Here is a 115,343-nt window from a genome sequence, read left to right as displayed (position 1 = left end):
CGCTTACCGTTTTTGGGTGAAAATCTTTGCCCTTTGCTTTGCTCTGGGGGTTGTCAGTGGTATCACCATGTCCTTCCAGTTTGGGACCAATTGGCCCGGATACATGGAGACGGTTGGTAATATCGCCGGGCCGCTTTTGGGGTATGAGGTGCTCACAGCATTTTTTTTAGAGGCAACCTTTTTAGGCATTATGCTGTATGGCTCCAAACGCGTGTCTAACAGGCTGCACACTATAGCGACGGGCCTGGTCGCTGTGGGTACCTCGTTATCGGCTTTTTGGATTCTGGCCCTAAACAGCTGGATGCAAACACCTGCGGGCTTTGAGATGCGCGATGGCGTGGCGTTTCCGGTTGATTGGACGGCGATTATTTTTAATCCTTCGATGCCTTACCGGGTAACCCACATGTTATTGGCATCTGGTTTAACGGCGGCGTTTTTTGTCGCGGGGGTGTCGGCGTATCGTTTGTTGCGTAAAGATCGCTCAGAGGAGGTGCGTTTAACGTTAAAGACCGGAGTGTATCTGGCGGCTATGTTAATTCCGCTGCAAATTTTTGTGGGCGACCTGCATGGCCTGAATACTCTCGAGCATCAACCCGCCAAAATAGCGGCGATGGAAGGTGTTTGGCACACCGAGCGGGGGGCTCCGTTACAGTTATTTGCGCTGCCTAATGAGCAAACCCAGAGTAATGATTATTCTATATCGATTCCGCGAGGCGCTAGCTGGATATTAACGCACTCCGGCGACGGTGAAATTAAAGGGCTTAACGAGTTCGCGGGTGAGCACCCACCCGTTATGCCGGTGTTTTGGGGGTTTCGGGTGATGGTGGGCATGGGGCTATTAATGTTGTTGATGTCGTGGAGCTGCTCGGTGCAGCTGTGGCGGCGCGATCGTATTGGTCCGCTTTGGCAGCGCGCCTTAGTAGCGATGACGTTTTCGGGTTGGCTGGCGACACTGGCGGGTTGGTATGTGACTGAGATCGGCCGTCAACCGTTTTTGGTGTATGGGGTTTTAAAAACCGCTGATGCCGTCACCGCTACCGCATCGGGCAATGTACTGTTTACGGCGGTTACGTATGTGCTCGTCTATATTGTATTGATTGTCGCTTTTTTGCATACATTGTTTTATTTGGCCCGCAAGGCAGTTGAGAGCGATGTAGAACCACTGGCCACAACGGCTAAGGAGGCGAAGTTATGAGCGGAGAAGCGTATTGGTTGCCCGTGATTTTTGTCGCCCTGATGGGACTTTCAATTTTGATTTATGCCGTGCTTGACGGTTTTGATCTTGGCGTGGGCATCTTGCTGCCCATGGGTAAGCCTGATCACCGCCATACCATGATAGCTTCAATCGGGCCGTTTTGGGATGCTAACGAGACTTGGTTGGTGCTGGCTGTGGGCCTGCTGCTTATTGCTTTTCCGACGGCTCACAGTGCGGTATTAGGGTACTTGTATCTGCCGGCATTTTTTTTACTGTTTGGGCTGATCTTGCGGGGAGTGGCATTTGATTTTAGGGCAAAAGCGCGCGCCGATTTTCAAAACCGCTGGGATCGCTGCTTTAAGGCAGGCTCTATTATCGCATCACTCGCTCAGGGCTACATGCTGGGGATTTATGTTACCGGCTTTAGTGGTGGCCCCCTGGCGGTAAGCTTTGGGCTACTCAGTGCGGTATGTGTTACCGCCGCCTACGCCTTTGTCGGTGCCTGCTGGCTGATTTTAAAAACCGAAGGTGACTTGCAACGCTGGGCGGCAGGGCGGGCTAAAGTCACGGCAATTATTATGATTGTGGGGGTTCTGGCGGTGAGTGCAGTAAACCCTATAATGAGTAGTGAGGTGTTTGATAAGTGGTTTAGTTTGCCCGAGGCGTTCTTATTGCTGCTTATTCCGTTTATGTGCGCGATTTTGTTTGTCACATTATTTGTGTACCTTCGCCACTTTCCCTACAACAATGACTTTGGCAGTTGGGTGCCGTTTGCCTGCGCTGTCGGTATTTTTGTGCTGTGTTTTCAGGCGTTGGCCTATAGTTACTTTCCCTATATCGTGCCGGGTAAGCTCACTATCTGGGAGGCGGCCAGTGCCCCGGAATCGTTGCGCTTTATTTTGTACGGTGCCGCGATCGTGTTGCCCAGCATTATTGCTTACACCGTTTTTATGTACCGTATTTTTCGCGGTAAAGCTCAGGCATTAAGTTATTACTGATTGATTGTCGGGCGAGGTTATGCGATTTTTTTTGACGTGGTAGCATAAGCAAACTTGCTACTGGTCAAACGTTTACAAGGTTTCCTATGCCCGCAAAATCAAAGTCCCTTGCCACCCCAAAACAGGCAAGCTCTGACAAGCACCTATATAAACTGCATGGATTGCTGTTGCCTCAGGCGCAGCACAAAGAGATTCGCCGGTTTAAGCGGCTGTACGACGAGCCTTCACTGCACGGTACTAAAGTGTGGCGCTCCAGTGCGGTGCTTATGGACTACCTGTTGCAAAACCCCATTAAGAAGGGGGCTAAAGTCGTCGAGATTGGCTGCGGCTGGGGCGGTTTAAGTTGTTTTATGGCGCAGCAGTTTAATGCGCGGGTTACGGCTCTCGATGCCGACGCTGCACTTGCCCCTTACGTCGAGTTTGTGAAACAACTGAACGATGTTAAGCGGGTAACCTTTCAGGCTAAGCGCTTTGAAAAAATCACTAAAAAAGATTTACAGGGTGTTCATACTCTTATTGGCAGTGAGATTTGCTTTTGGGATGAGATGACAGCGCCACTGTTTAATTTAATTAAACGGGCACGCGCCGCCGGGGTTAAGCGGGTTTTGATCGCCGACCCGGGTAGGACGCCATTTTTAAAGCTGGTAGATTTGTGTGATGAGAAGTTTGAGTGCGATATGTTTGGCCACAGTATCAAAAAGCCCTGGAAAACAGAAAAGTTTATTCTGAAGCTTGATAATTAAGCTTTTTAAGCCCGACCGACATAATTATACCGCGGACTCGCCCGAGTCCGTGAGCCCACAAAATTGCAACCATCCTGTGTAACTCGTACACCCACGCTCGCCAGAGTGTTCCACTCAAACCCAGAAGTTGGGAAAATGTCGCTAAAAGTAGTGATTACCGCTTAACATGCCGCCGTGAAGGGGGGTTAATAGTTGGCTTACGTTTTGCTCTAACCTAGGTAGGTCTTTTTGTGGTATGGCTTAATGCCCTCCGTAAAAAGGAACGCGCCGCGAGGCGCCACTACTGGTGAGGTAATGGTATGCGTATTACACATGAGAATGTTAAAAGCGAGTTTTTGACCGACGATTTAAACGGTTTAATCAGTCGCCACCACGATCTGTTGCAAAGTTATCAGGATGCCTGGGATAAGGTGCGGGCACCCAGTTTGCGCCGGGTGTTTGACAGTGTTGTGCGCGGCCATGAGCGTGCGATTGAAACGCTTAGTGAGGTGGTAGAGGCGCATCACGAAGACGTATCATCAGGGCCTGACTTAGGGGCGGTTCCGGCGCGGATGCGGGTGATTTTTGGCAAGTTGCTAAGCGATGCCGCGGTAGTGCGGGCAATGCTGACCAATGAGCAAAAGTTATTGCGCATGTACACGGCGACTATTAACTCCATGGTATACCTGCCCGAGTTTGAGCAGGTATTGTTGGATAACCGCCTCGATACACAAAAACGTGTGGCTCGCTTAGAGTTGGTTATCGGCTTGGACGGCTAATAAGGCTGCAGCTTAGGCAGCGCGCTTGTATCTCTGCCTCACGGCCGAATAGCTCTGTGAGCGCTTCCTGGCCGCGTTTACCAAGCCCGCCGCCCAGGTGGTTTAGGGTGTTTAAAGCGCCCAGTGAGCTCTGCCAATCGCCGGGTAAGCTAACGCCCGCATTAGCCAGCTGCATCATAAGCTGCTCCATGGGGGTTAGTGGCGGGGTGATTTCTTTAGTTTTCCACTCAGGTAGCTCTGCCATTGCCGCGGCGGCGGCCGTGGCTTCTTGTAGCGTGCCCAGCTGATCCACAAGCCCCAGCTTTTTAGCGTGCTCACCGCTCCAGACTCGCCCCTGGGCGATCTCGTGTACTTGCTCCAGCGTAAGGTCGCGCGCGTCGGCTACGGTTTGTAAAAAACGCTGGTAAGTGCTGTCTACACTCATTTGTAACACCGCGGCCGCGGGCTCGCTAAGCGCGCGGCTGGGGTCCATGCTGCCGGCTAACTCGCTGGTGGCTATACCGTCGGTGTACACACCCAGCTTCGCAAGCGACTGCTCGAGAGTGGGCATAATGCTAAAAACCCCGATCGAGCCGGTAATGGTCGTGGGCAGAGCCCAGATCTCATCACCGCCGGTTGCTATCCAGTAGCCCCCGCTGGCCGCAACACTGCCCATACTGATGACCACGGGGATGCCTGCATTGCGGGTGGCTTCGAGTTCGGCACGGATGATTTCTGAGGCAAAAGCACTGCCTCCGGGGCTGTCGACCCGGATGACCAGCGCTTTAATATCTTTGTCTTCGCGCGCCTGACGCAGTAGCTGAATAAAGGTTTCGCTGCCAACCACACCCGGCGGTTGGTCGCCTCCGTAGATGGCGCCCCGGGCGGTGATTACGCCCACATAGTTGGCGCCGGGGAGGGGTAGCTCGCGGCGGTGTTGTAAATAGCGAGACCAGTTAACGTGCTGGTATTGATCGGTTCTGTCGTCGAACCCGAACCGTTCTATCAGATTACGACTGATGTCCTGCCTACTCGCGACAGTATCGACTAGGCCGGCCTGTTGTGCCATCAGTGCCGTGTCGCCTCCGGCGTCTTGTAACAGTTTGGTTGAATTGTTGATGATGTCGTCGATGGCGCCACTGGGCAGTTCGCGCTGCGTTTCGATCGTATGACGATAAGCTTGCCATAGCGTATCGAGCCACAGGCGGTTGTGTTCCCGCGATGCCTCGGACATATCGTTGCGGGTGTAGGGCTCCACCGCGTCTTTGTATTTGCCCACTTTAAACACGTGCAGATTGACGGCGAGTTTATCCAGCGCGTCTTTAAAATACTGGTGGTAGCTGGCAAAGCCTGTTAACAAAACAAAGCCCATGTCGTGCAAGTAGACTTCATCGGCGTAGCTTGCCAAAAAATACTGATCCTGATTATAGCTATCGGACACGGCGGTAATCGATTTACCGCTGCTCTTAAACTGCTCAAGTGCCTGACCGATTTCGTAGAGCTTGCTTACCCCGCCGCCGCGCAGATTATTTAAATCGAGCACCAAATGGCTTACCTGTTCATCATTGGCGGCAAGGTTGATGGCGTGTACAACATCGGCCACCAGAGTTTCGGCCTGCTCGGCCGATTCGTCAGCGGTAAGCGCAGCGAGTGCGTCTACGGCCTGGCGTTGATCGACTAACATGCCCGAGGGGGCGAGGCGCAGGGCGAAGTTTTGTGGCAACACGTCGGCTCGGTTCTGTCCGATAAGCGCAAGTATTACAACGACAATGATAATAAAGATGACGTTGGCCAGGGCGCGTCTAAGCCAGGTAATTGCTCCCCAGATACTGGCAAAAAGTTGGCGGACAGGTCCTTTGCGCTTTGGGTTTTCGCTGTTGCTCACTTCATCTTCCTTTTGGTGCTAAATGGTTGGGTAGGGTGGGCACACACCTTCAAAATGACGCCTAGATTACGAACAAGCCTGAAAGCCCGGGTACGTAGGGGGTTTCAGCAGCCTGCTAGGCATCCGTTGGCGGGTTTTGACTTAGTGCCAGGCGCGAGTGCTGCCGCCAGCGGCTGCTCATCATGGCGGCAAGAAACAGTATCACCGACAGGGCGGTAGCCAGATAATCGACCAGATTGCCAAACGGCGACATAGCCTCGACCACAAACGCGGTAAAGTAAAACAAAATAACAAAGCACAGCCAGCTGTAGGTGCGGTGATGGCCAATCCAGATGCCGGGTATAAATAGCGCTAAGGGCACGCATTGCACTAAAGCGCGAAATATACTGCCGCTCGGCTCAAATAAATTGCTAAAACAAAAGAGCGCAATCAGGCTTAACAGGCACGCCAGGGTTATCAGGCGCCCTTGTTGGTAGCGCCGGGTTAGGGGGGCGACGTCGGCGGCACTGTACTCAGGTATTTTCATTATTAACGGGTATCCAGTTGTAAGGCTAAACGCGCCAGGCGTTGCCCTTGAGCGTGGCAGAGTGCGATTTCGGTGTCGCTTAAGCCGTTTGCCTTTTGGCCCGACCAGTGGGTCACCCCGTAGGGGGTGCCACCGCTGTGGGTTTGATTGAGCTCTGCCTCGCTGTAGGGAATACCACTGATAAGCATGCCGTGGTGCAACAGCGGCAACATCATGCTAAGCAGGGTCGACTCCTGTCCGCCATGTAGGCTATTGCTGGCGCTAAAGACGCCGGCAGGTTTATTGATCAGGCTGCCCTCAAGCCATAAATCGCTGGTGGTGTCTAAAAAGTGCTTTAGCGGTGCGGCCATATTGCCAAAGCGGGTTGGGCTGCCAAGTAATAAGCCGCTGCAGTGGCGTAAATCATCGGCTGTTGCATAGATTGCCCCCTCGGCGGGAATCGCCGGGGCGCTGGGCTCACAATCTGGCGACACTGGCGGAACCGTGCGAAGGCGGGCTTCAATCTGGCCTGCGCGCTCGACCCCGTGAGCCAGCTCACGTGCCAAAGCCGCGGTGGTGCCTCCGCGGCTGTAATATAAGATAAGTACGTAGGGTAGGTTGCTCATAAGCGGCTCAGCCTATAATCTCCAGTACTTGCTCTGGCGGCCGTCCCAGCCGGGCGCGATTACCGTTAATTACAATCGGGCGCTCTATAAGTTTGGGGTGGCGACACATCGCGCTAATAAGCTGTGTGTCTGATAGCGAGCTATCGGTCAGCTTGAGGGTTTTGTAATCGGCTTCTTGGGTGCGCAGTAACTCTCGCGGCCTGATCTTGAGCTTGTTGATGACTTCGCTCAGCTCAGCGGGAGTCGGCGGGGTGTCCAGGTATTTGATAATCTCGGGTGTTAAACCTTGCTCTTGCAGCAATGTCAGTGTTTGGCGTGATTTAGAACACCGCGGGTTGTGGTAGATAGACAGCATAGAGTGACACCGATGACAGCTAATAATTGTGCCGATTATAGCGTTTTAGGGCGCTGCGGGGCACCCCATGGGTGGCGCGATCTGCGCGCCTTAGTTAAAAAGCGTTTATTGCTTGGCTCTGGTAGGCCTCTCGTGGCTATAATGAAGGATGAAAATAGCAAATACGCTTCGGCAATAATAACGGTCAGTGAATGAGCACACCGCTGCTAATATGTGATGATTCCAATATGGCTCGCAAGCAAGTCGCGCGCGCCTTGCCCGATGCTTGGGATGTCGAGATCAGCTTTGCCGCCAATGGCGCTGAGGCACTTCAGGCGATTCGCGATGGCTTGGGTGAGGTCGTGTTGTTGGATCTTACCATGCCCGAAATGGACGGTTTTGAGGTGCTGGAGGCTATCGCTACCGAGCGTTTAAAGTGTTTGGTGATTGTTATTTCTGGCGATATTCAGCCCGCCGCCCGCGAGCGAGTGACAGCGCTGGGCGCCATCGACTTTATTAAAAAACCGGTCAGTGCCGCCGCATTAGAGCAAACCCTAACCACTTACGGCTTAGTGTAACTGTGACGGTGGCTGGGCCTGCGCTCAGGCGACTTCTTTGGGGTAGCCCCTTCGTTATACTCTGGCTCCACATCCTTTTCGTTAAGCTTTCGCATCATGCGTTTATCCAAATTCGGTAACCAGTTCAATCAAGGCTCGGGCATTGTCTCTCTGATGGAGGATCTGGGCGATGCGCTGCGGGTTAACCCCGATATGCTGTTTCTTGGCGGTGGCAATCCCGCCCGTATCCCCGCCGTGGAGCAGGCGCTAGCCAATGCCCTGCAGCAGGTAATGGATGACCCGGTTAAGTCGCAGCAAATGCTTGGGGTTTATCAGTCGCCGGCGGGCGATACTGCCTTGCTGGATGATTTGGTGGCGCTGCTCAACCGGGAGTTTCAGTGGGGCTTAACGCGCGAGAATCTGGCGCTCGCTAATGGCAGTCAATCCGCTTTTTTTGTGTTGTTCAATATGCTGGCCGGCGAAGGTTGTGACGGCATTAAACGACATATCCAGTTGCCGCTGGTGCCCGAGTACTTAGGCTACAGTGATTTGGGCTTAAGCGAGGATTTTTTTCGCGCGGACCGCCCCACTATTGAGTTGATCGGCGAGCACCAGTTTAAGTACCACGTGGATTTAAGCGGGCTTGCGGTTGATGCGCGCAGCGCCGCGCTGTGTGTATCACGCCCCACAAATCCAACCGGCAACGTAATCACCGATGCAGAGATGGCGCGACTGGATCAGTTGGCGCGGGCCCACAATATCCCGCTAATTGTCGATGGCGCTTACGGCACGCCGTTTCCCGGGATCATTTTTACCGATGTCAGCCCCAGCTGGAACAGCAATACTATTTTGGTGTTGAGCTTGTCCAAACTCGGATTGCCCGGGGCGCGCACCTCGGTTGTTATTGCCTGTGAGTCTTTAATTCAATCGTTCGCCCGCGCCAATACGGTGCTCAGTTTGGCTGTGGGTAATATGGGGCCAGCTATTGCACGTCAGCTTATTGCCAATGAGCAGTTGTTGGCGCTCGGGCGCGAAGCGGTAACGCCTTTTTATCGTGAGCGTGCCCTGCACACTGTTGCACTCATAGAGCAGGCGCTGGCGGGCTTGCCGTTTCGGTTGCACCGACCCGAGGGGGCGATATTTTTGTGGCTTTGGCTGGAAGGGCTGCCGATTACCAGTGAGCAGCTCTACCAGCGCCTAAAAAAACGCGGGGTATTGGTGATCTCGGGGCATCATTTTTTTCCGGGTTTAACCGAGCCCTGGCAACATCAGCATGAGTGCCTGCGACTTAGCTATGGCCAGCCTATCGATGTGATCCGTCGGGCGATTGACATCTTAGGCGATGAAATCCGCGGGCTTTACCGCCAGAGGTGAGTCGCTGCGGTATCACTCGGGTCGCGCCCGTGGTGAGTGTCCTGTCATAAATATGACACTTTGGTTTGCCACAGTGAGCGTCCTTATCGAAACCTGAGACAAGCCCTGTGAGCGAAAATAATTCTTCCATGAGCCCGGTGCGTCCGACTGAGCCCGTCCACGTACGCAATTTAAACATGTTTTTTGCCGTGGCGATGTTTGCCATTACGGCCTATTTTGTTTTTTGGGGTATGGGCTACACCAATAATAACCACACCATTATATTTTTATTAGCCACAGCGTTTGGCCTTTTTATGGCTTTTAATATTGGTGGCAATGATGTGGCCAACTCGTTTGGCACCAGTGTCGGGGCGGGCACGTTAACCATAACCCAGGCGCTTGTGGTAGCCGCGATTTTTGAAGTCAGTGGTGCGGTTATCGCCGGTGGTGAAGTGACCAAAACCATTCGCAAAGGTATTGTGGATTTGTCCGCAATGCACATCGAACCGATGCAGTTTGTTTACATTATGATGGCGGCGCTACTGGCGGCGGCGCTGTGGTTGATGTTTGCCTCCCGACGCGGCTATCCGGTTTCGACCACACACTCCATTATTGGCGGTATTGTCGGTAGCTCTATTGCGTTGGGGGTTGTGCTAAACGGTGCTGATGCCGCATTTGATTTGGTCATGTGGGATAAGGTGGGCGCCATTGCCGCCTCGTGGGTTATCTCGCCGCTGCTAGGCGGTATCGTGTCTTATTTTTTGTACGGCACTATCAAAAAGCACGTCCTGCGTTACAACGAAAAGGCCGACGAGCACTTAGGTTATATTAAACAACAAAAAATAGAGCACCGGGAAGCTTTTAAAAGCTCGTTTGAGCGCTTGAGTGAAATTCAGAAAATCTCTTACACCAGTGCCATGGCCCGTGATGCGGCGACAATTAATGATGCCCGCTTTACCCCGGAGGAGCTGGAGTCGGATTATTTTCGCGAGCTTCACCGAATTGATAGACAGGCTGAGAATGTCGATGCCCATAAGGCGCTGGAGCAGTGGGTGCCGCTATTTGCGGCTTTGGGCGGTATGGTAATTTCATCCATGCTGCTCTTTAAAGGGTTAAAAAATATGGAGCTGGGGCTGTCCACGCTGCATAATTATTTGATTATTGGCATGGTGGGGGCGGCCATTTGGATGGCCACCTTTATTTTCGCCCGCACCCTTAAGGGCACATCGCTCAATCGCTCGACATGGTTAATGTTTAGCTGGATGCAGGTTTTTACCGCGGCCGGCTTTGCCTTTAGTCACGGCTCTAATGATATTGCCAATGCCATCGGGCCCTTTGCCGCTATTTTAGAGGTTTTGCGCACTGGCGCCATTGGCTCTACGGCCGCGGTGCCAACGGTGGCGATGGTGACTTTTGGTGTGGCGTTAATTGTCGGGCTTTGGTTTATCGGTAAAGAGGTGATTCAAACCGTGGGCCATAATCTAACAAAAATGCATCCCGCGTCGGGTTTTTCGGCCGAACTGGCCGCCGCCGCGGTGGTGATGATGGCATCGACGATGGGGCTACCTGTATCGAGCACCCATATTTTGATTGGTGCCGTGTTGGGTATCGGGTTGGTGAATGCACAAACCAACTGGGGCTTGATGAAGCCGATTGCGCTCGCCTGGGTAATAACGCTGCCAGCGGCAGGTATTTTGAGCGGAATTATTTTTGTTGTGCTTAACCGTGTTTTTTAGTGCGGTTATCGGCTAATGACGGTGCAGTCAAGCTTGTCGGGCGTTAGCCTGGGCGGCGTTTGCGCAATCGCCACCAGGGGCGGGCGCTGTCCAGAATCAACGCCAAATGTTCTTGTTTGCGCTGTTCACTGTCAAAAAAATAAAAATCTTCTGTTGGGTTGCGGTGTAACCATTTGTTGGCGGCCTGAACCTGAACCGTTGTAAGTTTGGGAACCCCTAACTTTCGGTCGGCGTTATAGGTGTGGTTCCAGTCGATAAGTACGTCGTGGCGCGCCCGGAGAACGGCATCCTCCAGTGAGTCGTTCGCGACTCGGCGAGCGCTGAGAAATCCGATGATGCTCTGTTCGGTACCATTGTCAAAATAAATCTGAGTGCCGCAGAGCAAGACGTCAAAAAGGCGGGGCATGATGTAAGCGTTATCCTGTTTACTGTTTGTTACCGGGAGCGCCCGGGCTGGCGCTAAAAAGGCGTGAGAAATGTTTTCTAACCCGCACATTGTCGAGCCCGGCAATGCTACTGGAAAAACCAAACCAAACATATAGACCGTTTAAGTTTTTAAACATAGGCGGAAGAAAGCGTGGGGCAACGATATGGCCTAGCTGCAAGTGTTCTTGCAGGGCGGGGATGTCGTCCAGCGCTAATTTCCCCAGATACAACAGCGGGATCATTTCAGGGCGGCCGGCATAAATCGCGCTGCGAATAAAGCCGACGTTTTCGACAAAGCCTTTGACGTAGCTAATATCTTTGGTGAACACTGAGCCGCCAGTTAATGTGCCACCGCGAAATACCCTTTGTGCCACCCGGAAGCTGTCGTGCTCACTGTCGCCCCGCTCGCGAAAAAAGCGATACAACTCAACAAAATCAGCGCCGCGCTCTGCCATGTCAACGGCGACAACCCGGTCGCTCACCCGTTGCGCCCGTTTGGGAAAAGAGCTGAAGGTTAAGGTTTCCATTAACACCGCCATCCCCTCCTGAATGGCGGTGATACGCGGTGAGCCGACGCTAAGCCAGCTGGCCCAGGGTTGTGCGCGGCCATTGAGAGTGGTGCCTATATGTACCCAGCCCTCGTGTACCTCTAGGACGTTTAAATCCTGTGGGGTAAATGTCGAGCGCCGGTTAAGTTTTAAGCAATCGCCCCCGGCGGCGGCGTCCGAGACGATATCGTCGCTTAGGGTGACGTTGACGGTGCCGGGGGTGAAATATTCGTCCATACGTGCACTTAAGTATGCGGTAGCCTCGGTGGCGTTTAGTTGGCGCTTGCCAGAGGGGGTGAGCTGGGCCGCCGCGGGCAATGAAAACACGCGACACAACTCTTGGCCAACTTCCAGCAAGGTTTTGTTGTCGCCGGTGATGCAATCGCTGGGCGAGCCATAGAGGCGCCGGCTGAGTTCACCAAAACGTGCCGTACCACGCGAGCCCAGCATTTCAAGTACTAACCGGTACTGGCTAATGGTATCGCGCAAAATGCGCCCGAGTGCATCGTGCGCACCAAGCTGGCGAACAACGTCGCGCTCTAGCGCTACAAAAGAGTCGGTGAGTTTGTGGCGGTCAAAGGGCAGCGGGCTGTGTTCATAGTAATCGCGTCCAACATCGGGTAGGCGCTTACCTTCGCAGGCAAAAAAGCGCTCCTGCACCTCGTTGGGCCACTTGATGGCATCGAGAATACGGATAGGCTTTTGCAGGGCTACCAGTTGGTCGGATAAAGCTTTTAGCTTGGTAAGGTATATTTGTGTGTTGGAGCTTGCCATGGAAATACTCTGACGGGTCCTTCTAACCGGGGTGGACATAGAGTGCGCGCGTGCGGCGACTAGCAATGCTTATAAGTGTAGCGCGCTATTGCGTTAGTGTCGCTGCAATTATGGTGTCTTTTCTTCATACGTGACTTAGGGCATAGTAAGGCGGAGTGAATCTAAAAACATACCGGCCGGGTAGGTACGATGGCGTACGTTGAATTGGCAAAATTGCACGAGATCGAAGATGGTTTTATGCGCCCGGTGCGCCTTGCCGGCCTCGAGCTGTTACTGCTGCAAGAAGAGGGGCGACTTTATTTAATCGCCAACCAGTGTCCCCACCGCCAGGCACCGTTAACACGCGCTTCTCTTAACGGCAGTGTATTGCGCTGCCCAAGTCATGGAATTGAGTTCTCGCTCACCACCGGGCGTGCGCTTAACGCCTCAGAGTGTGAAGCTGGCTTGACGTTTTACCCGTTGGTATATGAAGGCTCGACTGTGGGCGTCGAGGTGAATGATCGATAGCACAATGTGTGAATCGATAGCAGGGATATTTTCGCGTGGGACATTTTTTGAACAGCCGTAAAATTTCATTTCGCAACGCCTTGCTGGCCAGCATGGCCGGACTTTTGTTGATTGCCTTAGCTGGCGCCTACTGGGGCTACGTGAAGCTCGTGTTTGAGCCCAGTTTGCGCAAGGTCTCTCTGGTGCAAATGCAGCGCACCGGGGACAGCGTTCACTATCAGCTGGATGGCTTGCTGGGAGATACGGCGCGGCTGCTCTCGATGGCTCGGCGCTGGGCAGAGCAGTCGCAAGTAAGCCCCGATAGTACGACGTCGCTCAATGCTTACTTTTATCCGCTGTTACAAGAAACGCCGCACATCACCTCGGCGATGTTGGCGACCTCGGGTGGTCGCGAGTGGTTGCTAATGCAAAGCCGTGGTGCACAGCCCTGGCGCATGCGCTTAAGCGATGTGGCGCGGGGAAGCTATCGGCTAATGGAGATGGATGCACTGGGCGTGCGCCGCCCCGGAGGAGAGTCCGCGCTAGCGCTAGATTACGACCCGCGCCAGAGACCCTGGTTTGCCGGTGCGCTTAATGCCGGTGCTGCAAAGGTACACTGGACCGATGTGTACTTGTTTTTTTCATCGGGGCAGCCGGGCATAACGGTGTCGACGTCGTGGCTCAACAGCAGCGGCGAGACTATGGTGCTGGGGCTGGATATTCTGTTGACAGACCTGTCGTCGCTGGTGGATACACTTAACAAAGATACCGACACGCAGGTTATTATTTTTACAGATGCCAACCAGGTGTTAGGTGCCCCCAGTAATTACCGCGCATCCAGCGGCGCTAATCGCAGCGACCAGAGCTTGCAACAATTGGATAAAGTGCTTACCGGGCCGTTGCTTGCAGGTTGGCAGCAGTGGCAGGAGGGCGGGCGGCGCGATCACGATGTGGGGCGTTATCAGGTGAATGATGACACCTGGTATTATTCGTTTATGCCTTATGCGCTAGAAACCATGCGAATTTGGGTGGGGAGCTACGCGCCAGAGCGGGTGTTTATTCCCGGTGCGGCCAGTCATCAGCATTGGTTGATTGGCATTATGCTGTTTGTATTGCTTGTGGGGGCGCTGTTGGCCGCTGCATTGGCGCGCCGCTTCACGCGACCGTTAAGTGAATTGATTCGGCAAAACCAGCGTATCGCCGAGCTGGATTTTAGTGAACCTGTGACGCTGCACGTGGCGATCATGGAGATCGACCAACTGTTTGCCGTGCAGCACCGCACCCGCCAGCTTCTGCGCAACGCCACCGGAGAGCTGCGGCGCCACAAAGAGCAGTTGGAGCAAACCGTCAGTCAGCGCACCCGCGCACTGCAAACGACCAATAAAAAATTAGTGCAGGCGCGCCGCGAAGCCGAGGCCGCCACCGATGCTAAATCGTCGTTTTTGGCCAATATGAGCCATGAGATCCGCACGCCCATGAACGCCATTATTGGCCTTGGCCACTTGATGGGCGGTACTAAACTCAATGAAAAGCAGCGTGAGTATCTGGATAAAATTAACGGCGCATCGCACTCGCTACTGGGCATTATTAACGATGTGTTAGATTTTTCCAAAATCGAAGCTGGGCACATGGAACTGGAGAGCGTCGAGTTCAGCTTGTTGGAGTTGATCGACACCGTTTGCACCATTGCCGGGGTTAAATTTAGTGAGAAGCCCGAAGTAGAGTTGTTGTTGTATATCGATGCCCGTGTGCCAGAAGTCCTAAAGGGCGATCCGGTGCGCCTGCAGCAGGTATTAATTAACCTGCTGGGTAATGCGATTAAGTTTACCGAGAAAGGCTCGGTAACACTGGCTATCGAGGTGGCCGGTTCGGGGGCCGATGTGGGCGCTTTAGCGCTAACGTTTAGCGTAACCGATACCGGCATCGGCATGAACAAAGAGCAGCAGGGCAAGTTGTTTAAAGTGTTTTCTCAGGCGGATGAATCGACCACCCGCAAGTATGGTGGGACAGGCTTAGGCTTGTCGATTTGTCGCCGTTTGGTAGAGCTCATGGGGGGCGAAATCAGTGTCAAGAGCGCTCCCGGCAAGGGCAGCCGCTTTAGTTTTTTTGCCACCTTTGCGGCCCCGAGAAAACTGGGCAAGGGGCATCGGTTACCCGCCGCTATTCAGGGTAAGCAGGTGCTGGTGGTGGATGATAACTCAACATCACGGCAAATTTTGGCGGTCTACGGCAAGGCGGCTGGCTTGCAGGTCACGGCGGTGGAGTCGGGGGCGAAAGCGCTTAATGTATTAGCCGAGTCGAGCTTTGATCTGGTACTTCTGGATTGGAAAATGCCAGAGATGGACGGTATTCAGTTTGCCCGTACCTTGAGCGAGCGCGACGGCCATTTGCCGCCCTCCATTATGGTGACGGCCTACGATAGCTACACACTTACGCAGCAAGCCAAGGCACTGGGCATTCAGGAGGTGCTGGTAAAACCGATTGATCCGCTGCGCCTGCGCGATGCCATCGCGCGCGCGCTCGGCGAGTCGGTGCCGCACAGCACAGCACACAACACCAGACGCAACGACAGTGTCGATTTAACCGGAGCCACTTTGCTGGTGGTGGATGATAATGAGCTCAATCAACAGGTGGCCAGTGAGCTGCTCGAGGCGGTTGGGGCCAGGGTGCGTTTGGCCGGTGACGGGCAGCAGGCGCTCGATGCGATGTCTTACGAGCCGTTTGATTGTGTTTTGATGGATATTCAGATGCCTGTTATGGACGGCTACACCGCCACCAGCCGTATCCGTGCCATGGGCGAGGTGGGGGCCCTGCCCATTATTGCTATGACCGCCAATGCCACCGCCGAAGATCGCGACCGGGCGCGCGCGGTAGGCATGAATGACTATATTGCCAAGCCCATCGATGTGCGCGAGCTGTACCAAAAAATTGCGCACTATCTACCCGAGCGGCAAATAAGCGATACCGAGACGCCTCTGGACGAGAGCGCGAAGCCAGAGGCGCTTAACGTTAACCTCGATCCCGATATAGTGGCGCTGGATGAAGCCCTGGAGCGAGTCGGCGGCAACGAGAGTACGCTGTGGCGCCTGGCCGATAGTTTTTGTCGCACCCAAGGCGGTGCCAGCCGGGCGATCGCCGAAGCTTACGCGCAAGACCCTGAAGAGGCGCAGCGTATGGCGCATACCCTTAAAGGCCTGGCCGGCTCGCTCGGAGCGCATCAGTTGCAGCCTCTGGCGGCAAAAGTTGAAACCGACATTGCCCGCGGTGAATTAGGGCAAGCGGCGCTGACAGAGCTCTCGCGAGCGCTCAGCTCGGTGGTTAACGAGTTGGAGCGGCTGCCGAGACCCGGTAGCCCAGTGGCGCAGACGAGCGAGCTAAGCGAGGCTGAAGTGGCGTCGCTAATCGACGCTTTGACGGAACAGCTAAAAAGCGCCGATACTAATGCAAGGTTGACGATAGCTACCTTGCGTGGGGCTCTGCCGGAGGACGACGGCCTGGATGAGATCGAGCAGGATATCGAACACTATGAATTCGATCAGGCACAGGTGGCGCTAGCGCGCTGGCAGCAGGGTAAAACATGACACCAGAGGTGCAAATGGACGGCAGAAAAACGATTTTGGTGGTTGACGATACCCCTGAAAACATCGATGTTCTGGTGGGGCTTTTGTCGTCGGAGTATCGGGTACGGGCGGCTACTCGCGGCATCAAAGCGTTAGAGTTGGCGGCTTCTGATCATCCGCCTGACCTTATCCTGCTCGATATCATGATGCCCGAGATGGATGGCTATGAAGTGTGCCGGCGGCTCAAGGCAAACCCGATTACCGCCTCGATACCGGTTATTTTTGTCACCGCGAAAATCGAGGTGAGTGACGAAATTCAAGGGTTTGAGCTGGGAGCCATTGATTTTCTAAGTAAGCCCATCAGCCCGCCTATTTTATTGCGTCGGGTAAAAACACATTTGGCGCTCGCCGATCAAACCCATGCGTTACAAGAAATGGTGATCGAACGCACCGCCGAGCTGGAGCTTAGTCAGCTGCAAGTTGTGCACTGCCTGGGGCGCGCGGCGGCTTTTCGGGAGCAGGGCAGCAATGCGCACGCCCTGCGCATCAGTCGCTACAGTCGCATGTTAGGCGAGGAGGCTGGCATGGGGCCGGAGGATGCCGCTCGGCTACTTAACGCGAGCTTGATGTATGACGTGGGCAAAATAGGCCTGCCCGACAAGCTGCTTGAGGCCGCCAGTAACCCCGGTAAAGGGGCTCGGGCCATTATTGACGCTGAGATTAAGTTTGGCGTTAAAATCCTTGGTAATGATAATTCCCAGTTGTTGACGATGGCCCGCACCATTGTAACGACCTTTCGTGAGCACTATGACGGTAGCGGTTATCCGAAAGGCCTAAAAGGCAGTGATATACCCCTGGTGGGGCGTATTGTGGCCATCGCCGATATGTTTGAGACACTAACCACTCAGCGGGCCCACACCGAGGCCTATTCAGTTCCGGAGGCGCTTATCCAGCTTGAGGCCTGCGCCGGGGTTCAGTTTGACCCAGAGTTGGTAAGACGGTTTTGCTCTGCCGAGTCTGAGATTTTGGAAATTAAAAGCGTATTGGGCGATTAACGCGCAATAGCGCCTTCGTGCTATGTCCTGAGCGGTTTCTCCACGCCTCCCTCTGAGGTATAATTGCGCGTTTTTTGGCGGCCAGAGGGCAACCTCTGTGCGTTTTTGGTAGGTCTAAGGGGCTTTTTACATACCCACAGCCCCTTAATGTGGAGAATCGGGTAATGCCTATCTATGAATATCGCTGTCAGGCTTGCGGTCACGAGCTCGAAGCCTTACAAAAAATGAGCGATGCGCCACTGGTCGATTGCCCCCAGTGCCAGCAGAGTGAACTGACCAAAAAAATATCCGCAGCGGGCTTTCGCCTCAAAGGCGGCGGCTGGTATGAGACAGACTTTAAGTCGGGTAACAAAAAGAACCTCGTCGGAGACGCTGCCAAAGCTGGCAGCAAGCAAAAGGAAAGCGCGCCAGCGCCCAGCACTCCGGCCAGTTAATTTCGGGTGTAGACCCTAAAAACAGAGACAACGGGAAACAGATTATGCGCAGTGAATACTGTGGCGCTTTAAATGCCTCATTTATCGACCAAGAAGTCACCCTCTGTGGCTGGGTTGATCGTCGCCGCGACCACGGTGGTGTTATTTTTATCGATCTGCGAGACCGCGACGGTATTGTGCAGGTGGTATTTGATCCGGATACCAAAGAGAACTTTGCCCTGGCCGATAAAGTCCGCGGTGAATACGTACTGCAAGTTACCGGTAAAGTGCGTGCCCGCGATGCCGCCACCGTTAACGCCAATATGGCCACCGGTGAGGTAGAGGTTTACGGCACCGCGCTGGAGATTCTCAACGAAGCTGAGACGACGCCGTTTCCGCTATCCGAGCACTCGAGCGTGGGTGAGGACGTGCGCCTTAAATACCGCTACCTCGATTTGCGTCGTAACGAGATGCAAAAAGGTCTGCAGTTTCGCTCTAAGGTAACCATTGCCATTCGTAACTATCTGGACGAAAACGGCTTTTTGGATATCGAAACGCCGATTCTGACCCGCGCCACCCCCGAGGGTGCCCGGGATTATCTGGTGCCCTCGCGCACCCACGAAAACAAGTTTTTTGCTTTGCCGCAGTCGCCTCAGCTGTTTAAGCAGCTGCTGATGGTCTCGGGTTTTGATCGCTACTACCAGATCGCCAAGTGCTTTCGCGACGAAGACTTGCGCGCCGACCGCCAGCCAGAGTTTACCCAGATTGATATCGAAACCTCGTTTATGGACGAGGAAGGTATTATGGCGATTACCGAGGGTATGATTAAAAAGCTCTTTGGCGACTTAATGAGCGTCGATTTGGGCGAGTTTCCGCGTATGGATTACGCCACGGCCATTGCAAAATACGGCTCGGATAAGCCGGATATGCGTATTCCGCTAGAGCTGGTGGACGTTAAAGACTTGATGCTCGATGTGGACTTTAAAGTCTTCTCTGGCCCCGCCAAAGACCCGAAAGGCCGCGTCACTGCGCTTAAAGTGTCTGGCGGCAACGATAAGCTGACCCGTAAGCAAATCGACGACTACACCAAGTTTGTCGGTATTTACGGTGCTAAAGGCCTGGCCTATATCAAGGTCAACGATAAGGCCGACCTGGAAAACGGCCTGCAATCGCCCATTGTTAAGTTCCTGCCTAACGAGGTGCGCGGCGCCATACTCGAGCGCTTAGAGGCCGAAAACGGCGATCTGATCTTCTTTGGTGCCGACAAAGCCAATATCGTTACCGAAGCGCTGGGCGCACTGCGCTGCAAGCTGGGTGAAGATCTCGACCTTTATACTTGCGAGTGGGCTCCCTTGTGGGTGGTTGACTTCCCGATGTTTGAAGAGGGCGACGACGGCTCGATGCAGGCACTGCACCATCCGTTTACCGCGCCATCGTGCTCGCCCGATGAGCTTAAAGCCAATCCGGGCACGGCGCTGTCGCGCGCCTATGACATGGTACTTAACGGTACCGAGCTGGGCGGTGGTTCTGTGCGTATCCACAATCAGTCGATGCAGCAAGCCGTATTCGATATCCTCGGTATCAGTGCCGAGGAGCAGCGCGAAAAGTTTGGCTTTTTGCTGGATGCCCTTAAGTACGGCGCGCCGCCGCATGGTGGCTTGGCCTTTGGCCTCGATCGCCTGATTATGTTGATGACCGGTGCCAGCTCGATTCGCGATGTAATCGCCTTCCCTAAAACCCAGAGTGCGGCCTGTGTAATGACTGACGCGCCCGGTGCGGTGGATGCGGCCCAGTTGCGCGAGTTGCACATTCGTTTGCGCCAAAAAGAGCAAAAAGAAAAACCCGCCGAGTAATACCGGGCGGAAAGGCCTGATATTGGGCCCTAAAAACGGCCGGGCTTGCCCGGCCGTTTTGCGTTATTTACTCAGAAAACCTCAGACAAAAGCGGAGTCGACTATGGCTGGCCACAGTAAATGGGCAAACATTAAACACCGCAAAGCCGCTCAAGATGCCAAGCGCGGCAAGGTATTTACCAAAATTATTCGCGAGTTGTCGGTGGCTGCCAAAGGCGGCGATAACCCCGATGACAACCCGCGCCTGCGTGCCGCCATGGATAAAGCGCTGGGCGCCAATATGAAAAAAGACACCATCGATAAAGCCGTGGCCCGCGGTGCCGGCACCGCCGATGGAGATAATTACGAAGAGTGCACTTACGAGGGCTACGGTGTTGGCGGGGTTGCTGTGCTGGTTGAGTGCATGACCGACAACAAAAACCGCACCGTTGCCGAGGTGCGTCACGCGTTTAGTAAGCGCGGCGGCAATCTGGGCACCGATGGCTCGGTGGCCTACCTGTTTAGCAAAGTAGGGCAGCTCAATTACCCGGCAGAGGTAACTGAAGAGACGCTGATGGAGGCTGCGCTTGAGGCGGGTGCTGAAGATGTGGTGGTGCACAGCGATGGCAGTAAAGAGGTCGAGACTGCCTTTGAAGATTACTTTGACGTAAAAGAGGCGCTGCTGGAGCAGGGCCTCGCCCCCGAGTAGTCGCAGATCACCATGAAACCTTCAACGACGGTGGACTTGGATGCAGCGGGCGCGGAGAAGGTGATGGGCTTGGTAGATATGCTCGAAGATCTCGATGACGTGCAAAACGTTTATACCAACGCCGATATCAGTGATGCCGTGCTCGAGGAGCTTAATGGCTAGCTGTATTGCGCTGAGATGGCACCCGTGTGACACTTAAAAGCACTGATGAGGCGCACACTATGGCGATAATTATGGGGGTCGATCCGGGCTCCCGCAAAACCGGCTTTGGGCTGATTAATACGGTTGGCGGGCGCAGCGAATATATTACCAGTGGCGTCATTCGCGTGCCGGATGTCAGTTTGCCCGAGCGCCTAAAGGTGATTTTTGACAGCGTTAGCGAGCTGATTGAGCGTTATATTCCCGAGCAATTTGCCATCGAGCATGTATTTATGGCGAAAAACGCCGGCTCCGCCTTAAAGTTAGGGCAGGCCCGGGGAGCCGCCATTGTCGCTGCTGTTAACCACGACGTACCCGTGCACGAGTATGAAGCGCGTAAGGTGAAGCAAGCCATTACCGGCACGGGAGCGGCCGATAAGCTGCAAGTGCAGCACATGGTTAAAACCTTGCTCAAATTGCCTGCCGCCCCCCAGGAAGATGCCGCCGACGCGCTGGCCATCGCGTTATGTCATATAAATTCGCAGCAGCACCTGATAAAGCTCGCGACGGCGCGCAGCTTTCGGCGCGGTCGTGTGGTATAAAGCCCCTTATATTTTGGTTTTGGTCTTTAGGCGTTGGCGTGCGGTAAGTCGCTACGCGCCGCCAGTATAGCCAGACGACTATAACGATATAGAGATTAATAGGTAAACATGATCGGACGACTGAGCGGCGTGCTGGTGGAAAAACAGGCACCTTTTCTATTGCTGGATGTACAGGGTGTCGGTTATGAACTGCAGGCACCCATGACAACATTTTATGCCTTGCCTGAGGTTAATCACCCCGCCACGGTTTATACCCACCTGGCCATTAGCGATACGGCCCACCAACTGTTTGGTTTTGCCAAGCGCTCTGAGCGCGACTTGTTTCGCACCCTTATTAAAGTCAATGGCGTCGGCCCGAAAATGGCGGTAGCAATTTTGTCGGGTATGGATGCCGAGCAGCTTTCCCGTTGCGTCCACGATGACAATGTAACCGCGTTGGTCAAGGTGCCCGGTGTTGGCAAAAAAACCGCGGAAAGGCTAATCATTGAATTGCGCGATAAACTTGTGGCCGCCCCCGGTGCCGGTACCGACCTGCTAAGCGACCCGGTGGCCAGTGGCGATAATCCGCGGGATGAGCGAGATGAGGCTGAGAGCGCTCTGATCAGCCTGGGTTACAAACCAACCGAGGCGGCAAAGATGGTGTCGACTGCGGCGCGCACCAATGAGTCCGCCGGGGCCCAGGAGCTTATTCGGCTCTCGCTCAAACGTATCGCAAGCTAGGTATTTAGCATGATAGAAACAGACCGCCTTATTGCCCCTGAGCCGAGCTCCCGCGAAGAGCAGCTCGACCGGGCTATCCGCCCCAAATCGCTCGCCGAGTACGTGGGTCAGCCGGCGGTGCGCGAGCAAATGGAAATTTTTATCGAGGCGGCCAAAAAACGCGGCGAGTCGCTCGATCACACCCTAATTTTTGGCCCGCCCGGGCTTGGCAAAACCACGCTGGCGAATATTATCGCGCAAGAGATGGGGGTATCGCTCAAAAGCACGTCGGGCCCGGTGCTCGAAAAGGCCGGTGACCTGGCGGCGCTTATGACCAATTTAGAGCCAGGCGATGTACTTTTTATCGATGAGATCCATCGCTTAAGCCCCGTAGTGGAAGAGATTTTGTATCCGGCGATGGAAGATTTTCAGCTGGATATCGTGATTGGTGAAGGTCCGGCGGCGCGCTCCATTAAGCTTGATTTACCCCCCTTTACTTTGGTGGGCGCGACGACACGGGCGGGCCTGTTAACCTCGCCGTTGCGTGACCGGTTTGGCATTGTGCAACGGCTTGAGTTTTACAATATTGCCGATCTCACACACATTGTGGCGCGCTCGGCCAATTTATTGGGAATGCCCACCGAGCCCGAGGGCGCGGCCGAGGTGGCCAAGCGCTCGCGCGGTACGCCGCGTATTGCCAACCGACTTTTGCGCCGGGTGCGCGACTATGCCGAGATTAAAGCCGATGGTCACGTTAGCGCCAGCGTCGCCGATCAGGCGTTAAATATGCTTAAGGTAGACGCGCGCGGTTTTGATCATATGGATCGGCGCTTACTGTTGGCGATGATGGATAACTTTCTCGGCGGGCCGGTGGGGATCGACTCGCTGGCGGCCGCCATTAGTGAGGAGCGCGGAACCATTGAGGATGTGATTGAACCCTATTTAATTCAGCAGGGGTTTGTGTCGCGCACCCCGCGCGGGCGAATTTTGACCGCGCTCGCCTACGAGCACTTTGGCATCGATGTGCCTGCCAGACTAAGCGACCCGCAATGAGCCAAACCGACACTCCACAGGGACTTAACGGCGCCTTCTCGATACCGGTACGGGTCTACATCGAAGATACCGATGCCGGCGGAATTGTCTACTACGTCAATTACCTAAAATTTATGGAGCGCAGCCGTACAGAATTTTTGCGCCAATACGGTTATGATAAGCCAGCTATTTTAGAAGACGGTACCTTGTTGGTTGTGCACAAGGCCGAGGTCAATTACCGCCGCTCGGCGCGGCTGGACGATTTATTAACGGTTACCACCGAGGTTGATACCTTAGCGCGTACCAATGTACTGTTTAAACAACGCATCTATCGTGGGAACGAATTGCTTTGCGAGGGTCTAATTCGCATCGCGTGTGTTAACCCCGATACCATGCGGCCGTGTGCAATGCCTGCGGCAATGCGCGCGCAAATTGCCAAGGGTGGATGATCTTTAATCATTTGCCGGCTCGCGTGTTAGCGCAACTGAAATAACGGGAAGGTTGTATCCGCAGTGGGTATAACCACGGAATAACTTTAAGAGCTGAACGATCTATGCCAAATGAACATTCGTTATCCATCTGGGGATTAATTGCCAACGCCAGCTTATTGGTACAAATGGTAATGGCACTGTTATTTCTGGCATCCATCGTTTCGTGGGTCATGATTATTCAGCGCGGTATGTACCAGCGCCGTGCCCGGGCAAAATTTTTGGCGTTTGAAAAACAGTTTTGGTCGGGTATCGACTTAAACCAGCTCTACCGCCAGAGTAATGGCCGTACCGGTAAAAACGCGGTTGATGGGGTCGAAAATATTTTTCGCGCCGGCTTTAAAGAGTTTACCCGGTTACGGTCTCAGTCGAGTGCTGACTCGGATGCGGTGATGGAAGGCTGTCAGCGGGCGATGCGTGTCGCGCTGGCGCGTGAAGAAGAAAAGTTAGAAGCTAACTTGCCATTTTTGGCGAGTGTGGCTTCGGTCAGCCCCTACGTTGGGTTGTTTGGTACTGTGTGGGGCATTATGAATTCGTTCCGTGGCCTTGCGAACGTGCATCAGGCTACCTTGGCCACTGTTGCCCCGGGTATTTCCGAGGCGCTGGTGGCGACCGCGATGGGGCTGTTTGCCGCCATTCCCGCCGTTTTGGCCTACAACCGCTACTCGGCGCGAGCAGAAACTATGGAGAATAATTATCAGACGTTTGCCGAAGAATTTTCGGCAATCTTGCACCGCCAGGTGCACAGCAAACAAGTCTCTTCTTGATTCTGATAACCGGCGATTACAGGCAGCAAAATGGCAGCGTTTGGCCCGAAAGTTAAAAAGAAACCCATGGCAGAGATCAACGTCGTGCCCTATATCGACGTGATGCTGGTGCTGTTGGTGGTGTTTATGGTGACCGCGCCAATGCTAATGCAGGGCGTGCAGGTGGATTTACCACAGGCGCCATCTGAGCCCATCGACGATAAAGAAGATGAGCCACTCATTGTGTCAGTCGATAAGTCTGGCGCTTACTACATTGAGCTTGGTGGCGAGCCCAAGCAAGCTAAACCCTTGCCCGATATTACGGCTATGGTCAGTAAGGTGTTGGGCGAAAAACCCACCACGCCGGTACTGGTGTGGGGGGACAGTGAAGTGAGCTACGGGGTAGTGGTTTCTTTGATGACCGAGCTGCAGGGGGCCGGTGCGCCCTCGGTGGGCTTAGTGACAGACCCACCTAAGTGATGGGCTCTATCACCTTATGAATTGGCGTAACTTATATACCCTTCCGGTTATTATTAGCGTTGGCTTGCACTTGATATTGGTGTTGGTGATTACCATTGGTTGGGAATCCACCATTGACCCCACACCGCGTGTGTTTAAGCCTAATGTTGTGCAGGCGCAATTGGTCGAACTCAAAGCCAAGGATACGGCCGAGCCCGTGCAAAAAAAGACCAATGTGATCGACTTAACCAAAAAGCGCGAGCTCGATCAGCAAAAAGCGGCCGCGGCAAAAAAAGCCAAAGAGGAGGCGGCGCGCAAAGCACGGGTTGAGCGCGAGAAAAAAGCCAAGGCCGAGGCTGAACGCAAACGCAAGCTTGAGGAGCAGCGCCAGGCTGAGGCCGAGGCCAAACGCCGCGCCGAGAAAGCCGCACAGGAAAAGGCCGAGCGTGAGCGCCAGGAGCGTATCGCCCAGGAGCGTCTGGATGAAGCTTTGCGCAAAGAGGAGCAGCAGCATCAGGCCGAGCTTGCCGAGGCGCAAAGCCAAAGCTACGTCAATATGATCGCCTCACGTATTGAGCAAAATTGGAGTCGGCCACCTTCGGCGCGCCGTGGAATGCAGGTCGAGCTCTTGATACAGTTGGTACCAACGGGCCAGGTGGTGAATGTTACTGTCACTAAAAGTAGTGGCAACGCGGCCTTCGACCGCTCGGCCGAGCAGGCGGTGCGTCGCATCGACCGTTTTAGCGAGCTCAAAAATATGCCGCCGGAGCTGTTTGAGCAAAATTTTCGCCAGTTAAGATTAGTCTTTAACCCCAAGGATTTACGATTGTGAGAAAACTACTAGCGCTGTTATTTTGTTGTTTCGTGTCGCCGGCATTTGCCCAGCTCACCATCGAGATTACCCAGGGTGTCGACAACCCTACCCGCATCGCTGTTGTGCCAATGGGGTGGGGCGGTACGGCGCCCTTGCCAGAAGACGTTGCCGAAATTGTATCGGCCGATTTACAGCGCAGCGGGCAGTTTGACCCGGTGGCCCGCACCAGCATGTTGTCGTTTCCCACCAAGCCGGAGGATGTCTTTTATCGCGACTGGCGCGCGATGGGCGCCGAGTACTTGCTCGTTAGCAGTGCCGAGCAGCGCGGCGGCCGCTATTTTGTGACCTACGACGTGTTTGATGTACTGGCCCAGCGCAAGGTGATTAGCTCGGGCAAGGTCGACGGTAGCCCCGAGCAATTGCGTGATATTGCCCACCACATTAGCGACAAAGTGTACGAAAAGATTACCGGTATTCGCGGGGCATTTTCGACCCAGGTACTGTATGTGGAGGCTTTTCAGCAGGAGGGGCAGGATGACAACTTCCGATTAATGCTGGCCGATGCCGACGGTGCGCGCTCGCGCTTGTTGCTTGAGTCGACTGAGCCGCTGTTGTCGCCCACTTGGTCGCCCGATGGCCGGGAAATCGCTTATGTATCCTTTGAGACAACTCGCCCGGCGATTTTCAAGCAGAACTTGGCTACCGGCCAGCGCGAACAATTAACCAATTTTACCGGCTTAAACGGTGCTCCGGCGTTCTCTCCCGACGGCAATAAGCTTGCTATGGTGCTGTCAAAAGACGGCAACCCGGAGATTTACACGCTAGATTTACGTACACGTCAGTTTACCCGGGTGACTAATCACTATGCGATTGATACCGAACCGAGCTGGACGGCCGAGGGTGATGGCGTCGTATTTACCTCAAATCGCGGCGGTAAACCACAAATTTATAAAGTGACACTTGCCAGCGGGCGGGTAGAGCGCTTAACCTTCGATGGCGAGTACAATGCTCGCGGGCGAGTCTCGAAAGACGGAAAAACCCTGGTTATGGTCCATCAGCGCAATGGCGTATTCCACATCGCTGCGCAGGATCTGACCACCGGGACTTTACGGATATTAACCGAGACAAACCTCGATGAATCGCCTACTATAGCGCCTAATGGGGCTATGTTGCTGTACGCGACACGGTTTGGGGGAAAGGGTATACTGGCAGCGGTTTCACTGGATGCCGGTACAAAGTATCGTTTGCCATCTAAGCAGGGAGATGTAAGGGAGCCTGCTTGGTCGCCATTTTTTAACTGATTGTTCAGTTTGCTCAAAAAATCAACAACTTGATCGGAGTTAATCATGATTACTAAAGCAATGAAACAGGGTTTAAGTTTTGCATTTGTCATGGCTTTCCTTGTGGGCTGTTCCAGCACAGATACTAAAACCGACGAAGATGCGGCGGGTACTGGCGCGAACGGCGGTGTAACAACCGGTACTGCGGATGGTGGCGGACTGGGTTCCAGCGATGGCATGAACGACGGCATGGAAGAGCTGGATAAAGTTATTTACTTTGACTTCGATCAGGCAGTGCTGCTACCAGCTGCGCGCTCTTTGTTGCTGGCTCACGCCGAGCGCCTTCGCAACTCTGATGCGTCTGCACGTCTGGAAGGTCACGCCGATGAGCGCGGTTCACGCGAATACAACATGGCTTTGGGCGAGCGTCGTGCCAACGCTGTACGTGACTTCTTGGTTCTGCAAGGCGTAAGCCGCTCTAACCTGGAAGTCATCAGCTACGGTGAAGAGCGTCCACTGGCCCTTGGCAGTGGCGAATCTTCATGGAGCAAAAACCGTCGCGTAGAAATCGACTACTAAGAGTCATTGCGTGATGAGAGCCCCTCTGTTTGTTGCGGCCACCTTAGTGGCTGCCGTTTCGACAGCACAGGCTCAGGTTCAGGTTACCGACTCCTCGCCGCAATCAGCGGCGGGGCGTTCGGTCGACATTAATGTTCCTGGTGCCCGTCAAGCCACACCTCCCGCCCCGTCTAATACCAACCCTCAGGCCGAGCTGTTTTACCAGCTGCAAGCGTTGCAGCAAGAGGTAATGACTTTACGTGGTCTTGTTGAAGAGCAAGCGTTTGAGCTTAAACGGCTTAAACAGCAGCGTTTGGACGACTACCTGGACCTCGATCGTCGCGTTAGTGCTTTGACTACAGGTTCTGCAGGCGCGGCGACTGCCACTACCCCTCCGGTAAATGTAGCCTCTGAGCAGGAGGTCAGTTTGACGCCGGCTCCGACCGCCGTAGCAAGTGTCGGCGGGCCAGACGCCATTGCGGCTAAATCGGTCACTCCGGCGGATGCCACTGAGGCTGAAGTTTATGGTGCTGCCTACGATCTGCTTCGTCAGCGTGAGGTCGATGCATCCATTGGGGCTTTTAAAGATCACCTAACTCGGTTCCCAAATGGGGAATACACGGGTAACAGCTACTACTGGTTGGGTGAGATTTACCTGCTTAAAAACGACTTGCCAGCGGCCCAGCAGTGGTTCAGCGATTTGTTGCGGGAGTTTCCGGATAGCCGCAAGGTGCCCGATGCGCAGTTTAAGCTGGGTAAGGTCTACCATCTTCAGGGGCAGGACGCGCGTGCCAAAGAGCTGTTGAATATCGTTGCCTCCAGTAACTCCGATGCGTCGCGCTTGGCGCAGCAGTACCTTAAAGAAAGCTTTTAGCTATCTATCGGGCCTATCGGGGCCCGACCTTTCCCAATTCTGTCGTTAACGATCAAAAATGTCCCGCCTGAGCTCGCCTGCCGTATGAGGTATTAACTCGGGTTGCGGTGTGTCTCTGTGAATGGTATTGTACTAGTACATGAATACAGAAGAGCGCCATTTAAATGAGTTGGTCGACTATCTGCTGCAGGCGGATAGCTCGTCTCGCTTACGTGACATGCTTGAAGGGCTTTTGACCCCGGCTGAGTTGCACGCGATTTCGCAGCGCCTGCAGATTACACGACTGCTTAAATCGGGCGTGTCCCAGCGCGAGGTGGCAAAGCGCCTCGGGGTGGGCATAGCAACTGTTACGCGTGGTTCGCGGGCGCTACAGGCCGGGAAATTGGATAATATTTAAGGTTGAATTATGGCTAAGCCGAAAAAAATACAGATTCCGCGCAAGCCGAATTATGTCACCCTCGCTACCGAGTGTGACTTTTTTGAGTTGTTTAAAAAAATTGAAAAACAATTCGACAACTGCTTCTTGCTTGAATCATTAGGCGAGGAGAGCCATATATCGCGCTACTCGCTTATTGGTTTTGACCCCTATCAGTTGTTCTCGGCACGTGGCAAAGCGCTCACCATTACCGAGCGCGATGGTTCGTCAGTCGATTACCCCAGTGACAACCCCTACTATTTACTGCGCGATATTATGCCGCAGGATATTTTGTCCCGTGGGTATGCCGGTGGGCTAACCGGGTATATTGGCTACGACTGCATGAACTACTTTGAGCCCAGTATGAGCATTCAGCCGAGTGAGCATTTTGCGGCATTTAAGTTTGGCTTGTATAAAGACGGTTTGATCTTAGACAAGATGACCGCTGAGATATTTTATTTTTACTACGATGACGATCGTCAGGCGCTGGTGCAAGAGTTGATTGGGCAGGAGTATGGCGGTGACGGCCCTCTAAGTGTTACCCCGTTGGGTGACACGATGGATCGCGCCGGTCATGAGGCGGCGGTAGAGAAGGTTAAGCGGGATATTATCGAGGGTAAGATTTTTCAGTGTGAGGTCGGCTTTAAAACAGAGTTCAAGGTCTCCGGTGACACCGTTAATGTGTATCAGTCGATGCGCGAGATTAACCCTTCGCCGCAGATGTACTATCTGAAATTTGCTGAAGAGAAAGTCATAGGCGCAAGCCCCGAGTTGCTGTTCCGGTTGCGTCAGGGCGAGATGGAAACCTATCCGCTGGCAGGTACGGCAGCGCGAGGCGCCACAGAGGCGGAAGATAAAAAGCTTGCGCGTACGCTGCTAAATGATCCGAAAGAGATCGCCGAGCACAATATGATTGTCGATTTGCACCGCAACGACATTGGCCGTGTTGCTCAGTTTGGTACCGTTAAGGTGCGCAACCTGATGGATATCAAACGCTTTAGTCATGTGCAGCATATCTCAAGTGAAATTGTCGGTATTATGGCCGACTCCGAGGATATGTTTACCGCTTTGGCGAGTAATTTCCCGGCAGGTACCTTAACCGGCGCCCCCAAAATTGAAGCCATGAAAATCATTGATGAGTTGGAGCCCGATGGTCGCGGTCCCTATGGCGGTGCGGTGGGTCACTTCTCTTTTAACGGTGATTGCACCTTTGCTATTCCAATTCGCACGTTATTTGTTAATGGCGACTATAGCTATGTGCAAACCTGTGGCGGCAATGTGTATGACTCAAATGCTGCCGATGAGTATCAGGAGATTCAGAGAAAGTTTGCGGGCACCAAAAAAGTTCTGGATGCCTACAAGCCAGCCAGTAAGGGGGCGCACCAGTGAAAGTTTTAATTATTGATAACTACGATTCGTTTACCTACAACCTGTACCAGTACGTTGGTGAAGTCCTAACGGCCGAGAAATCCCACGGTAGCATTGCAAGCTTTGCTATTAGTGTAAAGCGCAACAACGAAGTCACGCTGGAGGAGGTGCGAGCCTGGCAGCCCGACCGTATTATTATTTCGCCAGGGCCTGGTTCGCCAGATGATAAAGCCTACTTTGGTGTTTGTGCTGAGGTTATTCTCGAGCTGGGTAAGTCCACGCCGCTATTGGGGGTTTGCCTGGGGATGCAGGGTATAACCCATGTGTTTGGTGGTAGGGTGGTTAAAGCCGGCCTCCCGGTACATGGTAAAACCAGCCCGATTTACCACGATGAGAGTGGTGTTTTTGCGGGTGCGCCACAGGGGCTCGATATTATGCGTTATCACTCTCTGGTGGCGGATCCGTCAAGTTTGCCGGAGTGTCTGGAGTTGACCGCTGTTGTGGCGCAGATTGGCCAGAGCAGTTTGGCCGAGGCTAAGCTCGATGGGGCGCCCATGGAAATTATGGGTGTGCGGCACAAAGAGTATCCGATCGAAGGGATTCAATTTCATCCGGAATCGTTTGCCACTGAGGGCGGTAAAGAGCTGTTAAAGCAGTTTTTGTTTAACGTGGCCAGTTGATTCTGCGTGGCTGAGGGTGCGCTGATCTTTCGTGTGTTGCTGTATTCAAGTCGGTGGCCGCGTCACACGTAACGCGTAAAAAGGGCCGGGGCTTAAAGAGGGGTGTTTAGCGCAGTGCGCTGCGCTAAACACCAGCGTGACGGGCTGCTAAAACCAGTAGGAAAATGTTGCCGAGCTGGTGTCGATACCATGGTTAGGCTTTTTTATGTTGGCGTTAGAGTGGTGAATAAACGTAAACGCCAGCTCAAACTGCTGCCGGCTGCCAAAACGTGTACCAAAAGAGAGTTTGTCTTCAAACTGAAAGTGGCTGCCAAAGTCCGCGCCGGTAAAGGTATCGGATTTGATCCAGGTTTCGCTGATGTAGCTAACACCTATGCCGGCCTCGACAAAGGGGGCTAGACCAAAGCTGTAGGCGTTTCGTTGAAGGCGGAAGATAGGAGTGACAAACACGCCGTACAAAGATTCGGCAGCGTCACGATACTGGGTCGCATCAGAGGTGCTTTCAAGGTAAAAGCCGCCGGCTTCAAATTGTCCGGTGAGGTACCAATTGCCTTCCGGGTCATCAAACCAGCGTTTGTCCCAGCCAAATCGACCGGCAACACGGTAAAAATCGTGATCCATATCGCTCGTCCCGGCGGCGATTGTGATGCCGTGGCTGTTGGGTGTGTCGGCGAGGGCGCCGCCGCAAGGAATAAACAATAATGTGAAGGTGCAAGCTATTAGGCGTAATGTGGCGCTAATCATAAATTATCTCGTTGTGTGTTCCGGCGGCAGCCGAGGTTGCTTGCGCTAAATTATCGGTAGTTTTGGCAGAAAATACAACGAGGGGGGTGAGCGAGTGGTGTGCCACTCGCTCGGGTTTGGTGGGGATGTTTAATAGGCGCCGCGAATATGCGCTGCGACAGACTCACTGTAAAACCTGTGAAGGTCGTCGTGCAGTGTTTTGGGTAGTGGCTCAAGCTCGCTCACTTTGGCGTTCTCGGTGACTTGTGATGCCCGGCTTGCCCCCGGGATTATCGTACTGACGGCAGGTTGGTCGAGTATCCAGCGCATCGCCATTTGTGCGGTGGAGTAGCCTTCGGGGGTTTTGTTTTTAATCGCCTCGGCCAGCTCAACGCCTTTTACAAACGGGATGCCGGCAAAGGTTTCGCCCACGTTAAACATTTGCCCGTCTTTGTTAAAGTGGCGGTGATCTGTTTTATCAAACTGAGTGTGGGTATTAAATTTGCCGCTGAGCAAGCCGCTGGCAAGGGGTAGGCGGGCGATAATGCCGATGTTTTTTTCTTGAGCTGTAGGCAGTAATTCGGCGAGTAGCTTCTGGCGAAATATATTAAAAATCACCTGCAGAGAGCTCAGATCGTCGTGCTGGGCACATATCAAACCTTCCTCGACTGTTTCGACGCTGGCGCCAAAAAATTTGATGTGCTGCTCTTGTTGCATGGTGCGCAACCAGTCAAAAATCTCACCCCGTGCCATGACCTCGGTGGGGATGCAGTGCAGTTGAATCAAGTCGATGTTGTCACGCTGTAGTCGGTCTTGTGCTCGCTTCAGGCTGTCCCGTAAATCAGTGAGTGAGTAGCCGTCGGGGTAGGTGCCGCCGGCTCTGCCGTACTTGGTGGCAATGATAGGTTCGGGGGTGGAGCCGGTTAGGTGTTCACCGACATAGCGTTCGCTAGCCCCGTCACCGTACACGTCGGCGGTATCAAAAAAGTTAATGCCTGCATCGTGCGCGGCGGAAAAAATGCTATCGACAGTGGGGTTGTCAATTGGGCCGAAATCCCCGCCTAGCTGCCAGCAGCCGAGGCCAACCTCGCTGACGTTAAAGCCGGTGTTGCCGAGGGTGCGAGTTTTCATGGACTCTCCTTTTGCTGTGTCTTTATGTTCACAAGGTATTGGTCGTGATGACTTTATGGCGGTTATGCTAGCACGTGATTGGCCCGAGGTGGTCGCAGGCTCGTTTAAGTAGTGTCAAGAGCATTAGTCCGTCAGGCAGGCCGGGTCGAACGTGTATTCGCCCTCTAGCCAATCGGCCACTTCGGTGGCCATGGCACTTTGTTGGCCTAGCCTGCGATAGCGGGCGGTGAGAAGGTGCCGGCGCTCGGAAGTTATGCCCGCGAGCCCGGTAGTGGCAAAAAGCTCGGCGTCTTGCTGTAGTGCATCGCCTACGTTTGCAGGGCAGAGCTCTCTGATCAGCTCATTAAAAAGCCGCTTGGGGTTGTAGCCCGGGTCGCGGTAGGCATATGGCAAGCTCGCAAGGGCAAGCTTAGAGAGTTGGTATTGGTTCATTGGGTTAACGGCGTGCCCGGCGACCAGATCCTGTATTTTTGCCCGGTCGGCCGCGAAGGGGTGAAGGTAAAGGTGTTGTGATTTTACCGCGCCGTCGTTAACCGGGTAGTTATCCCATAAAAAGGGGGGGCGGCCTAAACGCTCAGCGACATCGCGTAAGTGTGAGCCGCTAAAGTGCTCAGTGCAGACGTTGGGGCCGGTCCAGAATATATCGATGCTCAAGTCGAGCTGCCGGCCAAGGGCTTCCCAGTAGTCGGCAGGGCGAGTGCCAAACACCTTCTCAAGGACAGGGTCATCACTGTAATAAGTGGGGCAGAGTATGATTTTGCGGGCGCTGCTGTGCTCGGCGGCCTGATGAGCCAGTTGCACTTGGATGCTCGCCAGTTGTGGGATGTCACCGCGCATGTCGTCGAACAGTAGTGCCAAAATATCAGGCTGCAGTTGATTAATACGGGCGATTTTAGCGTGCAGGCCGGCGCTGTCTGTCTGGCCCTCGGGGGTGCACAGGTCCAGCGGGCTTAGGCCGATACCAAATTCTATGCCCGCAGCCCGGTAGTGGTCTCTAAGGGTAGTTAGATTGGCCCATTCGCTTTGGCTCCAGTCTTGGCGCCAGCGGCTGCGCAGCCGATCGTCGCTTTTAGGGGCATAAAGGTAATAGCTGTAACCGGCTTGCTGTAAAAAGCTTGCGAGATCGGTGCGCTGCTGCCAGCTCCAGCTGCGGCCAAAAAAACCTTCTATAACCCCGAGTGGGATGTGTTGTGCCATGCGAGTACCTGGTGTGGAGGTTGTGCGAGTGCCCTTTAAGGCTCTAGCTTAATCTAGCTGGCGCGACGGTTAAAGCGCCATTGATGGGTGGGCCTGTCAGGCTGTCAGATTGACATAAAGGCCCTGTATGCCTATGATAGCCGCCTTTTTGCACCGCTCTATTTCTGTGTTTGCCCGGTATCACTAGGGCGCTCGCCGAGCAGGGTAAGTCCCTGAGCTGCCACGGTTTATTCTGTTGACGTTATGCACCGTTTTGGCGCGTAAATGGCAGTCTGTATAGAGGGGTGTGTTATTTAAACAGACCTGAACAGAGGATGCGGACCGCACATGTCTAGCCGTACCGAACTGACTGCCTGGCAGGCCCTTGAAGCTCACGCTCGAGATATGCAAACCCAGCATATGAGCGATTTGTTTGACGAAGATGACCTGCGATTTGCCAAGTTTTCCCTTCAATCTCCTAATATTCTGCTCGACTACTCCAAAAACCTCATCACCGAAGATACTCGCAAAGCACTGATAGATCTGGCTGAGGCGAGTGATGTGGAGTCGTTGCGCGACAAGATGTTTGCCGGCGAGAAAATCAACCGCACCGAAGACCGCGCGGTATTGCACGTGGCCTTGCGCGATCGCTCGGGTGAGCCACTCGAAGTCGATGGCGAAGATGTTCGCGCTCAGGTAAAACACGAGTTGGAGCGTATGCGCTCGCTGGTAGCGCAAGTGCGCGGTGGCGATTGGCGTGGTTATACCGGTAAGCCAATGACTGATATCGTTAGTATCGGTATCGGCGGGTCAAACCTTGGCCCCCTGATGGTTACCGAGGCGCTCAGTGGTTATAGCGACGGTAGCTTGAACGTACACTATGTCTCCAATATCGATGGCTTCCAGATTGCGCAAGTGTTGCGTGATCTCGACCCCGAGACTACTTTGTTTGTGGTGGCCTCAAAAACCTTTACTACCCTAGAGACCATGACCAACGCCAGTTCGGCCGAATCTTGGTTTTTGGATAAGGCAAAAGATAAGAGCTTTATCAACCGCCACTTTATCGCCGTCTCCTCCAACCGCCCCAAGGCGATGGAGTTTGGTGTGGCCGAAGAAAACATCTTCGATATGTGGGACTGGGTTGGTGGGCGCTTCTCGCTGTGGTCGGCCATTGGCCTGCCGATTGCCCTGAACTTAGGCATGGAAGTGTTTGAACAGTTGCTGGAAGGCGCTTTCGAGATGGACCAGCATTTCCTGACCGAGCCGCTATCAAAAAATGCGCCGGTAATGTTGGCCCTGATGGGCATTTGGAACAATAACTTCCTGGGGCGTAAAGCCCATGCGTTGTTGCCTTACGATCAGTGTCTGCACCGTTTACCGGCCTATATGCAGCAGGCCGAGATGGAAAGTAACGGTAAAAGCGTAAACTGGTCCGGCGAGCGTATTGATTACTCCAGCGTACCGCTGATCTGGGGCGAAGTAGGTATTAATGGTCAGCACGCGTTTTACCAGTGCTTGCACCAGGGGACGCAAATTGTACCGGCTGATTTCATCGGCTCGGTCGAGCCCACAGTGACAGTCGATGGGCATCACGATGCGCTGATGGCCAACTTCTTTGCCCAGTCTGAGGCCATGATGCGTGGTATTAGCGCCGATCAGGTGCGTGCCGAGCTGGGCGCCAAGGGTATGAGCCCGGAGCGCATCGAAGAGATTGTGAACCACAAAGTGCACGAGGGAAACCGCCCCACCAATACAATTTTGTTGCAAAAAATCGATGCGCGCTCGTTGGGCTCATTGATTGCGATGTACGAGCACAAGATCTTTGTGCAGGGCATCATCTGGGAGGTGCATTCTTTTGATCAGTGGGGCGTTGAGCTTGGCAAAGTGCTGGCCAACGGTATTTTGGCCGAAATGGCGCCAGAAGCTGAAATTGGGGCGGGGCATGATGCCTCAACCCGCAATCTGTTAGAATACTACAAGAAAGCCCGATAACGGGCCTGCGTATGGCAGAACAAAAGGCGACTTGACCCGCCTGCTAAAACGATGCTCCGGATGCCCAGATGCTCCGGAGGGTCGTTTTGTTGTTTCTGTAAAGGCGCACAAGCCGCATTAGAGCGAAAAGCCGCGCGGTGGCACCACGTGATGGTGCAGACAAGAGAGAGCAACACATTACAGCCATAATCCCTATTATAGGTCGATGTATCTGCCTATATAGCAGTCTGTATTCCTAAGCATACGATGACTAGTGGTAACAAAATGACCGATAGCAAAATTGCTGCAATTACCGACCGTATTATCGAGCGAAGCCGGGCGGCGCGTGAGGCCTATCTGGCCAAAATAGAACGCGGTCGCTCTAATGGGCCCGCCCGTAAACGCCTGTCCTGCGGTAACTTGGCCCACGGCTTTGCTGCCTGCGGTAGCTCTGACAAAGAAGCGCTGGCCGAAGGCGATGCCCCTAACCTTGGGGTGATTTCCTCTTACAATGAAATGCTGTCGGCGCACGAGCCGTACGGCACCTATCTGGAGCCCATTAAAAAAGCGGCTCACGAGGCTGGCATGACCGCCCAGTTTGCCGGCGGCGTTCCGGCGATGTGCGATGGTGTAACTCAGGGCCGGGAAGGCATGGACCTGTCGCTGTTTAGCCGTGACGTTATAGCTATGTCGACGGCAATTGCGCTGTCACACGATATGTTTGACGGTGCTATATGCCTTGGTATTTGTGACAAAATTGTTCCGGGCTTAACCATTGGCGCCCTGTCTTTTGGTCAGTTGCCAGTTATTTTTATCCCGGCGGGCCCCATGACGCCAGGCTTGCCAAACGCCGAAAAAGTCCGGGTACGGCAGCTATTTGCCGAGGGTAAAGTCGGCCGAAAAGAATTGCTAGAGGCCGAAAGTGCCTCCTATCACAGTGCTGGCACCTGTACCTTTTACGGCACCGCCAACAGCAACCAGATGCTGATGGAAATCATGGGCCTGCACCTGCCAGGCAGCTCTTTTGTTAACCCCAACACGCCTTTGCGGGATGCCCTGACCAACGCGGCCGTAAAACAACTGGCGGCGATCACCACCAGCGGTAATTACACACCCATGGCCGAAGTGGTTAATGAAAAGACCATTGTTAACGGTATGGTGGGTTTGTTGGCGACGGGCGGCTCTACCAACCACGCGATTCACATTATGGCCATGGCTCGTGCGGCCGGGGTTATCGTCAATTGGCAGGATTTGTCTGACCTTTCGGATGCGGTGCCTCTGATGTGCCGGATTTACCCCAACGGTTTGGCCGATATTAATCGTTTTCAGGCTGTGGGCGGCATGGGTTACCTCATGCGTGAGCTACGTGCCGAAGGCATACTGCACGACGACGTTAAAACCGTGATGGGTGACGGAGGGCTTGAGCCCTATACCCAAGAGCCATTTTTGGATGACGGTAAGTTGACGTGGCGCGAAGCGCCCAAAGAAAGTTTAGATGACGGCGTGTTACGGCCGGCGAAGAGCGCCTTCAGCGCCACCGGTGGTATGAAGCTATTAACCGGAAACCTGGGGCGCTGTGTCATTAAGGTGTCAGCGGTTAAACCTGAGCACCGCAAAGTAAAAGCTCCCGCAATCGTGTTTCACACTCAAGATGCTTTGCAACAAGCCTTTAAGGCCGGCGAGCTGGACAAAGATTTTGTTGCGGTTGTGCGCTTTCAGGGCCCTAAAGCTTGTGGCATGCCCGAGCTGCATAAACTCACCCCGCCGCTTGGGGTATTGCAGGATCGCGGCTACAAGGTAGCCCTGGTAACCGATGGCCGTATGTCGGGCGCATCGGGAAAAATTCCCGCGGCTATTCACTTAACGCCCGAAGCGTTGGATCAAGGTCCCATCGGGTTGGTTCGCGATGGCGATATCGTTGAGGTTGATGCCGAAGGTGGCGTTTTGCAGTTACACGTTGATGAGCAGGAGTTAGCCGCGCGTGAGCACGCCGAGGCTGACCTAAGCGAAAGTCACGATGTGATGGGGCGCGAATTGTTTGCGCCGCTGCGACAAACCGTTGGTGCCGCCGAAGAGGGCGCCACCGTCTTTCGCTGGTAATTCAGGTAACGCATAACCATATTTGTTAGATAGGATCCATTCATGCAGAAACCTTTTGATTTTGTCATTTTTGGGGGCGCGGGCGATCTGGCGCTGCGTAAGTTGATTCCGGCCTGGTACCGGGCTTATCGCGAAGGGCAAATGCCCAAGGGGTCGCGTATTTTTGGCACGGTACGTAAAACAGAGCAGGCCGAAAACTATCGCGCTATGGTACGCGAGGCGGCTTACAGCTATTTGCGCGATGACGAAATCGACAACGACGTTTGGAGCGAGTTTGAAGCGTGCGTGCATGGGGTATTTATTAATATCACAGAGCGCGATGAGCATTGGGATGAGCTCGCAAAAACCTTGAAAGAGGGTAATGACGAGCGCATTTTTTACATGGCAACGCCACCTGCGGTATTTTCTGCCTGCTGCAAAAACATCTCCGACTCCGGCATGATCAGCGAAAACTCTCGCGTTGTGGTAGAGAAGCCGCTGGGGTATGACGGCGAGTCTGCTGAGGCCATTAACGCCGAGATTGCCCAGTACTTTAAAGAGGACGATATTTTTCGGATCGATCACTACCTGGGTAAAGAGACGGTGCAAAACCTATTGGCGCTGCGCTTTACCAACTGTATTTTTGAGCACCTTTGGGACTCTAAGTCCATCGACCACATAGAGATCAGTATTTCTGAAACCGTAGGGCTGGAAGGGCGTGCTAGCTTTTATGATGACGCCGGTGCTATGCGCGATATGGTGCAAAACCACTTGATGCAGCTATTGTGTTTGGTGGCCATGGAGCCGCCAAGCAAGCTAAACGCCGATAGCATTCGCGCCGAAAAACTCAAAGTGCTGGATGCCTTGCGCCCTCTGGTGGGTGACGATGTGGCGGCGAATACGGTTCGCGGCCAATACGTGGCCGGTGAGTCTGGCGGTAAGCAAGTGCCGGGCTATCTGGAAGAGTTAGGCAAAGACAGCAACACCGAAACCTTTGTGGCGATTCGCGCTCATATCGATAACTGGCGCTGGTCGCACGTGCCTTTTTATCTGCGTACCGGTAAGCGCTTAAAACAGCGCTGCGCCGAAATTATTATTCAATATAAAACCGTAACACATCATATTTACCCTGAGTCGGCCGGCACCATGATTCCCAACCGTTTGGTGATTCAGCTGCAGCCCGATGAACGAGTACAAATGATCGTGACGTCAAACAATTTAGAGAAACACGAGGCAGACTTAGTGCCTAGCGTGCTGAACCTAAATCTGACGGATAACTACGATAAGTTTTACTCGGACGCCTATAAGCGTTTGATGTTGGATGCCGCCGCCAACAATCCGGCACTGTTTATTCACCGCAACGAAGTAGACGCCGCCTGGGGGTGGGTTGACCCGATCATTGAAGCTTGGCAGCGCCCTGAGAATAAACCGCAACCATACCCCGCAGGCAGCTGGGGGCCACAGGCAGCGGCTGACTTACTGCGCGAAGACGGCCGCTGTTGGTTTAACGTCGGCGAAAATATTAAAGGCACGGAATAAGGACAGCGACATGGCAGTAGTAGAACGCTTTTTTGATACTCGCGAGGCGATGATCGATGCCGTATTTGAGCATGCCATCGGCGCTTTGCAAGATGCTGTGGCCGAGGGAGACAAAGCCAGTTTTTTAGTCTCTGGCGGCAGCTCGCCAGCACCAATATACAAGCGCCTGTCAGAGGCGGACCTCGCATGGGACAAAATCAAGGTAGCGCTGGTCGATGAGCGCTGGGTTGATTTTGATCACGATAAAAGCAATGAAGCCTTTATCGTAAAGACGCTGCTGCAAAATAACGCAGCTAACGCCAAGTTGATCGGTATGAAAAACACCGCCGCTAGTGCCTCTGATGGCCTGGCGCAGTGTGAAGCCGCCTATCAAACGCTGTCATCACCCTTTGATGTGACGGTCTTGGGTATGGGCCCCGACGGTCATACGGCGTCACTGTTTCCACACGCGGATGGTTTAGAGCAGGCTCTTAGTACCAGTGCTTTGTGCAGTGCGATTACCGCACGCCAAAGCGAGGTGACTGGAGAGTGTACCGAGCGCATGACGCTATCTCTGGCCGGAATCGTTAATAGCAAACATGTGCTGCTGTTGATTTCCGGTGATGAAAAGCTTGCAGCATACCGCGAGGCACTGGCCGGTGGCGATGTTGCCGACATGCCAGTGCGTGCGGTATTAGAACAAAACAATGTGCCAGTAACGGTTTACTGGGCACCTTAAGCTTTATTTGCTAACGAACAGACGAGGATATCTACGTGGGTCTATCCATTGATGAGATTGTAAAGGTAGCGCCGGTTGTGCCGGTAATGGTGATTGAAAATCTAGAGGACGCGGTGCCTTTAGCGCAAGCGCTGTACAATGGTGGCTTGAAGGTGTTGGAAATCACGTTGCGCACCCCGGTGGCGCTGGATGCAATCAGCGCAATGGTTAAGGCCCTGCCAGATGACGCCGTTATTGGCTCTGGCACCGTGGTAACTCCGCAGGATCTGCAGGCCTCGGTGGATGCCGGTGCCAAGTTTATGGTTAGCCCCGGTACAACGCCGGCGCTTATCGAGGCGGCAAAAAACTGTGATATCCCTTTGTTGCCGGGTATCGCGACCCCCTCTGAAGCAATGAACCTTTATACCCAAGGTTTTACCCACCTTAAGTTTTTCCCGGCAGAGTCCGCTGGTGGGGTAAGCATGGTTAAGTCTATTGGCGGCCCATTGCCGCAAATTACTTTTTGCCCAACCGGCGGTATTAACTTAGAAAAAGCACCAAGTTATCTGGCGCTGCCAAACGTTGCCTGTGTAGGTGGAACCTGGATGGCGCCAAAAAATTTGATTGCTGAGAAAAAATGGGAAGAGATCGAAACACTGGCACGCCAGGCGGCGAGCCTTGAGCGCTAAGCGATCGGGTAAACGGTAGCTAGGCGCGCCCAGCGCTTACCATACGGCTGCATAGCGTTACACAGATTAGGTTATTAGCCCCGTCTACGGGCGGGTAAAATTTATAGGAGAGGCATAAATGACAATTCGAGTGGCTATTAATGGTTACGGACGTATTGGTCGCAACGTATTGCGGGCATTGTATGAGTCTGGTTATCGCGATCAGATTCAGGTGGTTGCGGTGAATGATTTAGGCGATGCCGAGTTGAACGCTCACCTGACCAAATACGACTCTGTTCACGGTCGTTTTCCTGGTGAAGTTCATGTGGCCGGCGATAAAATGGTTGTTAATGGTGATGAGATTCAAATTACCGCCGAACGTAACCCAGCCGACTTGCCTTGGGGCGAGCTTAACGTTGATGTGGTGTACGAGTGTACGGGTATTTTTACCAGCCGTGACAAAGCCAAATCTCACTTAGAGGCCGGCGCTAAAAAAGTCATTATCTCGGCCCCGGGTACCGATGTAGATGCCACCGTCGTATACGGCGTAAACGATAGCGTGCTGAAGGCGTCTGATGAAATCATCTCTAACGCATCGTGCACCACCAACTGCCTGGCTCCAGTCGCTAAAGTGTTGAATGATAAGTTTGGCATTGAGCAGGGCTCAATGACGACCATCCACGCTTACACCAACGATCAGCACCTGAGCGATGTTTTCCACAAAGACATCTACCGTGCCCGCTCGGCCACCCAGTCGATGATTCCCACCTCTACGGGCGCCGCTCGTGCGGTAGGTCTGGTGTTGCCCGAACTGAACGGCAAGCTCGATGGTATGTCCGTTCGTGTTCCAACCATCAATGTGTCTTTGGTTGATCTGAACGTGTTGGTGAAGACCGATGTTACGGTAGAAGAAATTAACGCCGCGATGAAAGAAGCCGCCGAAAACGAAATGCCAGGCGTGTTGGTCTACAACGATGAGCCGTTGGTGTCTATCGACTTTAATCACAACCCTGCATCTTCTAACTTTGATTCCAAGCAGACCAAAGTTATGGGTAGCCGCTGGGTTAAAATCATGTCTTGGTATGATAACGAGTGGGGCTTCTCCAACCGCATGCTAGACAACACCATTGCACTGATGAACGCTAAATAAGCGAGAAATATTATGTTACGCCGTACAAAAATCGTCAGTACACTGGGTCCCGCTTCAGAGTCGGAAGAGGTATTGGAAAAGCTGATTCTGGCAGGGGTAAACGTCGTGAGGTTGAACTTCTCACACGGCTCTCCGGAAGATCACAAAGGGCGCGCCGAAGCCGTGCGCCGTTTGGCCAGCAAGCACAATCGCTATGTGGCGGTATTAGGGGATCTGCAAGGCCCTAAAATCCGTATCGCTCGTTTTGCCAACGGGCCAATTCGTTTGGCAATCGGCGATAAGTTTGTGCTGGATGCCTCTCTCGATCGTGACGCTGGTACTCAGGAAAGTGTGGGTATTGACTACAAAGAGTTACCAAATGACTGCGTTGCGGGCGACAAGCTGTTGCTGGATGACGGCCGGGTCGTTCTTGATGTTGATAAAATTGAAGGTACAAAAGTGTTTTGTACCACCAGCGTTGCCGGGCCCTTATCGAACAATAAGGGTATTAACCGCCAAGGTGGTGGCCTAACCGCTCCGGCGCTGACGGAAAAAGACTTTGCCGATATCAAAACGGCAGCCGAGATCGATGTGGATTACCTCGCGGTATCTTTCCCGCGTAGCGCCGAAGACATGAACACCGCGCGCCGCCTGCTGGAAGAAGCTGGCGGTAAAGCTGGCTTGGTGTCAAAGATTGAGCGTGCCGAAGCGGTTGCCGACGATAAAACACTGGACGAAATTATCGCCGCGAGTGATGCGGTGATGGTTGCTCGCGGTGATTTGGGTGTCGAGATTGGCGATGCCGCCTTGATTGGTGTGCAAAAGCGCATTATTGCTCGCTCACGCGCGCAAAACAAAGTGGTTATTACCGCGACTCAGATGATGGAGTCGATGATTAATAGCCCGCTGCCAACTCGGGCGGAAGTGTTCGATGTTGCCAACGCCGTGCTTGATGGCACCGATGCGGTAATGCTGTCGGCTGAAACGGCAGCCGGTAACTTCCCGGTAGAAACCGTAGAAGCTATGGCTCGCGTTATCGTCGGTGCGGAGCAGCATCCGCAGGCAAGCTACGACTCTTATCGCATGAACGAGTCGTTTGGCTCGATCGACGAGTCGATTGCCTTGGCAACCATGTATACGGCCAACCACCTGCCCGGTGTTAAAGCCATTATTGCGCTGACGGAGTCTGGCACCACCCCGCGTTTGATGTCTCGGGTTGGTTCACAACTGCCGATTTTTGCGTTTTCTCGTCATATTGCTACGCAGCGTCGCGTCGCTTTGTACCGCGGTGTGCGCCCTGTGCCGTTTGACAGTGGCAGTGCTCCGTCAAGTGCTGACTATATCCGTGCCATGAACACCCTGAAAGAAAACGGTGTATTGGTCGACGATGACATGGTGATTCTAACCGGCGGTGATACCGACCAGCTGGGCGGAACCAATGCCATGAAGATTTTAAAAGTCGGCCAGTAATCTCCGATAGTCTTCAACGGCTTGGGTTAGACAAAAACGGCAGCTTCGGCTGCCGTTTTTTTTACGCTATTGCAAAGCCCGGGAGTATGGATGGTGTACCATCACCTATCGCGATGTGCGAGTGGAGGAACTATGAAGATATTGATAATTGCAGCTGCTTTGGCACTGATTAGCGCGGCCTGGGCTGACTCTCCAAGACAACCTATCGAGTTGCAGGGGCAGTGGCAGCAGGGGGCTGTTTTGCGTGGGCGAGTGCCGCCCGGCAGCCAGTTAAGTTTGGATGGTAAGCCGGTAATGGTCGCCAAGGGGGGCGAATTTGTGTTTGGCCTCGATCGTGATGCCAGCCAAACGGCCGAGGTGACGCTAGAAACACCTGATGGGGAGAGGTTTAGCCGGACCTATGAAGTAGCCCCCAGAGAGTACAATATTCAGCGCATTGAAGGGGTGCCGCAAAAAACAGTGACGCCTTCAGCCGAGCAACAAGAGCGCTCGCGCAAAGAGGCGGCCAAGGTGTGGCAGGCGAGGCAAGAGCGTGGCGCCACCATCGACTTTACCCAAGACTTTAAATGGCCACTTATCGGCCCCATTACAGGGGTATATGGTTCGCAGCGAGTCTATAACGGTGAACCTAGGCGACCCCACTATGGCGTTGATATCGCCGCTGCTACCGGAACACCCGTTGTGGCGCCGGCGGCGGGCAAGGTGACGCTCGCCGAGCCCGATTTGTTTTACTCCGGCGGCACTTTAATTATCGATCACGGCCACGGCTTATCGTCTACCTTTATTCATTTGTCCAGGGTGATCGTCTCTGTCGGGCAAAGGGTCGGGCAGGGCGAGCTGATTGCCGAGGTGGGAGCCTCCGGGCGCGCTACTGGCCCCCATTTAGATTGGCGCATGAACTGGCTCGATCGGCGCGTCGATCCTACTACGCTGGTTGGGCCGATGCCCGGGCCAGATGACAGCGGCGCCCCATGAAGACAGGGGCGTCAGGGCAGTGTAATATAGCGCCCCAAATCGCTACTGACTTTTCTGGCGCCCAGCGGGTATGACAGAGGCAAAGATACAAAATGATCGATAAAAAGCTACTCAGTATATTGGTGTGCCCGGTAAGCAAAGGCGAGCTGGACTATCAGGCCGATAAAAATGAACTAGTGTGCTGGAGCTCCGGGCTGGCGTACCCTGTACGCGATGGCATTCCGGTTATGCTGGAGAGCGAGTCCCGGGCGCTTTCCGATGAAGAAAAGCAGCAGCACAAGCACCGCTAATATTGGTGAAATTGGCACAACAACGACTTTGGACCGACGGATACCCTATGAAAAGCGCTGAAATTCGCGACGCCTTTTTACAATACTTTGAATCAAAACAGCACACCATTGTGCCCAGCAGCTCGCTGGTGCCTGGCAATGATCCTACCCTGTTGTTTACCAACGCCGGGATGGTTCAGTTTAAGGATGTGTTTTTAGGCTCCGATAAACGCAGCTACACCCGTGCTACCAGTTCACAGCGTTGTGTTCGCGCCGGTGGCAAGCACAACGATTTAGAAAACGTTGGCTATACCGCCCGCCACCACACATTTTTTGAAATGTTGGGCAACTTCAGCTTTGGCGACTATTTTAAGCGCGATGCGATTCACTACGCGTGGGAGTTTTTAACTGGCGTGCTCAAACTGCCTCAGGAGCGCCTTTGGGTTACCGTGCATGTGTCGGATGACGAAGCCGCCGATATTTGGCTAAAAGAGGTGGGCGTTAGTGCCGAGCGTTTTTCTCGCCTTGACGAAGATAACTTCTGGCAAATGGGTGATACCGGTCCCTGTGGTCCAAGCTCAGAGATTTTTTACGATCATGGCGCCGATGTGCCCGGTGGTCCTCCTGGCAGCGAAAATGACGACCTGGATCGCTACATTGAAATCTGGAATCTGGTGTTTATGCAGTATGAACGCCAAACCGATGGCGAGCTTAAGCCTCTGCCTAACCCCTCTATCGATACCGGAATGGGGCTCGAGCGAATTGCCGCGGTTATGCAAGGTGTACACACCAATTACGAGATTGACTTATTTCAACACCTGCTTAAGGCGGCGGCTAATGCCACAGGCTCTAAGGATTTAGAGAATAAATCCTTGCGTGTGATTGCCGATCATATCCGCTCGAGCGCGTTTCTGATTAGCGATGGCGTCTTGCCCTCCAATGAGGGTCGCGGTTATGTATTGCGCCGAATCATTCGGCGCGCCGTGCGCCACGGCCATCAGTTAGGTCAACAAGGGGCATTTTTTAATACCTTGGTTAAAGCGCTGGCTGAAGTGATGGGCGATGCCTACCCCGAGCTAGTAGAGCGCCGGGCGCAAATTGAGAAAGTGCTGCTAGCCGAAGAAGAACAGTTTGCCAAAACCCTGGATAAGGGGATGACGGTACTTGAAGGCGCGTTAAGCGAGCTTAGCGGCAGCGAGATTCCCGGTGATGTGGTGTTTACGTTGTACGACACCTACGGCTTCCCCGTCGATTTAACCGCCGATATTGCGCGTGAGCGCAACTTAACCTTGGATCTGGCCGGTTACGAAAGCGCTATGACCGCGCAACGTGAAAGAGCGCGTGCGGCCGGGCAATTTAAGGTCGACTACACTCAGGCGGCGCTCGATTTGCCGGCCACGGAATTTACGGGTTACACCGAGCTGGCGGGCGCCAGTCGTGTACTCGCCGTGTTACGTGAGGGCGCTACTGTACAGGGCGCCAAAGAGGGTGATGATGTTGCTCTGGTGCTCGATCAGACGCCGTTTTACGCGGAGTCGGGTGGTCAAGCTGGCGACAGCGGCTACCTAGAGGCCGATGGCGTGCGATTTGAAGTGCAAGATTGTATTAAGCAAGGCGCTAACTTCTTGCATATTGGTCGCGTGCTGCACGGAGAGATTTCCCCGGGAGATACCCTCAAGGGGCAAGTGGATGCCGACGTTCGCGCGGCAACCGCACTAAATCACTCGGCAACGCATCTATTGCACGCTGCACTGCGTAACGTATTAGGAGAGCATGTGGCCCAGAAGGGCTCGCTGGTTGACTCTGAACGCTTGCGCTTTGACTTCTCGCACTTTGAAGGAGTTACCCCGGCCGAGCTGAAAGCGATTGAAGCACTGGTGAACGACCAGATTCTCGCTAACACGGCCGTGAAAACCGAGCTGTGCGATATGGAGACGGCTAAAGCGCGTGGCGCCATGGCACTGTTTGGCGAAAAATACGGCACTGAAGTGCGGGTGTTGAGCATGGGTGATGGCTTTTCGGTTGAATTGTGTGGCGGTACTCACGTACAGCGCACCGGTGATATTGGCCTGATACGTATTACCAGCGAGTCGGGGATCGCCTCTGGCGTACGCCGAATCGAAGCCGTGACCGGTCGTCGTGCATTAGCGCTGTTTGATCAGTTGAATGCGCGTTTACAGCACGCGGCCAGTGTCGTAAAAGCGAGCCCGGACACGCTAATCGACAAAATTGAACAACTAGCGCAGCAAAACCGCAAGCTTGAAAAAGACTTAGCGGCGCTTAAAACCAAATTGGCCACCGCCGGCAGCCGCGACCTGCTGGCCGAAGCGGTAGAGGTAGACGGCATTAAGGTGCTGGCGGTTAAGCTAGAGGGGGCCGATGCCAAATCGCTGCGCGATAGCGTCGATCAAATGAAAAACAAACTGGGCTCTTCGGTGGTGCTGCTCGCCTGTGAAGACGATGGCAAGATTGCTCTGGTTGCCGGGGTGAGCAAAGATGTCACCGACCGCATTAAAGCGGGTGACCTTATGCGCCATGTGGCCACACAGGTCGGCGGTAAAGGTGGTGGCCGCCCCGATATGGCACAGGGCGGTGGCAGCGATGTTGCCGCGCTGGAGGGGGCTCTGGGCTCTGTGGCCGGTTGGGTAAAAGACGCGCTTTGAATGTAAATAATTGTTTGAAGATGCAACAAACGGATTAACAATTGTCATAGATTGGTGTTTAATTGCCGCCTTTTTGGGCGCTTATGTCGCAAACAACGGTAATTGACCGCATACGGTGAGGAATAGGCCGGGAATGAGCTTATTGGTACAAAAATACGGTGGCACTTCAGTTGGCACCGTCGAGCGAATAGAAGCGGTTGCTGACAAAATTGCCGGCTTTCGGGCCGATGGTCACGACATGGTGATTGTCGTTTCAGCTATGAGTGGCGAAACCAACCGTTTAATTGCGTTGGCAAACGCTATTCAGCCTACGCCGGATGCCCGGGAGATGGACGTACTGGTTTCAACGGGGGAGCAGGTAACGATTGCTCTGCTGTGTATGGCCTTAAAAAAACGTGGCTGGGATGCGCGCTCGTATACGGGTACTCAGGTCAAGATTTTGACCGATAACTCGCACACTAAAGCTCGTATTCAGTCAATTGACGATGGCAATATGCGGGCGGATCTGGCGGCGGGACGAGTGGTCGTTGTCGCAGGCTTTCAGGGGGTAGACGAGCAGGGCAACATTACCACGCTGGGGCGCGGTGGCTCGGATACTACCGGTGTTGCTCTGGCGGCGGCGCTGAAAGCCGATGAGTGCCAGATCTATACCGACGTTGACGGTGTCTACACCACAGATCCGCGCGTGGTCGACAAGGCCCGCCGACTGGAAAAGATCACCTTTGAAGAAATGCTGGAAATGGCGAGCCAGGGCTCAAAAGTTTTGCAGATACGCTCGGTGGAGTTTGCCGGCAAATACAATGTCCCGCTGCGCGTACTGTCCAGTTTTAGAGATGGCCCGGGAACCTTGATTACCCTCGATGAGGACGAGAACACTATGGAACAACCTGTTGTCTCTGGTATTGCATTTAATCGCGATGAAGCGAAAGTCACGTTGGCAGGTATCCCTGACACGCCGGGAGTGGCGTCTAAAATTTTGGCTCCGGTCGGAAAAGCAAACATTGAAGTGGATGTTATCGTACAAAACGTAGCGGCCGATAACACCACTGACTTGACCTTTACGGTTAACAAGGCGGACATGCAAAAAACGGTTACGGTACTGGCCGACGTAGCCAAAGAGATTGGTGCACGGGAAGTCATTAGTGACGACGCGATTGCCAAAATCTCTATCGTTGGTGTCGGGATGCGCTCACACGCTGGCGTTGCCTCAACCATGTTTACCGCGCTGGCGGAAGAAGGCATTAACATTCAGATGATCACCACATCAGAAATTAAGATTACGGTGATTATCAGTGAGAAATATCTTGAGTTGGCTGTGCGCAGTTTGCACAGCGCCTTTGGCCTGGATGCCGAAGCGGTACAGGCTTAATTAACAGATTCTATTCTGTGGTTTAGCCGGCACCACAAAAGACGGATGTTTTTGGTTTGAGAAAACCTTTTTTGGGGGCAGCTCCCCTTTTTGCGAAAAATGGTCAATACTTCAAGTAACGGGCAACAAAGCCTGAGCCTTGAGTAGGGCGTTAGGGACGCAAGCGGGGGTTAACTTATACGGCAGAGGATAGTGGAGTCCGGCCGTAGTAACAGGATGGAATTAAGGAGTTAGTTATGTTGATTTTAACCCGCCGTATCGGCGAAACATTAATGGTTGGCGATGAAGTAACGGTCACCGTACTGGGTGTTAAAGGCAACCAGGTTCGTATCGGTGTCAATGCACCCAAAGATATCGCTGTGCACCGCGAAGAAATTTATCAGCGGATTCAACGCGAAAAGCAGGGTCAGGAAGACGGTTTTGCATAACGCCTTCCCGCGACGATAGACCGTCGAATAAACGGCAGCCATATGGTTGCCGTTTTTTTATGTCTGTACTAATTTCATGCAAGCCGATTGAAACGTCACCAGCCCGGCACTTTTTTTAGCTTCAGGTGCTTACAACCCTTTGAATTTCTGTGAAATATGGTATTATGCCGCCCCAGTTGAGCGAAGCCACGAACACGGTATTTTGCTACAAACTGACACGGAGAGGTGGCCGAGTGGCCGAAGGCGCTCCCCTGCTAAGGGAGTATACCTTGATCGGTATCGAGGGTTCGAATCCCTCCCTCTCCGCCATATATTAAAAACCGCCGTTGGCTGAATAAGCTCCGGCGGTTTTTTTATACACATACGGTTAACGGGAGGCGTTCGAGCCCGACAGAGGGTTCGACCCATTGCCGGGAGCAATGGGAACCGACCAGCGGGAGCCCGCAGGGCAAAGCGCATGGATTGCGCTTTGGTTAATCCCTCCCTCTCCGCCATATATTAAAAACCGCCGTTGGCTGAATAAGCTCCGGCGGTTTTTTTATACACATACGGTTAACGGGAGGCGTTCGAACCCGACAGAGGGTTCGACCATTTGCCGGGAGCAAATGGGGCCGCAGGAGGCGCCGCGAAGCGGTCAAGGTGAATTGTGAAGCAAGAGAGGGCGGCCTGGGCCGGGGCGCAAGGACGCGCCCCAGCCAATCCCTCCCTCTCCGCCATATACTAGAACCACCGATAGCTGATAGCTCCGGTGGTTTTTTTATGCCCCAAAGGTTAACGGGAGGCGTTCGGGCCGCTCCAATGCATCCTGCAAGCGCGGCATTCGTGCGTCCTGCACGAGAGGGTTCGACCCATTGCCGGGAGCAATGGGAGCCGACCAGCGGGAGCCCGCAGGGCAAAGCGCATGGATTGCGCTTTGGTTAATCCCTCCCTCTCCGCCATATATTAAAAACCGCCGTTAGCTGAATAAGCTCCGGCGGTTTTTTTATACACATACGGTTAACGGGAGGCGTTTGGGCCGCTCCACTGCATCCAGCGGGCACGGCATTGGTACGTAGGTAAATGATGCGGTCGGGGCCGGCGAATGTTGTGATCTGAGGAGTTGTCAGGGCTGTCACTGCGAAGCCAGTTCTAAAGCCACGACAAGGCGAAGGAGGAGCTCTGCAAGGTGTTGTGAGGCGTAGCTTTGGTGTAATGCCTAGCAGCAGTGGCGTGCTGTTGTGCGATTGGCGCTAGGCGTATTTTAAAGAGGCTTGATTAGGCCTCTATTATACTGCGCCCACAAAAAAGCCCCGAGAGTCGGGGCTTTTTTGTGGGCTTATTAGCGGCTTAGCTGTTCAGCTGCTTAAACTCACGAATGGTTTTGTTGAACTCTTCCGCGAAGTCTTTTAACTCATTCTCGGCGCTGCGCAGCTGATTAGAGCTAAGCTTGGCGCAGCTTAAGTAATCTTCGGTGGCGCGCACATAGGCTTTTACTTCATTGTTGCTTTTAACCATTTGCGCGGTAACGGCCGTGGTGGGATCGGGGATCGCAGGGCGGTTTTGTGGTTTCTCGCAAGCTTGTGCGCCAACACTGGCGAAAGCCGTTAATAAAGCGGCAGCAATAAGAGTTTTCTTCATAACAGTATCCATCATAGTAAAGTGGTTTACGCGGTCGTTTTCACCGCCATTACAAGGGTGGGCTGTTGTTCTAACTGCAACAGTGTGACCCGGTTCACATTTTTGTGTCGCCTATTTTGCCATCGCTTTAGGTTGCGGGGAATCACTTCCACTAATCATTTTGTCATGAGATTGGCGCAAAAGTTAACATTTGGTTATTTCGGAATGTTATTACCGGGGTGTTTTAATATTCCATGTCGGAATTATGACGCAAGGCGAGCGCCCGCTTGGGGAGGGTGTTTCTGGCCAAAGTTTTGACGCCTTTGGTCTCGGGATCGTGGCGGGTCAGTGGTCTGTAAGACAGGAGGGCAAGTGGCTATACCCTGTCAGGAGTATAGCCACATGTTGGTGTCGGGGTTAGGCGGCTTAAAGCGTTGCTAAGGTTTCTAGCTGTTCGCGCAGCGTGTTGAGTGATGCGCTAATGCCATCGAGCTTTTGTTGTTCTTTGGCCACCACATCGGCGGGCGCCTTATCGACAAAGTTAGGGTTTTGCAGTTTCCCGGCGGTGCGCTCCTGGTCTTTTGCCAGACGGTCAATCTCTTTGTTGAGGCGCGTGCGTTCGGCGTTCACATCGATAAGGCCGGCCATGGGTACCAAAATCTCCAGCTTGCCGACCAGCGCCGTGGCGGATGCCGGCGCCTCTGCGTCGGTCGCAAGCCACTCGATTGATTCGAGGTTGGCAAGCTTTTGTAGGTACTGGCGATTTTGCTCCAGCAGGCGTTGATCGTTGTCACTGCCGTGTTGCATAAACAGGGGGATGTGCTTGCCCGGGGCGATGTTCATCTCGCCGCGTATCGTGCGCACACCGACGATCACGCCCTTCAGCCACTCGATGTCAGAGCTTGCTTGCTCATTAATGTTACTGCCGTCGGCCTGAGGATAGGCGGCCAGCATAATCGTCTCGCCGGTGGCACCAGTAAGGGGTTTAATGCGCTGCCAGATCTCTTCGGTAATAAACGGAATCAGTGGGTGAGCTAAGCGCAGGGTTGCTTCGAGTACGCGAATCAGCGTGCGCCGGGTGCCTTTCTTTTGTGCCGCGCTGGCGTTGTCATCCCAGAGGATGGGTTTGGATAGCTCCAGGTACCAATCGCAGTACTCGTTCCAGAAAAATTCGTAAAACGCTTGAGTGGCCAAATCCAGACGGTAGGTGTCGAGCGCTTCGGTAACGGCTTGTTCGGCTTGCTGTAAGCGGCTGGTAATCCAGCGGTCGGCGAGAGATAACTCATAGTTGCCGCTGTTGTCCTGATCGCAATCTTCGCCCTCTGTGTTCATCAAAACGTAGCGTGTGGCGTTCCACATTTTGTTGCAAAAGTTGCGGTAGCCTTCGACGCGGCCCATATCAAATTTAATGTCGCGGCCGGTTGAGGCCAGCGAGCAAAAGGTCATGCGCAGTGCATCTGTGCCGAACGATTCGATACCATCGGGAAACTCTTTGCGGGTTTGTTTTTCGATTTTTGCGGCGTCTTTGGGGCGCATTAACCCGGTGGTACGTTTTTGCACCAGAGTTTCAAGGTCAATACCGTCGATGATGTCCAGTGGGTCTAGCACGTTGCCCTTGGACTTACTCATTTTTTGCCCTTGGGAGTCGCGCACCAAGCCATGCACGTACACGGTTTTAAACGGAATCTGGCTTTGGCCGTCTTCGTCTTTAACCAAGTGCAGAGTCATCATAATCATCCGGGCAACCCAGAAGAAAATAATGTCAAAGCCCGTTACCAATAAATCGGTGGGGTGGAATTTCTTTAGAAACTCTGTTTGCTCGGGCCAGCTAAGGGTCGAGAACGTCCAGAGCCCCGAGCTAAACCAGGTGTCGAGTACGTCGTTGTCTTGCTTGAGCACCACAGAGTCATCCAACTGATGCTTAGCACGTACTTCGGCTTCATCGCGGCCCACGTAGACTTTGCCGGTCTCGTCGTACCAGGCGGGAATACGGTGGCCCCACCACAACTGACGCGAGATACACCAATCCTGAATATCGCGCATCCAGGAGAAGTACATGTTTTCGTATTGTTTGGGTACAAACTGAATGTCGCCATCCTCGACCGCTTTAATGGCCGGTTCGGCGAGAGGCTTGGTGCTAACGTACCACTGATCGGTCAGCCACGGCTCAATCACTACGCCTGAGCGATCTCCACGGGGGACTTTCAGGGCGTGATCGTCTATTTTTTCCAGCAGTCCGGCCGTGTCTAAATCGGCCACAATTTGTTTGCGGGCGACATAGCGATCCATGCCTGCGTAAGCGGCGGGCAGGGTGGTGTCGAGCTGATCGTTGCTGCTGCCATCCATGTTAAAGACTTGGGCGGCGGCAAGAATTGCGGCGCTTTCATCCAATACGTTGATCAGTGCCATACCGTGGCGTTTGCCGACTTCGTAATCGTTAAAGTCGTGTGCTGGGGTGATTTTTACGCAGCCGGTGCCAAATTCACGCTCGACATAATCATCGGCGACAATGGGGATGCGGCGGCCGACTAACGGCAGCTCAATCTCTTTACCGATTAACGACGCATAGCGTTCGTCTTCAGGGTGCACGGCAACGGCGGTATCGCCCAGCATGGTTTCCGGGCGAGTGGTGGCAACCACTAAATAGTTTTTGCCTTCGGCGGTGGTGGCTCCATCGGCGAGCGGGTAGCGCAGATGCCACATAAAGCCTTTTTCGTCGTGATTTTCGACCTCGACATCAGAGATGGCGGTGTGCAGTTTTGGGTCCCAATTAACCAGACGCTTGCCGCGGTAGATCAGGCCGTCATCGTAGAGCCTGACAAAGGCCTCTTTGACCGCGTCCGACAAGCCGTCATCCATGGTAAAGCGCTCGCGCGACCAGTCCAGAGACGAGCCAAGGCGGCGTAATTGACGGGTGATATTGCCGCCTGATTGCTCTTTCCACTGCCAGACTTTCTCTAAGAACTTTTCACGGCCAAGATCGTGACGACTAACACCTTCGGCGGCTAATTGGCGCTCGACCACCATCTGGGTGGCGATACCGGCGTGGTCGGTACCCATTTGCCACAAAGTGTCGTCGCCGCGCATCCGGTGATAGCGAATCATGGCGTCCATCACGGCATTGTTAAAGCCGTGGCCCATGTGTAGGTTGCCAGTGACATTGGGCGGCGGAATCATAATGCTGTAGGCGTTGTCGCCACCCTGGGGTTTAAAATAGCCGCGCTCTTCCCAGGTTTTATACCAACTTTGCTCGATGGCCTGGGGCTGATAGGTTTTATCCATGAATGTCACTGCCTTTGATCGTTGCTGGGCGCCGTTACTGGAGGGCGCGCTTTCGGTCGAAAGGGCGCAATTATAACGGGTTTGGCGTCACAAGTAGAGCGTCGCCGCACGCGTGTTGCTCCCTCTTATGCCGGCACTCTTTATGGCGCTTGATTTCACGCAGTTGATAAGGGAAAGTAAACACAAATTAAAAGCTCAGAGAGGATCTCATGATAAAGCTGGTATTTGCGGGGGATTTGATTACCGGATTTGACCGTCCTCAGGTCGTGGGGCAATTGGCGAAATTGCTCAAGCGCGATGAGGCACAAATTCAGCGCATGCTGTTTAGTGGTAAACCGGTGGTGGTTAAAAGAGTGGCCACCGACGAGGAAGCTTATAAATGGCGCAAAGCGTTTGCCGGGGCCGGGGCGGTTTTGATGGTCTCGGCCGGCACTGAGGAGCCGGCGGGCGATAGCGCTTCACCCACCCCTGAGTCGCAGGCGCTTCAGGGCCGTGAGCGAGCTGACGAAGCCGCCACGCAATCGGATATGACGTTGGCGGAGTCGCTGGAGGAAAATAGCGCCGACACCAACGATAGCGCGGTAACGGGCGCCTATGCCGAAGAGCCGACACTTGCCTCCGAGGCAAGCCGTAGCCCAGGCATTCGCCGGCGCAACAAAGTCTATGTGTTGTTGGGCGCGTTGGTGTTGGTGGCTATTGTACTGTTGGTGTTTGTTTTGTGGCTAACACGCCCCCTGTGGCAGGGGGCGCAGCTCGATGAGCAGCAAGCGCGCTGGGCGGCGGCATTGGCCTCGCCAGATACCTACGCACTGGCGCATATTGATGTTGCACGGGCGGTTACGCTTGAGGCGCTGGCCGGAGACGAGGCCGACTTACCCACGGTGGGTAAGTCGGGAGACGGTATCTGGCCGTCGCTGGAGCGGGCGGGTATTGATCTGCGCGAGCAAGTTTCCCATGCATGGTTGGCGGGTGTCAGTAGCGCTAAACACAGTGGCGGCGTGTTGTTATTAACCGGCTCCTTTGCTCCGCCCAGCATAAAAAGTTGGATGACGGAGCAGTATCAGGTGGTGCGCGAACAAGATGATGGTCTGTTGTTTCAGCAAGTCAGCGAAAACACCTGTGAGCCGGGCCAGACCTTACGTGCCGTGATCGCTGAAGATCGGGTATTAGTGGGCGACCCGGCGAGTATTGAACAGCTGTTAATGCGTTTTGAGCAAAAGTCTCCCGCGAGTCAAAAGCTCGATCGCTGGCGTCAGGTTAGCGCCAACCAGTTGGCCTCACTGGCGGTGTTTGCCCCGGAGAATGTTGGCGCGGCGGCCAGCGGTATGACGGGAATGATGTTAAGGGGCATTGGTGCGGCGGCGCAGCCGGCCGAAGGCGTGTTTATTGACCTGGAGCCCGTGGCGGTGCCGCCGGGTGTCGAACTGCGCACTCAGGTGTTTAGCCAGGACAAAGAGTTTATTAACGCGAGCTATCAGGCTTTTGCTGAGCGAATAAAAGAATGGCGAGAGGATGCCGAGAAAAATTGGCCTGAAGTCGCCAGTTTGTACGATCGTTTGGAGGTGACCCAATCAGATGACAGTGTCGGCGCGACTATGTTTTTTGATCGCCATCTGCAACGTGATATGAGCAATTGGGTAAGCTCTGTTTTTTCGGGGATGTTTTCCACCTCCGGTGAGCCGCCTGCAGAAGAGCGGCTGGAAACAAGCCCGCCGGTCTTTGCCAATGTTGCCGCCGCTCAACCCAAGTCATACGCTGACTACTCTGAATTTAATAATCATTTTGCGCCGGTAGCAGAGGCCGGCCCGTTCGGTATACCGGTGGAATCCCTGTCGCTTACCGACGAACAACAACTGGCATTGGCTTTAAAAGTACAAGGCTATAACTTGCCTAATGCACCTACGCGAGGGGCGGCGGCCACCGTTAATGTTGTAAGCGTTAACAATGCACAGGGCGAGTCTTTGTTGCCCGCGGTTGAGTGCGGCACTGATAAAAACCTTGAACCCGCTGACGTTGGTAGCAGCATGTCGGCTACCGCCTTTATTGATGGCGAACAAGTGCCTTATACCACCACCAGTGGCAGTAAAGAGCTGGTATTAAAAGCCGGCAGCAAGGTCGCCGACATCGCCGTGTTAGAGGGATATATTGATTACCGGCAGGCAACATCGGTTGCGACGGTGGCATTACAGCAACCGCTTGGTGGCAAAGTGCTCGAGCGCGACGGTGTGCGGATTCGCTTTATGGATGCGGGCAAACACTCGCTGCAATATCGCGTCAGTGGCGACGTCGATAAGCTGTTGCACGTTTATGCCATGAATAAAGATGGCAAACCGTTATCTTCTGGCAGCTCCATGTGGGGCGCGGCCTTTTTCGGTGAGGGCCAAAGCGCTTCGGTGGATTACCATGGCGAAATCGCCAGTATCAAAGTGGTGCTGGCCACGGCCCTCGAGCAAAAACGTTATCCGTTTAGAGTAAGCTCGGTGTGGCCGGTAAGCAACGGTACTTTGTTTGGCGCTAAGACATTTCCCGAGGCCAGTGTGGCTGAGGTTAAACGGGCGTTAAACGAGGCCGAGCCCCCGAGTGTTAGTTACGACTGGAACAAGCCGCAACTAGAGACAACCGCTGGGCCCGCAACCCTGGCGTTCCAGCGGCTCGATTTTGATGGCAGCTTTGGTCTGGGTGTCGACTTGGGTGTTTATTTGTCTAACCAGGTGCCGTTGGTCGGGCCATTGGGGGCGGGTGCTGTGCGTCTGATAGATGTGCAAGGCGCCGATAGTACGCCACAGCTTTTGGATAAAACGTCTTTCTTTGCATTTGCCCACGATGGCGGCTACTGGATGAACGGCGAGTATCAGCCAGACGACGAAAAGCCTTGGATTAAGGGTGATGTTACCATTCGCGACCGTGAACTAAAGCTTAGTGCTCTCAGTGCATTGCGTGGTGAGCTGCTGCTGAATGTTGCCGAGGCAATCCAGATCGAGTCGCTGGACTTTGATGTGGGAGCGGTTTGGGAGGATGAAACTCTGCGGGTGCAGGTCACTAAAATGACCGTCGGTGAGCTTATGCTCAGCTATCAGGGCGAGGTAAACCGCTTGGTTGCCGTACGGGCATTACAGGGCGATGAGTTAGTGAGCGATCCGGCCAAAATGCGCAACTGGTTTGGTGAAGAGGCGATTGCGTTATCTATTAAAGGGCAGCCGGATACCCTTGAGCTGCAGGTGGCAGATTCGGTGGTGAGTGAGCGATACCCCTTTGCGCTTGATCTCGCTGAATTCGCCCAGCGCTAAGTTTTTTGTCACTATCTAGTACAATAAAAAGCCGGGCTTTAAGCCCGGCTTTTTATTGTTTAGCTCTGCTGATTAGCTTAGGCGTTAACGTGCAGCTCTTCGTTCAGTTGCACGCTCGACTTGTTGGTCAGACATTCAATGCGGCCGGTCAAAGAGTTGCGGCGAAACAGCAAGTCGGATTTTCCGGCTAAATCGCGGGCTTTGGCGGTATCAACGTCTTTACCGTTGTCATCCAGCACGGCCACTTTAGTGCCGGCGGTGATGTACAGGCCAGACTCTACCGTACAGCGATCGCCCAGCGGAATACCGGTGCCGGCATTGGCGCCCAGCAAACACTCTTTACCCAGACTGATGACGATGTTGCCGCCGCCCGAGAGGGTGCCCATGGTGGAGCTGCCGCCGCCGAGGTCTGAGCCCGAACCGACAAAAACGCCTGCGGAGATACGCCCTTCAATCATACCGGGGCCGTCGGTACCGGCATTAAAGTTCACAAAGCCTTCGTGCATGATGGTGGTGCCTTCGCCCAGGTAGGCGCCTAAGCGCACCCGTGCAGTATGGGCAATGCGCACACCAGCCGGTACCACGTAATTGGTCATTTTGGGGAATTTGTCCACGCAGGCCACATCCAGTAGCTCACCTTTTAAGCGCGCCTCTAACTGCTTGGCTGGCAGCTCGGCCAAGTCAATGGCGCCGGCGTTGGTCCAGGCGACGTTGGGCAGCACACCAAATAAACCGGTCAGGTTGGTGCCGTGAGGTTTCACCAATCGGTGTGACAACAGGTGGAGTTTTAAATAACCCTCGGGCACGTTGGTGGGTGCTTCGTCTGCTGCTAGCAGGGTGGCGACTAACGGGCGCTCGCTACTTGCTAGTGTGTCGGCAATCGCAGCTTGTGCGGTGTCGCCGGCGTCTGCCAATGCTTTACTGAGCGCGCGTGCCTGTTCGGCAGTGAGTGTTAGCGCCTGATTGCCGCCTTCGTAACCCAGGGTGTCAGCAACGGCTGTAGCGGTAGCGTCGCTGGGGGCCAGCAGTGGCGAGGGGTAAAATACCTCCAGCCATTCGCCTTTTTGGTTGTGGGTGCCGACGCCAAGGCCGAGGCTGTAGAGTTTAGTCATGGTTAATCCTGTTTAAAACGTTGTTAAAAATAAAAGAGTGAACTAGCTAAAGAGGGTCGAGTACTGCTCGGCGTTAAAGCCAACCTGGGTTGTCTCCGAGGCTTCCAGCAGCGGACGCTTAATAATCGTTGGGTTTGCCACAATCAGTGCCGGGGCGTTGGACACATCAAAAATATTGAGTTTGTCTTGCTCACTTAAGCCCTTCCAGGTGGTGGAGCGCTTGTTGATGATGGCTTCAAGCCCGGGCTCGGCGATCCAGTCGTTAACTTTGGCTTCGGTTAAACCGTCGGCGCGAAAATCGTGAAACTGGTAGTCGATGCCGTTGTTGTCCAGCCACATTCGCGCTTTTTTAACCGTATCGCAGTTTTTGATGCCGTATAAGGTGGGCTGTGTCATGGCTCGCTCCGCAAAAGGCGCCATAATAACAAATCTGTGGCACCCGTGCTGTTAGGGTTTGTGTACCTGTTTGGGGTGTTTACGGGCCGGGTAACAACTGCGGCAAATACCGCAAACCAACCCATTGCAGCCGCGGGCGCTGCAGTGCTCGCGGCCGTAGTAAATAATTTGTAGGTGCAGTTTATTCCAGCTCTCTTTGGGGAATAGGCGCTTTAGGTCTTTCTCGGTTTGTACAACGTTTTTGCCGTTGGTTAGGCCCCAGCGCTGAGCTAAGCGGTGAATGTGGGTGTCGACCGGAAACGCCGGTACGCCAAAGGCCTGGCTCATTACCACGCTGGCGGTTTTATGGCCTACGCCGGGCAGTGTTTCTAAGGCTGCCATGTCAGCGGGGACCTGGCCGTCAAACTCATCCACTAACCGCTGCGACAATACCGAGATGGCTTTGGACTTTTGCGGTGATAACCCGCACGGGCGAATCACCGCCTTGATATCCTCGACCGGGATTTTGGCCATATCGAAAGGGTTGTCCGCGAGTTGCCATAGCGCCGGGGTAATCTGGTTAACCCGGGCGTCAGTGCACTGAGCCGAGAGCAGCACCGCCACCAATAAGCTGTAGGCATCAAAGTGATCCAGCGGGATGGGCGTTTCGGGGTAGAGCTCATCCAGAGTTTGCTGAATCAGAGCTACCCGCTCGGCTTTTTTTAAATTACTGGGGGGCTCTATCGCGGTCATGGCTTACAGGCTCGCGACAAACTGACGAATGCGGTGCGCGGCCTCGACGCACTCGGCTTCAGTGGCTACCAGCGCCATGCGCACATAGTCTTCTGCGGGGTTGCCAGCGTTTGTGTCGCGGGCCAGATAAGCACCAGGCAGTACGGTAATGTTTTGCTCGGCGTACAGTCGGCGGGCAAATTCTTCGCCCTTCATTGGCAGTTTGGGCCAAAGATAAAAGCCTGCTTCAGGGCGCGTTACCTCCAGGCAGCCATCGAGAATATCGAGTACCGCCGTAAACTTTTTGCGGTAAGCGTCGCGGTTAGCCAGTACGTGATCTTCATCTTGCCAGGCGGCGGTGCTGGCAATTTGGCTGGGTACCGCCATGGCGCAGCCGTGATAGGTGCGATACTTAAGAAATTGTCCGAGTATGTCGGCATCACCGGCGACAAAGCCCGAGCGTAAACCCGGCAAGTTAGAGCGTTTTGATAAGCTGTGAAATACAACGCAGCGGCGGTAGTCATTGCGCCCCATATCGCTGCAGGCCTGCAGTAAGCCGGCCGGCGCCTGATCTTCATGTTGGTACAGCTCGCTGTAGCACTCATCAGAGGCAATAACAAAGTCGTAACGATCGGCGAGCTGAATCAGTTGCTGAAACTGTGCCGAGCTCATGACAGCGCCCGTCGGGTTGCCGGGCGAGCAGAGGTACAAAAGCTGGCAGCGCTGCCAGATATCGACCGGTACATTGGCATAGTCGGGAATAAAGTTGTTTTCGGCAGTACAGTTTAAAAAGTGTGGCTCGGCACCGGCGAGTAACGCGGCCCCCTCATAAATTTGATAGAAAGGGTTGGGGCATACCACTAAGGGTTTGTCGGCAGAGCGGTTAATGACTGCCTGGGCAAATGCAAACAGGGCTTCACGTGTGCCATTTACTGGCAACACTTGAGTTTCCGGGTCTAGCTTGTGGCACAGCGCAAAGCGCTGGTCGGCCCAGTGGGCGATAGCCGTGCGCAGTTCCGGCAGGCCTTTGGTGGCCGGGTAGTTGCCCAGGCGGTCGAGGTTGTTGCTCAGCTCGCGTAAAACAAACGCCGGTGGCAGATGTTTTGGCTCGCCGATGGAGAGGGCAATGTGGGACAGCCCGGCGGGGGGCGTAATACCGGCTTTAAGCGCTGCGAGTTTTTCAAAGGGATACGGGTGTAGCTGTTGTAAGTCGTTATTCATGTGAAGTCGTCAATGCGGTTATTGGGCAGCGCCCATGGGGGCGCTGGAACAATGTTATAAAAACGCCCGTTAAAAACCCGCTGCCCGGTCTACGCGGTCGTCCAGCTGGCGGCAAATTTCATCTTGCAGGCGCTGGCACAGCGTTGGGTCGGACAAAGGTTGGCCGTTGTTGTCGGTAATGTAAAAAATATCTTCGACCCGCTCACCCAGGGTGGCGATTTTGGCGTTTTGCAGGTGCAGCTCAAAGTCGATAAAGATGCGCCCTATGCAGGCCAGTAAGCCCGGCCGGTCGGGGCTGATAACTTCTAGCAGAGTGTAACCGCTGAGCATGTCGTTGCGGATGCTGGTACGGGTTGGCAGTGAGAAGTGCTTTAGCCGACGCGGTGTGCGGCGCGTGCTTAAGTTGCGGCTGCTGTCGGTGGCGGTAAGCTCTTCGTGCAGCGAATCGTAAATGCGCTGTAGAACTTTGGCATCGGTACCCAGTGGCTCGCCATCTTGATTGAGCACAAAAAATGTATCGAGTGTGTAGCCGGATTTAGAGTTGTAAATCCGTGCGTCTTGCACGCTTAAGTTAATGGCATCTAAAACGGTAACGACGCCGGCAAATACGTTGTCGCGCCCTTTGCTGCGCACAAAAATTTGCGTTGCACCCTCGAGCTCCCGGCTGGAGGTTTCCTGAATCAAAATCAGTGGGCCGTCGTTATCCTTGTGCTGTAAAATTGCCTCGGTATGCCACGCAATATCCTGATGTGATTCGCGCAAAAAATATTCATCGTCAACATCCTCCCACACCTGCAGGCACTGCTCGGTGCTAATGTGATGACGATTAAGGCGGCTGATGGCCGCTTGCTGGGTTTCTTCAATCCAGTCTTGCTTATCAATATTGTTTTCTAGCCCGCGGCGCAGGGCGCGCTTGGTTTCCAGATAAAGGGTGCGCATCAAGCTGGCGCGCCAGGTGTTCCACAGGTCTGGGTTGGTGGCGTTAATGTCGGCCACAGTCAGTGCGTAAAGGTGATCGAGGTGGATCTGGTCGCCGACAATTAAAGCAAAACTATGGATGACATCCGGGTCGGAGATGTCTTGTTTTTGCGATACTGCTGACATGAGTAGATGCTTCTCTACCAGCCAGCTCATCAGCCGGGTTTCTCGCGGTGATAAATTATGACTTGATGCGAAGGCTTCGGCGTCTACCGCACCTAGTGTGGAGTGGTCACCTCCGCGGCCTTTGGCGATGTCGTGATAGAGGCCGGCGAGCAAAATAATTTCAACTTTGGGTAAGCGGCGCATAACGTGCCAGGCAACGGGGAAGTCCTCTTTCGCCTGGGGCTGCAAAAAGTTGCAGAGGTTTTGAATCAGCAACAGGGTGTGGGCATCCACGGTATAGATGTGGAATAAGTCGTGCTGCATTTGCCCGGTAACGCGGCCAAACTCGGGTAAATACAGCCCGAGAATACCGTAGCGCGACATGCGCTTTAATTCGTCAACCAGTTGCGCCGGGTAGGTAAAAAGCTGCAAGAAGAGTTGGTTGTTAACCGGGTCTTCGCGAAAACTGTCATCGATTAGGTGCCGGCTTTCGCGCATCAGTCGAATCGTAGAGGCGCGCACACCCTTAATGTCCGGGTTTTGCGCCATAAGTACAAAGATTTCGAGTAGCGCCGAGGGTGACTCCTCAAACACATAAATGTGCGCCACTTCGATATAGTCGTCGCGCCGCTGAAACCGCTCGTTGATAGGCGTAACGGTTTTTTTAACGCCGCGCTGTAAAATTGCCTCGTATAAAAACTGCAGCAGCACATCGTTAAGTTCACGTAGTGACATTACCAACCGGTAATACTTATGCATAAACTGCTCGACGCCCAGACGCTCGTCGGTGTCTTTGTAGCCAAACAATTTGGCAAGCTCACGCTGGTGGTCAAACAGTAGGCGTTCTTCCGGACGCTTGGCTACCATGTGCAGGCCATAGCGCACCCGCCATAAAAATTCTTCGCCGTTTTGCAGTAAAGAGAATTCCTCTTCGGTAAAAAAGCCTTTGCCTTCGAGCTGCTTAAGTGTGCGCACTTCAAAAAAGCGTTTGGCAACCCAGGAGATCATCTGAATGTCCCGCAGGCCGCCGGGGGCATTTTTTAAATTGGGCTCGAGGTTGTATTCGCTGTTTTTGTATTTCTCGTGGCGCAGGTTTTGCTCTTCGTATTTGGCTTTAAAAAAGTCATCGGCCGGCCACATTTTGTCTGGAGCGGTTAGCTCCAGCAGGTGAGCCCGCAGAGTAGGGTCGCCCACCAGAGTGCGCGACTCCATTAAGTTAGTGGCAACGGTAATGTCATCGCCGGCTATGTCCACGCATTGTTTGACGGTGCGAACGCTGTGGCCGATCTCCAGGCCAATATCCCACAGCAATGTCAAAAACCGTTCGAGGTTGTCCTGGCAGTTATCGATCAGCCCCTCTTCGAGCAGGATCAGTAAGTCGATGTCCGAGTGCGGGTGCAGCTCGCAGCGCCCGTAGCCGCCCACAGCCTCAAGGCTGATACCTTCGGGCCAGTCAAACTGATACCAGGCGTAGTGCAGCAAACAGTCGACAAACAGCGCCCGCTCATGGACCAGCGCACGAATGTCTTCACCCTCGCAAAAGCGCACGTCAAACTGTGCGTTAGCCGCGGTGATGGCGTCTTTAAACACAGTAATGGGCGGTTGCTCGCTTAGCGCTTTGCGAAACCGGCTCTGATCAAAAAAGAACAGCGGGCGGGTAAAGTAGGGCGTCTGTGCACTGATCATGGCTTAAAAGGGTTCCTCGGTGCGTTTGGTCAAAACCTCGACACCGTCAGCGGTTACGGCCAGGGTGTGTTCCCATTGCGCCGATAGGCGGCCGTCTTTGGTCTCTACCGTCCAACCGTCGCGCTTAAGCTTGGTTTGCGCTTTACCGGCGTTAATCATGGGCTCGATCGTGAAAGTCATGCCTTCTTTGAGCTCCATACCGGTGCCGGGGCGGCCGTAGTGCAAAACCTGGGGCTCTTCGTGGAATACCGTGCCAATGCCGTGGCCACAGTACTCGCGCACCACCGAGTAGTAGTTGGACTCTGCGTGTTTTTGGATGACCGCGCCAATATCGCCCAGCCGGCAGCCGGGTTTTACCAGCTCGATGCCTTTATAGAGGCATTCTTGGGTGATCTCCACCAGCCGCTTGGCGTGGGGGGCAACTTCACCCACAAAGTACATCTTGCTGGTGTCGCCATGATAACCGTCGTAGATTACGGTGACGTCGATATTGATGATGTCGCCGTTTTTTAGCACTTTTTTCTCGGAGGGGATGCCGTGACAGATAACATGGTTTACCGAGGTGCATACCGACTTGGGGAAGCCGCGGTAGTCGAGGCAGGCCGGAATGGCTTTTTGCACGTCGACGATATGATCGTGGCAGAGCTTGTCGAGTTCGGCGGTCGTGACGCCTGGCACCACGTGTGGCTCGATCATCTCGAGTACTTCGGCCGCCATACGGCCGGCAACACGCATTTTCTCGATATCTTCGGGAGTTTTAATAGATACGCTCATGGTTTCTCACTTTGGACTGCTCGCGCTCCGCTGAGCGCGCTTTTACGGTAGTGGCTAGTTTACCCGATCAGCGCCACAGACTACAGTCCACGGGCTCTGCTGATTCTTGGGGTTGTCGGCACTGTCTGCTACACGGCTTTTGGGTGGGGTTGAATCGGCGGCCGGTTTGTCACCTAAAAGGGGTAAAAACTTCCCTTTGGCTTGATCTTATGGTATAAAGCGCGCCGTTCGAGCGAACTCTGGCAGCAAGTCAGGCTGGTACGAGCGAATAAACCTTAACGTCACACATATACCGACACGTACAGCCTGGGTGCCCAATGGGTTGGCTGGCGGGGTATATGGAGGCCTAACCCGATACAACAGGAATACGATTATGCCTACAGTTAGCATGCGCGAAATGCTGCAAGCGGGTGTCCATTTCGGTCACCAAACCCGTTACTGGAACCCCAAAATGGGCCGCTACATCTTCGGCGCCCGCAACAAAATTCATATCATTAACCTGGAGCACACTGTTCCGGCGTTTAATGAGACTCTTGACCTGGTTAAGCAATTAACCTCGCAAAAGAAGCAAATCATGTTTGTTGGCACCAAGCGCGCCGCTCAAAAGATCGTTAAAGAGCAGGCTGAGCGTGTTGGTATGCCCTTTGTTAGCCACCGCTGGTTGGGCGGTATGCTGACTAACTACAAAACCATTCGTGCTTCTATCCGCCGTTACCGCGAGCTCGAAGCTCAGTCTCAGGACGGTACCTTCGAGAAGCTGACCAAGAAAGAAGCGCTGATGCGCACCCGCGATATGGAGAAGCTTGAGCGCTCTATCGGCGGTATTAAAGATATGGGCGGCTTGCCTGATGCGCTGTTTGTGGTTGACGTTGATCACGAGCGTATTGCTGTTGCCGAAGCCAACAAGCTGGGTATTCCGGTTATTGGTGTGGTAGATACCAACTCAAACCCAGATGGCATCGATTACGTCATTCCGGGTAACGACGACGCCATTCGCGCCGTTCGTCTGTACGTGACTGCTATTGCGGATGCCTGCGCCGAAGGCGCTGCCTCTGCACAAGAAGTACCGAACAAAGACGAGTATGTTGCTGCTGAGGGCGAGGCTGCTGCGGAGTAATTCTGCCGCCTAGTTGTCATCTGTAACAGATACAGTAAGACGTAAAAGGGGTGGGCCGCTAAGGCTGCGCCCCTTTTTTCCAACGGATTTAAAGAGAGGATAGATACATGGCAGCTGTCTCTGCTTCAATGGTTAAAGAACTGCGTGATCGTACCGGTCTTGGCATGATGGAGTGTAAGCGCGCTCTGGCCGAGGTTGATGGTGATATCGATCTGGCAATTGAGAATCTGCGTAAGGCCAGTGGCCTTAAAGCATCGAAAAAAGCCGGCCGTACCGCCGCTGATGGTGTTGTGCTGGCCAAAGTGGCTGACGACAACAGCTACGCGGTAGTGGTTGAAGTGAACAGTGAAACCGACTTTGCAGCGCGCGATGACGGCTTTCTTGGCTTTGCTCGCACTGTGTTGGATAAGGCGTTTGCCGACAAGCAAAGCGATGTTGCCGCATTGATGGCCGGTGAGCTGGAAGAAGCCCGTGAAGCGTTGGTTCAGAAAATCGGTGAAAACATCGGTGTGCGTCGTGTGACCGTTGTTGAGGGTGGCTTGGTAGACATCTACATCCACTCAAACAACCGTATTGCGACTATCGTTAAGCTCGACGGCGGCAATGCCGAGTTGGCGCGTGATGTTGCTATGCACGTGGCCGCTGTTAACCCGCAAGTGGTTAAGCCAGAAGATATGCCAGCGGATATCGTCGAGAAAGAAAAAGACATCATCAAGGCGCAGCCCGATATGGAAGGCAAGCCTGCTGAGATCGTTGAAAAAATGACCATGGGTCGTATCAACAAGTTCTTGAAAGAAGGTAGCCTGAACGAGCAGCCTTTTGTTAAGAACCCTGAGTTGACCGTAGGTAAGCTGGCAAAAGAAGCTGGCGCCACCATCGATAGCTTTGTTCGCTTTGAAGTGGGCGAGGGTATCGAGAAAGAAGAGGCGGATTTTGCCGCTGAAGTTGCCGCTCAGGTTGCTGCATCTAAGTCGTAAGTCCCTCATCTTGCGCATAAAAAAGGAGGTCGGATGTCCATCCGGCCTCCTTTTGTTGTAAACTGCCCCCCGTTTTTGACCTTCTTCAGCCTTGCGGAGACCCACCCATGCCAAATCCTCGGGATAAAAAGTACAAGCGTATATTGCTCAAACTGAGCGGTGAAGAGCTGATGGGTGAAGTCGGTTTTGGTATCGACCCTAAAGTGCTCGACAAGATGGCCCTTGAAATCGGCCAGCTGGTGGGTATTGGTGTTCAGGTAGGCTTGGTGATTGGTGGTGGTAACCTGTTTCGCGGTGCGGCGCTCAGTGCGGCCGGGCTCGACCGGGTGACCGGTGATCACATGGGGATGCTGGCCACCGTAATGAACGCGCTGGCGATGCGCGACGCCCTGGAGCGCTCCAATATTTCCTCGCGGGTGATGTCCGCCATCCCCATGAGCGGTATTGTCGAGCATTACGACCGCCGCCACGCGATTCGCTGCTTAAACGCAGGTGAGGTGGTGATCTTCTCGGCCGGTACCGGCAACCCCTTCTTTACCACCGATTCGGCGGCTTGCTTGCGCGGTATCGAGGTGGAAGCGGATATTGTACTTAAGGCCACTAAGGTGGACGGTGTTTACACCGCCGACCCGATGAAAGACGCCAATGCTACTAAGTACGATCGCCTTACCTACGATTTGGTGCTAGAAAACAAGCTTGGCGTGATGGATTTAACCGCGATTTGCCTGTGTCGGGATCACGACATGCCGGTACGGGTGTTTCGCATGAATAAAAGTGGTGCGCTGCTGAACATTGTGGTGGGCAGCAATGAAGGCACCTTGATTGAAGAGGATACCTCGAATGTTGGATGAGCTAAAAAAAGACGCTGATACGCGTATGCAAAAGGCGCTGGTCGCCATGGGTAATAATTTCAACAAAATTCGTACCGGTCGGGCTCACCCGAGCTTGCTCGATGGCATTATGGTGTCTTATTACGGTGTAGAGACGCCTTTGGCCCAAGTGGCCAACGTGAACGTGGAAGACGCCCGCACCTTGTCGATCAAGCCCTGGGAGAAGCCCATGGTACCCGAGATCGAGAAAGCCATTATGAAGTCCAACCTGGGACTTAACCCGTCGACTTCCGGGGACAATATTCGTATCCCCTTGCCGGCGCTGACTGAAGAGACCCGTAAGGGCTACATCAAGCAGGCGCGTGCCGAGGCCGAGAATGGCCGGGTATCGATCCGCAACGTTCGTCGCGATGTATTGTCTGACGTAAAAGCGCTGTTAAAAGACAAAGAAATCAGTGAAGACGAAGATCGTCGCACTCAGGATGAAGTGCAAAAAATCACCGATAAGTATATTGCTGAAGTCGATAAAGTTTTGGCTCAGAAAGAAGAGGAATTGATGACCGTATAAGGTCATCGACCGTGCCCGCCCGGCGCAGGCGGGCATTTGAAACAGTAATGTCGGGCTATGCCCATTGGCCCAGGAGAGTTGTGTGACCGGCAGTTGTTTACGTCATATCGCCATTATCATGGATGGCAATAATCGCTGGGCCAAACAGCGAAACCTCGCTGGAATCTCAGGACACAAAGAAGGTGTAGAGCGCATCCGCGATGTGATGTCGGCTTGTCAGTCGCTCGGCGTAGAGGTTCTTACACTGTTTGCCTTTAGCAGCGAAAACTGGAAGCGTCCGGCCCGCGAGGTGGAGGCGCTGATGTCGTTGTTTCAGCTGTACCTAAAAAAAGAGGCTCGCGCGCTTAAGAAAAAAGGCGTGCGTCTGAAGGTTGTGGGCAATCGCAGTAACTTTAGCGCCTCTCTCAACCGCGCTATTGCCAGTGCCGAATCCCTTACGGCGGATACCGAGGCCAAAACCACATTGGTTATTGCGGCCGATTACGGTGGCCACTGGGATATTGCCGATACCGCAGCGCGGTTGGCCAGCAAAGTTGCCGCCGGCGACATGGCGGCGGCGGATATCAACGAAGAAAGCTTTGGTCGCGCTACCTGCCTGGGAGATTTGCCGCCGCTGGACCTGTTGATTCGCACCGGTGGGGAGCACCGCATTAGCAACTTTATCCTCTGGCAGGCGGCCTACGCCGAGCTGTATTTTACCCCTGTGCTCTGGCCTGATTTTAACGCCGATGCCCTCACCGGGGCGGCCAACGACTTTTATTCGCGCCAGCGCCGCTTTGGCAAAACCTCTGAGCAGTGTGAGTCGCCTTCGAGCTTGACGACAGGGAGTGGCTCTCATGCTTAAGCAGCGTATTTTGACCGCCTGCGTATTGGCCGCAACGTTTCTTGCGGTTTTATTTTTCTTGCCCGCCGGGTTGTTTCCGGCCTTTGTGGCGCTGATCGTGCTGCTGGGCGCCTGGGAGTGGTCCAACTTAAGCGGCATTACGGCAATGGCTGGTCGCCTTGCTTATTTGCTGCTGCAGGCTGCGGCATTGTTATTGGCAGCCCTGTACGTGGGCATTGTCGAGCTGGGCAGCCCGATTGAGCCCACGTTGGCGCAGTCGGTTGATGATCGTTTCTCTCACTTGCTTTTGGCCGGCTGTACCTGGTGGGCGGTGGCTTTGCTGTGGGTGCAGGGTTATCCCAGCAGTAGTTTGCTCTGGGGGCGGCGGTCGCTGCGTGCACTGATGGGCTTTTTTGTGTTGGTGCCCGCCTGGATTGGGTTTAGTTATGTGCGCTTGCAAGACAACGGCGCCTGGCTGGTGTTGATGATTGTCGCCGTCGTGGCCGCCGCCGATATCGGCGGTTATTTTGTCGGTAAGCGCTTTGGCAAGCGCAAGCTGGCCCCCGCGGTCAGCCCCGGTAAAACCTGGGAGGGTTTTTTGGGGGGGATTGGCGCCAATATTTTGTTCGCTCTGGTGCTTTGGCTGACGACAGAGAATGCGCTGTTGGCGGTGTTAGCGCTGGTGGTGCCGACCTCGTTGGTCTCCGTGCTGGGCGATTTGCTCGAGAGTATGGTTAAGCGTGAGCGCGGCATTAAAGACAGCAGTGCTCTGCTGCCAGGTCATGGCGGCGTGCTGGATCGGGTGGATAGCTTGACGGCCGCTGCGCCGGTTTTTGCGCTGGTGCTGGCGCTGTCGCAAAGTTCCTTTGGGTAGGGTTATGGAGCAAATTACAGTACTGGGCGCGACCGGCTCTATCGGTGTCAGTACGCTGGATGTGCTGGCCCGCCATCGCGACCGCTATCAGGTTTATGCGTTAACCGCCAATAACCGCTGGCAGCTTTTGGCCGAGCAAGTGCTGGAGCATCGGCCTCGCTACGCTGTGCTGACTGATGTCGCTGCGGCAGAGGCCTTGCGTCAGGCGCTGGCTAACACCGACGCTGCGACCGAGGTGCTCGCCGGCGAGCAGGCTTTAACAGAAGTAGCTGGTGCCGCCTGCGTCGATACCGTTATGGCGGCTATTGTCGGCGCGGCGGGGTTGCTGCCGAGCTTTGCGGCCGTGGAGGCGGGCAAGAAGGTGTTGCTGGCCAATAAAGAAGTGCTGGTGATGGCCGGCGGCCTGTTTATGGCTGAGGCACGGCGATCTGGCGCGGAAATCTTACCTATCGACAGCGAGCACAATGCAATTTTTCAGTGCTTGCCACTGCAAAAAGCACTGGCAGCTGGCTGTGAGCTTGACAGCCTTGGGGTGCGCAAAATTTTACTGACCGCCTCCGGTGGCCCGTTTCGCGATACGGCGCTGGCGGATTTAGCCAGAGTCACCCCAGCGCAGGCTTGCGCCCACCCCAACTGGGATATGGGGCAAAAGATTTCAGTGGACTCGGCCACTATGATGAATAAGGGCCTCGAGTTGATTGAAGCCTGCTGGTTGTTTAATTGCTCAGCTGACGATATTGAAGTGCTGATACATCCGCAGAGTGTGATTCACTCGATGGTGGAGTATGTGGATGGCTCGGTACTGGCGCAGCTCGGTAACCCGGATATGCGCACGCCCATCGCCCACGCACTGGCCTGGCCGGAGCGGGTGGCTTCGGGGGTGGCCCCACTGGATATGGTGGCGGCCGCTCGGTTAGACTTTAGCGCCCCGGATTATGAGCGGTTTCCCTGTTTGCAGTTGGCACAACAAGCGGCCAGTATGGGGCAGACGGCGCCGGCGGTGCTTAATGCGGCCAATGAAGTGGCCGTTGCGGCTTTTTTGCAGGGCGAACTCGCCTTTACCGATATAGCCGAAGTTAATAAGCGAGTTTTGCTGGCCGCGGAATTAACTGAACCGGTAGATTTGGACGTTGTCCAACTCGCCGATACAAAAGCTCGCCAGCACGCTCAGCGCCTTATCGTTGCAGGGCTTTCGTGAGTTATAAGAGGTAGTAGTGGGAATATTACAGATCGTATTCTGGTTTTTTGTCGCCATTATCGTGCTGGTGACGATTCATGAGTTTGGCCACTTTTATGTGGCCAGGCGCTGTGGCGTCAAGGTACTGCGTTTTTCGGTGGGCTTTGGCAAGGTGTTGCTGCGTCGCTACGATAAGTCCGGCACCGAGTATGCTCTCTCGGCAATCCCGCTGGGTGGCTACGTTAAAATGCTCGACGAGCGCGAGGGTAAAGTCGACCCGGCCGAACTCGATCGTGCGTTTAACCGTCAAAGTGTGGCCAAGCGTATCGCCATTGTCGTGGCGGGCCCGGCGGCCAACTTTATTCTCGCTATTTTAATCTTCTGGGCGCTGCTGGTATCCAGTGGCGAGCGCGGTATTGCGCCGGTTATCGGGTCGGTAACACCGGGTTCGGTCGCCGCGGCGGCTAATCTGGAGCCGGGGCAAGAAATTATTGCGGTGGATGGTGTCGCTACCACATCTTGGCAGGATGTTCAGCAGCAGCTGTTGCGCCGCCTGGGCGAGAGTGGCCCGTTAACCTTTACCACGCGTTATTTAGATTCCAGCCTGCGTTATCAATCCGAGGTTGAGCTCGACGGCTGGCTGCGAGGTGTGGCCGAGCCTGAGCCCTTATCCGGGTTAGGGGTAAAGCCCTTTTTGCCGACTATCGATGCTGTGGCGGCCGATATAACCCCAGGCAGCCCGGCGGAGCAGGCGGGCTTAATGTCGGGCGACAAAATTGTAGCGGCTAATGATCAGGCGATTGCGGGTGCTCGTGAGTGGATCGAGTTCGTTAAGGCGCGCCCCGGGCAGAGCATTGAGGTGTTGGTGGAGCGCGGCGGTGAGTCTGTGGCATTAACCATGACGCCTGCCACCGTCACCGAGGGCGGCGAGAGTTTTGGTCGTGTCGGTATGGCTATCGCGCCGGGGGAGTGGCCCAAAGATATGATCCGCACCCGGGATTATTCTCTGGTCAGCGGATTTGTCGCCGGTGTGGACAAAACCTGGGAAACTTCTGCCTTTGTGCTGTTGTCCGTTAAGAAGCTGATTTTTGGGGAAATTTCGACAAAAAACTTGAGTGGAGCAATCACCATTGCTAAGGTTGCGGGTTCTGAGGCTGAAAATGGCTGGCGCAGCTTTCTCGGGTTTTTGGCACTGCTTAGTGTGTCCCTCGGGGTCTTCAACTTACTGCCGATACCCGTGCTCGATGGCGGCCATTTAATGTACTACATGGTGGAGCTCGTCAAGGGCAGTCCGGTGCCAGAAAAGGTACAGGCGGTGGGCTATCAGCTGGGGCTGGTCATGGTCATAGGCCTGACAATACTCGCGCTCTATAATGACATCATGAGGCTCTAATCCAGTAAGGATACCGGTGGCCATCGGGATAAACCCGAAGGCAGGTAGGCGTTGTGTTTGTACTAACTCATAATCCAAAAATAGAACGAATTATATGATGCAAGTTTCCATTCGATTATTCGGCCTGCTGTTGGCGGTGTGCTTTTCAGTTGCGGTACACGCCCAAACCTTCCGGGTCAATGATATACGTGTCGAGGGCTTGCAACGGGTCTCTGCCGGTACCGTGTTTAGTGCTTTGCCGATTAGGGTTGGTGACACCCTGTCATCGGTCGATTTGCAAAATGCCACCCGGGAGCTGTTTAAAGTCGGCTTGTTTACCGATGTATCGATTGGCCGCGATGGCGATGTCTTAGTGTTAATGGTTAAAGAGCGCCCGGCGATTAACGAAATCACCATTGAAGGCAACAAGGTTATTAAAACCGAGCAGTTAATGGAGAGCCTGACCGACAACGGTTTGTCGGAAGGGCAAATTTATCAAAGCGCGACCCTCAACGGCATTAGTCAGGCGCTGGAGCGTGAGTATATTGGCCAGGGCCGCTATGGCGCCTCGGTTGATATTGAAGTGGAAGATCTGCCGCGCAACCAGGTTAAGGTGCTTATTACCATTGATGAAGGTGAGACGGCGCGCATTAAAAAAATTAACGTGGTTGGCAATAAAGCCTTTGATAACGAGACCTTGCTCGATCTTTTTGAGTTGCAAACCACAGGTTGGTTGTCGTGGATTACCGGCGACGATAAATACAACCGCGAAAAACTAACGGGCGATATTGAACGGGTTGAATCTTATTACCTTGACCGTGGTTATTTAGGTTTTAATCTCGACTCTACGCAAGTGTCTTTAAGCCCGGACAAATCTCAGGTATTTATTACCCTTAACGTTATAGAGGGTGATGTCTATAAAGTCAGTGAAATTGATCTGGCTGGTGACCCGGCGATTGCCGAGCAGTATATTCGCCGCTTAATCTTGCTGCGCGAGGGGCAGACCTTTTCGCAAACCTTAATGACGACCACCTCTGAATATATTACCAATCGCTTAGGTAACGAGGGTTATACCTTTGCCGAGGTTGAAGGTATCCCAGAGCGCAACGAAGAAGATAAAACCGTAAAAGTTACCTTCTTTATCGATCCGAAAAAACGCGCCTATGTTCGCCGCATTAACTTCCGTGGCAATACCAGCACCAAAGATAATGTGTTGCGCCGCGAGATGCGGCAAATGGAGGGTGGTTCTGCCTCAACTGCTCAAATCGAGCACTCTAAGGTTCGCCTTGAGCGGCTTGGCTTCTTTAAAGAGGTAACGGTTGATACAGTCGAAGTGCCAGGCGTTGCCGATCAGGTAGACGTTGACTTTACCGTAGAAGAGCAGCCCTCGGGCAGCATGGGCTTGCAGGTGGGTTATGCGCAGTATTCCGGTTTACTGCTGTCGGGTAATATTCAGCAAAACAACTGGTTTGGTACCGGTAAACAGGTGGGGATCTCCGCCAGCCACTCTAAGTACCAAACTGCTTACAGCTTTAACTATAACGATCCGTACTTTACGCCCGACGGTGTCAGCCGCGGCTTTGATGTGTTTTATCAAAGCAGCGATTATGGCCAGATTAACGTCGCGGGCTATAGCACGGACGTATTTGGCGGCAATGTGAGCTTTGGTTACCCGATCTCGGATGTTGAGCGCTTAAACTTTAGTGTTGGCTTTCGTAACCTAACGGTTAAGCCCAGCTCATATTCGGTGCGCGAGATCTTGCGAACGCCGCTTTACGGCGACAACGCCGAATATATTACCCAGAGCGATTATTTAGACTTACTTGAGCAAACGACTCTGGCCAATCTCGGGGTGGTCGACGACTTCCCGGTCAATAACTATGAAACGTACCCGGTTCCCTCGGACGAGAACGATGTCAATCTGATTAAAGGTGAACCCGGCTTTTTGGATGTGCACGGCACTGAGTTTCACGACTTTGTGACCAATGTCGCCTGGGCTAAATCGACACTAAACCGCGGTATTCTGGCCACCCGGGGTGCCTCGCAGCGCCTGGGAGTAGAAATGGCGCTACCGGGCGGCGATTTGGAGTACTACAAAGTTACCTATGATGCGCAGATGTTTCAGCCGCTTACCCGTAACCTGACGTTGCGCCTGCGTACCAGCCTGGGATATGCCGACTCCTACGGTAAAACAGAAGAGCTGCCCTTTTTTGAGCATTACTACGCCGGTGGGTTTGGCTCGGTGCGTGGGTTTGAGCGAAACAGCCTGGGGCCGAGGGCGACACCACCTGAGAGCCCTTATACTGTCAGCACTGTTTGGGATGATCTGAATGGTGACGGGATTGTTGATGGCGGAGAAACCGGGCAGCCGGTGTACGTTCTGTGTGAAGATCCGGAGCTTGGGGTAGCGGGGCAAGCCACCACGTGTCGCCCAGGCCAGCTGATGACCACCCGGAGAAGTGTAGTGACCGACCAGTCTAACTCGTTTGGCGGCAACTTTTTGGTGGAAACTAGTATTGAGCTGTTGTTTCCGCTGCCATTTATCGAAGATCAGCGCTCGTTCCAGACGGCCTTTTTTATCGATGCGGGTAATGTTTTTGATACAAACTGTAGTTCTACCCAATATAACTGTTATGATTTCGCCCTTGATCGCATTAGTTCAGCCGCCGGTATCGGTGTAACCTGGATCTCGAGCTTTGGGCCTTTGACCTTCAGTTTGTCTAAGCCGCTGCATAAAAACGAGTTTGACCGCGAAGAGAGCTTTCAATTCTCGATGGGTCGCACCTTTTAAACAGTACGCCTTGTGTGGCGTAGAGTGCGGCTTGCCAGCGGGCCCACGATGGGATGAACGGATCATTTAATAGATAAATACGACTACAACTATAGAGGAAAGCGTTGTGAACATTGTGAAGAATTTGCTACTTGCTATGACATTGACTGCCACGGCCGTGACGGCTAGCTCGGCAATGGCTGCTGATAAAGTGGTTGTACTGGATATGCAGGCAGCTATTTTGGGTACCGACCTTGCCAAAAAGAGCATGGACACCCTGCAAAAAAACGCAGAGTTCACCGCCATGCGCGCCAAGCTAGAGAGCTTGGTGGCCGATATTAAAACGCTGCAAGAGAGCGCGGAAAAAGACGGAATGACATGGTCAGAAGACAAGTTGGCCGAGCACCGCAAAAAAATTGAATACTTGCGTGCCGATTACGAGCTGGCGCAAAAGAAGCTACAGGCAGAACAGCAGCAAGTGCTGCAACGCGTGCAGCAAGAGATCGCACCTAAGGTTCGCCCGGTACTTGAGAAGCTTATCGAAGACGAAAAGATTGGCATGATCATCAATGCTCAGTCGGTTTTTCATGCCGATGCTGATCACGATATTACCGCCCAGCTTGTTGAGCGCCTGAATAAATCTCAGTAATTTGTGTGGAAGAGTGAGTGACTAACTACACCCTCCGCCAGCTGGCGGATTACCTCAGTGCTGAGATTGATGAGAGCAATGCCGGTTTAGCAATAACCGGCATTGCTGGTTTGGTTTCGGCTAAAAGTGATCAGATTAGCTTTTTATCCGGTGCGGCCTACCTAAAGTACCTGCCAGATTGTCAGGCTGGCGCGGTCATTTTGCGTGCGAACGATGCCGAACACTATCACGGCGTCTCTCTGATTGTAGAGAACCCCTATTTGGCTTATGCGCGCTTAAGCAAGTTGTTTGATCGCAGCGCCGGCTCTGTTGTGCATTCGGTTCACGAGTCTGCGGTGCTGGCGAGCAATGTACGCCTTGGGGAAAATGTAAGCATAGGTGCCAATGCCGTTGTAGAAAGTGGTGCGGTATTGGGCGATGAGGCAATTATTGGTCCTGGCTGCTACATCGGCGCTGATGTTCAGGTGGGCGCGCGCACACGCATAGCGGCTAATGCCTCGATATATCACGGCGTTGTGATTGGTGACGATTCACTGCTGCACAGTAACTGCGTGATTGGTGCCGACGGGTTTGGCTTTGCCCCCGATAGTGACGGCCGCTGGTGTAAAATCCACCAACTCGGTAGTGTCATCATTGGCGATCGTGTCGAAATTGGTGCCTCTACCACGATCGACCGTGGTGCCTTAGATGATACTGTGATTTGCAATGGCGTAAAAATCGATGATCAGGTGCATATCGCGCACAATTGCCGTATTGGTGAAAATACCGCGATTGCGGCCAATTGTGGCTTGGCTGGTAGCACGATTATAGGCCGTAATTGTACTTTGGCTGGTGCCGTGGGAATCGTTGGGCATTTAGAGGTGACCGACAATGTTCACATTACCGGAATGACCATGGTGACCAAGTCGATCTCCACACCCGGCAGCTACAGCTCGGGTAGTAGTGCTATTGATACCCGTGAGTGGCGAAAAAACGCCGTCCGGTTCAATCAGCTCAATGACATCGCCTCCAGACTTAAAGCCCTGGAAAACGACCGTAATAAGTAAGCTTGCCTTAGTGGCGGCAAATTTTTGTCGCCTTTAGGTGAGCTCAACCTGCGTATTAGTGCTAATAAGGCCACATAAAAATGATGGACGTAAACGAAATTCGACAATACCTTCCGCACCGCTACCCGATGCTTTTGGTGGATCGAGTGGTGGAGTTGGTAGAGGGTGAATCTATTGTCGCCTATAAAAATATCTCCATCAATGAAGATGTTTTTAACGGGCACTTTCCGGATTTTCCGGTTTTCCCGGGTGTGTTGATTCTGGAAGCCCTAGCGCAGGCCTCAGGTGTGCTCGGCTTCAAAACCATGGATAAGAAACCGCAAGACGGCTCTATCTATTTGTTTGCCGGTGTCGATGACGTGCGCTTTAAGCGTCAGGTAATCCCTGGCGACCGGCTGCAACTCGAATCGCAAATTATTTCATCCAAGCGCGGCGTTTGGAAGTTTGCCTGTAAGGCAACCGTTGACGGTGAGCTTGCCGCCTCCGCAACGATTCTGTGCGCTGACCGCAAAGTCTAACCGAGAGGCTTGAATCAGTTGACCTTGATAGCTCCTCAGGCAATTATTCACCCGGATGCGAAACTTGCAGATGATGTAAGGGTGGGACCGTGGACCATTATTGGCCCAGATGTCGAAATTGGGTCTGGCAGCGTCATCGCCTCGCACGTTGTCATCAAAGGGCCGACGCAGATCGGGAAGAACAATCAGATCTTTCAGTTCTCAACCATCGGTGAAGACACCCCCGACCTTAAATACAGAGGTGAGCCCACGCGGCTGGTTATTGGTGATCACAACATCATTCGTGAAGGGGTAACCATTCATCGCGGTACAGTTCAGGATCGCTCTGAAACCACTATCGGTAACCACAACTTAATTATGGCCTATGTTCATATTGGCCACGACAGTGTATTGGGGGATCATTGCATCCTCGTTAATAACACATCCCTGGCCGGGCATGTTGTGGTGGGTGACTGGGCCATTCTCAGCGGCTTCACTCTGGTGCATCAGTTTTGTAACATTGGCGCTCACAGTTTTAGTGGTATGGGCAGCGCTATTGGTAAGGATGTGCCCGCCTATGTGTTGGTCAATGGCGCCCCTGCGGCGGCTAAAAGTATCAATGCTGAGGGGATGCGTCGCCGGGGCTTTAGTAAAGACGAAATTGCCGCGGTGAACCGCGCGTTTAAAATTATTTACCGCCGCGGCCTGACTGTGGATGAGGCTTTGCTGCAGCTGGAGCCGCTGGCCTTAGAGTTTCCCGCAGTACGCCCTATGATTGATTCGCTGAACACCTCAAAGCGCGGCATCGTCCGCTGAGCGGAGCTATGACTCAGACGCTAAAAGTCGGTATTGTGGCCGGAGAGGCTTCAGGCGATATTCTGGGCGCGGGTTTGATTCGCGCGTTAAAGAAACATTATCCGCATATTGAGTTTGCCGGTATCGGTGGGCCGCGAATGCTGGCCGAGGGCTTTCACTCGTTTTTTCCGCAAGACCGGCTGGCGGTGATGGGGCTGATTGAGCCGCTTAAACGCTTGCCAGAGCTGTTGCGTATCCGGCGTTTTTTAATCGATCACTTTAGTGAGCAGCAGCCCGCCGTTTTTATCGGTATCGACTCGCCCGACTTCAACTTAACCCTAGAGCAAAAGCTGCATGAAAACGGCGTAAAAACCGTTCATTATGTTAGCCCATCGGTTTGGGCCTGGCGCCAGGGGCGCATTAAAAAGATTCGCCGCGCCGTCGATTTGATGCTGACACTCTTACCGTTTGAGGCGCAGTTTTACCGCGATCACGGTGTTCCGGTGCAATTTGTCGGACACACTCTGGCGGATGATATTCCGTTGCACACGGACACCGCCGTAGCGCGCAGTCAGCTAATGCTCGATTTGCCCGGCGAGACGCCGGTGGTCGCACTTTTGCCGGGCAGTCGACAGGGAGAGGTTGAGCGGCTTGGCCCGATTTTTTATCAAGCGGCCCGTTTATGTTTAAAGCAGCGTCCCGGGCTTAGGTTCGTCTTGCCCGCCGCTAGTGGTCATCGCTACCGGCAAATTCACCAGCAACTGAGCGAATACAGTGATTTGCCCGTAACTCTGGTGCAGGGTAAATCTCACGAGGTGATGGCGGCGGCCGATGTGGTTGTGTTGGCATCCGGCACGACGGCACTCGAGGCGATGCTGCTGAAAAAACCAATGGTGGTTAGTTATAAAATGGGCTGGCTGTCCTACCAAATTATCTCCGCCATGTTGCGGGTGCCCTATGTCTCACTGCCTAATTTATTGGCGGGAGAAGAGCTGGTGCCAGAGCTTATTCAGGGTGACGCAACCGCCGAGGGGATTGCAACGCAGGTGCTAGCGTATTTTGATCAGCCGGATGAGGTTGCAACACTGAAAGAGCGTTTTTTACAGTTGCATGAGACGCTGCGTTGTAACGCCAGTGCGGCAGCCGCGAATGCCGTGGTTAACCTTATCGATGGCGTAGCGTTAGACGTGCCCGCGCAAGACTAAAGCCATCTATCTGGCAAGTGTCATTATCTGGAGTAAATTATGGAGCCGTTTGTCTCTTGCTATAAAGGGAACTTAGGTGCCGGTGTCGATGAAGTGGGGCGTGGCCCCTTGGCCGGTGATGTAGTCGCGGCAGCGGTTATTCTCGATCCGGGCAACCCTATCGACGGGCTAAACGACTCCAAAAAACTGACGGAAAAACGCCGACTTTACCTTTTTGATCTTATTAAAGAACAAGCACTAAGCTATTGCATCGCCCGAGCCAGTGTTGCCGAGATCGACTCTATCAATATATTGCAGGCGAGCTTGCTGGCAATGCAGCGCGCGGTTGACGGTTTATCGGTAACGCCAGAGCATGTGTGGGTGGATGGCAATAAAATACCTCGCTGGGAGTACAGTGCCGAGGCCGTGGTAAAAGGGGATAGTCGGGTAGCCGCCATAAGTGCCGCCTCTATTTTAGCTAAGGTTACTCGCGATGCCGAGATGGTTGCGTTTGACAAAATCTATCCCGGTTACGGCTTTGCCGGGCACAAAGGGTATCCCACCAAAGTGCATATGGCCGCGCTGGCCAAGCTTGGGGTTAGCGATATTCACCGCCGCTCGTTTGCACCGGTTAAGCAGCAACTAGAACAACTGACTATTTTTTAACGGTATCTATGACAGCTCAATTTGTACACCTTCGCCTGCATACCGAGTACTCGCTATCGGATAGCTTGATTCGCATTAAGCCTTTGGCGGCACGCTTGCAAGAGCTTGGTATGCCCGCTTGCGGCGTATCCGATCAGACTAATTTTTACGGTTTGATTAAGTTCTACAAGACTATGCAGGGGCAGGGGGTCAAGCCCATTGTCGGCTGTGATTTTTTAATTAATGGCGCCGACTCGGAAGCCAAGGCCACCTTAATTACTCTGTTGGCCATGGACGATACCGGCTACAAAAATATTATTGCCTTAATCTCGCGCGCTTACCAAAAAGGCCAGCAGCAAGGTGTCGCGTATGTCGAGCGCACCTGGGTCAGCGAATTCTCCGGGGGCGTTATTGCGCTATCCGGCGGGCGTTTGGGTGATGTGGGATTGTCGCTGTTGTCCGGGCGCAACGCACAGGCGCGCACCGAGCTGGCCCATTGGATGAAGGAGTTTCCCGGGCGCTTTTATCTAGAGCTACAGCGCACCGGCCGCGAATACGAAGAGTCCTACTTGCATGCAGCTGTAGCGCTCGCCGACGAAGTGCAGTGCCCAGTGGTGGCCACCAATGACGTGCGCTTTTTGCACCAGGATGACTTTGAGGTGCACGAGGCTCGTGTCTGTATTGCCGAAGGGCGCACGCTGGACGATCCGCGACGCGAGCGACGTTACTCCGAGCAGCAGTATCTGCGCTCAGCTGATGAAATGCAGGAGCTGTTTAGCGACATTCCGGAAGCACTGACAAACTCAGTCGAAATCGCGAAACGCTGTACGGTCAATATCCAGCTGGGCGATTACTTTTTGCCGCAGTACCCGATTTCCGACGGCATGACCGAAAATGAGTTTTTTGAAAAGGTCTGTCTGGAAGGGATGGATCAGCGGCTGGAAAAAATCCTGAATAAGTCGGCGCCGGATTACAGCGAGCGCTATCAGGTTTATCGTGACCGAATGCAGTTTGAGCTGGATATTATTCTGCAAATGGGGTTTCCCGGTTACTTTCTGATCGTAATGGACTTTATCCGCTGGGCCAAAGAAAACGGTATTCCGGTGGGGCCGGGCCGGGGCTCGGGTGCGGGGTCGTTAGTAGCTTACTCGCTGGAAATTACCGACCTCGACCCACTGCAGTACGACTTACTGTTTGAGCGCTTTTTGAACCCGGAGCGGGTATCGATGCCCGACTTTGACGTCGACTTTTGCATGGAGAACCGCGACCGGGTTATCAGTTATGTGGCCGAGGCTTACGGGCGCGAGGCGGTAAGCCAGATTATCACCTTCGGTACCATGGCGGCTAAGGCCGTGGTGCGCGATGTGGCCCGGGTGTTGGGTAAATCCTACGGCCTGGCCGACAAACTCTCGAAAATGATTCCGCCCACGCCGGGCATGACACTGAAGCAGGCGCTCGAAGAAGTTGAGATATTGCGCGAGCTGCTGGAGACGGACGGCGACGCACAAGAAATTTGGGATATGGCGGTTAAGCTTGAGGGCCTAACCCGCAACGTAGGTAAACACGCCGGTGGCGTGGTGATTGCGCCCAACCAGTTAATCGACTTCTCGCCGCTGTACTGCGATGAATCCGGTAAAGGGCTGGTTACTCAATACGATAAAAACGATGTCGAAGATGCCGGCCTGGTAAAGTTTGACTTTCTTGGCTTGCGTACACTCACCATCATCGATTGGGCCATGGAGATGATCAACGCCCAGCGCGCTAAAACCGATCAGCCGGCGCTGGATATCACCACCATCGATCTGGAAGATAAGCCCACTTTTGATCTGCTTAAGCGCGCCGAAACGACCGCGGTGTTTCAGCTAGAGTCGCGCGGGATGAAAGATCTGATTAAGCGCCTCAAGCCAGATAACCTCGAAGACATGATTGCACTGGTGGCACTGTTTCGCCCGGGCCCGCTGGACTCTGGGATGGTGACCGACTTTGTTAACCGTAAGCACGGTAAGGCGCAGGTTGCCTACCCCGATGCCAAGTATCAGCACGAGTGCCTTGAGCCTATTCTAAAGCCCACCTACGGGGTTATTGTTTACCAGGAACAGGTCATGCAGATCGCCCAGGAGCTGGCGGGCTACAGCCTGGGTGGCGCCGATTTGTTGCGGCGGGCGATGGGTAAGAAAAAACCCGAGGAGATGGCCAAGCAGCGCGAGATTTTTGCCGAAGGCGCGAAGGGCAAGGGCATTGACCCGACGCTGGCTATGAAAATCTTTGACTTGGTAGAGAAGTTTGCCGGTTACGGGTTTAACAAGTCCCACTCGGCTGCCTATGCACTGGTGTCTTATCAGACAGCGTGGCTAAAAGCGCATTATCCTGCGCACTTTATGGCCGCGACCATGAGCTCGGACATGGATAAAACCGATAAAGTGGTTACCTTTATCGAAGAGTGTCGCACCATGGGGCTGACGCTACTGCCCCCGGATGTTAATCGCGGCGAGCTTAAATTTACCGTTGATGACGACAACAACGTGATTTACGGCCTGGGTGCGATTAAAGGCTTGGGTGAAGGCCCGGTGGACAGCATTATTCAGGCGCGGGAGGCCGGCGGGCCCTTTAAAGATCTGTTTGATTTTTGCGCCCGCATTGACCCGCGTAAAGTGAATAAGAGGGCGCTAGAGGCCCTGATTCGCTCTGGCGCGGCTGACAACTTGGGCCCCAGCCGAAGTCTCGATCACGATCGGGCGGTTATGTTTGCCGCCATTACCGAGGCGGTTAAAGCCGCCGAGCAGAGCGCTGCAAATGCCAGTGCCGGTATGGTCGATTTATTTGGTGATGTAGTGCCGGCGGCGGCCAGCGCCGAAGATGCGTACCGGGAGTTCTCCCGGGTGCGCCCATGGTCGATGAAAGAGCGTTTAACCGCCGAGAACGAGACCCTGGGGTTGTATCTAACCGGCCACCCGATTGATGAGTACGATCAGGAAATCAATTTTCTGGTGTCGTCCCGGATTGCCAATATCACACCGGATAAAAACACTCAGCGCATTGGCGGCTTGGTGGTGGCGACGCGCACCATGAAAACCAAGCGCGGCGACACCATGGCTTTTATCACGCTGGACGATCGCACCGGGCGCATTGAGATTGCCGTGTTCTCCGATACCTTTAACGAGTGCCGTGAGTTGCTGGTTAAAGATGCGCTGTTGCTGGTGGAAGGGCAGGTGAGTCACGACGAATACAGTAACAGTCTTAAAATGCGGGCCGATGCTGTACGTAATTTGGCCGAAGTGCGGCAAGAAAAAGCCCGTGCGCTCTGTCTGTCGCTCAATGCCGGCGAGCTGGGCGCCAATGCCTCGGCGCGTCTGCGTGAGTGCCTGGAGCCTTACCGCGATGGCAAATGCCCCATTGTGATTGCCTATCAGCGATCGGATGCCCGCTGTCAGCTACGCTTGGGGGCTGAGTGGAGCGTGCGCCCGGAGGATGACTTACTGCAGCAGTTGCGGGATGACTTTGGCGCCGGCAGCGTCCGGCTAGATTACCGCTAACAGCCTGTCAGTGGGGGCCTGGTGCCGGAGCCGGGCTCTGTCCGCCGGATGGCGCTCTGCCGGTGTGCTTGAGCAAAACCTTTAGGGGGCTAATTAAATGGCCCCTATAGTCTCTGATGAAGTTTCTAAGGTGTTAATACGCCAGTGTTTTGAGGTCTAAGCAGTTTTTTTGGCATTTTGCGCGTAATCCGCTGCGCCCCAGCTCGCTGTGCTTAGTTTAGCCGCGTTCAATTTCACCCCGATCCAAAGCCCCTACATCCAAAAAGGGTGAGGCATCCAGCGTCTCGGCGTTCATCATCTCGGCTACCCGCTGGAGTGAAGCGATGATCATGCCTTGCTCCCAATCATTTAAGTTCTTAAAGCGCCGGACAAAATCGTCTTGCAGTGCTGTGGGCGCGCTCTCCAGAATCTTACTACCTTTATGGGTAAGCTGCGGATAAACCTTGCGTTTATCCTGCTGCGAGCGCACCCGGGTAATCAGCTCACGTTTTTCCAACCGGTCCAGCACTGTGGTTACGGTGGCTTGCGACAGACTCATATCGCGGGCGAGCTCGCTGATCGTCATGTCGCCTTTGTTTTGCAGTATCTGCATCAGCAGAAGTTGCGGCCCCGTTACAGAGGCGGTTTTGACCAGTTTCTTTGAGTGCAGGTCGGTGGCGCGAATAACCCGGCGCAGGGATACCAGCACTTCTTCTATTTTATCCATTGCGGTTCTCTGATTGGAAAGCGCGAAATTATAAGCAGCTTTTGCTTCGGGTCCTAATATTTCTGCGTCTATATGATAGTTCGATGCATTTGCCATAGTAGTGCCTCGACTGGTTCGTGTGTCTCTGGACTTACCAAAGTACTTAGTGTACTATACATTAAAACTTAGACCACTAAATATATATTTTTGGCGCAATTGATAGAAATATCGATAAATAAGCCAAAAAAACGAAATAGAGCCTCAGAAGTGATGTTTCGTCATATTTAGCGGGGTATTGTTTACTTTTAATCCTTAGGGAATAAGCATTAGTTATGAATGATTCAGATACGGTTGTATTGCGTCATCCCACAGCATCAGACGGTTATGCCGTTAATCAATTAGTGGCTGCCAACCCGCCGTTAGACCCTAACTCCATCTATTGCAATTTATTGCAGTGCTCGCACTTTGCCGATACTGCCATCGCGGCCTTCAAAGGCGATCAGATGGTTGGGTTTGCCTCTGGCTATGTATTGCCCAATGAGCCCAACGTGCTGTTTGTGTGGCAGATCGTGGTAGATAAGGCCGCGCGGGGCTTAGGTCTGGCGAAAAAGCTGGTGAAAGCACAGCTCGCCAGCGATGCCTGCCAGCAGGTCACTCATATGCACACGACTATTACGCCCGATAACGACGCCTCCTGGGGAGTGTTTAAATCCCTGGCGCGAGATCTGGATGCTGAGTTAACCAGCGGCGTTTACTTTGAAAAAGAACAGCATTTTGGCGGCGTTCACGATGATGAGCACCGCTTAGTGATTGGCCCGTTTAAGCGCTAGTAGCAGCGCTGGTGCGCACCAATAGCTGGCGCACGGCGGTCCACTCATCAATACCCAATGACTTATTTGAGGAAATAGCATGAATATTTTTAACGAAATGGAATCAGAAGTTCAGTCTTACGCACGGTCTTTTCCGGTGGTGTTTAACAAAGCAAAAGATTGCTACCTGTATACCGATTCTGGCGAGCAGTATATTGATTTTCTGTCCGGGGCCGGCTCGTTAAACTACGGCCACAACAATGACAACATTAAGCAGGCGCTGCTCGATTACATCACCGCCGATGGCATTACTCATGGCCTGGATATGCACAGCGATGCCAAACGCAATTTTTTAGAAGTGTTTCGCGATAAGATTTTAGCGCCTCGCGATATGGAGTATGTCGTACAGTTTACCGGCCCAACTGGTACCAATGCGGTAGAAGCGGCGTTAAAAATTGCCCGTAAAATAACCGGGCGTAGCAATATTGTTTCATTTACCAATGGTTTTCACGGCTGTTCACTGGGCGCTGTAGCGGTAACCGGTAACCAGCATCACCGCGGTGGTGCTAACGTTTCTTTATGTGATGTCGATCGCATGCCATTTTGCGGCTACTACGGCCGCGACGTTGATACCGTTAAAATGATGGATAAGTTGCTGTCTGACCCCTCTAGTGGTATCGATAAGCCCGCCGCGATGATCCTGGAAGCGGTACAGGGCGAGGGCGGGCTCAATGTAGCAAGTTACGAGTGGCTGCAGGCGGTCGATAAGCTTTGTAAAAAGCACGGTATTTTGTTGATTTTGGATGATATTCAGGCAGGCTGTGGCCGTACCGGTACGTTCTTTAGCTTTGAGAAAGCCGGTATTAAGCCCGACGTTATTACGCTGTCTAAATCCCTCAGCGCGTATGGCTTGCCGTTTGCCGTAGTGCTGATTAAACCCGATTTGGATCAGTGGGAGCCGGGTGAGCACAATGGTACTTTCCGTGGTAATAATCACGCGTTTGTTACCGCGGCGGCGGCAATCGAACACTACTGGAGCGACAACAAGCTGGAGCTGGCGATACAGGAAAAAGCCGAGCTAGTAACCAAGCGTTTTAAAAAGATTATTGAAACGCACGGCGAGATAACCTTAAGCCTGAAAGGGCGCGGTTTGATGCAGGGCATTGACTGTCGCACCGGCGAGTTGGCCAGTAAAGTGTGTGCTCAGGCGTTTAAAAACGGTGTGGTGATTGAAACCTCGGGTAATCATAGCCAGATTGTTAAGTGCTTTTGCCCACTGACCATTACCACAGAGGCGCTTAATGACGGCCTTGATAAGCTTGAGAATAGCTTTGCCGAAGTGTTTGAGCGTGAGAAGTTAAAAAAAGCTTCTTAACCCTTAACCGGTAAAGAGCAACTGGCGACTTTTTAGTCGCCATTTTTAATAGTGTTTAATTTTGGAGGTAACGATGATTGTACGAAATCTAAAAGATGCGGAAAAAACGGATCGTAAAATTGTTTCAGAAGGGTGGGACAGTACCCGCCTGCTTCTTAAAAACGATGGTATGGGTTTTTCATTTCACATTACGACAATCTATCGTGATGCCGAGCTGCACATGCATTATCAAAATCATCTGGAGACGGTTTACTGTGTTAGTGGTTACGGCTCCGTAGAGACCGTTGCAGACGGCAAGGTGTACCCCATCGAGCCGGGCACTGTTTACAACCTAAACCTCAACGATAAGCATATTTTGCGCGCCGACGAAGAAATGAAGTTGGCGTGTGTGTTTAACCCGCCTCTGCACGGTAAAGAAGTTCACAATGCCGAAGGTGCCTATGAGCTGGACGCCGAAGAGGTAAAAGACTAAGGCATCGATTGGGTCAATGACAGCCTCAACCGTTCAAGTTTAGTCTTCCGCAGTAACAGGTACAGCAAAGGTAAAGGTATGAATCATACAGTAGAGAAAATCGGTGGCACCTCCATGAGTGAATACTCGGCGGTGCGCGATAACGTCATCCTTAAAGGGAACAACAGTAACGATATTTACAATCGCGTGTTCGTCGTCTCAGCCTACGGCGGCATGACTGACTTACTGTTGGAGAACAAGAGCAACGGAAAGCCTGGTGTCTATGGCTTGTTTGCCAACACCAGCAACGATGACGAGTGGCATGAAGCCTTTGAAACTCTGCGCGAAAAGATGTTTGCTATTAACCTCTCGCTGTTTGGTGAGACTGAACTTGGACGGCAAGCTGATGAGTTTATCTCTCAGCGCTTGAATGATGCCGAGCGGGTGCTTACGGATCTACAGCGATTGTGCCAGCATGGCCACTTTGAGCTGCAGGCGCACCTGTTTACAGTACGCGAGATGTTAGCCAGTATCGGTGAGGCGCACAGCGCCTGGAATATGGCGCATTTGCTTAAGCGCGACGGTATTAACGCCCGCTTCGTCGATTTGTCGGGTTGGCAAGCCGAAGGCGCTGAAACCCTCGATAACATGATCGGTCAGGCGTTCGCCGGGGTTGATTACGCCACCGAGCTTCCCATCGCCACCGGCTACACTCACTGCGATAATGGCTTAATGGCGAGTTTTGATCGCGGCTATAGTGAAATGACCTTTAGCCGTATTGCCGTAATCACCGGTGCGCGTGAAGCCATTATTCATAAAGAGTACCACCTGAGCAGTGCCGACCCCCGCTTGGTGGGCGCCGATAAAGTGGTACCCATTGGCCGAACGAACTACGATGTGGCCGATCAGCTGGCCAACCTTGGTATGGAAGCGATTCACCCCCGTGCCGCTAAAGGTTTACGCCAGGCGAATATTCCGCTGCGGGTGATGAATACCTTCGAGCCGGAACACTCGGGCACCCTGATTACCGGCGACTACGTCAGTGATACCCCCAGGGTCGAGATTATTGCCGGTCGTCGTCGTGTCTACTCTATTGAGCTGTTTGATCAGGATATGATGGGTAATATCGATAGCTACGATTCAGCTATACTGAAAACCATCGCGCGCTATAAAGCGCACGTGGTGAGTAAAGATATCAATGCCAATACCATTACCCACTATGTGGGCGCTAACCTGAAAACGGTTAACCGTATTCGCCGGGTGTTGGAAGAGGCTTACCCCGATGCCGAAATTAATACCCGCAAAGTGGCGGTGGTATCGGCCATCGGCAGTGATATGAAGGTGCCGGGTATGCTGGCAAAAACCGTTTCGGCATTAAGCGAGGTGAATATCAGTATTCTCGCTATGCATCAATCTATCAGGCAGGTGGATATGCAGTTTATTCTGGATGAAGACGACTATGACCTGGCCGTACAGAGCCTGCACCGTTGCCTGATTGAAGTGCATAATCACGGGGACGCCATATGCGCGGCTTAGTTAGCGGTGCTTTAGCACTGCTATTGTTAATCGCTGTCGGTGCCGTGGCTAATGAGGCCACCAACAGCAATAGCGATGGGGCCCAGGCGGCCCCATCGTCGGTTGCAGATCCTGAGGTTCAGCAGCAGCTGCGCGATACCGTCGAAAACCTTGACGAGGCCTTGTACAGCCCGTTTATTGAGCGGTATGTGCTCGATGAACTCAAAGCGCTGCGCACAGAGATGGCCGCCCAGCGTATTGAGCTCACCGAAAAGTTGGTGGATCGTCACGTCGAATCTATCGATCGCGGTGTCAGTTATGCCACCAATACGATTACCTATTTCTTTTATCTGATCGCCGGAGTCAGCTCGATTCTGGTGCTGGTGGGCTGGACGTCTGTGCGCGATATCAAAGAGCGCATGAACAAAATTGCCGACGAGGAAGTTGGCAAACTGGTGACGACCTATGAAAAACGACTGCGAGTCATCGAGCACCAACTGACGCAAAAAACCCAGCACATCGACGCCAACCGCGAAGAGATCGAGCGCACGCAAGAGTTGCACTCGCTGTGGCTCAAGGCTGCACAAGAGACCTTATCGGCCAATAAAATCGCCATTTACGATCAAATTTTGGAGATGCGCCCGGACGACTGCGAGGCGCTTACCTACAAAGCCGACGAGGTTCTTGAGCTGGGTGAGGTGCAGTGGGCCATTAATTTGTGTCAGCACGCCCTCACCATCGACCCCGATAACGCCCACGCCTTTTATCAACTTGCCTGCGCTAAAACCATGCTGGGCAATTATGATCAGGCAATTCATTACTTGCGCGAAACCTTAGAGCGCGCCGACAGTTACCGGCAAACTGTTATGGAAGATCCCGCGCTTGAGCCGCTTTATGAGCTGGACGATTTTAAAGCCTTACTGTCGAGCTAATCCTATCGAGTCGCCGGTTGGGGTTCCAGCCGGCAAAGCTCACACAGCCCTATGGCTCAATTCTGAGACTTCTTTTTAGGGCGTCCGTTAAGGGTGGCCTGCTAACTCTCTCGTTGTACGACTTGTCCTTTACCGTGTAAGACCTACAACAAGCTAAGCTCTGCGCAGACTGGTTTGATCAAAAAATAGGCCATATTGCTTTGTTTTGCTGTATTTTATGGCAGATTTTTGCGTTTGCCCAAAATTGACGCGTTAGTTCGTGCTGGCAAGCAAATTGCTCTTGTCAGGTTTCTGGTTGTTATTCGATTTACCCATTATCCAGGAACAAACTATGAGCGAAGCGTCGAACACCATTGGCGAGCACCGTGCGCTGCCTAACTTGCCGCTGGTTAAACGGATTATTTACGGTACCTTGTTTTTCACTTGTCTGGCGCTTACGGGGGTGTCGCTGCCAGGCGAGGCGCAACCTGCACCCGAGGCAGCTGCCAGCACGGCCGATGTTGTGTTTGCCACCGTTAAAGAGCGCGCCAGATCGCTCGCCGGCAAAGCCTATCAAAAACCCGAGCACAATGTCCCCGACGCCTTAGCAAACATGAACTACGAGCAGTATCGCTCCATTCACTTTCGGCGCGAAGCGGGGTTGTGGCAGCACAACTCTCTATTTGAAGTTCAGTTTTTTCACCCGGGCTTTTTTTACAATGAGCCGGTTACCATAACCACGGTCGACAAATCCGGTAGCAACGCGCGCGTGCCGTTTAAGTCTGAGTATTTTCGCTATGGCGATCAAGCCAAGCCGGTGGCGGATGCGGTGACCGAAGATCTTGGGTTTGCCGGGTTTCGGGTGCACTATCCGCTAAACGAGGCAGACCGTAAAAGTGAGTTTGTGGTGTTTCAGGGGGCCACCTATTTTAGGCTGGTAGGGCCCGGGCAAGTGTACGGCTTGTCGGCACGTGGTTTGGCGGTTGATACCGCCGAAGGCAGTGGCGAGGAGTTTCCGGTTTTTCGCGACTTTTGGTTGCTGCAGCCCGATCAAGAGCAAACCCACATGACCGTAATCGCCTTGATGGACAGTCCGTCCATCAGTGGTGCTTACCGGTTTACGCTGGCGCCCGGGGCACCTACCGTGGTTGACGTGGATGCGGCGCTGTACCCGCGCACAGACATTAACAAAGTAGGTGTGGCGCCGCTTACCAGTATGTTTCATCACGGGGAAAACAGCCCCAACTACGTCGATGATATTCGCCCCGAAATACACGACTCTGACGGTTTGTTATTGCATAGCTCTCAGGGGCAGTGGATATGGCGGCCGCTGAGTAACCCCAGGTCGTTGCGGGTATCGTCGCTGCAAGACAATAACCCTAAAGGTTTTGGATTGCTCCAGCGCGATCGGGAATTTACCAGTTACCTCGACGCCGAAGCGCACTACTCGGAGCGCCCCAGCCTGTGGGTAACACCCAAAGGAGAGTGGGGTGAGGGTAGAGTCGAGTTGGTAGAGATACCCACCAACACCGAAACCAATGACAATATCGTTGCTTATTGGGTGCCAAAAAAACCATTGCAGCCCAAAGCCGAACACCTGTTCTCTTATCGCTTGCGTACCTTCGAGCAGCGTTTACCCAGCCAGCAGCTAGCGCAGGTTGAGCGCACCCGCACCGGTTGGGCGGCGATACCCGGTCAGGAAGACGGCCCGCCGCGCTCACATCGAAAATTCGCCATCGATTTTACCGGTGGTGAGCTTAGCAATATCTCCCCTGAAGCTGAGTTGCAAGCCAAAGTAAGTGCCTCCGGAGGTGAAATCACCCATGTGGTGGTCGAGCCATTGCCCGTCGCCGGAACCTGGCGGGTAGCCTTTACGTTGATTCCCGAAGGCGAGGGGCCTGCCGATATGCAGGTGTCATTAACCATGCGTGACCAACAACTGAGTGAGGTATGGAGCTATGTCTGGTACCCCGACACTGTGCAGTAAAGCCAATATGGGCCAACAGGAGGCTTTTGTGCCAGACACCGGAGCAGAAATTAAGTTATCAGGTATTTTGGCCCGCCGGGTGCTGTTTTTAACGCTGGTACTGATACTCGGTGCGCTCGGCATCGGTATGATGTTTGAAATCTTACGCCCCAACGGGGTGACAGTACTAGAAATTAGCTTGCTGGTGCTTTTTGGTATCACCTTTTTGTGGATTGTGTTTGCTTTTACCAGCGGTGCTATTGGTTTTGTGCTGCAGCTAATGCGCCTCGACCCTTTAACTTTGCGCAAACAAACCTCGGTCCCTAACCCAAGTGCGGCGGTAAACACTCGCACAGCGGTTATTATGCCTGTGTATAACGAAGACACGGCACGGGTTATCGCCGGCTTTGAGGTTAGCCTGCGATCGCTTGAAGCAACAGGGCAGCTTGAAGCCTTTGATTTTTATCTGCTGAGCGATACCCAGGACCCTGACATTGCGCGGGCCGAAGCCGGTGCCTGGCAACAATTGTGTAACCGCCTTGGGCCACTGGCAAGTCACGTTCACTACCGTCGCCGTACGGTTAATAGTGGCCGTAAAGTCGGCAATGTGAGTGACTTTTGCTGCCGCTGGGGCGATGCTTACGAGTCGATGATTGTACTGGATGCCGATAGTGTGATGACCGGCGAGTGCATGCTGTCGTTGGTGCACGCCATCGAGCAAAACCCCAGCGCCGCTTTGGTACAAACCGTCCCCATCCCAGTGCGCCAACAAACGATGTTTGGTCGTTTTTTGCAGTTTGCGGCTGATTTGTACAGCCCCATGCTGGCAACTGGTTTGGCGTTTTGGCAAACCGATACGGCCAACTACTGGGGGCACAATGCCATCATCCGAATCGAGCCCTTCCTGCAGCACTGCGGCTTGCCCGAGCTTAACGGGCCGGGCCCTTTTGGTGGGGAAATCCTCAGCCACGACTTTGTCGAGGCTGCTATGCTGCGCCGCGCGGGGTGGAATGTCATATTGCTGGCCGATGCGCGGGGCAGCTTTGAAGAGGTGCCCAGCAATTTACTGGATTACGCGACGCGCGACCGCCGTTGGGTTCAGGGCAATATGCAGCACCTGGCGTTATTAACCGGCTCGCGGTTGCACGGGGTTAATCGCCTGCACTTTTTACTGGGCGCGGTGGCTTATGCGTCATCGTTGTTGTGGTTGCTGATGCTCGCCCTAAGCACTATCGACGCGGTAGTTCGCGCCTTGTCGAGTAATGTGTTTTTTACCTCGGGGTTTCAAATGTTTCCCAATTGGCCGATTGCTAAAACGGGTTTAATTTTCTCGCTGCTGAGCTTTACCGTGGCGCTTCTAATTTTGCCCAAAGTGTTTGGTGTTGTTATCGCTTTACTGCAGCGGCGCTCTCAGTTTGGCGGCGCTTGGCGGTTAACGCTCGGAGCTTTTATCGAGACACTGTTTGCGATATTGATTGCGCCATTGATGATGGTGTTTCACGCTTATTTTGTGGTGTCGGTACTTATTGGTCATAAAGTTAGCTGGAACGCACAGGCCCGGGAGGGGCGAATGGTGCCGTGGGGTGAGGCGTTCTCCCATACTTTTCCCGCCACGTTTGTGGCCATTGTGTGGGGTGCACTTACCTACGTTCTTACCCCGGTCTTTTTTTGGTGGATGACACCGGTATTAGCTGGTCTCGTGTTGGCCGCGCCTATTGTTCGCTACAGCAGCAGTTTAGCGTTTGGCTTGTGGCTGCGCGATGCTGGTATTTTTATTGCGCCCTCCGAGGCTGAAGAGCCTACGGTGTTGTCTGAGTTAGCCGTGAGCTTAAAGGCAAATGGCAGCGATTACCCCAACGTGCCCGAGCCGGCAACGCCGCCTTCACGCTGGCGCGAAATGCCGATTCAGAGCTTTGCCAAATAATTTATTTAGCCGTGCAAAAAAAGGCCACCACTTACGTGGTGGCCTTTTTGGTTGTGGAGCGGGCTGGGTAAACGGTTAGCTGGGGTATAAAGGCGCGAGGTTTGCACCCGCGGCATCCCGCTTTTTTACGCGCTGCTTTTGAATCAGCGGCAGGAGCTTGCCCGGGTCAAATTCATGGCCGGCAGGGTGGTAGATCGCCTCATCGAGCAGGCGCAGTTGCTTTAAAAGCTCTTCGTGCTCTTCACTATCTGATAGCTGCGCAATGCGCTCTAGCCGGTTAATGGGTTGTTGATAGTGATGCTCTGCCCAGCGTAACAGCGCGAGTCGCAGCTCCGGTAAGTCTTTTTTAGCGGCGGTTTTTTTCACGCTGCGCCAATCGCCATGATCCGTTTTGTGGGAGGTATGTTGCGGCGTTTGATAGCCGCGCTTACGGGCACTCAAGTACAGTGCTGTCATCACCAGTAATAACAACAGCGTAACCCCCTGCGAAATAAGCAGCCAGCGCGGAACGCTACCGATGCTATTGGTGCCGGCCGAATCCGCGGCTCCCGCTGCCGAGGGGCGCTCAGGTGCCGTGGCGACGGCGGGAGAGTTGCCACCCACCGGCATGCTTGTCTGTGTTTCTATGGCAGGTAAGCGGGCTGTTTCAAACTCACCGGTTGTGGTGTTAAACCATTTTAGTTCGATAGGTGGCAACGTCTTGCGGCCGGCTGTGCTTGGCACCATGGCGATAGTATCGGTGCGCTCGCTGCTAATGCCGGTGGCGCTGCGGCGTTCTTCGGTTTGTGGTTTGTCAGCGTACGTGCTAAATCCGTCAACATCCGCACTGGTAATGGGCGGCAGCTGGCTTGGGTGCAGCCCCTGCGCGGTGAGGGTGATCCGGCGGGTCATAGGCTCGCCGGCGGTTAACGACTGCGGGTCGTGGCTAAAGTGCTGGCTTAACTTGATATCACTGGCCGGCAGCCAGGGCCCACTGCCATTCGCGGCGGGTATGGGTTTTACCTCTAGGGTAACCGGTGAGCTGCGCCCGCGCCGCACATCGCCGCCGCCAAAGCTTAACATCGACCGGCGGTTAGAGCGCAGGCGCACCGCATAGTCCACTGCCGGAATGGTAAGCGTGCCGCTTTTTTGTGGGTAAAGCGCCAATGTTAGCTCGTAAACGGCGTAGGGTGTACCGGACATCTCGGTGACATACTTGTCTTCGGTAATGGCCTCTACCAAGGCGTCATCGAGGGTGAAATCTGATATTTCCTGCGCGTCAAAATTTGATCGGGAATAAATTTTTGCCTTAACGATTGTCTGCTCTTGTACATAAACACTGGGTTTTTCCGGCTCGATCGTCATAAACAGCTCGGACCCTGCCGCCGCCGGGTTATCGGGCGCTTCGCTAACCGAAATCGAGATCGACTCCGAGTGCGTCCCGGCCACCCGGACGCTGGGCACAACCAGTTGCCCCATTCGTTTTGGGGCGAGTGTTAAATTCCACTCATAATAAGCATCGTGTTTGCCATTAATATTGGTGGATTTTTGCGTGCGATAGCTTGCCAGGATTTCAAAGTCGCGCTGTAGCGGGGAGAAGTCCGGTTCAGAGTTATAATCGCCTCCCCGTAAACGAAACGTAACGTTAAGCTGATCATTGATACTGATCTCGGTGCGGTTCGCCTGGGCGCTTAGGGTTGCGCTCAAGGCGCTGTTTGACAGGCTAAAGCAGGTCAGCGCAACGGCCAATAATGCCAGCCAGCGCCAAGCTTTTGCGCTTGTGATAAATACCTGTAAATTTGTAGGGGTACTGTTACTCATTGCGTATCACCAGCGTTGTTCGGAATTGCCAAAAGTGTTGAGCTTTTTTTCTTGCCGCTCTTGGCGTTGTTGATTGTACTCATAACGAAACTTATTGCGCAGCAAACCCGACGGGTCGTCAGGTATTTGGCGCAGCCATTGCTCGGTCGCCTGCCGCGCTTCTTGCTCTTCGGGCGTCAGTGGCTCTGGCGGTGCCTCAAGCTGCTGCATTTGGGCTTCGGCTTCCTGGTCGCCTTCAGTTGCTTCATCGCCAGTCGTACTGGAGGCGGACGATGCCTGACTCTGCTCGGACTGTTGCTGCCCGGTGGCCCCGGACGACGACTGCCCTTGCGCTTGGTTGTCTTGCTCTGGCGAGCCGCTGCCGGCCGACGAGGCGGCCGAGTTTTGCTGCTCAGACTGACCCGTCTGATCTTGTGGGTTTTGTGAGTTATTGCCGGCCGATGAGCTAGCGCCTGAGTTTTGCTCAGACTGGCTATTCTCGCCCTCTTGGTTTTCCTGGTCTGGTTGCTTCTGTTGCTCTTGCTCTTGCTGGCTCTGATCTCCGGCGGAGGAGTTCTCGCCCGACTGATCCTGACTCTGCTGATTTTGTTGTTCTTGCTGTTGCTGCTGCTCTTTAAGCTTTTCGATAAGCGTTTTGTTGTCTTTGGCATCCTGCAGGCCGGAGTCCGCGGCAAGCGCCTGCTCGTAGGCTTTGATTGCGTCGTCCAGTTGCCCGCTGCGGGCTAAAGCATTGCCGCGATTGTAGTGGGCGAGGGCGCTATCGCTCTGGGCAAACGTTTTTGCGGCACTGGCAAAATCGCCCGCTTTATATTGTGCAGTACCCTTCCAAAGCGGGTCGTTAAATTCGCTGGCGGCAGCGGCGGCGTCACCGGCGTCAAGGGCTTTTGCGCCCCGCTGATCGGGCGTTAAAAATACGCTGTCGAGTGGCGCCGCCTGTAACTTATTAGAGTGCAAGGTAAGCATCGGCAGTAGCAGGACGGCGACGATCAGCCCACGCCGAAAACTCAACAGTACAACCGGCAGTAGCAACAGCACTAACAGTGGCCCGCGGTCGAGCCACTGATCCATTTTTTGCTTCAGGTTGTCGCTTTGTTTTGCCCCGTCAAAGCTTGTGTTGGTGGGGTTTAGGTACTCTATGTCTTGCTGATCGATGGTGTTGCTGATGTAACGGCCACCATTTTGTTGTGCCAGCTTTTGCAGCTTCGCACTGCCCAGACGCGCGATAACCACATCATTGTTGGCGTTGCGCACAAACCCACCGCGGCCGGATGGAATCGGCGCGCCGGCATCGGTGCCCACACCCAAAATAAGTAATTGGATACCGCTGTTTTTTAACGCCTGGTTAATGTTGTCGGCTGCCGATTCGGTCACCTCATCGGTTACCAATAAAATGTGCCCGCGCGCATAACCGGCGTCGTTAAACATTTGTAGCGCGCGCTCAACAGCGGCCTCGGGCCGGCTGCCGGGTACCGGCATAATGGCCGGGGAGAGTGTCGGGAGCAGGCTGGCAATGGTGCGGGTGTCGTCCGTTAAGGGTGTTACCAGGTGGGCGTCATCGCCGTACACAATAAGCGCAGTTTCACCCTCGTCACGCACTTTAAGCAACTCGGCCACTTTGAGCCGGGCGCGCACCAAACGGCTGGGCTTAACATCTTCGGCTACCATCGATGGGGATAAATCGAGCGCGATGATCAGCGCGTTGGCTTGACGATGCACCGGCGAGCTCTGACGCTCCCAGGCGGGCCCGGCAAGGGCGATGCACGCGACCGTCAAAGCCAGGGCTATGGCCATAAGCCCGAGGCGAGAATTACGCTGACTGGCGCCGTCTATTAAGTGCGTTAGCAACTCGGGCGCGATCAGTTGTTGCCAGCGCGAATGATTGGCCCGGCTGCGCCACAGGGCAAGCACTATTATGGCCACCGGAATAATCAGCAACAGCGCCCACGGGCGTAAAAAGTGAAAGTCGGCTAACCAGCTCATCCGTTTACCCCCTTTGCTTGTGTTTGGGTACGCTCAGTGCGGCGGGTCATCGGTATAAACGTTAGGGCAAGTAAAAGTGCCAGCGTTAAGGCTAGGCCCAGTGGCCAGTAAAACAGGCGTTTGCTGGGCCGTACTTTTAGCTCATCCAGCTCGATTGGCTCCAGGGTGTCTAAACGTTTGTGAATCAGCTCCAGCTCTTCGGTGGTGCGGGCGCGAAAGTATTGCCCGCCGCTGAGTTCGGCGATTTCCTGCAGGGCTTTTTCATCCAAATCCCGCGAGGGGTTGTAACGCCTTGGGCCAAGAGCGGTTTGTACAATCTGCTCGTCGGCGCCAAAGCCAATCGTGTAAATTTTAACACCCATGTCACGGGCTTTTTGTGCGGCCTCCAGAGGCTCGGTTTGGCCCGCCGTATTGGCGCCGTCGCTTAGCAGGATAATACGGCGGCTGCCCTCGGGGCGATCTTTTAAACGTTTTATCGCCAGGCCAAGTGCGTCACCAATCGCCGTTGCCGAGCCGGCAAAACCGATTTGTGACTCTTGCAGCAGTTGGTTTACGGTGGCCGTATCGTAGGTTAAAGGTGCTTGTAGGTAAGCTTGGTCGGCAAATAAAATTAAGCCTAAGCGATCGCCCTGACGTTGCTCGGCAAAATCGCCAATAACCGCTTTTACCGCGTCGAGCCGGTTGTAGCTGCGATTTTGAAACTGCATGCTGGCTACGCCGGGTGGCAGCATGTCTTTTTCATCCATACTTTTGGATATATCCACCGCCAGCATTAAATCCCGCCCGGTGTAAGGTAAGGACTTTGCCTCGCCTAACCATTTGGGGTCGGCGGCGGCAATGACACACAAGGCCCAAATTAACCACAGCAATAGGTAGTGAAAACGGTTTGTGCTACGTGCCTGGTGTTTAATACTCAGCTCGTTAACCTGATCAAAAAATGGCACTTGTAGCGCAGCCTCCTGTTGCTGACGCGCTGGCAAAAAACGAATCAGCAAAGGGGCGGGTAGTAGGGCTAATAACCAGAGCCAGCCAAACTCAAACATCAGCGCGCTCCTTTTGTGTTGTGTTATTAACCTTTTTGCGGTTTTTAGAAGCTACCGGTTTTTGTTGTTTAACCCAACGCCGCGCAAGGTTTAATACGGCTTGTTGCTCCAGCTCGGGGTTGGCTTGATAAGCGGCATCACCCAGTGCCTGCCCGGCGCCTTCGCAAAACTCGTTAGAGCTTTTAGTAAAAGTTTGATCCAGGTATTCAAGCCACGCGTAGCCGCTTAGGTGACCGGGTTTATGTGTTTTGTCACTCTGGATGGCAACGCGTTTAAGGATTGCATTTACCCGCTCGATAAAGTGGCTATTACTAAGCTGGGCATTGCGTAAAGCGTGTAATTCGGCGGCCGCTTGTACCCGATAGCGACGTGCGTTTTGACGTTTTTTTAGCCAGTAAGCCAGTAGCGCTAAAAGGATAATGCTCGCGGCGATAATAGCCCACCAGCCGGGGGCTAGCGGCCACCAGGAGACGGGGTCGGGTGTATGAATATCTTTTAACTGGGCCAGTGGATCGTTTGGATTCATGGTTACTGCTTGCGCTGACGGGTTGTTTGTCGCCGCTGGCGAGCAAAGCGTTGGCGAAGTTGTTCGACGGGGTCGTCCTGTGTGCTTATCTCAATAACTTCCAGACCAAGGCGTTGCGTGGTTTGCTGGAGTAGCTGCTCGCGTTGCTCGCTGAGTGCGCGATACTGCTGTTGAAACTGCCGGTCACCTACCGGTAATAATTGTCGCTCCTGACCGTTGGTAACGGTTAGTTGGCCGGCCCCGCTAATGCTGCTTTCCAGCGGGTCGGTTGTGCGTATCAAGGTAATATCCAGGTGCCGGTGTAAGTGAAACAGTTGTTTCTCGGCCTCGGCATCCAGGTCGTGTAAGTCACTCACAATAAACAGCGCCGAGCCTGGCTTGGCAATGCGCCGGGTGTCTTTTAGCATTTGCGCCAGACTTAACGGGCCATGGCCGATGGGGCTGGTAAGTTTATGGTTAAAGCTTTGCAGCAGCTGAAGCGCGGCCAACACATTGTGCTTGCTGCGCTTGGGGCGCAGATCGCGAAAATCAGTGTGGTTAAATACCAGTGCACCTAAGCGGTCGCCACCCTCGAGTGCCGCCCAACTTAATAGCGCGCTTATATGGCAGGCCAGCACCGACTTAAAACAGTTAACGCTGCCAAAAAACATACCCGGGCGCTGATCGCAAAGAATGTACACGGGCCTTTCGCGCTCTTCGCTATAGAGCTTGGTGTGCGGTACTTGCGTGCGGGCGGTGACGCGCCAGTCAATCGCGCGGATATCGTCACCCGCTTGATACAGGCGCACTTCTTCAAAGTCGACACCACGACCGCGAAACCGGGTGCGCAATCGGCCGCTTTGCATACTTTTGGCCGTTCGGCGGGCAAACAAGTTTAGCTCGCGGGCGCTAAAGCGGGCGCGCAGTAAGCTGGCCATATCGCAATAGGCGCCGCCGGTGTGTTGCTCTTTAGGCGCAGTCATTAATACACCTTATGCAACCGGGACGTAGGCAAGCAGTTGGTCGATAACATCATTAGCGGTTGTGCCGGCCGCTTCTGCCTCAAAGCTTAATATTAAACGGTGGCGTAAGCAGTCGTGAATCACTGCGGCGACATCGTCGGGGCTGACGTAATCTTTGCCGGCGAGCCAGGCGTGGGCCCGGGCGCAGCGCTCCAGCGCAATGGTGCCGCGCGGGCTGGCGCCATACTCTAATTGATCGGCCAGGGCCTCGCTGTAATCGGCGGGGCGGCGGGTGGCGTTAATCAGCTGAACAATATACTCCTCCACCGAATCGGCCATATGCAGCCCTAAAATGTCCCGGCGCGCCTGTAGCAATGTCTCTTGCGTAATGGGCGTTGGCGGGGTGGCGGCACTGGCGGTAGCTTCGGCGCGGATAATGGCCAAAATCTTTCGCTCGGCGGCGATATCGGGGTAATCGACGTTCACATGGAGCAAAAAGCGGTCGAGTTGAGCCTCGGGCAACGGGTAGGTGCCTTCCTGCTCGATGGGGTTTTGGGTTGCCATAACCATAAATAGCGGCGGCAGTGGGTAGGTTTTGTTGCCCACGCTGACCTGGCGCTCGGCCATGGCCTCTAGCAGTGCCGACTGCACCTTGGCCGGCGCTCGGTTAATCTCATCGGCCAGTACCAGGTTATGAAAGATTGGCCCGGCCTGAAACTCAAAGCTGCCGTGCTCGGGGCGGTAAATATCGGTGCCCGTGACGTCGGCTGGCAGTAGGTCGGGGGTAAACTGAATACGGTTAAAGTCTCCCTCGATGGCATCGGCCAAGGTTTTAATCGCCTTGGTTTTTGCCAGCCCCGGCGCGCCTTCTACCAGTAAATGGCCATCGGCAAGCAGCGCGATCAGGAGCCGTTGTACCAGGTGGGGCTGGCCCACAATTTGATCGTTAAGCCAGTGCGTTAGCGCTTCGATGTGTTCTTGTGGCTGCATGAGACGAAACCTTCGTTGTAAATATACCAGTGGGAGGAGCTCGTCAGGTCGGTTGCCACTCGCTGGTATTGGTTATCACGTTTATTGGACTTTTGAACTGGCGCCTAGCATAGCGTTATCTGTAGTTAACACAAAGCCTTGCCTGCCAAGCTGACAAAAACGCTCGACGAGTCACGGATTAACCGCAGCGCAAGGGGGCAATTGTGATGGCACTCAAATCAAAATGTCAGGCCGTAGACTGACAAATGTGGCGTCAGTTCCTTAAAAATCAAGGTGTCGTGCGGTTTATTGTTACCCTTGGTGCGCCTAAAAAGACACAGGTAATATTTCTTAGTGATTACCTCGGCTATTTTATACATCTTGGTGTCGCCTTTGCTAAGGTAAGAGCACGAGTTGTCCAAACACAGGAGTACCCAGCGCGATGAGTAACGTGGATGTTTTTTCCAGTGCCGATGAAAGAGCCACGCAAGAGGTCGTTAGCGCGGTCACCGCTAAGGCTGAGGCCGGGCAGAGGCAAGCCTGTGAAAACTGGTGTTGGTTGTTTTTTAGGCATTTTGCCAGTGCTGACTTTGATGGCCGCGCACTGAATGATGTGGTGGCGTTACTGAATTGCATCTGGCGTCAGCTGCAAGAGGTGTATAGCTTCCCCAACCTCCATGTGTTTAATCCAGAGGTTGCCAGTCACGGTTTTAGCAGTGGCCATACAATATTGCTGGTGCATCAGCGCGACATGCCATTTTTGGTCGACTCGGTGCGCTTGGAGCTGACCGCCCGCAACATACCTATATACAGTGTTAAAAGCACACCTTTTGCCGCCGGGCGAGACACCGGAGTACTACAAAGTGTCGAGCCTTTAAGCAACCAGGACGCGCCCGCCGAGGCGCTGTTGTATTTTGAAATCGGCACCATCACCGATGAATCGCTGTTGCGTGAGCTAGAAGAGGCTCTTAAAGAAGTGTTGGGTCAGGTGGTGCAGGTGGTTGAAGACTTTCAGAAGTTAAAAGCCTGTGCCCAGCAAGTGGCCGATGAGCTACAGCCTGTGCTGGATATTAAGCAACTGCACGGTGTGGCCGGAGCCCAGGAGTTTTTGCGCTGGTTAATGGCCGATCATTTTACCTTTTTAGGTTATGCCGAATTCGACCGGGTAGAGCGCGATGGCACACAGGTGCTACAGGAAAATACCAGTCGCCGGTTAGGTTTGTTTGATGATGGCCGGCCGCGCAAAATCAAAACCTTTGATGGCTCCAACCCCGGTATTGAGCGGTTTTACCTGTCGCCGGCGGTTATGGCGTTTAGCAAGTCGCCCGAGCTTAGCCGGGTGCACCGTCACGTATACCCGGATTATGTCGTGGTCAAACGGTTTACCGTCGATGGTCAGGTGTGTGGTGAGGCGCGTTTTTTAGGTTTATACACCTCGTCGGTGTACTACGATTCGCCAGAGAAAATCCCCCTGGTGCGAGATAAAATTACCGAGTTGCGCCAGCGTATCGGCCTAAACCCCTGGACCCACGAAGGCAAAGCTCTGGCGCAGGTGATTGCCACATACCCGCGGGATGAATTGTTTCAGGCCAGCACCGCCGAACTGTACGACACCATTACCGGTATTCTTGCCATTGGCGAGCGTTATCAGGTGCGTGTTTTTGCCCGCGCCGACAGGTTCGGAAAGTTTTTAAGTTGTTTAATATTTATCCCCCGGGATTTATTTTCAAGTGCGGTGCGCGAGCGCATTCAAAATTATATTGCGCAAAAAATAAAAGCCTGCGATCAACAGTTTAATACCTATTTTTCCGAGTCGGTGTTGGCCCGGGTGCATCTGGTGTTTCGCCTGCCCAACGACAGCGATGTGACATTCGATATGGCCGAGCTAGAGCAAGGCGTAGCGGCCGAAGTTAGATCCTGGGAGGACGACTTATACCTGGCGTTAAACGAAGCCTACGGCGAGGAGCGCGGCTGGAAGCTTCACCAAAAATACCGCCACAGCTTTGGCCACGGTTATCAGGAGTATTACCGTGGGCGCGATGCCGTAAACGACATTGCGGTATTAGAAGAGCTGGTTGGCGGTGACGAAGATTTGGCCGTGGAGTTCTCCGAGGGTAACGACGACCGGTTTCGCTTTAAGTTGATGCACCGCGGTAGCGCTGTGGCGCTATCCGATATTATCCCGCTGGTGGAAAACATGGGGTTGCGGGTTATTGCCGAGCACCCGTTTATGATTGAGCACGCCTCGGGCACCCGGGTCTGGCTGCACGATTTTACGCTGCAAAGCCAAAATGAGGAGGCAAGCTTTAGTCCGGCTCTGGCGCAGCGCTTTGAAGACACTATCGTGGCGCTCTGGCGCGGGCGAGCCGAAAACGACAGCTTTAATCGACTGGTGGTTGATGCCGGCCTCGATTGGCAACACGCTGACATGCTGCGCGCTTATGCGGCCTATTTACGCCAGACGTTGGTGAGCTATACCTTAGATTACACCGTCGATGCGCTGGCGACCCACGCGGATATTACCGCGCAACTGTGCGAATATTTTGCGATCAAGTTTTGTCCCGATTGGAGTGCCCGTGAAGATGCGGAGGATACCTCCCGCGCCGCCGCTATGGCCGAGGCTGAGGGGGGCATCCAGCGCGCGCTGGATGCGGTGGCCAACCTCAACCAGGATAGAATTATTCGCCATTACCTAAGCTTGTTAAAGGCGAGTGTGCGCTGCAATTTTTATCAGGCCCGCGGGCGTGATTTTTTTGCGGTAAAACTCGCCTCGCGCGAACTGGCCGATATCCCCGAGCCCAAGCCTTTGTTTGAAATATTTGTCTACGGCAAACGCTTTGAAGGCGTGCATTTACGCGGCGGTAAAATATCTCGCGGCGGCCTGCGGTGGTCTGATCGGCAGCAGGATTACCGCACAGAAGTGCTGGGGCTGGTAAAAGCGCAGCAAGTTAAAAACGCGGTGATTGTCCCCAGCGGCGCCAAAGGTGGCTTTGTCTGTAAGCAAGCCGGCAAGCTTAACCGCGAAGAGTTTATGGCCGAGGGGGTGGCCTGTTATCAGCAGTTTATTCACGCATTGCTGGATCTAACTGACAACCTTAAAGACGACAGTATTGTCTCGCCAGAGCGGTTGATCAAATACGACGAGAATGACCCTTACCTGGTGGTTGCCGCCGATAAAGGCACGGCCAGTTTCTCGGATAAAGCTAACGCCATCGCCGCCGAGCATGACTTTTGGTTGGGCGACGCATTCGCCTCGGGCGGTAGTCACGGCTACGATCACAAAGCCATGGGCATTACGGCTAAGGGCGCTTGGGTTGCCGTACGCCGACACTTTAAAGAGTTGGGTATCGATGTTCAGGCTACCCCTTTTAGCGCTATCGGTATCGGCGATATGGGTGGCGATGTGTTTGGCAACGGGATGCTGTGCTCTAACCAAACAAAGCTTTTGGCCGCGTTTAACCACCTGCATATTTTTATCGACCCCAACCCAGACCCACAAAAAAGCTTTGCCGAGCGCGAGCGGCTGTTTAATATGCCCCGCAGCAGCTGGCAAGATTACAGCGAGGATTTGATTAGCAGCGGCGGTGGTGTTTTTTCCCGCAGCGCTAAAGCCATTGCGATTAGCGCTGAAATGAAAGCTTGTTTTGCTCTTAGTGCCGACTCGCTTACGCCGGATGAGTTGATTCATCAGTTACTGCAGGCACCGGTCGATTTAATCTGGAACGGCGGCATCGGCACTTACGTTAAAGCGCAGCAAGAGTCGCACGCCGAGGTTGGTGATAAATCCTCTGATAACTTACGCGTTAACGGCGCCCAGTTGCGCTGCAAGGTCTTTGCCGAAGGCGGCAACCTGGGGATGACGCAGCGTGGCCGGGTGGAGTTTTGTGCAAAGGGTGGCGCTTGCAATACTGACTTTATCGATAATTCCGCCGGCGTGGATTGCTCTGATCACGAGGTCAATATCAAAATTCTGCTGGCCGATTTGCTCAAGCGTGGCGAGCTTGAGCAAGAGCGCCGCGATGATTTGTTAGTGTCGATGACCGATGAGGTGGCCGCCAGTGTGCTAACCCATAATTATCATCAGACGCAGGCCATTAGTTTGGCCGAGGACGATGCCTTGGCGCGCAGCGCCGAGTATCGCCGTTTTATTAACTTTTTAGAAAGTGAAGGTAAGCTCGATCGTAGCCTTGAGTTTTTGCCCACCGATGAAGAACTGGTCGACCGGCAGGGCAAAGAGCAGGGGCTAACCCGCCCCGAGCTATCGTTGCTTATATCCTACGCCAAAGTCGATTTAAAAGAGCAGTTGGCGAGCTCCGTTATTGTGGACGAGCCGGCCGTTAAAACGTTGTGTGCCGAGGCGTTTCCGCAACAGCTGCGCAACACCTATCCAGATGCCATCGAGCGGCATCAGTTGCGCCGCGAGATTATTGCCACTCAGCTTGCTAACGAGTTGGTTAATCGTCAGGGCTTTACTTTTGTGCAGCGCTTGCGCGACGCCACCGGCGCCGACTCGGCACTGGTGGCCAGTGCCTATCGTGTGGCTCGGGAGATCGAGCAGGCGCCACAGAGCTGGGCGGCGCTTGAGGCGCTGGACTTTAGCGTATCGGCCGCGACGCAAACGGCATTAATGCAAGAGTTAATGCGCCGGGTAAGGCGCACCACGCGTTGGTTTTTGCGTAACCGCTCGGGTGAGCTCGAAATAAGCGCCGAGATCGCGTGCTTTGCCAAGGCGGTACAGGCGGTTCGGGCTACGTTACTGAACGTAATACCCGAGGCGGCCGAGGCCTCCTGGCGTGAGCGAATCGAGCACTTTACCGCTCAGGGCGTAGAGCCAGAGCTTGCCGAAGATACAGTATCGCCGGGGTATTTGTACTCGGGGCTCGCTGTGGTTGAGGTGGCGTATCGCTGCAAGCGGCCACCGGAGGTTGTCACCGAGGTGTATATGGCGTTAATCACGGCCCTGGAGTTGGATGGTTTTGCCCGCCAGCTGATTGGTATCCGGGTTGAAAATTATTGGCAGGCACTGGCTCGCGAAGCCTATATGGATGATTTGGAATCTGAATTACGCCGCATTAGCGCCAGCCTGGTGTCCAGCACCGATAACGACCCAGAGGCGGCGCGGCAGGCGGTAACCCGCTGGTGTGAAATTCATCGCGCCGATATTGATCGCTGGCTAGCGATGGCCGGACACGTGCGGGCCACCCAAGTGGTGGATTACGCGATGTTTGCGGTGGCCCTGCGCGAGCTTACCGGTTTGGCCCGCTCGGGCAATGACAGCTAGTGCCTTTTAAATGTGTGATCCGTCGAGCCGGAAAGGAATTTGCTTACTGTTTTTAGTATCGGGCCGTTAAACCGGAGCCGGTGCGCAACACCGGCCATAGCCGGGCTCTCGGTTGCTTGATGGTTGTAGGTTTAACGCCGCTTTTTGCAATACTTTTTGCAATAGTTGCTAACGCATCGGTTTAACCGTTACACAGATTAACTTGAGGTCAGCCATGAACATGACAGCAGCGACACCCGCCATATCGTTACAGACTCCGGCCCTATGGCACGAGCAGTGTTTTTACGCCGGGCAATGGCAAACAGGTGGGGCGGGTGAGGGTATCGAGGTGGTTAACCCCGCTACCGATAAAGTGATCGCACGAGTGCCGTCCTTGTCGCAAAGCGAGCTAGAAAAGGCATTAATCGCCGCCCAGCAAGGTTTTGAATACTGGCGAGCCCTAACGGCACTGGAGCGTTCGGCCAGGCTGCGCCGCTGGTTTGAATTAATGCAAACGCACAAAGAAGACTTAGCGCGCATTATGACCGCCGAGCAGGGCAAGCCGATTAACGAGTCCCGTGGCGAGATCGATTACGCTGCCTCCTACATTGAGTGGTTTGCCGAAGAGGCGAAACGCGGCTACGGCGAGATGATCCCGGCGTCTAAGGCCGGACAGCACTTGTTAGTCCGCCCCGAGCCTATTGGGGTTAGTGTGGCCATCACCCCGTGGAATTTTCCCGCCGCCATGATTACCCGCAAAGCGGCCGCCGCGTTAGCGGCAGGGTGTTCGATGGTGGTTAAGCCGGCCTCTATGACACCGCTCAGTGCGCTTGCTTTGGCCGATTTGGCCGAGCAGGCGGGTATCGACAAAGGCGCTTTTAGCGTAGTCACCGGCGATTCGGCAACAGTCGGCAAAGTGTTTACCGAGTCGCGGTTGGTTAAAAAGCTCAGCTTTACTGGCTCGACGAGTGTGGGGCGCAAACTTATGGAGCAGTGCGCTCCCAACCTGCAAAAGCTATCGTTAGAGCTTGGCGGCAATGCTCCCTTTATAGTTTTTGATGACGCCGATGTCGAGCTGGCGGTAAAAGGCGCTATTGGCTCTAAATTTCGCAACACCGGGCAAACCTGCGTCTGCCCCAACCGCTTTTTGGTGCAAGCGGGCATTCACGATACCTTCGTGGCGGCGCTTAAAAAGGCAATGAGCGAGTTAAAAGTTGGCGACGGTTTTGATGAGCAGGTGCAGCAAACCTCGCTCATTAACGCCGGCGCGGTAGATAAGGTTAAGTGCCACTATCTGGACGCGTTAGAAAAGGGCGCCGAATGTGTGCTGGGCGATGAGCCGGGTACCTTGGCGCATAATCGCGTGGCGCCCATCCTGCTAACGGGCGTAACGCCAAAAATGCAGTTGTGGCAGGAAGAAACCTTTGGCCCGGTGGCGCCGGTGTTACAATTTACCATCGAGGCCGAGGGCATCGAGCTGGCTAACGCCACCCCCTTCGGTTTGGCCGCGTACTTTTACACGCAGAACCTGGATCGCTCCTGGCGTGTCGGCCAGGCGCTAGAGTCTGGCATGGTGGGGGTTAACGAGGGCGGTATCTCCAATGCCATGGCGCCTTTTGGCGGTATCGATCAATCCGGGTTTGGCCGCGAGGGTGGCCGCCAGGGCATGCAAGAGTATCAACAGTTAAAATACTTGTGCTACGGCCCCGCCAGTAGTGACTAAGCGATGAGATAATGACCCAAGGGCCACTTAGCCAGCTGGAATTTAGCTTAAACATCAGTGCCGAGCAGCTGGAGCTGTATTATCGCGGCAGTGTCCGCGAGGTGCTGGCCCGCACTAACGATGGCCGCCGCTTGCGGTTTCCCTTGTCGCTACTGCGGCCATACGTCACCTACAGTGGGGTGCAAGGGCGGTTTCGTATTCTTTTTGATCAATCCAAGCGCTGCGAGCGATTGGAAAAAATCGACGCCGGGCGCTAATTTCAGTATCCTTGCGCCGTTTTTGACGAATTAAGCGAGTAATTGCCATGTACCACGCCGTACGTAACCTGTTGTTCCGTCTTAACCCCGAAACCTCTCATGAGCTAAGCCTGGAGTGCCTGGGGGCGGCGGAGCGTTTAGGGGTAACCCGTTTGATGGGCAGCGTGCCCGATGACCCGGTCGAGGTGATGGGGCTGCGCTTTCCCAACCCGGTGGGGCTGGCGGCGGGGCTGGATAAAAATGGCGACTACTTTAACGCGCTGGGCGCCCTGGGCTTTGGCTTTGTCGAGATCGGCACCATTACGCCCTTGCCTCAGCCGGGTAACCCCAAGCCGCGTCTGTTTCGGTTAACCGGGCATCACGCCATTATTAACCGCATGGGGTTTAACAACAAAGGCGTGGAGCATTTGGTGGCCCAGGTTAAAAATCGCCGATACGACGGTATCCTAGGGATAAACATAGGTAAAAACGCCAAAACACCTGTAGAGAACGCCCTGAGTGATTACCGCGCCTGCCTGCGCAAAGTGTACGCTCTGGCCGATTACGTCACGGTTAACGTCTCGTCGCCCAATACCCCCGGCTTACGCAATTTGCAGTTTGGCGAGAGCCTGACCGAGCTATTGGCCGGTATTAAACGAGAGCAGCGCAAACTAACCGACGAGCAAGAGCGCTACGTGCCCATCGCCGTGAAAATAGCGCCGGATATGGACGAGGCCGAAATAGCCTCGGTCGCCAAGACCCTGCTTAAGCTAGAAATCGACGCCGTTATCGCCACCAACACCACCATTGGCCGCGAGGGCGTAGAAACCGACCCGCAACACACCGAGGCGGGCGGTTTGAGTGGCGCCCCGGTACGGGATAAAAGCACCGCGGTGATCGCGGCGCTGGCCAAAGTTCTCGATGGCCGCATTCCCATTATCGGTGTCGGTGGTATTGACAGTGCGGCGGCGGCGGTAGAGAAAATGGCCGCCGGGGCGAGTTTGGTGCAGGTGTATTCGGGCTTTATTTATCAGGGGCCTGGGTTGGTTAAAGAGTGCGCCGAGGCGGTGGCAAAGTATCGCCGCGAGCAAGCGGGCTCGTAAGTACGCAGGCAAGGCGATGGGGTGTAGGGTGGCCCCGTGAAAAGGTACTGGAAACATCAGGGCGGTAAAAGCGGCGGGCTAAAACGTAAAAGGCCCGCGCTGGGCGGGCCTGATCTGCGGGTGGCAGATCCTGAGTCTTTTACAATGAGTCTTTCTGTAATGCCATTTTTAATGCAGTGTTACGTAAAGTCGTCGTTGTCTTATGGCCTCAGTTGTTAATGGAGGTTGCTCAGCTTTTGCACCTGTGCCGCGCGATTAAACCCGTCCCATTGATCGGTGCGCGATTCGCGCCAGCCGCTCATCCATTGCTGCCGTGTAAGGCCGGTTTCATGGGGGCATATGCTTCTGGATCGCCCGTCAATTCCGGCCTGATAACCTTTACCGAATGCTCGTTCAAGTTGATCACGTTTTTGGCGTTTCATGCTTTGCAATACCTCTTCGGTTGCCCTATGAGCGCGCCGTTTGAGCGTTAGCTTAGTTGATGCTCATCTGTGCCGAACACTGTGTCAGACCCCAGAGCCGGCGTCGCTCCCGTAGTGTGATTGAGAAAATTGCGAAAACTACCATCTCCTGTGTCTGCGGCTAGCCGTAAAGTTAGCCTTGGTGAACGTTAGCCACTGCCAGGCGGCGGTTGCCGGCCTGTGATTCAGCCCAGGGCCAAGTGCAGTGGCGGCCGGTAGACCAGCTGTGAGCCCGGCGCCAAGTTGCTGGCGTTGCGGCGGGCAAAACCCATGTGCCGGGTGTTTGCTGTTACCGCGAGCCGAGCCGGGTACGGCCCGATCGTGGTAAGCCGCTAACTTGGGCTGCGCAACCTGTGGGCCGGTGTGGCTCCGATCCCCCGAGGGGAGTGTTGGTAGCAGGGCGCAAATCCCCATGACGCTCACTCACTGAGTCGGGCGTCAAGCTTGGTGTATGGCGTACATAGCTGATCTGGTTGTCCGCCGTTGCCGGTAGGAATTTACCGACATGCGCTGTATGATTTTCAGCGGCGGACAGCCAGTACACCAAAATCTAGCGGCGCTGTGAACGAATTAATTTTTATAGCGGTAGACGTTAATAGATCGCAAGGGTCTTAGGTTTACCGTCATTTTACGGAACCGTCCGGGGCAATTATGGTCTCGGCGGCGAAGATAATCAGGCCTATGCTTGGTTTTACTAGTGTTGAGATAGCTTACCCCATGATTGCCGACCATCAATTTTTTGCCACTTGCCCGAAGGGGCTCGAATCACTCCTGCTGGATGAGCTGAAAGCGCTCGGCGCCGAAGACGTCCGCGAGACCATTGCGGGTGTGTACTTCTCGGGCGACATCAAAAAAGCTTACGAGGTGTGCCTGTGGTCGCGTCTGGCAAACAAAATCTTGATGCCGCTGGTTCAAGAGCGAGTCGATACCGCCGATGATTTATACCGGGTCGCGCGCGCCATCGACTGGACACAATACCTTAAGCCAAGCGGTACGCTGTTGGTGGATTTTAGCGGCGAGAGCCGCTCGATTCGCAACACGCAGTTTGGTGCGGTAAAAGTGAAAGACGCCATCGTCGACTGTTTTCGCGACGAAACCGGCGAGCGGCCCGACGTGGCAAAGCGCGATCCGGATTTGCGGGTCAACGCGCGGTTGGCCCGGGGCAAAGTGACCATCGGGCTGGATTTGTGTGGCGAGAGTTTGCACCGCCGCGGCTATCGTAAATCACAGGGTGAGGCCCCGCTCAAAGAAAACCTCGCCGCCGCCATTTTAATGCGCGCCGGCTGGGGCACCAGTGGTGCCCAAGAGGCGCTGCTGGATCCCATGTGTGGCTCGGGTACGTTTTTGATTGAGGCGGCTATGATCAGCGCCGATATCGCGCCGGGCTTAATGCGCACGGGCTTTGCCTTTGAGCGCTTACTGAATCACGATGCCAACCTCTGGGCCGAGCTGCGCGAGCAAGCCCAGTCGCGCAAGCGCAAAGGGCTGGAGCGCGAGTTGCCGGAAATTCGCGGTTACGATGCCAACTTAGCCGTAATACGCGCCGCCGAAGAAAACATCACCCGCGCCGGTTTTGATGATTGGCTGCGGGTTACCCGCAAAGAGCTACGCGAGTTTGTTAAGCCCACCCACAAAACATTAGAGCACGGCATTATCGTCACCAACCCACCTTACGGTGAGCGCTTGGGTGAGATTGAAGCCATGAAGAGTTTGTATCGCCATTTGGGCGAGCGACTGCGCGAAGAGTTTACCGGCTGGCGCGCGGCAATTTTTACCGGCAACCCAGAGCTTGGCAAGCAAATGGGTGTGCGGGCGCAAAAAAAATACAAACTGTTTAATGGCACCATTGCCAGCGAGCTACTGCTGTTTTCTATCGAGCCGCAATACACCGTGCAAAACCGGGCGGCCGATGTAGATGCGCCCGATGCCGACTCTTCGGCGCCGGTCGCGTTAAGCAACGGCGCGCAGATGCTGGTTAACCGCTTGCAAAAAAACAGCAAAAAACTTAAATCCTGGCGCAAGCGCAGCGGCGCTACCTGCTACCGCTTGTACGACGCCGATATGCCGGAATATGCCTGCGCCATCGATGTGTACGAAGGTGTGGTAGACGGTACCAACACCATTCGCCGCCAGGTGCATGTGCAAGAGTATCAACCGCCGCGCTCGATTGATGAAAAAGCCGCGGCCGAGCGCTTTCAGGAAATTCAGGCCGCCGTACCGGTCGCGTTAGATGTCGCGCCCGAGTCCGTTAGCTTTAAACAGCGCCGGCGCAATCGCGGTGTTATGCAGTATGAAAAACTTCACGAAAAGCCCATGGGTGAATTGCTACAAGTGCAAGAGGGCAATGCCAAGCTGCTGGTTAATTTGTGGCAGTATCTGGATTCCGGTTTATTTTTAGATCACCGCCCGCTGCGCCTGCGCATTGCGAGCGATGCCAAAGGCAAACGCTTTTTAAACCTATTTTGCTATACCGCGGCCGCCAGCGTGCAGGCCGCCCTTGGCGGGGCGCGCTTTACCCTAAGCGTGGATATGTCGCAAACTTACCTAAACTGGGCGAGCCGCAATTTGGCCATGAATGGTTTAAGTGAGTCGCGCAACCGGCTAGAAAAAGCCGACTGCGTTAAGTGGTTAAAAGAAGCCGAGCAAAAATTTGATTTGATTATGCTCGACCCGCCGAGCTTTTCTAACTCTAAAAAAATGATCGATGTATTAGACGTGCAGCGCGATCATGTAAGCTTAATCGATCAATCCATGGTGCTGCTGGACGAGGGCGGGGTGCTGTATTTTTCCAACAACCTGCGCAGCTTTAAACTCGACAGCGATGCCCTCAGCCGGTATCAGGTAGAGGATATCTCGGCCGCGACTATCGATGATGATTTTTCCCGCAACCAAAAAATCCACCAGTGCTGGCGCATCACCCGCCGCTAGTGGTTGGCGGCACACGGCAACATGAGCTTTAAGCGAGCAGCCAACTACCTGTGGCAACGCAACCCCATCACCCGCGTGCTATACGCGCGGGCCGACCGGGGGTTAAAAATCATCGCCCTCAGTTTAATCGTGGTGCTGCTCACGGCGTTACCCTACGGCATTACCAGTAGTTTTGGTTGGGCGGTTTCAGTCCGTACCGAGTTGGCGTGGTTGTTTGCGCTAGGGGCGGCGGTGGCCCATGTGGGGTTTGTGGTGGGGTTGTTGTTGTTGATTTATGATCGGTTGTGGCGGCGGTAGGTTAGGGGGGGGCGCTAACGCGGGTTTTTTTATATGCCCGAGTCGCCGGGCGTGGCGAAGTACTTTTCGTTTCGCGACGAAAAGTACTCAAAAGGCGCGCCCCCACATATCCAGCCCTTCGGGTCCCCTCACTCCGGCTGATTTTAACGGCACGGATTGACAGGGCGTCCATGCCTTGACAATCCTCTCGCACACGTCCTGTGTGCTCAACCGATAAAATAAGCCTCCATTCGGCTGTATCTACGGGGGAGTTCAAAACATCACTTCGTAGCTGGCAGGATCGATGAAATACCACCTTTTATCGCCTCACACGTCATGCCGGCCTTGAGCCGGTATCCAGTGGCTTTTTTGCTACGAAGCGCTTTGGTGCCGTATGATCACACTGGTTGAACGCACCTCGAATGCCCTAAATCGTTGAGCTGAGGTTCGACTTGACGGCCAATATGGCTAATAGTGCAGCTCAAATATTAATAGCTGACGTAGTGCAGGGCGGCACTGCATATGGCGGCATTTCCGGCTTGGCATAAAAATCATTATCGGTTAGTATCATTAAATAATAAGCGCTTGCGAAGTATCGGCACGTATTTAGATGGAGAGTATGGTTTAAATGGATGTTTAGTTTTAAGTCCCCTTTATCCCTTTCTTCTTGGCCCCTTTACGACCAAAGCGCGTAACCGCGAGTTCATTGTGAGCCGGCTCACTTTTAAATGGCAAAAATAGCTCGATTCGGCTTTAAAACTATTTAAAAACAATGGCTTATGTGGTGAATGCTGTGCTCCTGTTAAATGAAATAGGTTGCCAGCGTCAAATCACGCTGGCGTACTTTGACTTTTTAAGATAAATGGCTTGTCGGGCTTTTTTCATCTTAAAATCAATGGGGTGGATTTTGCTGCTAAAGTGTATGCGACAAAAGATAGGTTGCTTGGCGCACTTTTCGGTCCGCACACTAATAAGCTGTTATATGCTTTGAAGTAGGAGGTAGCAATAGGTGATTACCGAAATTCACATGGATGCAGTGGCAAGCTTTAAGCAAGCTACGTCGCTCGTTACGGATAAGAAAATAAATCTTATCTACGGCCTAAACGGCACCGGTAAATCAACAATTTCCAATTTTCTTTATGAGCCCGACAATCCTGCGTTCATCTTGTGCAAAAAGGTTCCCGCAGAATCGGCTCCAATTCTCGTTTACAACCAGAAGTTCATACAAGACAACTTCTACGTTGCGGATAGTCTGCAAGGCATCTTCAGCCTTTCAAAAGAGAATAAAGAAGCTGAACAAAAGATAGCCAAGGCGACTAAGCAGCAAGGGGAGCTTGAGCAGGATCTACAAGAGAAGCGCGATGAAAAGGAATTGGCAACACAGGAATTTTCCAGACAAAAACACCAGGCCATAGAAAAAGTTTGGGCCATCAAGCAGACCTATGCTGGTGGAGATCGCATTCTTGAGTACTGTCTCGAAGGCCTGAAGGCCCAAAAAGACAAGCTTTTTGCCCATCTCCAGAGTATCCCGAAGCCAGCTAGTGAGCCAAAAAAAGATGTTCAAACAATCCGGCAGGAAGTAGAGGCGCTCAAAGGTGATGATGCTCAGTTCCAACAGCGACTAACAACTCTGTCTTTTACTTCTCACAGTGTTGAGTCGGACCCAGCGTTCGGAAAATCCATCTTGGGGAATACCGATAGTGAGGTTGCCGCTCTAATCGAGAGTTTGGGGAATTCGGACTGGGTGAAGCAAGGCCTTTCTTTCTTGCCGGAGAGCGTAGGTGATTCAAGCGCGCAATGCCCATTTTGCCAGAAGGCGACAATTTCGGAGAAATTTATCGACAGCGTAAGGTCGTACTTTGATGTGACCTATGAGCAGCAGTTAGACGAGCTTGCACAACTTCTAAATGCGTACCGAGCCGCCTTTGATTCGTTGCCGGGGCTGAGTTCCTTTACCGACCATTCATTCGCAGAAAAGCGCAGGGACTCCATAGCCAACAAATATCAGTTACTTGTAGACGCTATCCAGAGTAATGCTCGAAAGATTGAAACAAAGTTAACGAGCCCAAAGGTTCCGACTACGTTGTCCGACACGACTGGCTTAATCGCCGATTTCAACTCAACAGTCGATCAGATTAACTCAGAAGTCGATGAGTACAACGACAAGCTCAAGAATCGCGGATCTGCTCTCGAAAACTTACGCAACGAATTTTGGCAACTGATGCGATGGCAGTATGACCAAACAATGACGAGGTTTGATGCCGACCGACGAGCTGCCAATCAGCAATTGAAAGGTTTAGATGTAGGTATCGGAAATATTGATGCTGCGCTGACAAAGGTCAAGGGGGAAATTGCGGAGGCGCAAAAACAGACTGTGAATATTGACCAAGCGATTACCGCTATAAATACAGGTCTGACTGATCTCGGCATAGATGACTTCAGCGTACAGAAGCACTCTGACAATCTATATCGCGTGGTGCGCGCAGGCGATTCCAAAGACGCATTTCACTCGCTAAGCGAGGGAGAGAAGATGATGATCAGCTTCTTGTATTTCTGCGAGCTGTGTAAGGGAAAGGTTAGTGCAGAGGACACCCACGCTCAGCGCATTGCGGTGATTGATGATCCAATTTCGAGCCTTTCTCATGTATTCATCTTCAACGTAGGGCAACTCATTCGTTCGGTATTCTTCAAAGGGGAGCAGTTCAGTCAGGTTATTGTCCTGACTCATAGTCTCTACTTCTTCTACGAGATGACAGACCCGAATCACGAGCGCCGCAAAGAAACACAGAAATTGTTTAGGCTTTCAAAGCCCTCTTCTGGCAGTGTCATCCAGGAGATGAAGTACGAAGAGATTCAAAATGACTATCAAGCGTACTGGTCCGTTGTTAATGACCAATCTCAACCGGCGGCACTTATCGCAAACTGTATGCGCAATATAGTGGAGTATTTTTTTAACTTTGTTCGAAAGAAGGACCTAAATAAGGTTTTCCAGATGCCTGAACTCCAGGATGCGAAGTACCAAGCCTTTTGCCGGTACATCAATCGGGAGTCACATTCACTTGGCCAGAACATCATAGATATGAAGGAGTTCAACTATGACGTCTTCAAGGAAGGGTTGAGGCTAGTTTTTGAGAAAACGGGCTACCTAGACCACTATAAAGCCATGTCAAAGTGCTAGTAGTACCAAGGTGCGAAACGCACATAACAATCGGCTGCACGGCGACCGGTGTTCCACTGCTTCTCAGCTCCAAACCGGCGCGTGAGCCGGGCGTTATGCGCCCAAGTTACCCACAAAAAGTAGACATCTTCTATAGTTATCTGGGAGCACTTGTAGTAGAAAACCCTCTTCTCATAAAAATATTGAGCTTAGCTGGCAGGCACAGTAAAGTCGGTTTTATTACGTGTTTCGTTTGAGCTCGACCATCTATTTCTTTTGTATTGCTCACTAATAGAGGTATCTGATTTTGATCAAATTCTACAGTGAAGAGTCGGCAGGTTTCGTTATGCTTGATAATGTCGCCGGTCAAGTGCTTACTATGATGGG

94 protein-coding genes, 1 tRNA gene and 1 pseudogene (2 of these 96 cut by a window edge) are annotated in these 115,343 nt (G+C 53.8%); 71 read left to right on the top strand and 25 right to left on the bottom strand.

The features are described 5' to 3' along the window. From AAC019_RS02885 to AAC019_RS02870, 4 genes are all read left to right on the top strand, one after another. Window positions 1-1,195, top strand: the 3' portion of a protein-coding gene (locus AAC019_RS02885) for a cytochrome ubiquinol oxidase subunit I (protein ID WP_339897049.1). The gene continues 149 nt to the left of window position 1, outside the view; the window shows 1,195 of its 1,344 coding nt (coding positions 150-1,344); its start codon lies off the left edge, out of view; it ends in the stop codon at window positions 1,193-1,195. Beyond that, entirely contained in the window at window positions 1,192-2,193 is a 1,002-nt protein-coding gene (locus AAC019_RS02880) for a cytochrome d ubiquinol oxidase subunit II (protein ID WP_339897048.1), read from the top strand. Before AAC019_RS02885 ends, AAC019_RS02880 begins: the two co-directional genes overlap by 4 nt. An 86-nt stretch (window positions 2,194-2,279) precedes the next feature. Next, window positions 2,280-2,936 (top strand): methyltransferase domain-containing protein, encoded by a 657-nt coding sequence (locus AAC019_RS02875; protein ID WP_339897047.1) that lies wholly within the window; start codon window positions 2,280-2,282, stop codon window positions 2,934-2,936. Between the two features lie 299 nt (window positions 2,937-3,235). Further along, window positions 3,236-3,694 (top strand): DUF2383 domain-containing protein, encoded by a 459-nt coding sequence (locus tag AAC019_RS02870; RefSeq protein ID WP_339897046.1) that lies wholly within the window; start codon window positions 3,236-3,238, stop codon window positions 3,692-3,694. Here the strand turns inward: AAC019_RS02870 and sppA are convergent. The 4 genes from sppA to arsC form a co-directional block, all read right to left on the bottom strand. Further along, window positions 3,675-5,558: a signal peptide peptidase SppA gene (gene sppA, locus AAC019_RS02865; RefSeq protein WP_339897045.1), complete on the bottom strand. Its 1,884-nt coding sequence runs from the start codon at window positions 5,556-5,558 to the stop codon at window positions 3,675-3,677. The genes AAC019_RS02870 and sppA overlap by 20 nt on opposite strands. 115 nt (window positions 5,559-5,673) lie before the next feature. Further along, the gene (locus tag AAC019_RS02860; protein WP_339897044.1) at window positions 5,674-6,084 is read right to left on the bottom strand and encodes a DUF2069 domain-containing protein; all 411 of its coding nucleotides are present in this window, start codon (window positions 6,082-6,084) and stop codon (window positions 5,674-5,676) included. Window positions 6,085-6,086: 2 nt separating this feature from the next. Next, entirely contained in the window at window positions 6,087-6,689 is a 603-nt protein-coding gene (wrbA, locus tag AAC019_RS02855) for an NAD(P)H:quinone oxidoreductase (RefSeq protein ID WP_339897043.1), read from the bottom strand. 7 nt (window positions 6,690-6,696) lie between these two features. After that, a complete protein-coding gene (gene arsC / locus AAC019_RS02850) occupies window positions 6,697-7,044 on the bottom strand; it encodes an arsenate reductase (glutaredoxin) (protein ID WP_339897042.1) in 348 nt (115 codons plus the stop codon). 191 nt (window positions 7,045-7,235) lie between these two features. Here arsC and AAC019_RS02845 point away from each other — a divergent pair, with 191 nt between their 5' ends. The 3 genes from AAC019_RS02845 (at window position 7,236) to AAC019_RS02835 (ending at window position 10,669) form a co-directional block, all read left to right on the top strand. Further along, a complete protein-coding gene (locus AAC019_RS02845; RefSeq protein ID WP_339897041.1) occupies window positions 7,236-7,601 on the top strand; it encodes a response regulator in 366 nt (121 codons plus the stop codon). A 96-nt stretch (window positions 7,602-7,697) separates the two neighbouring features. Further along, the gene (locus AAC019_RS02840; protein ID WP_339897040.1) at window positions 7,698-8,954 is read left to right on the top strand and encodes a valine--pyruvate transaminase; all 1,257 of its coding nucleotides are present in this window, start codon (window positions 7,698-7,700) and stop codon (window positions 8,952-8,954) included. A 107-nt stretch (window positions 8,955-9,061) separates the two neighbouring features. Next, window positions 9,062-10,669 (top strand): inorganic phosphate transporter, encoded by a 1,608-nt coding sequence (locus AAC019_RS02835; protein WP_339897039.1) that lies wholly within the window; start codon window positions 9,062-9,064, stop codon window positions 10,667-10,669. A 43-nt stretch (window positions 10,670-10,712) separates the two neighbouring features. Here the strand turns inward: AAC019_RS02835 and AAC019_RS02830 are convergent, their stop codons facing one another. After that, entirely contained in the window at window positions 10,713-11,075 is a 363-nt protein-coding gene (locus AAC019_RS02830; protein ID WP_339897038.1) for a hypothetical protein, read from the bottom strand. Window positions 11,076-11,094: 19 nt separating this feature from the next. Beyond that, window positions 11,095-12,417, bottom strand: coding sequence for a flavohemoglobin expression-modulating QEGLA motif protein (locus AAC019_RS02825; RefSeq protein ID WP_339897037.1), 1,323 nt, complete (start codon window positions 12,415-12,417; stop codon window positions 11,095-11,097). Window positions 12,418-12,606: 189 nt separating this feature from the next. Between AAC019_RS02825 and AAC019_RS02820 the strand changes: the two genes are divergently transcribed. The 19 genes and pseudogenes from AAC019_RS02820 (at window position 12,607) to AAC019_RS02730 (ending at window position 30,625) form a co-directional block, all read left to right on the top strand. Next, window positions 12,607-12,924: a Rieske 2Fe-2S domain-containing protein gene (locus AAC019_RS02820; RefSeq protein ID WP_339897036.1), complete on the top strand. Its 318-nt coding sequence runs from the start codon at window positions 12,607-12,609 to the stop codon at window positions 12,922-12,924. A gap of 47 nt (window positions 12,925-12,971) precedes the next feature. Then, window positions 12,972-16,484 (top strand): response regulator, encoded by a 3,513-nt coding sequence (locus tag AAC019_RS02815; RefSeq protein WP_339897035.1) that lies wholly within the window; start codon window positions 12,972-12,974, stop codon window positions 16,482-16,484. 14 nt (window positions 16,485-16,498) lie between these two features. Further along, window positions 16,499-17,518, top strand: a complete 1,020-nt coding sequence (locus AAC019_RS02810; protein WP_339897034.1) for an HD domain-containing phosphohydrolase — start codon at window positions 16,499-16,501, stop codon at window positions 17,516-17,518. A gap of 164 nt (window positions 17,519-17,682) precedes the next feature. Beyond that, window positions 17,683-17,952, top strand: a complete 270-nt coding sequence (locus AAC019_RS02805; protein ID WP_339897033.1) for a zinc ribbon domain-containing protein — start codon at window positions 17,683-17,685, stop codon at window positions 17,950-17,952. A 44-nt stretch (window positions 17,953-17,996) separates the two neighbouring features. Beyond that, window positions 17,997-19,784, top strand: a complete 1,788-nt coding sequence (aspS, locus tag AAC019_RS02800; protein WP_339897032.1) for an aspartate--tRNA ligase — start codon at window positions 17,997-17,999, stop codon at window positions 19,782-19,784. 103 nt (window positions 19,785-19,887) lie between these two features. Continuing rightward, window positions 19,888-20,634 (top strand): annotated as a pseudogene (locus tag AAC019_RS02795) (YebC/PmpR family DNA-binding transcriptional regulator). Between the two features lie 59 nt (window positions 20,635-20,693). After that, window positions 20,694-21,212 (top strand): crossover junction endodeoxyribonuclease RuvC, encoded by a 519-nt coding sequence (gene ruvC / locus AAC019_RS02790; protein WP_339897031.1) that lies wholly within the window; start codon window positions 20,694-20,696, stop codon window positions 21,210-21,212. Window positions 21,213-21,320: 108 nt separating this feature from the next. After that, complete coding sequence (gene ruvA, locus AAC019_RS02785; protein ID WP_339897030.1) at window positions 21,321-21,932, top strand: Holliday junction branch migration protein RuvA; 612 nt, start codon at window positions 21,321-21,323, stop codon at window positions 21,930-21,932. Window positions 21,933-21,941: 9 nt separating this feature from the next. Further along, entirely contained in the window at window positions 21,942-22,964 is a 1,023-nt protein-coding gene (gene ruvB / locus AAC019_RS02780) for a Holliday junction branch migration DNA helicase RuvB (RefSeq protein ID WP_339897029.1), read from the top strand. Further along, entirely contained in the window at window positions 22,961-23,392 is a 432-nt protein-coding gene (ybgC, locus tag AAC019_RS02775) for a tol-pal system-associated acyl-CoA thioesterase (RefSeq protein WP_339897028.1), read from the top strand. The genes ruvB and ybgC overlap by 4 nt, the downstream gene beginning before the upstream one ends. A gap of 104 nt (window positions 23,393-23,496) precedes the next feature. Next, complete coding sequence (gene tolQ / locus AAC019_RS02770) at window positions 23,497-24,198, top strand: protein TolQ (protein ID WP_041523080.1); 702 nt, start codon at window positions 23,497-23,499, stop codon at window positions 24,196-24,198. Between the two features lie 30 nt (window positions 24,199-24,228). Beyond that, window positions 24,229-24,657: a protein TolR gene (tolR, locus tag AAC019_RS02765; RefSeq protein WP_041523081.1), complete on the top strand. Its 429-nt coding sequence runs from the start codon at window positions 24,229-24,231 to the stop codon at window positions 24,655-24,657. A 16-nt stretch (window positions 24,658-24,673) separates the two neighbouring features. Beyond that, entirely contained in the window at window positions 24,674-25,468 is a 795-nt protein-coding gene (tolA, locus tag AAC019_RS02760; protein WP_339897027.1) for a cell envelope integrity protein TolA, read from the top strand. Further along, window positions 25,465-26,751, top strand: coding sequence for a Tol-Pal system beta propeller repeat protein TolB (gene tolB, locus AAC019_RS02755; RefSeq protein WP_339897026.1), 1,287 nt, complete (start codon window positions 25,465-25,467; stop codon window positions 26,749-26,751). Before tolA ends, tolB begins: the two co-directional genes overlap by 4 nt. Window positions 26,752-26,796: 45 nt before the next feature. Beyond that, window positions 26,797-27,309 carry a peptidoglycan-associated lipoprotein Pal gene (gene pal / locus AAC019_RS02750; RefSeq protein ID WP_339897025.1) on the top strand — a complete coding sequence of 171 codons (513 nt, stop codon included), beginning with the start codon at window positions 26,797-26,799 and terminating at the stop codon, window positions 27,307-27,309. A gap of 13 nt (window positions 27,310-27,322) precedes the next feature. Beyond that, window positions 27,323-28,162: a YbgF trimerization domain-containing protein gene (locus AAC019_RS02745; protein WP_339897113.1), complete on the top strand. Its 840-nt coding sequence runs from the start codon at window positions 27,323-27,325 to the stop codon at window positions 28,160-28,162. A 139-nt stretch (window positions 28,163-28,301) separates the two neighbouring features. Next, window positions 28,302-28,559, top strand: coding sequence for a Trp family transcriptional regulator (locus tag AAC019_RS02740; RefSeq protein WP_339897024.1), 258 nt, complete (start codon window positions 28,302-28,304; stop codon window positions 28,557-28,559). 9 nt (window positions 28,560-28,568) lie between these two features. Next, entirely contained in the window at window positions 28,569-29,966 is a 1,398-nt protein-coding gene (locus AAC019_RS02735) for an anthranilate synthase component I family protein (protein ID WP_339897023.1), read from the top strand. Next, on the top strand, window positions 29,963-30,625 hold the full coding sequence (locus tag AAC019_RS02730) for an aminodeoxychorismate/anthranilate synthase component II (RefSeq protein WP_339897022.1): 663 nt from the start codon (window positions 29,963-29,965) through the stop codon (window positions 30,623-30,625). Before AAC019_RS02735 ends, AAC019_RS02730 begins: the two co-directional genes overlap by 4 nt. A 147-nt stretch (window positions 30,626-30,772) precedes the next feature. Here the strand turns inward: AAC019_RS02730 and AAC019_RS02725 are convergent, their stop codons facing one another. The 3 genes from AAC019_RS02725 to AAC019_RS02715 form a co-directional block, all read right to left on the bottom strand. After that, the gene (locus AAC019_RS02725) at window positions 30,773-31,369 is read right to left on the bottom strand and encodes an acyloxyacyl hydrolase (RefSeq protein WP_339897021.1); all 597 of its coding nucleotides are present in this window, start codon (window positions 31,367-31,369) and stop codon (window positions 30,773-30,775) included. Window positions 31,370-31,498: 129 nt separating this feature from the next. Then, complete coding sequence (locus AAC019_RS02720) at window positions 31,499-32,479, bottom strand: aldo/keto reductase (RefSeq protein WP_339897020.1); 981 nt, start codon at window positions 32,477-32,479, stop codon at window positions 31,499-31,501. A 123-nt stretch (window positions 32,480-32,602) separates the two neighbouring features. Then, window positions 32,603-33,676, bottom strand: a complete 1,074-nt coding sequence (locus AAC019_RS02715) for a beta-N-acetylglucosaminidase domain-containing protein (RefSeq protein ID WP_339897019.1) — start codon at window positions 33,674-33,676, stop codon at window positions 32,603-32,605. 327 nt (window positions 33,677-34,003) lie between these two features. Here AAC019_RS02715 and pgi point away from each other — a divergent pair, with 327 nt between their 5' ends. From pgi to AAC019_RS02650, 13 genes are all read left to right on the top strand, one after another. After that, on the top strand, window positions 34,004-35,647 hold the full coding sequence (gene pgi, locus AAC019_RS02710) for a glucose-6-phosphate isomerase (RefSeq protein WP_339897018.1): 1,644 nt from the start codon (window positions 34,004-34,006) through the stop codon (window positions 35,645-35,647). A gap of 264 nt (window positions 35,648-35,911) precedes the next feature. Beyond that, a complete protein-coding gene (edd, locus tag AAC019_RS02705) occupies window positions 35,912-37,726 on the top strand; it encodes a phosphogluconate dehydratase (RefSeq protein ID WP_339897017.1) in 1,815 nt (604 codons plus the stop codon). 42 nt (window positions 37,727-37,768) lie between these two features. Further along, window positions 37,769-39,244 (top strand): glucose-6-phosphate dehydrogenase, encoded by a 1,476-nt coding sequence (gene zwf / locus AAC019_RS02700; RefSeq protein ID WP_339897016.1) that lies wholly within the window; start codon window positions 37,769-37,771, stop codon window positions 39,242-39,244. A gap of 10 nt (window positions 39,245-39,254) precedes the next feature. Next, window positions 39,255-39,962 (top strand): 6-phosphogluconolactonase, encoded by a 708-nt coding sequence (gene pgl, locus AAC019_RS02695; RefSeq protein ID WP_339897015.1) that lies wholly within the window; start codon window positions 39,255-39,257, stop codon window positions 39,960-39,962. A 35-nt stretch (window positions 39,963-39,997) separates the two neighbouring features. Then, window positions 39,998-40,630: a bifunctional 4-hydroxy-2-oxoglutarate aldolase/2-dehydro-3-deoxy-phosphogluconate aldolase gene (locus AAC019_RS02690; RefSeq protein WP_339897014.1), complete on the top strand. Its 633-nt coding sequence runs from the start codon at window positions 39,998-40,000 to the stop codon at window positions 40,628-40,630. 118 nt (window positions 40,631-40,748) lie between these two features. Continuing rightward, window positions 40,749-41,759, top strand: a complete 1,011-nt coding sequence (gene gap / locus AAC019_RS02685) for a type I glyceraldehyde-3-phosphate dehydrogenase (RefSeq protein WP_339897013.1) — start codon at window positions 40,749-40,751, stop codon at window positions 41,757-41,759. 12 nt (window positions 41,760-41,771) lie between these two features. After that, window positions 41,772-43,208, top strand: a complete 1,437-nt coding sequence (gene pyk / locus AAC019_RS02680; protein ID WP_339897012.1) for a pyruvate kinase — start codon at window positions 41,772-41,774, stop codon at window positions 43,206-43,208. A gap of 132 nt (window positions 43,209-43,340) precedes the next feature. Then, entirely contained in the window at window positions 43,341-44,183 is an 843-nt protein-coding gene (locus AAC019_RS02675; RefSeq protein WP_339897011.1) for a M23 family metallopeptidase, read from the top strand. Between the two features lie 92 nt (window positions 44,184-44,275). Beyond that, window positions 44,276-44,473, top strand: coding sequence for a Trm112 family protein (locus AAC019_RS02670; RefSeq protein WP_339897010.1), 198 nt, complete (start codon window positions 44,276-44,278; stop codon window positions 44,471-44,473). Between the two features lie 47 nt (window positions 44,474-44,520). Next, on the top strand, window positions 44,521-47,115 hold the full coding sequence (gene alaS / locus AAC019_RS02665) for an alanine--tRNA ligase (RefSeq protein WP_339897009.1): 2,595 nt from the start codon (window positions 44,521-44,523) through the stop codon (window positions 47,113-47,115). A 133-nt stretch (window positions 47,116-47,248) separates the two neighbouring features. Beyond that, the gene (locus AAC019_RS02660; protein WP_339897008.1) at window positions 47,249-48,484 is read left to right on the top strand and encodes an aspartate kinase; all 1,236 of its coding nucleotides are present in this window, start codon (window positions 47,249-47,251) and stop codon (window positions 48,482-48,484) included. Between the two features lie 236 nt (window positions 48,485-48,720). Beyond that, window positions 48,721-48,912 carry a carbon storage regulator CsrA gene (csrA, locus tag AAC019_RS02655; protein ID WP_041523100.1) on the top strand — a complete coding sequence of 64 codons (192 nt, stop codon included), beginning with the start codon at window positions 48,721-48,723 and terminating at the stop codon, window positions 48,910-48,912. A gap of 219 nt (window positions 48,913-49,131) precedes the next feature. Continuing rightward, window positions 49,132-49,221 (top strand) — tRNA-Ser (locus AAC019_RS02650). 1,017 nt (window positions 49,222-50,238) lie between these two features. Here the strand turns inward: AAC019_RS02650 and AAC019_RS02645 are convergent. Both AAC019_RS02645 and AAC019_RS02640 read right to left on the bottom strand, forming a co-directional pair. Further along, window positions 50,239-50,529 (bottom strand): hypothetical protein, encoded by a 291-nt coding sequence (locus tag AAC019_RS02645; protein ID WP_339897007.1) that lies wholly within the window; start codon window positions 50,527-50,529, stop codon window positions 50,239-50,241. A gap of 405 nt (window positions 50,530-50,934) precedes the next feature. Then, window positions 50,935-53,790, bottom strand: a complete 2,856-nt coding sequence (locus AAC019_RS02640; protein WP_339897006.1) for a valine--tRNA ligase — start codon at window positions 53,788-53,790, stop codon at window positions 50,935-50,937. Between the two features lie 209 nt (window positions 53,791-53,999). Between AAC019_RS02640 and AAC019_RS02635 the strand changes: the two genes are divergently transcribed. Further along, window positions 54,000-57,077 carry a hypothetical protein gene (locus tag AAC019_RS02635; protein WP_339897005.1) on the top strand — a complete coding sequence of 1,026 codons (3,078 nt, stop codon included), beginning with the start codon at window positions 54,000-54,002 and terminating at the stop codon, window positions 57,075-57,077. A gap of 77 nt (window positions 57,078-57,154) precedes the next feature. On the opposite strand, the gene dapD is transcribed toward AAC019_RS02635, so the two are convergent. The 6 genes from dapD to map all read right to left on the bottom strand — a co-directional run bounded on the left by dapD (window position 57,155) and on the right by map (window position 64,060). After that, complete coding sequence (dapD, locus tag AAC019_RS02630) at window positions 57,155-58,189, bottom strand: 2,3,4,5-tetrahydropyridine-2,6-dicarboxylate N-succinyltransferase (RefSeq protein WP_339897004.1); 1,035 nt, start codon at window positions 58,187-58,189, stop codon at window positions 57,155-57,157. Window positions 58,190-58,231: 42 nt separating this feature from the next. Continuing rightward, window positions 58,232-58,585: an ArsC family reductase gene (locus AAC019_RS02625; protein WP_339897003.1), complete on the bottom strand. Its 354-nt coding sequence runs from the start codon at window positions 58,583-58,585 to the stop codon at window positions 58,232-58,234. Between the two features lie 51 nt (window positions 58,586-58,636). Further along, window positions 58,637-59,317, bottom strand: a complete 681-nt coding sequence (gene nth, locus AAC019_RS02620) for an endonuclease III (RefSeq protein ID WP_339897002.1) — start codon at window positions 59,315-59,317, stop codon at window positions 58,637-58,639. A gap of 3 nt (window positions 59,318-59,320) precedes the next feature. Then, entirely contained in the window at window positions 59,321-60,517 is a 1,197-nt protein-coding gene (dapC, locus tag AAC019_RS02615; RefSeq protein WP_339897001.1) for a succinyldiaminopimelate transaminase, read from the bottom strand. A 69-nt stretch (window positions 60,518-60,586) separates the two neighbouring features. After that, the gene (locus AAC019_RS02610) at window positions 60,587-63,286 is read right to left on the bottom strand and encodes a [protein-PII] uridylyltransferase (protein ID WP_339897000.1); all 2,700 of its coding nucleotides are present in this window, start codon (window positions 63,284-63,286) and stop codon (window positions 60,587-60,589) included. 3 nt (window positions 63,287-63,289) lie between these two features. After that, window positions 63,290-64,060 carry a type I methionyl aminopeptidase gene (gene map, locus AAC019_RS02605; RefSeq protein WP_339896999.1) on the bottom strand — a complete coding sequence of 257 codons (771 nt, stop codon included), beginning with the start codon at window positions 64,058-64,060 and terminating at the stop codon, window positions 63,290-63,292. Between the two features lie 373 nt (window positions 64,061-64,433). On the opposite strand from map, the gene rpsB reads away from it, so the two are divergent. The 16 genes from rpsB to dnaE all read left to right on the top strand — a co-directional run bounded on the left by rpsB (window position 64,434) and on the right by dnaE (window position 82,917). Next, window positions 64,434-65,177 carry a 30S ribosomal protein S2 gene (gene rpsB, locus AAC019_RS02600; RefSeq protein WP_041523110.1) on the top strand — a complete coding sequence of 248 codons (744 nt, stop codon included), beginning with the start codon at window positions 64,434-64,436 and terminating at the stop codon, window positions 65,175-65,177. Window positions 65,178-65,284: 107 nt separating this feature from the next. Next, a complete protein-coding gene (gene tsf / locus AAC019_RS02595) occupies window positions 65,285-66,154 on the top strand; it encodes a translation elongation factor Ts (protein ID WP_339896998.1) in 870 nt (289 codons plus the stop codon). Between the two features lie 107 nt (window positions 66,155-66,261). Beyond that, complete coding sequence (pyrH, locus tag AAC019_RS02590) at window positions 66,262-67,005, top strand: UMP kinase (protein WP_339896997.1); 744 nt, start codon at window positions 66,262-66,264, stop codon at window positions 67,003-67,005. Further along, a complete protein-coding gene (gene frr / locus AAC019_RS02585; RefSeq protein WP_339896996.1) occupies window positions 66,995-67,552 on the top strand; it encodes a ribosome recycling factor in 558 nt (185 codons plus the stop codon). The genes pyrH and frr overlap by 11 nt, the downstream gene beginning before the upstream one ends. Before the next feature lie 82 nt (window positions 67,553-67,634). Beyond that, on the top strand, window positions 67,635-68,396 hold the full coding sequence (uppS, locus tag AAC019_RS02580; RefSeq protein ID WP_339896995.1) for a polyprenyl diphosphate synthase: 762 nt from the start codon (window positions 67,635-67,637) through the stop codon (window positions 68,394-68,396). Further along, window positions 68,389-69,249, top strand: a complete 861-nt coding sequence (locus tag AAC019_RS02575) for a phosphatidate cytidylyltransferase (protein ID WP_339896994.1) — start codon at window positions 68,389-68,391, stop codon at window positions 69,247-69,249. Before uppS ends, AAC019_RS02575 begins: the two co-directional genes overlap by 8 nt. Before the next feature lie 4 nt (window positions 69,250-69,253). Beyond that, window positions 69,254-70,447 (top strand): 1-deoxy-D-xylulose-5-phosphate reductoisomerase, encoded by a 1,194-nt coding sequence (ispC, locus tag AAC019_RS02570; protein ID WP_339896993.1) that lies wholly within the window; start codon window positions 69,254-69,256, stop codon window positions 70,445-70,447. A gap of 16 nt (window positions 70,448-70,463) precedes the next feature. Further along, window positions 70,464-71,819 carry an RIP metalloprotease RseP gene (gene rseP, locus AAC019_RS02565; protein ID WP_339896992.1) on the top strand — a complete coding sequence of 452 codons (1,356 nt, stop codon included), beginning with the start codon at window positions 70,464-70,466 and terminating at the stop codon, window positions 71,817-71,819. Window positions 71,820-71,913: 94 nt separating this feature from the next. After that, a complete protein-coding gene (gene bamA, locus AAC019_RS02560; protein ID WP_339896991.1) occupies window positions 71,914-74,589 on the top strand; it encodes an outer membrane protein assembly factor BamA in 2,676 nt (891 codons plus the stop codon). A gap of 106 nt (window positions 74,590-74,695) precedes the next feature. Continuing rightward, the gene (locus AAC019_RS02555; RefSeq protein ID WP_339896990.1) at window positions 74,696-75,217 is read left to right on the top strand and encodes an OmpH family outer membrane protein; all 522 of its coding nucleotides are present in this window, start codon (window positions 74,696-74,698) and stop codon (window positions 75,215-75,217) included. Window positions 75,218-75,234: 17 nt separating this feature from the next. Then, window positions 75,235-76,263 (top strand): UDP-3-O-(3-hydroxymyristoyl)glucosamine N-acyltransferase, encoded by a 1,029-nt coding sequence (gene lpxD / locus AAC019_RS02550; RefSeq protein ID WP_339896989.1) that lies wholly within the window; start codon window positions 75,235-75,237, stop codon window positions 76,261-76,263. 80 nt (window positions 76,264-76,343) lie between these two features. Continuing rightward, a complete protein-coding gene (fabZ, locus tag AAC019_RS02545) occupies window positions 76,344-76,781 on the top strand; it encodes a 3-hydroxyacyl-ACP dehydratase FabZ (RefSeq protein ID WP_339896988.1) in 438 nt (145 codons plus the stop codon). Window positions 76,782-76,799: 18 nt separating this feature from the next. Continuing rightward, on the top strand, window positions 76,800-77,576 hold the full coding sequence (gene lpxA / locus AAC019_RS02540; RefSeq protein WP_339897111.1) for an acyl-ACP--UDP-N-acetylglucosamine O-acyltransferase: 777 nt from the start codon (window positions 76,800-76,802) through the stop codon (window positions 77,574-77,576). Window positions 77,577-77,584: 8 nt separating this feature from the next. Continuing rightward, window positions 77,585-78,760: a lipid-A-disaccharide synthase gene (lpxB, locus tag AAC019_RS02535; RefSeq protein WP_339896987.1), complete on the top strand. Its 1,176-nt coding sequence runs from the start codon at window positions 77,585-77,587 to the stop codon at window positions 78,758-78,760. Window positions 78,761-78,799: 39 nt separating this feature from the next. Then, window positions 78,800-79,405 (top strand): ribonuclease HII, encoded by a 606-nt coding sequence (gene rnhB, locus AAC019_RS02530; protein WP_339896986.1) that lies wholly within the window; start codon window positions 78,800-78,802, stop codon window positions 79,403-79,405. Window positions 79,406-79,413: 8 nt separating this feature from the next. After that, window positions 79,414-82,917: a DNA polymerase III subunit alpha gene (gene dnaE / locus AAC019_RS02525; RefSeq protein ID WP_339896985.1), complete on the top strand. Its 3,504-nt coding sequence runs from the start codon at window positions 79,414-79,416 to the stop codon at window positions 82,915-82,917. A gap of 217 nt (window positions 82,918-83,134) precedes the next feature. Here dnaE and AAC019_RS02520 read toward each other — a convergent pair whose 3' ends face one another. After that, window positions 83,135-83,623, bottom strand: a complete 489-nt coding sequence (locus AAC019_RS02520) for a MarR family transcriptional regulator (RefSeq protein WP_339896984.1) — start codon at window positions 83,621-83,623, stop codon at window positions 83,135-83,137. Window positions 83,624-83,934: 311 nt separating this feature from the next. On the opposite strand from AAC019_RS02520, the gene ectA reads away from it, so the two are divergent. From ectA to mdoH, 7 genes are all read left to right on the top strand, one after another. Continuing rightward, complete coding sequence (gene ectA / locus AAC019_RS02515) at window positions 83,935-84,432, top strand: diaminobutyrate acetyltransferase (RefSeq protein WP_339896983.1); 498 nt, start codon at window positions 83,935-83,937, stop codon at window positions 84,430-84,432. Between the two features lie 79 nt (window positions 84,433-84,511). After that, complete coding sequence (gene ectB / locus AAC019_RS02510; protein ID WP_339896982.1) at window positions 84,512-85,786, top strand: diaminobutyrate--2-oxoglutarate transaminase; 1,275 nt, start codon at window positions 84,512-84,514, stop codon at window positions 85,784-85,786. Window positions 85,787-85,859: 73 nt separating this feature from the next. Further along, entirely contained in the window at window positions 85,860-86,258 is a 399-nt protein-coding gene (locus tag AAC019_RS02505; RefSeq protein ID WP_339896981.1) for an ectoine synthase, read from the top strand. Window positions 86,259-86,336: 78 nt separating this feature from the next. Continuing rightward, window positions 86,337-87,773 (top strand): aspartate kinase, encoded by a 1,437-nt coding sequence (locus tag AAC019_RS02500; protein WP_339896980.1) that lies wholly within the window; start codon window positions 86,337-86,339, stop codon window positions 87,771-87,773. Then, the gene (locus AAC019_RS02495) at window positions 87,761-88,684 is read left to right on the top strand and encodes a tetratricopeptide repeat protein (protein ID WP_339896979.1); all 924 of its coding nucleotides are present in this window, start codon (window positions 87,761-87,763) and stop codon (window positions 88,682-88,684) included. The genes AAC019_RS02500 and AAC019_RS02495 overlap by 13 nt, the downstream gene beginning before the upstream one ends. Window positions 88,685-89,015: 331 nt before the next feature. Continuing rightward, window positions 89,016-90,650 (top strand): glucan biosynthesis protein, encoded by a 1,635-nt coding sequence (locus AAC019_RS02490; RefSeq protein ID WP_339896978.1) that lies wholly within the window; start codon window positions 89,016-89,018, stop codon window positions 90,648-90,650. Next, the gene (gene mdoH / locus AAC019_RS02485; RefSeq protein ID WP_339896977.1) at window positions 90,622-92,553 is read left to right on the top strand and encodes a glucans biosynthesis glucosyltransferase MdoH; all 1,932 of its coding nucleotides are present in this window, start codon (window positions 90,622-90,624) and stop codon (window positions 92,551-92,553) included. The genes AAC019_RS02490 and mdoH overlap by 29 nt, the downstream gene beginning before the upstream one ends. Before the next feature lie 75 nt (window positions 92,554-92,628). Here the strand turns inward: mdoH and AAC019_RS02480 are convergent, their stop codons facing one another. The 6 genes from AAC019_RS02480 to AAC019_RS02455 are packed head-to-tail and all read right to left on the bottom strand — an operon-like array spanning window position 92,629 to window position 99,833. Continuing rightward, window positions 92,629-94,353 (bottom strand): BatD family protein, encoded by a 1,725-nt coding sequence (locus AAC019_RS02480; protein WP_339896976.1) that lies wholly within the window; start codon window positions 94,351-94,353, stop codon window positions 92,629-92,631. A gap of 6 nt (window positions 94,354-94,359) precedes the next feature. Continuing rightward, window positions 94,360-96,333, bottom strand: a complete 1,974-nt coding sequence (locus AAC019_RS02475) for a VWA domain-containing protein (protein ID WP_339896975.1) — start codon at window positions 96,331-96,333, stop codon at window positions 94,360-94,362. Continuing rightward, window positions 96,330-97,376 (bottom strand): VWA domain-containing protein, encoded by a 1,047-nt coding sequence (locus tag AAC019_RS02470; protein WP_339896974.1) that lies wholly within the window; start codon window positions 97,374-97,376, stop codon window positions 96,330-96,332. The genes AAC019_RS02475 and AAC019_RS02470 overlap by 4 nt, the downstream gene beginning before the upstream one ends. Continuing rightward, the gene (locus tag AAC019_RS02465; RefSeq protein ID WP_339896973.1) at window positions 97,369-97,902 is read right to left on the bottom strand and encodes a DUF4381 domain-containing protein; all 534 of its coding nucleotides are present in this window, start codon (window positions 97,900-97,902) and stop codon (window positions 97,369-97,371) included. The genes AAC019_RS02470 and AAC019_RS02465 overlap by 8 nt, the downstream gene beginning before the upstream one ends. 2 nt (window positions 97,903-97,904) lie before the next feature. Then, window positions 97,905-98,864: a DUF58 domain-containing protein gene (locus tag AAC019_RS02460; RefSeq protein ID WP_339896972.1), complete on the bottom strand. Its 960-nt coding sequence runs from the start codon at window positions 98,862-98,864 to the stop codon at window positions 97,905-97,907. A 9-nt stretch (window positions 98,865-98,873) separates the two neighbouring features. Next, the gene (locus AAC019_RS02455; RefSeq protein WP_339896971.1) at window positions 98,874-99,833 is read right to left on the bottom strand and encodes a MoxR family ATPase; all 960 of its coding nucleotides are present in this window, start codon (window positions 99,831-99,833) and stop codon (window positions 98,874-98,876) included. Between the two features lie 421 nt (window positions 99,834-100,254). Between AAC019_RS02455 and AAC019_RS02450 the strand changes: the two genes are divergently transcribed. The 4 genes from AAC019_RS02450 to AAC019_RS02435 all read left to right on the top strand — a co-directional run bounded on the left by AAC019_RS02450 (window position 100,255) and on the right by AAC019_RS02435 (window position 108,134). Next, a complete protein-coding gene (locus tag AAC019_RS02450) occupies window positions 100,255-105,093 on the top strand; it encodes an NAD-glutamate dehydrogenase (RefSeq protein WP_339896970.1) in 4,839 nt (1,612 codons plus the stop codon). A gap of 214 nt (window positions 105,094-105,307) precedes the next feature. Continuing rightward, window positions 105,308-106,795 (top strand): NAD-dependent succinate-semialdehyde dehydrogenase, encoded by a 1,488-nt coding sequence (locus AAC019_RS02445; RefSeq protein WP_339896969.1) that lies wholly within the window; start codon window positions 105,308-105,310, stop codon window positions 106,793-106,795. An 11-nt stretch (window positions 106,796-106,806) separates the two neighbouring features. Next, on the top strand, window positions 106,807-107,052 hold the full coding sequence (locus AAC019_RS02440) for a DUF2835 domain-containing protein (RefSeq protein ID WP_339896968.1): 246 nt from the start codon (window positions 106,807-106,809) through the stop codon (window positions 107,050-107,052). A gap of 47 nt (window positions 107,053-107,099) precedes the next feature. Beyond that, window positions 107,100-108,134 (top strand): quinone-dependent dihydroorotate dehydrogenase, encoded by a 1,035-nt coding sequence (locus AAC019_RS02435; protein ID WP_339896967.1) that lies wholly within the window; start codon window positions 107,100-107,102, stop codon window positions 108,132-108,134. A 215-nt stretch (window positions 108,135-108,349) separates the two neighbouring features. Here AAC019_RS02435 and rmf read toward each other — a convergent pair whose 3' ends face one another. After that, window positions 108,350-108,556 (bottom strand): ribosome modulation factor, encoded by a 207-nt coding sequence (gene rmf / locus AAC019_RS02430; RefSeq protein ID WP_041524671.1) that lies wholly within the window; start codon window positions 108,554-108,556, stop codon window positions 108,350-108,352. A 720-nt stretch (window positions 108,557-109,276) separates the two neighbouring features. Here rmf and rlmKL point away from each other — a divergent pair. The 4 genes from rlmKL to AAC019_RS02410 form a co-directional block, all read left to right on the top strand. Next, window positions 109,277-111,523 carry a bifunctional 23S rRNA (guanine(2069)-N(7))-methyltransferase RlmK/23S rRNA (guanine(2445)-N(2))-methyltransferase RlmL gene (rlmKL, locus tag AAC019_RS02425; RefSeq protein ID WP_339896966.1) on the top strand — a complete coding sequence of 749 codons (2,247 nt, stop codon included), beginning with the start codon at window positions 109,277-109,279 and terminating at the stop codon, window positions 111,521-111,523. 21 nt (window positions 111,524-111,544) lie between these two features. Continuing rightward, the gene (locus tag AAC019_RS02420; protein WP_339896965.1) at window positions 111,545-111,820 is read left to right on the top strand and encodes a hypothetical protein; all 276 of its coding nucleotides are present in this window, start codon (window positions 111,545-111,547) and stop codon (window positions 111,818-111,820) included. Between the two features lie 988 nt (window positions 111,821-112,808). Then, a complete protein-coding gene (locus AAC019_RS02415) occupies window positions 112,809-114,977 on the top strand; it encodes an AAA family ATPase (protein ID WP_339896964.1) in 2,169 nt (722 codons plus the stop codon). Between the two features lie 286 nt (window positions 114,978-115,263). Continuing rightward, window positions 115,264-115,343 carry the beginning of a DUF1840 domain-containing protein gene (locus AAC019_RS02410; protein ID WP_339896963.1) on the top strand. 262 nt of this gene lie beyond the right edge of the window, so 80 of the gene's 342 nt are visible here — the first part of the coding sequence; it begins with the start codon at window positions 115,264-115,266; the stop codon falls past the right edge of the window.

This window comes from uncultured Gilvimarinus sp. (genome assembly GCF_963975215.1).
In the GTDB taxonomy this organism is placed as follows: domain Bacteria; phylum Pseudomonadota; class Gammaproteobacteria; order Pseudomonadales; family Cellvibrionaceae; genus Gilvimarinus.
The sequence above is the reverse complement of the archived record's forward strand: the minus strand, read 5'-3'. Positions and strand labels throughout refer to the sequence as shown.

Coding starts and splice junctions, on each gene's coding strand:
- AAC019_RS02880 (WP_339897048.1), top strand. CDS start 1,192: ATGAGCGGAGAAGCGTATTGGTTGCCCGTGATTTTTGTCGCCCTGATG.
- AAC019_RS02875 (WP_339897047.1), top strand. CDS start 2,280: ATGCCCGCAAAATCAAAGTCCCTTGCCACCCCAAAACAGGCAAGCTCT.
- AAC019_RS02870 (WP_339897046.1), top strand. CDS start 3,236: ATGCGTATTACACATGAGAATGTTAAAAGCGAGTTTTTGACCGACGAT.
- AAC019_RS02860 (WP_339897044.1), bottom strand. CDS start 6,084: ATGAAAATACCTGAGTACAGTGCCGCCGACGTCGCCCCCCTAACCCGG.
- wrbA (WP_339897043.1), bottom strand. CDS start 6,689: ATGAGCAACCTACCCTACGTACTTATCTTATATTACAGCCGCGGAGGC.
- arsC (WP_339897042.1), bottom strand. CDS start 7,044: ATGCTGTCTATCTACCACAACCCGCGGTGTTCTAAATCACGCCAAACA.
- AAC019_RS02845 (WP_339897041.1), top strand. CDS start 7,236: ATGAGCACACCGCTGCTAATATGTGATGATTCCAATATGGCTCGCAAG.
- AAC019_RS02840 (WP_339897040.1), top strand. CDS start 7,698: ATGCGTTTATCCAAATTCGGTAACCAGTTCAATCAAGGCTCGGGCATT.
- AAC019_RS02830 (WP_339897038.1), bottom strand. CDS start 11,075: ATGCCCCGCCTTTTTGACGTCTTGCTCTGCGGCACTCAGATTTATTTT.
- AAC019_RS02825 (WP_339897037.1), bottom strand. CDS start 12,417: ATGGCAAGCTCCAACACACAAATATACCTTACCAAGCTAAAAGCTTTA.
- AAC019_RS02820 (WP_339897036.1), top strand. CDS start 12,607: ATGGCGTACGTTGAATTGGCAAAATTGCACGAGATCGAAGATGGTTTT.
- AAC019_RS02810 (WP_339897034.1), top strand. CDS start 16,499: ATGGACGGCAGAAAAACGATTTTGGTGGTTGACGATACCCCTGAAAAC.
- AAC019_RS02805 (WP_339897033.1), top strand. CDS start 17,683: ATGCCTATCTATGAATATCGCTGTCAGGCTTGCGGTCACGAGCTCGAA.
- aspS (WP_339897032.1), top strand. CDS start 17,997: ATGCGCAGTGAATACTGTGGCGCTTTAAATGCCTCATTTATCGACCAA.
- ruvC (WP_339897031.1), top strand. CDS start 20,694: ATGGCGATAATTATGGGGGTCGATCCGGGCTCCCGCAAAACCGGCTTT.
- ruvA (WP_339897030.1), top strand. CDS start 21,321: ATGATCGGACGACTGAGCGGCGTGCTGGTGGAAAAACAGGCACCTTTT.
- ruvB (WP_339897029.1), top strand. CDS start 21,942: ATGATAGAAACAGACCGCCTTATTGCCCCTGAGCCGAGCTCCCGCGAA.
- ybgC (WP_339897028.1), top strand. CDS start 22,961: ATGAGCCAAACCGACACTCCACAGGGACTTAACGGCGCCTTCTCGATA.
- tolQ (WP_041523080.1), top strand. CDS start 23,497: ATGCCAAATGAACATTCGTTATCCATCTGGGGATTAATTGCCAACGCC.
- tolR (WP_041523081.1), top strand. CDS start 24,229: ATGGCAGCGTTTGGCCCGAAAGTTAAAAAGAAACCCATGGCAGAGATC.
- tolA (WP_339897027.1), top strand. CDS start 24,674: ATGAATTGGCGTAACTTATATACCCTTCCGGTTATTATTAGCGTTGGC.
- pal (WP_339897025.1), top strand. CDS start 26,797: ATGATTACTAAAGCAATGAAACAGGGTTTAAGTTTTGCATTTGTCATG.
- AAC019_RS02745 (WP_339897113.1), top strand. CDS start 27,323: ATGAGAGCCCCTCTGTTTGTTGCGGCCACCTTAGTGGCTGCCGTTTCG.
- AAC019_RS02740 (WP_339897024.1), top strand. CDS start 28,302: ATGAATACAGAAGAGCGCCATTTAAATGAGTTGGTCGACTATCTGCTG.
- AAC019_RS02735 (WP_339897023.1), top strand. CDS start 28,569: ATGGCTAAGCCGAAAAAAATACAGATTCCGCGCAAGCCGAATTATGTC.
- AAC019_RS02725 (WP_339897021.1), bottom strand. CDS start 31,369: ATGATTAGCGCCACATTACGCCTAATAGCTTGCACCTTCACATTATTG.
- AAC019_RS02720 (WP_339897020.1), bottom strand. CDS start 32,479: ATGAAAACTCGCACCCTCGGCAACACCGGCTTTAACGTCAGCGAGGTT.
- AAC019_RS02715 (WP_339897019.1), bottom strand. CDS start 33,676: ATGGCACAACACATCCCACTCGGGGTTATAGAAGGTTTTTTTGGCCGC.
- pgi (WP_339897018.1), top strand. CDS start 34,004: ATGTCTAGCCGTACCGAACTGACTGCCTGGCAGGCCCTTGAAGCTCAC.
- edd (WP_339897017.1), top strand. CDS start 35,912: ATGACCGATAGCAAAATTGCTGCAATTACCGACCGTATTATCGAGCGA.
- zwf (WP_339897016.1), top strand. CDS start 37,769: ATGCAGAAACCTTTTGATTTTGTCATTTTTGGGGGCGCGGGCGATCTG.
- pgl (WP_339897015.1), top strand. CDS start 39,255: ATGGCAGTAGTAGAACGCTTTTTTGATACTCGCGAGGCGATGATCGAT.
- gap (WP_339897013.1), top strand. CDS start 40,749: ATGACAATTCGAGTGGCTATTAATGGTTACGGACGTATTGGTCGCAAC.
- pyk (WP_339897012.1), top strand. CDS start 41,772: ATGTTACGCCGTACAAAAATCGTCAGTACACTGGGTCCCGCTTCAGAG.
- AAC019_RS02675 (WP_339897011.1), top strand. CDS start 43,341: ATGAAGATATTGATAATTGCAGCTGCTTTGGCACTGATTAGCGCGGCC.
- AAC019_RS02670 (WP_339897010.1), top strand. CDS start 44,276: ATGATCGATAAAAAGCTACTCAGTATATTGGTGTGCCCGGTAAGCAAA.
- alaS (WP_339897009.1), top strand. CDS start 44,521: ATGAAAAGCGCTGAAATTCGCGACGCCTTTTTACAATACTTTGAATCA.
- AAC019_RS02660 (WP_339897008.1), top strand. CDS start 47,249: ATGAGCTTATTGGTACAAAAATACGGTGGCACTTCAGTTGGCACCGTC.
- csrA (WP_041523100.1), top strand. CDS start 48,721: ATGTTGATTTTAACCCGCCGTATCGGCGAAACATTAATGGTTGGCGAT.
- AAC019_RS02645 (WP_339897007.1), bottom strand. CDS start 50,529: ATGAAGAAAACTCTTATTGCTGCCGCTTTATTAACGGCTTTCGCCAGT.
- AAC019_RS02640 (WP_339897006.1), bottom strand. CDS start 53,790: ATGGATAAAACCTATCAGCCCCAGGCCATCGAGCAAAGTTGGTATAAA.
- AAC019_RS02635 (WP_339897005.1), top strand. CDS start 54,000: ATGATAAAGCTGGTATTTGCGGGGGATTTGATTACCGGATTTGACCGT.
- dapD (WP_339897004.1), bottom strand. CDS start 58,189: ATGACTAAACTCTACAGCCTCGGCCTTGGCGTCGGCACCCACAACCAA.
- AAC019_RS02625 (WP_339897003.1), bottom strand. CDS start 58,585: ATGACACAGCCCACCTTATACGGCATCAAAAACTGCGATACGGTTAAA.
- nth (WP_339897002.1), bottom strand. CDS start 59,317: ATGACCGCGATAGAGCCCCCCAGTAATTTAAAAAAAGCCGAGCGGGTA.
- dapC (WP_339897001.1), bottom strand. CDS start 60,517: ATGAATAACGACTTACAACAGCTACACCCGTATCCCTTTGAAAAACTC.
- AAC019_RS02610 (WP_339897000.1), bottom strand. CDS start 63,286: ATGATCAGTGCACAGACGCCCTACTTTACCCGCCCGCTGTTCTTTTTT.
- map (WP_339896999.1), bottom strand. CDS start 64,060: ATGAGCGTATCTATTAAAACTCCCGAAGATATCGAGAAAATGCGTGTT.
- rpsB (WP_041523110.1), top strand. CDS start 64,434: ATGCCTACAGTTAGCATGCGCGAAATGCTGCAAGCGGGTGTCCATTTC.
- tsf (WP_339896998.1), top strand. CDS start 65,285: ATGGCAGCTGTCTCTGCTTCAATGGTTAAAGAACTGCGTGATCGTACC.
- pyrH (WP_339896997.1), top strand. CDS start 66,262: ATGCCAAATCCTCGGGATAAAAAGTACAAGCGTATATTGCTCAAACTG.
- frr (WP_339896996.1), top strand. CDS start 66,995: ATGTTGGATGAGCTAAAAAAAGACGCTGATACGCGTATGCAAAAGGCG.
- AAC019_RS02575 (WP_339896994.1), top strand. CDS start 68,389: ATGCTTAAGCAGCGTATTTTGACCGCCTGCGTATTGGCCGCAACGTTT.
- ispC (WP_339896993.1), top strand. CDS start 69,254: ATGGAGCAAATTACAGTACTGGGCGCGACCGGCTCTATCGGTGTCAGT.
- bamA (WP_339896991.1), top strand. CDS start 71,914: ATGATGCAAGTTTCCATTCGATTATTCGGCCTGCTGTTGGCGGTGTGC.
- fabZ (WP_339896988.1), top strand. CDS start 76,344: ATGATGGACGTAAACGAAATTCGACAATACCTTCCGCACCGCTACCCG.
- lpxB (WP_339896987.1), top strand. CDS start 77,585: ATGACTCAGACGCTAAAAGTCGGTATTGTGGCCGGAGAGGCTTCAGGC.
- rnhB (WP_339896986.1), top strand. CDS start 78,800: ATGGAGCCGTTTGTCTCTTGCTATAAAGGGAACTTAGGTGCCGGTGTC.
- dnaE (WP_339896985.1), top strand. CDS start 79,414: ATGACAGCTCAATTTGTACACCTTCGCCTGCATACCGAGTACTCGCTA.
- AAC019_RS02520 (WP_339896984.1), bottom strand. CDS start 83,623: ATGGATAAAATAGAAGAAGTGCTGGTATCCCTGCGCCGGGTTATTCGC.
- ectA (WP_339896983.1), top strand. CDS start 83,935: ATGAATGATTCAGATACGGTTGTATTGCGTCATCCCACAGCATCAGAC.
- ectB (WP_339896982.1), top strand. CDS start 84,512: ATGAATATTTTTAACGAAATGGAATCAGAAGTTCAGTCTTACGCACGG.
- AAC019_RS02505 (WP_339896981.1), top strand. CDS start 85,860: ATGATTGTACGAAATCTAAAAGATGCGGAAAAAACGGATCGTAAAATT.
- AAC019_RS02500 (WP_339896980.1), top strand. CDS start 86,337: ATGAATCATACAGTAGAGAAAATCGGTGGCACCTCCATGAGTGAATAC.
- AAC019_RS02495 (WP_339896979.1), top strand. CDS start 87,761: ATGCGCGGCTTAGTTAGCGGTGCTTTAGCACTGCTATTGTTAATCGCT.
- AAC019_RS02490 (WP_339896978.1), top strand. CDS start 89,016: ATGAGCGAAGCGTCGAACACCATTGGCGAGCACCGTGCGCTGCCTAAC.
- mdoH (WP_339896977.1), top strand. CDS start 90,622: ATGTCTGGTACCCCGACACTGTGCAGTAAAGCCAATATGGGCCAACAG.
- AAC019_RS02480 (WP_339896976.1), bottom strand. CDS start 94,353: ATGAGTAACAGTACCCCTACAAATTTACAGGTATTTATCACAAGCGCA.
- AAC019_RS02475 (WP_339896975.1), bottom strand. CDS start 96,333: ATGAGCTGGTTAGCCGACTTTCACTTTTTACGCCCGTGGGCGCTGTTG.
- AAC019_RS02470 (WP_339896974.1), bottom strand. CDS start 97,376: ATGTTTGAGTTTGGCTGGCTCTGGTTATTAGCCCTACTACCCGCCCCT.
- AAC019_RS02465 (WP_339896973.1), bottom strand. CDS start 97,902: ATGAATCCAAACGATCCACTGGCCCAGTTAAAAGATATTCATACACCC.
- AAC019_RS02460 (WP_339896972.1), bottom strand. CDS start 98,864: ATGACTGCGCCTAAAGAGCAACACACCGGCGGCGCCTATTGCGATATG.
- AAC019_RS02455 (WP_339896971.1), bottom strand. CDS start 99,833: ATGCAGCCACAAGAACACATCGAAGCGCTAACGCACTGGCTTAACGAT.
- AAC019_RS02450 (WP_339896970.1), top strand. CDS start 100,255: ATGAGTAACGTGGATGTTTTTTCCAGTGCCGATGAAAGAGCCACGCAA.
- AAC019_RS02445 (WP_339896969.1), top strand. CDS start 105,308: ATGAACATGACAGCAGCGACACCCGCCATATCGTTACAGACTCCGGCC.
- AAC019_RS02440 (WP_339896968.1), top strand. CDS start 106,807: ATGACCCAAGGGCCACTTAGCCAGCTGGAATTTAGCTTAAACATCAGT.
- AAC019_RS02435 (WP_339896967.1), top strand. CDS start 107,100: ATGTACCACGCCGTACGTAACCTGTTGTTCCGTCTTAACCCCGAAACC.
- rmf (WP_041524671.1), bottom strand. CDS start 108,556: ATGAAACGCCAAAAACGTGATCAACTTGAACGAGCATTCGGTAAAGGT.
- rlmKL (WP_339896966.1), top strand. CDS start 109,277: ATGCTTGGTTTTACTAGTGTTGAGATAGCTTACCCCATGATTGCCGAC.
- AAC019_RS02420 (WP_339896965.1), top strand. CDS start 111,545: ATGAGCTTTAAGCGAGCAGCCAACTACCTGTGGCAACGCAACCCCATC.